Genomic DNA, 115,058 nt, shown 5'->3' with positions numbered 1-115,058 from the left:
GCCACCGCGGCGGCGGCCCCGGCACCGAGCCCGAACTGGCCCGGGGACAGCCCGAGTACGGCTGTCGCATAGACGGCGTTCAGCGCCATCCACAGACCCTGGCCCATGGTGTGCACCAGGGTGATTCCGGTGAGGGTGCGGGCGGGGCCGCGCGGCGGGAGGATCCGGCCCGTCACGGTCGCACCGTCCCGTGCCGTCCACGCCACGTCAGGATCTCCGACATCACCGCGCACCTCTCGTTCAGCGCCATTGCCAACGATGGGTTCCGGAACGGGTTCCCTGTGGGGCACGCCAATTCCGTACGCATTGAATTCTACACACGTTGACTTCGACGGCAAACCCTCGCGCCACAACGAACCCTGACGGCTCGTCGGCAACTGTGCGGCGTCAGAACAGCTTGCTCCCCTTCAGCCTCGCCTTGACGGCCTCGCGGCCGTTCTCCATGACCAGCCGGCGGACGACGGGGTCGGCGTCGGTGGCCGCCCAGCGCAGCATCTTCAGCAGGGTCTTGGGCCGCGGGTTCAGGAAACGCACCTCGCGCTCGGCGTACCCGAAGTGCTTGGGCACGAAGTCGGCGGCCAGCAGCCGCTCGTACAGGAGGTCGGCGGCGTCCTCGGCGGTCACGGAGCCGGCCTCCACGGCCTCGCACTGCTTCACCATCGTCTCGTACAACTCGGCGAAGCCGTCGTGGTCGGGCCAGTACAGACCGGGGTACGGGACGTCCTCCAGGTCCACGAAGTGGCGGTCCCGGCCGTCCTTGCGGAACTTGGTGAGCGCGCTCTGCATCCGGTACACGCCCGCGTTGGCGCCCCACGCCCAGATCCTGAAGACCGCGCTCCACAGGTCGTAGTCGCACCAGGAGATGAAGGCCGAGTTGACGAGCGAGTCGTTGTAGTCGAACAGCGACTGCTGGAGCCGGTCGACCGGGGCGAACCGCTCGCCGGAGAGGTCGTCGTCCTGGACGGCCCGCAGCAGCCGCCAGGCCAGCACGTTCAGGGCCTCGGTCGTGTTGGACAGACCGCGCGAGAAGAGCGGGTCGAGGAATCCGGCGGCGTGCGAGAGCAGGAACCAGCGGTCGCCCGCGGTCTGCTTCGAGGAGTACTGCAGGCGCCCCGTGGAGGTCCATTCCCGCACCGCCTTCATGCCCTCGAACTGCCGGACGATGTCCGGGAAGGGAGCGGCGAGCCGGGCGAAGTCCTCCTCGGGGCTCAGCCCGTCGGGCTTGGGGAAGCGCCGCGGGTCGACGGTCATGCCGACGCTGCACAGCGGGTTCTTGGACCACTTGTTGTTGTTGAAGCCGATCACCCAGGCCCAGCCGCGGTCGAACATGTGGTGCACGGTGCCCTCGTACCAGGGCACCGGCGGCCGCTGGCCGTCCGGAAGGTGGTCGAAGAGCCGGTCGGTGGGGGTCAGGTCGACGACGTGGTTCCAGATCGAGCGGGAGTGATGCTTGAACCGGCAGGGGTCCTCGCGCAGCCCGAACTTGTCGGCGACCGGGGAGCGGAAGCCACTCGCGTCCACCAGGTAGCGCGCCCGGTACTCGCCGTCGCGCCCGGCCAGGGTGACACCCGAGCCGTCGAAGTCGATGTCGGTGACGAAGAAGTTCTGGCGCGCCTTGCACCCGTACTTGACCGCCACCTGGAAGAGGTAGGAGTCGGTGTCCTGGCGGAACAAGTGGGCTGCCTCGTGCAGCAGTTGGGGCGGAGTGTTGAACTCGTTGACCTCGCGCGGGTTCTGCGGAGCGCCTTCGTGGTGCAGCAGGAACCCGAAGTGCCGTTTGACGCCGAAACGCGGCCCGATCGTTCGGGTGGTGTCGGTGAACGAGGCGAGCGCGGCGATCTCCGGCACGTCGTAGCGCTCCGCGAGGGTGCGCAGCGACACCAGGGTGAACGGGATCGTCGACTCGCCGATGGCGAACCGGGGGTGCGAACCGGCGTCCAGCAGAAGGACCTTGGTCCCGTGCCGGGCCAGGATCGCGCCGAGGAGGGAGCCGGCGACGCCCGATCCGAGGATCGCCACGTCGTACGTCTCCCTCTCCAGCTCAGATGTGCCCGTTGCGTTCACGTACGGTCTCCTTGTCGTCGGGTGGGACAGGACAGCGGCCGGTCCGCGTCGACGGCGCGGCTCCGGCCCGGTCCGCCGGAGCGGCCCGGGAGGTGCCTTCCGGTCGTGACCCGGAAGGCACCCGCCGGGTCACCCGGGACGGCGCACGCCGCGCAGCCGCTCCCGGATCAGCCCTCCCATGGCGCCCTTGAGCAGCGCGCCGATCTCGTCGGGCGCGTCGGTTCGCACCCAGCGGGCGGCACGCGCGATACGCGCCGGGGTGTTGTGGAAGAACCGGTCGTCCGGGTCCCCCAGGCCGAGCGACGGCGGGAGGTAGTCGGCCCGCCCGATGGCGTCGAAGATCCCGTCCGCCGCCTCCTTCGGCGTGCGCGTGCCGGCCTCGACCTCCTCGCACAGGGTGCGGGTCAAGGGGCCGAGGGAGTTGTAGTGCGCGCTGCCGGGAAGCGGGGATCCGGGGTGCCGGGTCTGCTCCAGGTCACGGAAGACGGCGTCGTCGCCGCTCCTGCCGTACGCGGCGCAGGCGTTCTCCACGGCGAGCGCACCGAGCACGGTGCTCACCGTCCAGGTCCGGACGACGGCGTTGAAGAGCTCGAAGTCGCGGAAGGAGACGAACGACGCGTACACCAGGTCGTCGTGCGCGTCGAACAGGGCCTGCTGGAGGTCCTCGACGTACTGGAACCGCCCGGTGGACCAGTCGCCGTCGTGCGCCGCGTCGATCAGGCGGCGGGCCAGGGCGTTGACGACCTCCAGACTGTGGGCGAGACCGCGCGAGTAGAGGGGGTCGACGAAACCCGCGGTGTGGGACGCCAGGCAGTAGCGGTCGCCGACGACGCGCTTCGAGGAGTACTGCAGCCGGCCCGTCGCGGTCCACGGCCGGGCGGGCGCGGCGTGCCGGAACTGCTCGGCCAGGTCGGGGAACCGGGCCAGCAGCCGGTCGAACTCCTCCTGCGGCGCGAGGCCGCGGGCCGGGTGCCTGCGGGCGTCGAGGGTGAGCCCGACGCTGCACACGCTGTTCGTGGACCGGGGGTGGTTGTCGAAGGGGATCACCCACAGCCAGCCTCCGTCGAAGACGTGGTGCAGGGTGCCCTGGTGCCAGGGGCTCGGCTGGTCGTGCAGCCGCCCGGCGACGGTCGCGTCGTACGGGGTCACGCCCGTCATGTGGGTGAAGAGCGTGCGGGAGTGATGACGCGCCGGGGCCGGTTCCTCCCGCAACCCCAGTTCCTGCGCCACGGGTCCGTGCCGACCTCCCGCGTCGACCACGTACTCCGCGGTGAACTCCTCGCCGGCCGCGGTGCGCAGGCTCACTCCCGTGTCCGGGTCGATCCGGATCCCCTCGACGCGTGCGCCGGAGCCGGTGCGCACGTCCGCGCCGCGACGCCGCGCGACGCCCAGCAGATGGGCGTCGACGTCCTCGCGGAAGAGATGCGGCACGGGCGGTACGACGGAGGGGTTCACCACCTGGTAGATCTCGCCGGGATGCTGGCGCAGGTGCGGGCGGTGGTGGACGAACCCCATGTTGCGCAGCACCCCGCAGCGGGACGAGACCTCGCGCCGCACGCCTTCGAGGCTGGTGAGGTGTTCGACCTCGGGCACGCCGTAGCGCCGGGCGACCACGCGGGCGAGTGCCGCCGTGTACGGGACCATCGACTCCCCCACCGCGAAGCGCGGGGCCTCCTCGCCCTCGACGAGGAGCGTCCGCACCCCGTTTCGCGCCAGGACCGCGGCGAGCAGGGGACCCGCGAAGCCGCCGCCGATCACGGCGACCTCGTACCTCGTGCGCGCACTGTCCTTGCCGGTCACGTTCACGTGCCTCACCGCCGCTCGGCGTGCAGGAATTCTCGATGGAAAGAATTCTACAGACAATGACTTATTCGTAAAGGGTGCACCGGTCGGAGCCGTTCACCAGGAGCGAGCGGCACGTGGACGAGGTGTGGCGGACGACACACAGGAGGCGACGCTTCGCGCCCGAGCGGGAACGGCCGGGCGGACGGCGGCGGCGAACGGACGGGCGCCACCAGGCGGGCGCACCCTCACCGACGCCCCGCCGAACCTCTGCGACAGCACTCCCACAGCACCTCATGAAGGCACCCCGGAGCACGCATCGGCGCAGCACAAAGGGCTATACATCGAGTGTATACACCGCATGTATAGTCGCGACATGCCTTCTCTGCCCAGGAAGATGAAAAGACCGGGGACCAGGTTCCGTACGGCCGCGGCGATCTCCGCCGCCGTCGCGCTGGCCCTTCCGCTGACGGGGTGCACGACCGTGCACACCACCGCGCCGAGCACCGCCCGCGCGGGAGCCGCGACCGACGTTCAGGCACGCTTCGGAACCGTCGACTGCCGCGAGGCCAAGTGCATCGCGCTGACCTTCGACGCCGGACCGAGCGAGCACTCGGCCCGGCTGCTCGACATCCTCAAGGAGAAGCAGGTCCCGGCGACCTTCTTCCTGCTCGGCAAGCGGCACATCGAGAAGTACCCCGAGCTGGTGAAACGCATGGCCGACGAGGGTCACGAGGTGGCCAGCCACACCTGGGACCACAAGATCCTGACGCGCATCTCGTCGGAGCAGATACGCGAGGAGCTGGAGCGGCCCAACGACGCGATAGAGCGGCTCACCGGCCACAAGCCCACACTGATGCGTCCGCCGCAGGGACGGACGAACGACACGGTGCACCGGATCAGCCGCGAACTCGGGCTCGCCGAGGTCCTGTGGAGCGTGACCGCCAAGGACTACCAGACGAACGATTCCGCGCTGATAGAGAAGCGCGTCCTCCAGCAGTCGTCCCGGGACGGGATCATCCTGCTGCACGACCTCTACCCGGGCACCGTGCCCGCGGTGCCCGGGATCATCGACGCGCTCAAGAAGCGCGGGTACGTCTTCGTGACGGTGCCGCAGCTACTGGCCCCGGGGAAGGCCGAGCCCGGCACCGTGTACCGGCCCTGAGGAACGCGTACGGGCCGATGAGCTCGTATGCGCCGACGAGCCCGCACACGCGGCTGAGCTCGTACGCGCCGACGAGCTCGTACGCGCGAGTGAGCACGTACGCGCGCTGACGAACACGTGCGGGCTCCGGCGGACGCCCGCGTACCCGCCCGCCCCGGCCGGCGGTCAGCCGAGGCGCACCGGCAGCACCCGATGGCCGTGGCCGATGAACGACTCGGCGAGGCGAGCGGATCCCGCCGACTCGTCGAACCGCAGGTCCGGGAAACGCGCGAAGAGCGCCGGGAGTGCGATGGACGCCTCCAGGCGGGCCAGCGGGGCGCCGACGCAGTAGTGCACGCCATGGCCGAAGGCGAGGTGCTCCTTGTCGGCGCGCGTGACGTCGAAGCGGCCCGCGGTCTCGCCGTGCAGCAGCGGGTCGCGCCCGGCCGCCGCGTACGTCGCCAGGATCGCGTCGCCGCGCGGGATCAGCGCGCCCTCGGGCAGCTTGATGTCCTCGACGGCGTACCGGAGCGGGAGGTTGGCGATCGACGGGGCCCAGCGCAGGGTCTCCTCGATGACCTCGCTCCAGGAGACCTCCGCGGCGAGGACGCGGGCGAGCTGGTCGGGGTGGGAGAGCAGCGCGTGCACCGCGTTGCCGATCAGGTTCACGGTCGTCTCGTGACCCGCGCCGATGACGAGGAGCAGCGTGTCGATCAGTTCGGTCTCGCTGAGCTGCGAGCCCTCCTCGTCGCGGGCGGCGATCAGGGCGGTCGTCATGTCGTCGCCGGGCCGCTCGCGCTTCGACGCGACCAGTCCGGCGAGCAGTTCATGGACCTCCCGGTAGGTGGCCATGGCCTGTTCGGGGGTGATCGTGGTGTCCATGTTGGCCTCGATGAGGCGTGCGGTGTCGGCCCGTCGGTCCTCGGGCAGACCGAACAGCTCGCAGATCACCTCCATCGGCAGCGGGTGCGCGTACGCGCTGCGGAGGTCGGCCCGTCCTTCGGGCGCCTCGGCCATGCGGTCGAGGAGCCGGGCGGCGATCTCCTCGATGCGGGGCCTCAGCGCGTCCGTGCGCCGCTTGGTGAACGCGGGCGAGACGAGCCTGCGCAGCCTGCGGTGATCGGCGCCGTACGCCGTGAACATGTTGGTCACGCCGACCCAGAGACTGACCCATGTCTCGCGGTACCGGCCGTCGATCCATTCCGGCCAGTGCTGCTCGGGATCCTTCGACACCCGCTCGTCGGCCAGGAGTTGTTTGAGCACCGCGTGCCGGGTGGGGGCCCAGGCCCGTATCCCGCCCGGGAGTTCGACGAGGGCGACGGGGCCGCGCTCACGCAGCCGGTCCGCCTCCGCGTGGAGATCGGCGCCTGCGGGATCGATGGCATAGGGCTGTTCCGGCACGGGGGCTCCTGTCTCGGGGTGGGGGTCACCAGTCGAGGTGCGGTGTCTCGGGCGAGCGTGGAGGGGTCGGGGAGGGTCCAGGGAGCGGGCAGGTCATGTGGGGCGGGCAGGTCAAGTGACGGACGGACCTGGTGCGGTCGGTACGTCAACTGATCAAGAGTAAGCGGGAGTTGTCGGATTCGAGGGACGGGTTCACGCCGTCGGGCAGGACGGCCGCTCCGCGGACGTGGCGGGGCGGAGCGGACCGTGGGCGTCCCACTCCCGGCCGCCACCGGGCGGCCTGAGCTGCCAGTGCGGCCCGATGTGGTCGACGATCCGGCCGACCCGCTCCGTCGCCTCGTCGAAGACGAGGTCACCGGTGTGGGGCGTGTACTCGCTCATGTGCGTCCCCGTCGGATGACGTCGACGAGCCGCGGCGCGACGTCCGGCGCATCCGGCCCAGGGCGAGCACCGGCGGCGACGATGCCGCGCCCGCCCCCGTGAGGGCGACCCGTTCTCGCCGCCGCCGGTGCTCGCCGAAGAGTCTCCGCCGCCGCTGTGACATCCGTGGTGTCCGGCTCTTGCCGTTCCGTGACGACGAACTCAGCGTCCCGGACGCCCGGTTGAGAGTTCGGGCCGCGGGACCCTCAGAACACGACGGTCCACCCCTCGCGCCCCGCCTGCCGAGCCGTGTACGAGACGCCGTGCACCTTCAGGCCCTGGGCGTCCAGGAGAGTGATCTGGCCGCCGCTGTTGCCCAGTTGGACACCGTCCGACACGGGGACCAGGAGCGTCGCACCGGTGGCGAGAGGACCGGCGGGCAGCGGGCAGGTGCGGCCGAGGCGGTCGGCGATGCGCCAGCCGGCGAGGTCCACGGGTGCGGGTGAGGCGTTGAGCAGCGTGACGTTCTCCGCCTCGGGGGCCGGGCCCCGGGGATTGACGAGGGCCGCCACGATGCGCACCGGCCGGTCGTCGGCCTCCGGGCCGGAGTCGTCGGGCGGGACGACGGCGTGCCCCGTGACGTCGTCCGTGTGCCAGGACTGGCTCTGGAAGGCGAGGAAGACGCCGACCCAGCGCGATGGGGCCGGGAAGTGGATCAGCAGTCCGCCGTCCTGCCAGACACCGTCGTCGTCCTGGAAGCGGGCGCTGTTGCCCTGGTTCATATGGATGTCGTGGACGCCGTTCCCGGGCAGGAATCCGAAGATCTTGTCCTTGACGGCCGGCTCGGGACCGAAGCGTTCGCCGAAGAGGTACACCCGGGCGGCCGGGTCGTCCACGGCGCGCCTGACGTAGTGGTCGAGGAGGTCCGCCAGGTCGTTGTCGGGGCCCTGCGCGTCGGGCGGCAGCGGGCGCATCCGCGCCGGGTCGAAGAGGTTGCCGCGGACGAAGTCGAGATTCGGGCCGCCGGGGCCGGACGGCAGCGCGTTCCAGCCGGACGGCAGGCCTTCCAGCCGTCCGGTGACCGGGTGGTGCAGGTCGTCGTCCACGAGGTAGAGCAGCTCGGACGGCCGCTCCTGAGACTTCATGTTGACGGCGGCACGGTAGTGGACGTCTTGATCGTCCGTCAGATGGATCTGGTAGTGCGGGGTGTCGACGGAACCCTCCCGTCGGGTGTCGACCGCCCGTGTGATCAGTACGCCGTACGCCTTCAGCGGCATGGTCACCAACTCCCCCTGGGGACGGCGGCACTGTGCGTCCCCTTGAGGGAATGGTAGGGGCGATGGCGCCCCATTTCGGGTGGTTGCGCAATAATTCATCTCCCGTCCGGGGCCTACGATCACACCGTGGTTCTCTTCGTGTTCGAACGCTCGGTCCCGCACTCCGTCGAGGAGAGCTGGCGCCGTCTGACCGACTGGCCGCGGCACGCGGCCGTCGTGCCGCTGACCCGCGTCACCGTACGCACGCCGCCGCCGACCCGGGTGGGCACGGTTTTCGTGGCACGGTCGGGCATAGGGCCCTTGGCGTTCGACGATCCGATGGAGGTCGTCACCTGGCAGCCGCCCTCGGAGGGGCGGCCGGGACGGTGCCGGCTCGTGAAGCTCGGCACCTTCGTGACGGGATGGGCGGAGATCGAGGTGCATCCGGCCTCCCGGGAGCGGCCGGAGGCGCCCGGCCCGGTGCGGGCACCGGACCACCCCGCCGCCGGCTCCCGGGTGGTGTGGCGGGAGGACCTGAGCGTGCGATGGCTGCCCGGGGCGGCCGACCGCCCGCTGCACCGGACGGCTCGCTGGATGTTCGGGCGGGCGGTCGACGGGCTGCTGCGGACCGATTGAGGCGCCCGCGCACCTGGGGACGGATCGGCCGGACAGACCGACCGGACGGGAGGACCGGACGGCCTGAGCCGATCGGGCCGTGGGCAGGGAGGACCGGACCGCCTGAGCCGTTCAGGCCCTGGGCGGGCGGGACCAGGGGTTCACGCCGGAGGTTCAGCTCCGCGGCAGGACCGGCGGGTTGGCGAACCGCACCAGTTCCAGGGCCTGTTCGGGGAACCAGTCGCCCGCCTCGGGGTCGACCGTCCCGCGCTCCGGGTCCTGAGGCCCCGGCGTCCCGCGCAGGCACAGCCCGTCCGACTCGCCCGGCGTCTTGATCCACAGCCGGGCGTCCTGCAACGGGTCGCCGGTGCGCAGGGTGGGCCGGGTGCCCAGACCGCGGTCCGGCGGATTGCACCAGTCCTGCGGGTCCGGATAGGTGCCGGCCGGGGGTGTCCAGGGGCCCTGCCCGTTGCGGCTGGAGTCGGTGACGAAGTGCGTCATCCGGGACGGGGGCGTGTGCACGTTCGCGTCGAGCCAGGCCTGCGCGTCCGACCGCGGCCACCACTGGTTCGGGCAGGCGGCGACGTCGCCGCCCGCGCCCACGTAGGCGATGCACGAGGAGATCAGCTTGCCGTACCAGGAGTTGGCGTCGTCGGTGTTGTAGTTCGAGGCGTTCGTGTAGAAGCCGGACGCGTGCCCGACACCGCCCTTGATCAGGCGCGGCACGATGGAGTCGACGGTGTGCCAGCCGGGGTGCCCGGTGTCGAGGTAGACGCGGGTTCCGCGCAGCGGCTCCAGGTGGTCCACCGCGTAGTTGACCTCCAGGTAGCGCGCGGCGGTCTTCGTGCCCTGCGCGTCGTCCTGACCGCAGTCCGACGGCAGCAGCGCGAGGGCGTCGGGCTCCAGGGTGACCATCGCGTCCCGGCTGCCGATCCCCCGTGCCACGGCGTCGATCCATTCCTTGTACTCGGCGGTGTCGGCGGCCCCTCCCGCGGAGTAGTTGGAGCAGTCGCGGCCGGGGATGTTGTAGAGCGCGAGCACGGGGACGGCGTCGTCCTCGTCGGCGTCCCGGACGACCTGGCGGACCATGTGCTCCACCTGGGCGGGCGTCTGGTCGCCGAACCAGACGGCCTGGGGCGTGTCGACCATGGCCAGGATGCCCGCCGCGTCCAGGAACTTGCCCTGGCGGGCGAGTTCGTAGGCCTGCCGGTACGCCTGCGGGTTGGCGTCGGGGACGTACAGGGAGGGGCCGCGGCCGGCGGCCGGCCCGGCGGTGTCGGCGGCCTGCGCGGACGGGGCGGCGAACAGGGCCGTCAGTCCGAGCGAGAGGGCGGCGAGCCAGGTGGGGGCACGTCTCATAGGGGTTCACTCCTGATGCGCAACGGTCACGAGGGACTTGCGGGAGCGCTCCCACGAGCGTCATCGAAGGCCACGCTCGCGTCAATACGCCTGCACGAGAAAGGCCCGTCGCACCGGGCCGGGGCCACCTGCCCGTGACGCCCGTCAGGTACGGGTCACGTACCGCGCGTGTGAGGTTCGCCGTCTTGAGCCACGGCCAGTTTGTCCCGTCGGTCACGGTCGCCGTCACTGGTCGTGCTCAGGACCGTGTCGCAGATCTCCCGGAGTTTGTCCGTCGCCTGCTTGGAGAACAGACCGCACAGACCCGCGATGCCGGAGAAGCCGTACGGATTGGTCGCCCCGGCCCCCGAGCTCCCGGCGAAGAGGCCGCCGCGCAACAGGAAGTAGACCAGCAGGGCCAGTGCCACCCCGATGCCGGCCCTGAGCAGATACCACCACAACCAGCTCGCATACAGCCGTCTGTTGCCCACATAGGTCGCGAAGGACGTGGCCGCATGGACGAAGCTGCCCAGGGCGCTGCAGAGAATCACCGCGACCAGCATCGCGCTGTCAGGGGTGAGCGACCACTGCGCCAGGCCGAAGGGCGACCACGGCAGCCCTGCGCCGACGTCGGCGCCGGGCTGGACGAGTTCGAGCACCACCGGCCACAGACTCACCAGGGCTCCGCACACGAACACGACGTCGGCCAGGAGGAGGACTCCCAGTACCGCGGTCGCGATCGGCGAGAGGCAGCGGCCTTCCGGCGTGTCTCGCCCTCCGATGCGGCCCTGTTCGGTTGCCGACCCACTCACCTTGCGTTCCCCCGCTGTGCCGTTGACCCGATGGCGCCCCGCACCCCGGGGGGCCGATGCCACCGGCCACGGTACAAGTTCCGTCGTCAACCGCGACGCGTGAGCCGCCATAGAATCGAGGGATTCGCGGACCATGTGCGGGAGTTGATTCTGTGGCAACCAACGGGGTGTTGACCGGCGATCAGGACGACCTGATCACCCGCCTGCTTTCGCTCCTGCTCAAGGGTGACAAGCCGATCGCCTTCGTCACCGGCTCGGGCATCAGCGTGGGAGCCGTGGAGGGGGTCGGCGGGATCGTCGATGCCATGCGCAAAATGCTCGACGCCCCCAGAAGCCGCGACAGGTTCGACCAGAAGGTCATCGGGCCGAGCGACGGCGAGAGGTACCAGCAGGCGGCCCACTTCCTTGAGTACAACGTCGGCCAGGACGCTCTGAACTCGGCCATCCGTGCCGCGGTGCTGCGGGCCTACAAGGGCAAGAGCCCTTCCAGGACGAGTCTCTACCGGCGCAATGATCCGCGTGAACTCGCGGGTGTCGAGGAGCAATTCGACCAGTGGAAGCTCACGCGGGCCGTGGAGGCGCTGGGCAGGCTGTTGCGCTTCGTGCCCGCGGAGCGCCGCGGCCCGGTGATCACCACGAACTTCGACCCACTGCTGGAGATCGCCGTGCGCAAAGCCGGCGCCGAAGCGAACTTCCAGTACTTCGACCTCGACGGCAGGCTGATCCGAGGCGATCACACGAACAACATCGACATCGCGCATGTGCACGGATACTGGCGCCGTGGCGACACACTGCACACCGTCGCCCAGTTGGGGAAGGAGCGGAGCCAACTCCGGGGCAGCCTGCGCGAGTCACTGCGCGACCACACAGTGGTGGTGATCGGCTACAGCGGTTGGGACGACGCCTTTTCCCGGTCGCTGCGCGATCGGGTGCAGGAGCAGGAGATGACGGGCATCGACCTGATCTGGTGCTCGTACACCAAGCTCACCGAAGCCGACTTCGCGTCCGGGCTCTTCAAGGAGCTCAATTCGGCACCGCGCACGTACTTCTACGACGGTATCGACGCCAACGAAATGCTTCCGGCGCTGCTCGACGAGTATCTGCAGGCCGCTCCCCAGCCCGATCTGGACGGCTGGCTGCAGGTGACCCCCGCCTTCCTCGAGAAGGAGGCGCGCCGGAAGCACGACGCGGACCAGGTGATCGGGTTCTTCGACGGCGCCGAACCGGACTGGCGCACAGCGCTCGACGTCCGGGTCCCCCGGCTGTCCCTCGTCGGAGCGTTGACCGGCAGAGTGCACAGGTGTCTCGACGACGGGCTCGCCAAGAGCATCGTGGCCGCCGTGGCACCCATGGGCGAGGGCAAGAGCATCGCCCTGCGACAGGCGACCGTCGACCTCGTCAGGGCCCGCGACGACATCACGGTCTACTGGCGCAAGCCCAGGACGACATTCGATCTCAACGCCCTGCTCGCTGTACCGCACCGACCCGGCCGGCACATTCTTCTGGTCAGCGAGGACGGGGCGCTGGTCGTCGACGACTTGCAGCAACTCGTGTCGGCATGCGAAGCACACGGCCGTACCGACATCCACGTTCTCCTGACCGCACAGGAGCGGGAGTGGCGCGACCGAGGCGCTCCCGGACGGCTGCGCGGGGCGCTGGAGACGGTCCCTTGCCTCGGCCTCGGTGAGCAGGACGGTCGAGATCTCATTGCCGCCTGGAAAGAACTGGACGCGCTGGGCGAACTCGGCAGGACCCCGGATGACGAGCGGGCCGGCAAACTCGTCCGACTGGCCGCAGCCTCCTACGGACGCCGCGACAGCGCTCTCGTGGGTGCCATGCTCCAGCTGCGTTACGGCCCGCTGCTGCGTGACCACGTGGGTGAGATGCTCCAGCGACTCAAGGCGTACTCGCCCGTCGGGGATCGCACGCTGCGTGAATGCTTCCTGATGATCGCGTTGCTCCATACCGCCTTCGACCCTTCCAAGAACCAGGCCGCCCCGCTGTCACAGCGAGTCCTCGCCCATGCCGTCGGCCTGAAACCGTCCGAGGCCGTCGAATGGGAAGTCACGAATCCGCTGGGGAGGGAAGCGGCGGTGTCCGGCGATGGGCGCGATCTTTGGGTTCGACACCTCTCCATCGCGGATGCTGCCCTGCAGATCAGTCAGGAGCAGGACCCTCTCGAACTCCCCTCTCTCGCCCAGAGGCTGACCGCCGCGGCGGTCGAGATTCACCAGGTCACGGGCGACTTCGAGAACGACCTCCACGCGGCCGCCTATCTGGCCCTGGGCCTGGCCGGACCGACCGAGCGGCGCTTTCCACTGGAATCCGTCGCAGCGGCTGAAGCCGCTGTCGCCGCGGCACCCCAGCGGCTCAGTTTCCGCACGGCCCAGATCATCACGCTGCGCCGTGCGGACCGTCTCGAGGATGCGCTGAGCGTCGCGGCTCGCACGGGTCGCGAGTTGTCGTCGATGACCGATCGCGAATCGGAGGTCAAGTTCTTCCCGGCCTGGGGCACCGTCGCCGGGCTGGCAGACGATTACGCCTCCAACGTTCTGCTCTGCGGTATCGCTCTGCCTTTGTCTGTTCAGGAGGAGGACGTGGTGGTCAGACTGTTGAGCATGGGCGTCGGGTTGTCCGAGCTGCACTCGAAGTCGTCCGATCCCGTGTTCCTCAACGCACTGCGCGGAGTCGTGGGGCTGGCGTCGGAACGTCGGCTCAACCGGAGGAACACCAACCACCTGCAACGCCACCGCGACTATCTCAGGACCTGCCGCGCCTCGGAACTCGAAGGAGTCGATGCATGGGCGGCGGTGCAGGCAGCGGTGGACGCGTTGCTGCCGACAGCCGATCGGTCCCTTGCTCCTGTTCTGGCCAGGGGGAGCACGTCGGTCCTTCCCCGCAAGGAACTTCGCTGACCCGAGGAAGCAGGGTCAGGCCACCGACCCGATCCGCTCCACGGGCACCGACCCCGCATCGTGGTGGATCGGCGTGTGCGCGCCGGTCAGCGACGTGCCGCTGCCGCCACGCCGGTCGGCGACGATCTCCGAGGCGATGGACAGGGCCGTCTCCTCCGGCGTGCGGGCGCCGAGATCCAGGCCGATCGGCGACCTCAGCCGCGCCAGCTCCAGTTCGGTGACGCCGACTTCGCGCAGGCGGTCGTTGCGCTCCAGATGGGTGCGGCGCGACCCCATCGCGCCGACGTACGCCACCGGGAGCCGCAGGGCGAGCCGGAGCAGCGGTACGTCGAACTTGGCGTCGTGGGTCAGCACGCACAGCACCGTCCTGGAGTCGGTCTCGGTGCCCTCCAGATACGTGTGGGGCCACTCGACGACGATCTCGTCCGCCTCGGGGAAGCGGGCGGCCGTCGCGAAGACCGGGCGGGCGTCGCACACCGTCACCCGGTAGCCCAGGAACTTGCCGATGCGGACGAGGGCCGAGGCGAAGTCGATCGCCCCGAAGACGATCATGCGGGGCGGCGGCACCGAGGACTCGACGAGCACGGTCAGCGGTGCTCCGCAGCGGGAGCCCTGCTCCCCGATCTCCAGGGTGCCGGTGCGCCCCGCGTCCAGGAAGGCGGCGGCCTCCCCCACCACGGTGCGGTCGAGTTCGGGGTGGGCGCCGAAGCCGCCCTCGTAGGAGCCGTCGGGGCGTACGAGGAGGGCGCGGCCCCTCAGTTCCGCGGGCCCGGAGACGACGCGTGCCACCGCCGCCGCCCGCCCGCCCGCGGCGGCGGCCAGCGCGTCCGCCAGCACCGCCCGGGCGGCGTCGCCGGCGCGCACCGGGGTGACCAGGATGTCGATGATGCCGCCGCAGGTCAGGCCGACCGCGAAGGCGTCGTCGTCGCTGTAGCCGAAGCGTTCGAGGACGGTCTCGCCGTCCTCCAGGGCCTGTCGGCACAGTTCGTAGACCGCGCCCTCCACGCAACCGCCGGAGACCGAGCCGATCGCCGTGCCGTCGGAGTCGACCGCGAGTGCGGCGCCCGGCTGGCGGGGTGCGCTGCCGCCTACGGCCACGACGGTGGCGACGGCGAAATCGCGTCCCTGCTCGACCCACCGGTGCAGCTCTTCGGCGATGTCCAGCATCTCTCGGTCTCCTTGACAGCGGTTGCGTGGTGGGTGGCCGGGCGTCAGTGGACGCCCATCCAGCTTTCGATCGGGTTGAGGGCGAAGTAGACGAAGAAGATCAACGTCAGACCCCACATGAACGCCCCGATCTCCCGGGCCTTGCCCTGGGCAATCTTGATGGCGACGTACGAGATCACTCCGGCCGCGACTCCCGCGGTGATCGAGTACGTGAAGGGCATGATCACGACGGTCAGGAAGACCGGGATCGCGGTGGCGCGGTCGGCCCAGTCCACGTGGCGGGCGTTCATCATCATCATGGCGCCGATGACGACCAGGGCCGCCGCGGCGACCTCGCCGGGGACGATCGCCGTGAGCGGGGTGAAGAACAGGCAGGCCGCGAAGAACAGGCCGGTGACGACGGAGGAGAGGCCCGTGCGGGCGCCCTCGCCGACGCCGGTCGCCGATTCGACGAAGACCGTCTGGCCGGAGGCGCCGGCGACGCCGCCGACCGCGCCGCCCGCACCGTCGATGAACAGGGCCTTGGACAGGCCCGGCATCCGGCCCTGCGCGTCGGCGAGCTTGGCCTCGGTGCCGACGCCGATGATGGTGGCCATCGCGTCGAAGAACCCGGCGAGCACGAGGGTGAAGACGATCATGCCGACCGTCATCGCGCCCACTTCGCCCCAGCCGCCGAACTCGACCTTGCCGAAGAGCGAGAAGTCCGGCATCGAGACGGCGCTGCCGTGCAGTTCGGGGGCGCCGCTGGCCCACTGCTCGGGGTCGATGACACCGGCCGCGTTCAGGACCACGGCGACCACGGTGCCGCCGACGATGCCGATCAGGATCGCGCCGGGGATGCCGCGCGCCTGGAGCATGAAGATCGCGAGCAGGGTCGCCGCGAAGAGCAGGACCGGCCAGCCGGCGAGTTCACCGGTCGGGCCGAGGGTCACCGGGGTCGACTTGCCCTGGTGCACGAAGCCGGCCTTCACCAGGCCGATGAGGGCGACGAACAGGCCGATGCCCATGGTGATGGCGTGCTTCAGTGCCAACGGGATCGCGTTCATGATCATCTCGCGCAGGCCGGTGACGACCAGGAGCATGATCACGACGCCGTACATCACACACATGCCCATGGCCTGCGGCCAGGTCATCTGCGGGGCGACCTGCGAGGAGAGCACACCGGAGACGGAGAGTCCGGCGGCGAGGGCGAGCGGCACCTTGCCGACGAACCCCATCAGAAGCGTGGTGAAGGCCGCCGCGAACGCGGTCGCGGTGATCAGGGCCTTCTGGCCGAGCGTGTCCCCCGCCGCGTCCTTGCCGGACAGGATGAGGGGGTTGAGCAACAGGATGTACGCCATCGCCATGAAGGTGGTGACGCCGCCGCGCACCTCGCGCGCGATCGAGCTCTCCCGCTGGGATATGTGGAAGTACCGGTCGAGCCAGGACCGTCCGGCCGGGACGCGGCTACCCGCGCCCGCGTCCTCCGCGACGGTCTTCGGCTCCAGAGACTGCTGGGTCATGTGGGCCTACTCCCAAGGTTCAAAGGGGCACCCGAGACAGCCGCCCTGACGGCTGATCAACCGCTCGTGCGGCTGGGGGATTTGGGAAGGTGCTTCGGCCGCACGACCCGGGGGACGGCCCGAGACGAACGATCAGGATCTGCTGCTGGTACTGACGTCGATCACTTTCCGATGGTTCAAGCTCCGCGAGCGGTGCGGCGCTTGAGTACTCCGGGCGGCGCGACGAAGTGTGACGTTCCCTGCGCCGCCCGGAGAGTCCTGCCCGGTGCCTACGCGGTGCCCGTGAGGTGCTCGGGGCGAACCGGCGTCCGGTTGAGCTCCAGACCCGTCGCGTTCCGGATCGCCGCGAGGACGGCCGGGGTGGACGACAGGGTCGGGGCCTCGCCGATGCCACGGAGCCCGTACGGGGCGTGGTCGTCGGCGAGTTCGAGCACGTCGACGGGGATGGTCGGCGTGTCGAGGATCGTGGGGATCAGGTAGTCCGTGAAGGAGGGGTTGCGCACCTTCGCGGTCTTCGGGTCGACGATGATCTCCTCCATGACCGCCACGCCGAGGCCCTGGGTGGTGCCACCCTGGATCTGGCCGACGACGGACAGCGGGTTGAGTGCCTTGCCGACGTCCTGGGCGCAGGCCAGTTCGACGACCTTGACCAGGCCGAGCTCGGTGTCCACCTCGACGACGGCGCGGTGCGCGGCGAACGAGTACTGGACGTGCCCGAATCCCTGGCCGGTGCGCAGGTCGAACGCCTCCGTCGGACGGTGCCGCCACTCGGCCTCGACCTCGACGGCCTCGCCTTCGAGCACGTCGGCCAGATCGGCGAGGACCTCGCCGCCGTCGGTGACGACCTTGCCGCCCTCCAGGAGGAGTTCGGCCGTCGCCCACGCGGGGTGGTAGGTGCCGAACTTGCGCCGGCCGAGCTCCAGGACCTTCTCGCGCACCAGCTCGCAGGAGTTCTTGACGGCGCCACCGGTGACGTACGTCTGGCGTGACGCGGACGTCGAACCGGCGCTGCCCACCTGTGTGTCGGCGGGTTGGATGGTCACCTGAGTGACGCCCAGCTCGGTGCGGGCGATCTGTGCGTGGACCGTGACGCCGCCCTGGCCGACCTCGGCCATCGCGGTGTGGACCGTGGCGACGGGCTCGCCGCCCACGACCTCCATGCGGACCTTCGCGGTCGAGTAGTCGTCGAAGCCCTCGGAGAAGCCGACGTTCTTGATGCCGACCGCGTAGCCGATGCCGCGGACGACGCCCTCGCCGTGCGTGGTGTTGGACAGGCCGCCGGGCAACTGCCGTACGTCGGCGCCCTCGGAGCTCTCCCACTGGCGCTCGGGCGGCAGCGGCATCGCCTTGATGCGGCGCAGCAGTTCGGCGACGGGGGCCGGTGAGTCGACCGGCTGTCCGGTCGGCATGATCGTGCCCTGTTCCATGGCGTTGAGCTGCCGGAACTCGACCCGGTCCATGCCCACCGCGTCGGCGAGCTTGTCCATCTGGGCCTCGTAGGCGAAGCACGCCTGCACCGCGCCGAAGCCGCGCATGGCGCCGCAGGGCGGGTTGTTGGTGTAGAGCGCGATGGCCTCGATGTCGACGTCGTCGATCACGTACGGGCCGACGCTCAGCGAGGAGGCGTTGCCGACGACCGCCGGGGAGGCCGACGCGTAGGCGCCGCCGTCCAGGACGATCCTGCACTTCATGTGCGTGAGCTTGCCGTCCTTGGTGGCGCCGTGCTCGTAGTACAGCTTCGCCGGGTGCCGGTGGACATGTCCGAAGAAGGACTCGAACCGGTTGTAGACGATCTTGACGGGCTTGCCGGTGCGCAGCGCCAGCAGGCAGGCGTGGATCTGCATCGACAGGTCCTCGCGGCCGCCGAAGGCGCCGCCGACGCCGGAGAGCGTCATCCGGACCTTGTCCTCCGGCAGGCCGAGGACCGGGGCGATCTGGCGCAGGTCGGAGTGGAGCCACTGGGTGGCGATGTAGAGGTCGACGCCGCCGTCCTCGCCCGGCACCGCGAGGCCGGACTCCGGGCCCAGGAAGGCCTGGTCCTGCATGCCGAAGGTGTACTCGCCCTTGACGACGAAGTCGGCCTTCTTCGCGGCCTCGTCGGCGTTGCCGCGGATGATCGGCTGACGGTGCACGATGTTCGGGTGCGGGACGTGGCCGATGTGGTGGTCGTCGCGGTTGTCGTGGATGAGGATCGCGTCGGGCGCGGTCGCGGACGCCTCGTCCGTGATGACGGGCAGTTCGCGGTACTCGACCTTGATCTTCGCGGCGGCGCGGCGCGCGGTCTCCGGGTGGTCGGCGGCGACGATCGCGACGGGCTCGCCGTGGTGGCGGACCCGGCCGTGCGCGAGGACCGGGGTGTCCTGGATCTCCAGGCCGTAGTTCTTCACGGCGGTCGGCAGGTCGTCGTACGTCATGACGGCGTAGACGCCGGGCTGCGCGAGGGCCTCGGAGGTGTCGATCGACACGATCTCGGCGTGGGCGACCGTGGAGCGCAGGATCTGCCCCCACAGCATGTCCTCGTGCCACATGTCGGACGAGTAGGCGAACTCGCCGGTGACCTTGAGGGTGCCGTCCGGGCGGAGGGTGGACTCCCCGATGCCGCCCTTGGTCTTCGACCCCTGGGTCACCTTGGACGGGATGCCGGTGGTACGTGTGTCGGCCATGGCGTCAGACCCCCTCGGGCGCGGACTGGCGCGCGGCGGCGAGCCGGACGGCGTCCATGATCTTCTCGTAGCCCGTGCAGCGGCACAGGTTGCCCGACAGCGCCTCGCGGATGTCCGCGTCGCTCGGGTTCGGGTTGCGCTCCAGCATCTCGTCGGCGGCGACCAGCAGACCCGGGGTGCAGAATCCGCACTGGACGGCACCGGCGTCGATGAACGCCTCCTGGATGGGCGAGAGTTCGACGCCCTCACCGGTCTGCGAGTCGTGACCCTTGGCCGCCCACTGCTTCGCAGCGTCGAGCGACGTTCCGGCCTTCTCGGCGGATCCGCAGGCGCCGGTCGCGCAACCACCGTGCTCCGCACGCTGCTTGGCGAAGTCGGCGAGCCCCTCGACCGTGACGACCTCGCGGCCCTCGACCTGGCCGGCTGCGACCAGACACGAACACACCGGCACGCCGTCGAGGCGGACCGTGCAGGAACCGCACTCGCCCTGCTCACAGGCGTTCTTGGAGCCGGGCAGGCCCAGGCGCTCGCGCAGGACGTAGAGGAGGGACTCGCCCTCCCAGACGTCGTCGGCCTCCTGTGGACGGCCGTTGACCGTGAAATTGACGCGCATTACGCGACTCCCTCCGTGGCGGCGGCGGTGCCGCGGTACGACTCCCAGGTCCAGGTCAGGGTGCGGCGGGCCATGATGCCGACCGCGTGGCGGCGGTAGCTCGCCGTGCCCCGGACGTCGTCGATCGGGTTGCAGGCGGCGGAGCACAGGTCCGCGAACTGCTTGGCGACCGACGGGGTGATGATCTTTCCGTTGTCCCAGAAGCCGCCCTCTTCGAGCGCCGCGTTCAGGAAGTCCTCGGCGGTCTTCGCGCGGACCGGGGTGGGTGCCGCGGAGCCGATGCCGGTGCGGACCGTGCGGGTCCGCGGGTGCAGGGCGAGGCCGAAGGCGCACACCGCGATGACCATGGCGTTGCGGGTGCCGACCTTCGAGTACTGCTGGGGGCCGTCGGCCTTCTTGACGTGGACGGCGCGGATCAGTTCGTCGGCGGCGAGCGCGTTGCGCTTCACGCCGGTGTAGAACTCGTCGATCGGGATGAGGCGGGAGCCGCGTACCGACTCGACCTCGACCTCGGCGCCGGCGGCGAGGAGGGCGGGGTGGGCGTCGCCGGCCGGGGAGGCGGTGCCCAGGTTTCCGCCGACGCCGCCGCGGTTGCGGATCTGCGGGGAGGCCACCGTGTGGGAGGCCAGCGCCAGGCCGGGAAGCTCGCCGCGCAGGTTCTCCATGATCTGGGTGTACGGAACGGAGGCGCCCAGGCGCACGCTCTCCTCGCCGACCTCCCACTCGCTCAGCTCGCCGATGCGGTTGAGATCCAGGAGGTACTCGGGCCGGCGGTGGTCGAAGTTGATCTCGACCATCACATCGGTGCCACCCGCAATCGGCACAGCGGTGGGGTGCTCAGCCTTGGCGGCGAGCGCCTCCTCCCAGCTGGCGGGGCGAAGGAAGTCCATGAGTGGCTCTCTTCTTCGTATCGTGGGTCGTTCTGTTCAAGCCAGATCGTGTGCGGCGGGCCCGGCTCGTTCATGAGTTGTTTACGCGGAGTGGGGCCAGTACACAGCGCCGTCCCGCACCGGGGTCAGTCACCGAAACCATGAAGGAGTTGGCTGGCCAGGGAGCTCATCTTGTAGATTCGTATGAACGGAGGTCATCAGTAACCTCTTCGCTTTCCTCTGGAAACATCCGGCACGACCTGGGAATCGAGGAGCACCGCTCACGAAAGCCCAGGACACGGCCACACGGAGGCCACGGCCACCGCTCTGAGGACCCGCGCCCCGCTCCCGAGGGGGCGACCCACAGGGGTCCTCGCCACAGAACCATCGTAGATTTCGAGACACAGAACGGCGGCGACGAGAATGCGGCTGCGCGCACTGCTGGACACCGACGCGCTGGGCCTGCGGCTGCTCGGCGGCGAGGACGAGCTGGACCGCGCGGTGCGCGGCGTGATGACCACGGACCTCAAGGACCCCAGCCGGTACCTCTCGGGCGGCGAGCTGGTCCTCACCGGCCTCGCCTGGCGGCACGGCGCCGCCGACTCCGAGTCCTTCGTACGCATCCTCGCCGGCGCCGGGGTCGCCGCCCTCGCCGCCGGTGAGGCGGAACTGGGCGACGTGCCGGACGACCTGATCCTGGCCTGCGCCCGGCACCGGCTGCCGCTGTTCGCGGTGAACGAGTCGGTGGCCTTCGCGACGATCACCGAGCACGTCGTGCGCCAGGTCTCGGGCGAGCGGGCCGGGGACCTGGCGGCCGTGGTGGACCGGCACCGGCGGATGATGACGTCCGGCCCGACCGGCGGCGGCCCCGACGTGGTCCTCGACCTGCTCGGCAGCGACCTGGACCTGCGGGCCTGGGTCCTGTCGCCCACCGGGCGGCCCATCGCCGGATCGAAGGTCGCCGGGGCGGCCCTGCCGGCCGACGTGTGCGCCAGGCTGGCCGCCGAGCACCTGGCCGCGGCCCGCACCGGCCGCCGCGGCCCGCACCGGGTGACGGTCGGCACGGCCACGTACTCGCTCTTCCCGATCCGCGCGTCCGGGCGGTCCTCCGGTGCCTCGCGGGACGTGCGCGAGACCGTGCTCTCCGACTGGCTGCTCGCCGTCGAGGCGGACGCCGGGGACTGGCCCGAGGAGCGGCTCGACCTGCTCCAGGGCGTCACCCAGCTGATCGCGGTGGAGCGGGACCGGCGCGACGCGGCCCGCACGGTACGGCGGCGGCTCGCGCAGGAGGTGCTGGAGCTGGTGCAGACGGGGGCGGCGCCGGCCGAGATCGCGGCGCGGCTGCGGGTCGCGGCACCGGTCCTGCTGCCCGGGCTCGGCGCCGCCCCGCACTGGCAGGTGGTCGTGGCGCGCGTCGAGTGGGAGGGCGGCGAGATCGAGGGGGGCCCGGTCGCCCAGTCGCTGCTGGAGGAGATCCTCGTCGACCCGCTGTCCGCCGGCCCCGAGCACTCCGACCGGATAGCGGTCGCCCATACGGGCGATGAGGCCATCGCGCTCGTCCCGCTCCCGGCGGTGTCCGCGGAACACGACGGCTCCGAGGAGGGACTGCTCGCCGACTCGCTCCTGGAGGCGGTGCGGGACCCGCTGTCCGCCGGACTCGACGACGACGGGCGGCTCACCCTCGGCGTCAGCGCCGCCGTGCACTCGGCGGAGGGTCTGCGCGGGGCGCTGGAGGAGGCCCGGCACGCCCGCAGGGTCGCCGCAGCGCGCCCCGGCCGCGTCTGCGCGGCGGGACACCAGGAGCTGGCCTCGCACGTGCTCCTGCTGCCCTTCGTGCCGGACGACGTGCGCCGCGCCTTCACGGCCCGGCTCCTGGACCCGCTGCGGGACTACGACCGCCGGCACCGCGCGGAGCTGATCCCCACCCTGGAGGCGTTCCTGGACTGCGACGGTTCCTGGACGCGTTGCGCCACCCGTCTGCACCTGCACGTCAACACGCTGCGCTACCGCGTCGGACGGATCGAACAGTTGACGAGTCGTGATCTGTCACGCCTGGAGGACAAGTTGGACTTCTTCCTGGCACTGCGTATGAGCTGATGCGCGGCGTCCGCGAGCGGCGGCCGAACACCTATGACTTTGTGAAATCCTTCACCCACCCTCTTGGCCGCGCCCCGCGATCCGTGCTGAGATGCCACCACTCAACAGCTCAATGGTGTGCTCGGGGAGGGCAACGTGGCGCATACCGCCATGTCTGGTCACGGAACGACTGCAGGGGACGATCCACTCCAGACCGCGGTATGGCGGCTGCGCTCGCGAGCCTGCTGGGCCGACGCGGCCGCGCTGCTCCAGCCGCACACCGCGGAGGCGGCGCTCCAGCGGGCGTCGCTGCTCGTCGAACGGTGCCTGTACACCGAACAGGGCTGGGCCGACGCGGAGGACGCGCTGCGGACCGCGGAGGCGGTCGCGCAGAGCGACGACGAGCGCGGTGCGGCGGCCTGTGAGCGGGGGCAGCTCGCGTACGCGGCGACGCTGCTCGGCGTGCGCGACCGGGCGGACGAGGCGCGGGCCGCGCTCGGCCGGGCCGCCGCGCTGCTCGCGCCCGGGGCCCGGGGCCGGGCCCTGCTGGACTTCCGGCGCGGACTGCTCGCCGAGAACCTCGCGCGCTCCCCGCAGGCCGCCCGCGCCGCCTACCGGCGCGCGCACGCGGGCGCGGTGGCCCACGACGACCCGCTGCTGCTCTCCTTCACCTGGCGACATCTGGCCGGACTCGCCCTGCGGGACGGCGAGTTGGCCGAGGCACGGCACGGGTTCGCCGAATCGCTGCGGATCCGCGAGGAGTTGGGCTACCTCGTGGGCACGGCCCCCGCGCTGGCGTCACTGGCGGACGCCGAGACCGAACCGGAGGCGTCCCGCCTGCGGGCGGAGGCGGGCCGCCTGTTCCGTCTGCTCGGCGGCGTTCCGACCTGGCTGGCCCGCCAACTGGCCCCACCGGCGGCCACGGCCTGACCACCGGCGTCCTCGGCAGCGGGTTCGCCCGCTCCGGGCGGCCGGGACGAGAGACGGCCGGGTCCCGCCCGCCCGATCCGGGCGGGACCCGGCGCACAAGGTCGCCGGGTCCACGCGTCCGTGGGGCAGCCCGCTCCGGGTGACCGACCGGCGAACAGCCGGCCGAGGGCGCCCGCCGCCGAGCTCGCTCCGGGCACGGACCGGCGAGCAGGCCGCCGTACGCGCCCGCCCGTGCGTCAGCCGCTCTGGACGCGGGCCAGCAGGGTGCGGGCGAACTCCTGGACCGTGGTGCGGAGTTCGGGGTCGCGGGCCACGTAGACGACCACGCCCGCGATCACCAGGAGGGTGAGGAAGCCGCGCAGTCCCCCGCTCCGGCCGCCGCCGTACGGCACGGGGCGGTGCAGATGGGGCGACCCGGAGTGGCGCGCGTGGGCGCGGGCCGTGTCGTGCATCTCGCGGTGGCTGCGTACGTGGTTCTGGTGGATCTGCTGCGCCTGCTGCGCGGCCTGCTGGGCTTGTTGCTGGGCCATCCAGGACGGGTCGGGCATCGGAATCTCCCCCGGTGTCGGTCCGGCTCTCGCCGTGTACCGGGGGCCACGCCCGCGCCGCGCGGCGGGTTCCCGGCGTCACGGTGTGTTGCACGGCGGATACCGCTCCGTGACACGTGGGAGGGGAAGGGCGCCTGCCGGTGGGGTCAGGACGCCCCGGCGAAGTGCTCGCGCACCAGCGACTGCACGACCGGCAGGTCCTCGGCGATCAACGCGTCGAGGAGGGCTCCGTGTTCGGCCGCGTCGGCCACCAGGTCGGCCCGGCCCCGGGAGACGGGACCGCCGACGAGCGGCCACTGGGCGCGCCGGTGCAGGTCGTCCGCGATCTGCACCAGCTGGTTGTTCCCGGACAGCGCCAACACCGCGCGGTGGAAGGCCCGGTCGGACTCGGCGTAGGTGGCGCGGCAGCCGGAGGACGCGGCGCGCGCGGTGGCCTCGGCGAGGGGGCGCAGCTCCGCCCAGCGCCCGGCGGGCACGGTGCGCGCGAGGCGCAGCATCACCGGCACCTCGATCAGGGCGCGGACCTCGGCGAGCTCGCCCAGTTCCCGGGTGCCGCGTTCGACGACCCGGAAGCCCCGGTTGGGGACGACCTCGACCGCGCCCTCCAGGGCGAGCTGCTGCATCGCCTCCCGTACGGGGGTCGCGGACACCCCGAACCGTTCGCCGAGCACGGGTGCCGAGTACACCTCCCCCGGGGCGAGCTCGCCCGCGACGAGCGCGGTGCGCAGGGCGTCCAGGATCTGCCCGCGCACGGAGGAGCGCTGCACGACGGGGCGGACGCCCTCGACCCGGGGGCGCGGGAGGGGCGGCTCGCTGTGCGTGTGCTCGCCGCGGGCACGGGCCAGGCCCCCGGCCTCGGGTCCGGCCACACCCCGGGCGGCACCGGCGCCCGCGCCGGGCACGGCGCCGTCGGGGACCCCGCCCCGCGTCCGCTCCCTGCCCGTGCCCCGGTCCATGTCCGCGGCCCGCGGCTGTGCGGGCACCCGGACGGCCCCCGTACGGATGTCCGGGGCCCCCGCGCCTGCGGAGCCGTGCGCGCTGCGCGGACCGGACTGCTCCACGGGTCCTCCTCCGGGCTTGGTGGTACTTGGGGGTCATTGCGGCGGTTGTTACCCGTCCGTCAAGCACCATAGGCGTACATGGGCTCAGTTCAAACACCCGAAGTGACGGGTAAGGTAAGGCTTACCTGCTAACGATCGTGAAGCGGATGGTCCCGCATGCCCACTACCGCCCTGTCCGACGGAGCGGCCACGGACACCCCGGCCGCCCCCGGGCGACCGTCGCCCGTCGGGGACGCGTACGCCCGGCTGACCGAGGTCTTCCCCGGGCTGAGCGTCCGCGAGCTGAGCCCCGGTGAGGCGGCACCGTCGGGCGAGGGATGGGTCTGCGCAGCGGGGTTGGCGGCGGGCGGGGCCGACCTCGACGCCTTCCTCGCATGGGACGAGGAGCAGGTGATCCGGGACTACGGACAGCGGGCGCGCCCCGACGTCGTGGCCGGCTTCGGGCTGCACCGGTACGCCTGGCCGGCCTGCCTGCTGATCACCGTGCCGTGGTTCCTGCGGCGCCGTGTCCCCCGCTTCGCTGTGGAGGACGTCACATACGAGCGCACGCTCGGCAGCATGGCTGTCCGCGTCCCGACCTTCGCCTGCCTGCCCGGCGACCCCGCGGCCGGGCTGCCGGGCGCCCGGGTCGTCCCCGACGAGGAGGCGCTGCGCGCGGAGGTGCGGACCGCGGTGGCCGAGCACCTGGAGCCGGTCCTCGGCGGCTTCGGCCCCCGCATGCGGCGGCGCGGCCGGGCGCTGTGGGGCATGGCGACCGACGAGGTCGTCGAGGGGCTCTGGTACATCGCGCACCTGCTCGGCGAGGAACGGCGGGCGATGCGCGAGCTGGAGCTGCTGCTGCCGGGGGCGACCCAGCCGTACGCCGGCTCCGCCGCGTTCCGCGAGCTGACCGGTCCGAACGGCGAGTCCCTGCCCACCCGCGACAGGGTGACCTGCTGCTTCTTCTACACACTGCGCCCGGAGGACACCTGCACCACCTGCCCGCGCACCTGCGACGCGGACCGGGTGGCCAAGTTGGCGGCGGCCGCGGCCGGTTGAGCCGTCCCGGACGGGAGCGGCCCACGAGTGCCCTAAGATCAACTCCGGCGACCCCCCGCACGGTGAGGCTCCGCGGATCGCAGTCGATTCACAACTTCCTCACTTGCCGCAGGAACTTTCCGTCGAACCATCCGTACGGGTAATCTTATTCGCACTCAACTCCCGTCCCTCGCGCGGCAGTTCGAGCAGAATGCCGCCCTGCGCATCCCCTTGCACTCCCTTGGCGGCCTCTTGCCCCGAAACCCCCAGAGGGCTGACGGGATTGGGCCACTATGGCGGGCGTTACGCCCTATCCCAATGCAAGGGACCCCAGATGAGACTGACCGACATATCGCTGAACTGGCTGCTTCCGGGCGGCGTCTTGCTCCTGGGACTGCTGGCGGCGGTGGCGGTGCTCGCGCGCGGCAAACGGTCCGGGGAGAGCGCGAGCAGCGACGACTCATGGGAGCGCAGCGAGGAGCGTCGCAGGCGCAAGGAGGCCATCTACGGCACGGCCTCCTACGTGCTGTTGTTCTGCTGCGCCGCGGTCGCCGCGGCGCTGTCCTTCCACGGCCTGGTCGGCTTCGGCCAGCAGAACCTCGGCCTCTCCGACGGCTGGGAGTACCTCGTCCCGTTCGGCCTGGACGGCGCGGCCATGTTCTGCTCCGTGCTCGCGGTGCGCGAGGCCAGCCACGGTGACGCGGCGCTCGGCTCCCGGATACTCGTGTGGACGTTCGCGGGTGCCGCGGCCTGGTTCAACTGGGTGCACGCTCCCCGGGGCATCGACCACGCGGGCGCCCCGCAGTTCTTCGCGGGCATGTCCCTGTCGGCCGCGGTACTGTTCGACCGCGCGCTGAAGCAGACCCGGCGTGCCGCGCTGCGCGAGCAGGGCCTGGTCCCGCGTCCGCTGCCGCAGATCCGTATCGTCCGCTGGCTGCGCGCGCCCCGGGAGACGTACGGCGCCTGGTCGCTGATGCTCCTGGAGAACGTCCGCAGCCTGGACGAGGCCGTCGAGGAGGTCCGCGAGGACCGGCGTCAGAAGGAGCAGAACCGGCTGCGCCGCCGGGAGCAGGAGCGGGTCGAGCGCGCTCACCTCAAGGCGCTCAGCCGGGGTCACCGAGGGCTGGCCGGCCGCGGCGGCGGCCGGGAGCTGGAGACCGCGACGGTGGAGCGGGCGCCTGGCCAGGCCTCCGCGGAGCCTGCCATATCCACCGCGGAGCAGCTGCCCGTGCGCTCACGGCCGTCCCTCACTCCCGTCCGCAAGAGCACTGAGCCGATCACCGTCGACCTCACCGCGGAGGACGACACGATGGCCCTGCCGCGACTCGACTCGCTGGAGCGCAAGCTGAAGGACCTCGAGCAGCAGTTCGGCTGAGGTCCCCGGTCCGCACGAGCCGGACGGCCCGGCCGGATCCCGGCCGGGCCCGGACAACACCACGGCGGCGCGGTGTCTACGACACCGCGCCGCCGTCCAGTTCGAACCACACCGCCTTGCCCACGCCGTGCGCCCGTACCCCCCAGGCGTCGGCCAGGGACTGGACGAGGACCAGGCCTCTGCCGTGCGTACCGTCATCGGCGTCCGGTAACCGCAGCCTGGGCCTGCGTCCCACGAAGTCCCGGACCTCGACGCGGAGTCCGCGGGGACCGACGGTGGCCGTCAGGACCGCGTCGCGGTCGGTGTGGATGAGGGCGTTGGTGACGAGCTCGCTGGTCAGCAGCTCGGCTATCTCGGAGCATCCCGGCTTGCCCCAGTGCCGTAACCACTCTCGCAGAGCCCTGCGCACCTCGGGCACCGCCCGCAGGTCCGCCCTGCCCAGCCGGCGCCTGAGCTGCGCGCCGTCCTCCCCGTCGCTCGCCCCGTCGGCCGCTTCCTCCACTGCCTTGGCGGAGGAGGCCCCCATGGCCGTGGGACCACCTCCTCGTGCCTGCCTCTTCATGACCCCCGCCTGCGTGCCGATGTCGGTTCCCCTCCAGCTCGAACACGTTCACGGGGATCCATGCCCAGGCGGGAACGCGGCAGTCATGTCGAATCGTCAACCACCCGCCGGGGCGACGCGGGTGCGCGGTGTTCACGCGGGGAAGGGACACTCGGGACAGAGCCGTCCGAGCGCCGAGGAGCCGCCGTGCACGACGACCGTTCGCTGGTGGAGGCGCGCCTGGAGCGCGCGCTGCGGCAGTTCCTGCGCCCCGCGCAGTACACCGACCGGGTCCCGCTCGCCCTGTCCGTGTGGCACGTGCCCGGCGAACCGGTCCCCGTCGACCAGGCGCTCCAGGCCGCCTACGAGCCCTTCACCACCGGCACGCTCTGGGGAAAGCCCTGGTCGACGAGCTGGTTCCGCATCGAGGGCCGGGTGCCCGAGGAATGGAGGGGCCGGCACGTCGAGGTGGTCGTCGACCCCGGCTTCACCGGTGACGGCCCCGGCTTCCAGGCGGAGGGGCTCCTGTACGACGCCGCCGGCATCCCCCTGAAGGGGATCCACCCCCGCAACCGGCACCTGACGGTCGGTGCGCCCGCGCGGGGAGGCGAGGCCGTGCACCTGTTGCTGGAGGCGGCGGCCAACCCGGCGGTCCTGCACGGCTTCGAGCCTACGCACCTCGGGGACGTGCTGACCGCAGGCGATGGGCCCGTCTACCGATTCGCGGCTGCCGATCTCGCCGTACTCGACCCAGAGGTGTGGCGGCTCGTCCTCGACATCGAGGTGCTCTCGGAGCTGATGCACGAACTGGACGCGGGCCGGCCGCGGCGGCACGAGATCCTGCGGGCGCTGGAGGACATGCTGGACGTCCTGGACCTGCACGACGTACCCGGCACGGCCCCCGCGGCCCGCGCCGCGCTCACCGAGGTGCTGTCCCGGCCCGCGGCGGCGAGCGCGCACCGGATCTCGGCGACCGGGCACGCCCACATCGACTCGGCGTGGCTGTGGCCGCTGCGCGAGACCGTCCGCAAGGCGTCCCGCACCTTCGCCAACGTCACCGCACTGGCCGGTGACTATCCCGAGCTGGTGTTCGCGTGCTCGCAGGCCCAGCAGTACGCCTGGGTGAAGGAGCACCAGCCGCACATCTGGGAACGCATCAAGAAGGCCGTGGAGGAGGGGAACTGGGCCCCGGTCGGCTCCATGTGGGTGGAGTCGGACGCCAACATGCCCGGCGGCGAGGCACTGGCCCGGCAGATCGTGCACGGCAAGCGGTTCTTCCGGGAGGAGTTCGGCGTGGAGACCGAGGAGATCTGGCTGCCGGACTCCTTCGGCTACACGGCCGCCTTCCCGCAGCTGGCGAAACTCGCGGGCGTCCGCTGGTTCCTCACCCAGAAGCTGAGCTGGAACCAGTCCAACCGGATGCCCCATCACACGTTCTGGTGGGAGGGCATCGACGGGACCCGTGTGTTCACCCACTTCCCGCCCGTCGACACCTACAACTCGCAGTTCCACGGCCGTGAACTCGCCCACGCCGAACGCAACTTCGCGGAGAAGGGCCGGGCCACCCGGTCGCTCGTGCCGTTCGGGTGGGGCGACGGCGGCGGCGGGCCGACCCGCGAGATGCTGGAGAAGGCGCGGCGGCTGCGCTCCCTGGAGGGCTCGCCGCGCGTCGAGATCGAGAGGCCCTCGGCGTTCTTCGCGGCGGCCGAGGAGGAGTACGGGACCCACGCGCCCGTGTGGTCGGGCGAGCTGTACCTGGAACTCCACCGGGCCACCTACACCACGCAGGCGAAGACGAAGCAGGGCAACCGGCGCTCCGAACACGCGCTGCGCGAGGCCGAGCTGTGGTGCGCGGCCGCGGCGGTGCGCACACCGTCGTACGTGTATCCGTACGACGCGCTCGACCGGCTGTGGAAGACCGTGCTGCTGCACCAGTTCCACGACATCCTGCCCGGCTCGTCGATCGCCTGGGTGCACCGCGAGGCGCGGGAGACGTACGCGCGGGTGCTGGCCGAGGTGGACGAGCTGACCGCCCGGGCCGTGCGGGCACTGGGATCCGGCGCGCCCGCCGTGCTGAACGCCTCGCCCTACGAACGGACGGAAGTGGTCGGGGACGCACTGGTGACCGCGCCCGGACTGGGGAGCGCCACGGTGCCGGACACGGCGGACCCGGCGGGCGCCCGGGTCCGGGCCGAGCGGTCGGGCGACACGATCGTGCTGGAGAACGAGTGGCTGCGGGTGCGGATCGACCGCGACGGGCTGCTCACCTCCGTACGGGACCTCGCGCGCGGCCGGGAAGTCCTGTGCGGTCCCGGCAATCTGCTGCAGCTCCACCCCGACCACCCCAATGCCTGGGACGCCTGGGACATCGACCGGCACTACCGGCGGACCCGCACGGACCTGACCGACGCCGAGTCGGTGGAACTCGTGGAGAGCGGACCGCTGCGGGCCGTCGTGCGGGTCACCCGCGCCTTCGGCAGCTCCCGGATCGTCCAGGACATCCGGCTGACGGCGGCGGCCCGTCGGCTGGACGTGGTGACCGAGGTCGACTGGCGGGAGTCGGAGAAGGTCCTCAAGGCCGCCTTCCCGCTCGACGTGCACGCCGAACGCTCCGCCGCCGAGATCCAGTTCGGCCATGTCCACCGTCCCACCCACGCCAACACCGGCTGGGACGCGGCCCGGTTCGAGATCTGCGCCCACCGGTGGCTGCGGGTCGCCGAGGACGGGTACGGCGTGGCGGTCCTCAACGACTCGACGTACGGCCATGACGTGACCCGCTGCGCGCACGAGGACGGTCTCGGCACGACCGTACGGCTGACGCTGCTGCGTGCCCCGCACAGCCCGGACCCCGAGACCGATCTCGGCACCCACCGTTTCACGTACGCACTGCTGCCCGGTGCGGAGGTGGGTGACGCCGTCGCGGAGGGACTCGCGCTCAATCTGCCGCTGCGCCTGGCCGGGGCGCCGGCACTCGCTCCGCTGGTGAGCGTCGACAACCCGGCCGTCACCGTCGAGTCGGTCAAGCTCGCCGAGGACCGCAGCGGCGATGTGGTGGTGCGGCTGTACGAGTCCCGGGGCGGCCGGGCACGCTGCGAGCTGACCGCGGGCTTCCCCGTGGCCCGTACGGAGGTGACGGACCTGCTGGAACGGCCGCTCCACGAGACGGCGGGGCCCTTCACCCTGCGGCCGTTCCAGATCCTGACGCTGCGGCTGCGCCCGGCGTAGCCGCGCCGGCGCTCGCTCCGCGCCGTCGATGTCCTGCTCGCCGGTGGGTCCCCTCGGTCGTCGAGGGGACCCACCGGCTCGGGCAGCCGGGGCGGAGCCTACGGCCGCGGCACGTTGCGCAGGTTCGAGCGGGCCATCTGCACCATCCGTCCGACGCCTCCGTCGAGCACCATCTTCGACGCCGACAGCGCGAAGCCCGTCACCATCTCCGCGCTGATCTTCGGTGGGATGGAGAGGGCATTGGGGTCGGTGACGATGTCGACGAGAGCCGGACCCTTGTGGCTGAAGGCGTCCTTCAGGGCACCGGCGAGCTGCTTCGGCTTCTCGACGCGGACGCCGTACGCCCCGCAGGCGCGGGCCACCGCCGCGAAGTCGGGGTTCTTGTTCGAGGTGCCGTACGAGGGCAGCCCGGCGACCAGCATCTCCAGCTCGACCATGCTCAGCGAGGAGTTGTTGAACAGGACGACCTTCACCGGCAGGTCGTACTGGACGAGGGTGAGGAAGTCTCCCATCAGCATGGTGAATCCGCCGTCGCCGGACATCGACACGACCTGTCGCTTGCGGTCGGTGAACTGCGCGCCGATCGCCATCGGCAGCGCGTTGGCCATCGAGCCGTGCGAGAACGAACCGATGACCCGGCGGCTGCCGTTGGGCGAGATGTAGCGGGCGGCCCAGACGTTGCACATGCCGGTGTCGACGGTGAACACCGCGTCCTCGTCGGCGAGTTCGTCGAGGACCGAGGCGACGTACTCGGGGTGGATCGGCACATGCTTCTCGACCTTGCGGGTGTACGCCTTGACGACTCCTTCGAGGGCGTCCGCGTGCTTCTTCAGCATCTTGTCCAGGAAGCGCCGGTTCCCCTTGGGTTTCACGCGCGGGATCAGACAGCGCAGGGTCTCCTTCACGTCGCCCCAGACCGCGAGGTCCAGCTTGGAGCGACGGCCCAGGTGCTCGGGCCGCACGTCGACCTGGGCGATCCTGACGTCGTCGGGCAGGAAGGCGTTGTACGGGAAGTCGGTGCCGAGCAGGATCAGCAGATCGCACTCGTGGGTGGCCTCGTAGGCGGCGCCGTAGCCGAGCAGCCCGCTCATGCCGACGTCGTACGGGTTGTCGTACTGGATCCATTCCTTGCCGCGCAGCGCGTGCCCGACCGGGGACTTGATCTTCCCGGCGAACTCCATGACCTCGGCGTGCGCGCCGGCCGTGCCGCTGCCGCAGAACAGGGTGACCTTCTCCGCCTCGTCGATCATCGCGACGAGCTTGTCGATCTCCGTGTCGCCGGGGCGGACGCTGGGCCGCGAGGTGACGAGCGCGGTCTCGACGGGCTTGTCCGGGGCCGGTTCGTCGGCGATGTCACCGGGCAGCGTGACGACGCTGACGCCGGACTGGCCGACGGCGTGCTGGATGGCGGTCTGCAGGACCCGGGGCATCTGCTTCGGGCTGGAGATCAGTTCGCTGTAGTGGCTGCACTCCTGGAAGAGCCGGTCGGGGTGGGTCTCCTGGAAGTAGCCGAGACCGATCTCGCTGGAGGGGATGTGCGAGGCGAGGGCCAGGACGGGGGCCATGGAGCGGTGGGCGTCGTACAGGCCGTTGATGAGGTGCAGGTTGCCGGGGCCGCAGGAGCCGGCGCAGGCCGTGAGCTTCCCGGTGATCTGGGCCTCGGCGCCCGCGGCGAACGCCGCCGTCTCCTCGTGCCGGACGTGGATCCAGTCGATGGCGGAGTTGCGCCTGATCGCGTCGACGACCGGGTTCAGGCTGTCGCCGACCACCCCGTACAGGCGCTCGACGCCCGCGCGGACGAGGATGTCGACGAACTGTTCGGCGACGTTCTGCTTGGCCATGCCTCACGCACCCCTTTGTGCTCCTCGGATCCCTTGGGTCCATGAATTCACACGGCGCACGGTTACGCCTCCCAAACGGCCGCGGCCGTACGGTCATCGGCGTAGCCCTTGACCCGTACCAGTGTGTCGGCGAGGAACGCGGCGAGACCGGGCGGCTGTGCTGCCGACCACCGCGTCGTCAGGTGCTCGGCTAGTCCGGGTTCGCCGCGCAGCGGGTCCGCGAGGCCCGCGCTGCACAGCAGCAGGGTGTCACCCGGGCGGGCGACCGAGGCGCGGAAGCGGAACGGGTCGCGCGGCGGCTCGGGGGCCGGTTCGTAGGGGCTCGGGGGTGTGGTGATGCCCAGGTCCATGGTGAGCCGGTCCCCCTCGGGCGTCTCGTGGGGCAGCGATCCGAAGCCGACGACGGGCTCGCCGGTGGCCTCGGCGACGCGCGGCTCGATGTCCTGCCACTCGCCGTCCCGCAACCGGAACAGTCCGCCGGCGCCGACGCCGAAGAACACCCGGGTGCGGCACTGCGGATCGGCGGGCAGCAGCAGGCAGCGCAGACCGGCGGTGTACTCCTCCGGTTCGATGCCCTGCTCGGCCGCGCTCGCCCGGAGCCTGCCGAGGCTGCGGTCGGTGAGCCGGTGCAGTCCGGACTTCAGGTCGCCGCGCCGGGCGGCCCGGATGTCCTCGGCCAGCCGGGCGTGGCTGCGGCCCACGGCCTGTCCGATCCACCGGCACACCTCGGCGGCCGCCCGATGGGCGCCGGGCGTGGCGCGTGCCCCGGTCGCCATCGCCACCAGGACCAGTGCCTGCTCCCCCGTCCCGAAGCGGGCGGTGAGGAGCGAGTCCCTGCGCGGCTCACCGCGGTAGCGGGCGGAGTCGCCGCGCGCGGACACGGCCCGCAGGGTGCTGGTCCCGTAGCGGGCGCCGTCCAGGACCGTGTCGGCGACGAGGTCGCCGAGGTCGTCCGGATCGGCGGGCGGGAGCGCGGTGGGTTCGGCGGCATAGGTGGGCGGGCCGGAGCCGACGTGCCCGACGGAGGGCGGCGCGGGGGGTGGGTCGAGGACGGTCTCCCGGGCGGAAGCCTCCTCCGGTGCGGCGGACGGCGCCGCGGCGGGGAGCGGGGCGTCCTCCGGGACCACAGGGGGTACGGGCGGCGGAGCCGGGGGCAGGGGCGGTGGGTCGGCGGGCGTTCTCGACGCGGGTACCTGCGCGAGCGGCGCGGGGCCGGGCCCGAGGTCGCCCGCCTCCGGCCGGGCGTCGCTCGGGGGCTCCTGCGGGCGGAATCCCGGTGGTGTGGGCCCGGGCGGGAAGGCGGCGGGTGCGGGCGGTCCGGGGGGCGGGGGCTCCCAGGGGGCGGGCTCCCGGGTGAGGCCGCTGCGCCGGAGCGGGGTCTCGGCCTCGGGAGGTGCCGCGGGCGGGTCGTGGCGCTCCCACCGGCCGGGGTGGGAACGGCCGTCACCGCGCTGCCCGGGCACCGCGGGGGGCCGCTCCGGCGGGGACGGGACATCGGCCGCGGGCGTGTCCGGTCCCGGGCCGGACCGCAGCTCGACCGTCCCGGCGGCCGAGGCGAACCGGTCGTCCAGGGAATCGGCCGCGGTGGCGGGTCCCGTGTCCTCGGTGGAGTCGTCGTACAACTGCCTCCACCAGTCGTCCTCATGACCGGTGGGCTTCTCCCCCTGCTGGCTCATGCCCCTAATTGTCCACCGCGGGGGCCGGATGAAAACGGGGCATCCGGAAAAACCGGCCAAGGGACTGGCTGTCGAACGGCATGTCGGACGACGCCTCGAACGGTGTTGCGACCGGGGCGCGGTCGTGCGCACAGCAGGCCGCCGGACGGCCCCACCCCCCACGGGAGGACCGTCCGGCGGCGTTCCGGTGGGCCCAGGGCCTAGCGCACGTCGTAGGCCCGGGTCACGGTCTGGACGACCGAGTTGCCGTTGCTGTCGGTCAGTTCGGTCCTGAGGGTGACCTGCTCACCCTGGGCTCCGCCGTGATCGACGGTCGCGGTCCACTTGCCGCCGTCGCGGGTGGTCGTGGCCTGCTTCCAGGTCTCTCCGCCGTCGTACGAGTACGACAGCTTCACCGAGGTGAGCGTGCCCGGCCGGTAGCCCGCGTGACCTGTCGCGGTGAGCGTGATCCGCTGACCGTCCTCGGCCGGCAGGGTCTTCAGGCCGTCCTCCGGCAGGCCGTAGCGCGGGAAGAGCAGCGGGATGCCCTGCGAGTAGGCGTTCTCGTCGAGGTGCGAGCGGAACGACCAGGTGGTGACGGTCTGCGGGGAGCGGTGCCAGACGCGCGAGCCGATCTTCATCGTGTGCAGGGTGAGGGCGTACGCGGAGTCGTCGGCCGGGACCTCGAACACCCCGTAGGGGACGGAGCTTTCGCCGATCGTCTCGCCGTCGCGCTGCAACTGCATGGAGCCGATGTCACCGAACCCGCCCTGGATTCCCTGGTGCTGGGCGTCACCCCAGAATCCGGGAGCCATGCCGATCAGGTTGCCCTGCCGTTCGGCGGCGAGCGCCTGCTCCCCGGAGGAGTCGAGGGGGGCCACCGGCGAGAGGACTCCGCCGTACCACTCCTCGGTCCGCCGTTCGCCCTTCGTGTAGCTGCGCACCGGGTCGATCATGAACTCGCCCCAGGGGAAGCTGCTGGACACCTGGTGTCCCCAGCCGGTGGTGCCGGCCGAGTAGTACTCGGTGCGGCTGAACGGCGCGGGCACGGTCTCCAGGTCGCCGAAGAAGCCGCCGAGTCCGTTCGGGCGCGTGACGGAGGGCAGGTCGACGTAGTCGGCGACGGTGCCCACCGCGCGGTAGGTGGCGCTGGTGGCGGCCAGTTCACGGTCGTGGACCCGGTAGGTGCGGGCGTCGCGGATCTGACCCGTCTCCGGGAAGGCCAGGTTGTAGACGTACGGGCTCTTCGCGGTGGCCTTCCAGCGCAGGGTCACGTCACCGGCGGCGAGCAGCGCCTCGGCCTCCTCGGCGGGTACGGCGAGGACCGGCAGCGGACCGCCGGTGAAGCCGGTGGCGGGGTACCAGCGGCCGGGCGCCTCACGGTAGGCGAGGACCGCCAGCGCGCCCGCCGCCTTCGCCGCCGACGCGACGGCCGTGGCGCTCCCGCCGTCCGGCAGTTCGACGAGGGCGATCTTCCCCTTGGCGCCGGCGAGGTCCTGTGCCGTACCGGACTTGGCGTCCACGAGGGGGGCCTGTCCGGTGCCGTCGAGGTTGGCGGAGTTGGTGGAACCGGTCACGGGGTGCAGCGTCGGGCCGCCCACGACGGCGAGTTCGGAGATCTGCGGGGCCGCGGCGCGCCAGAAGCTGTCGAACTCGAAGGTGCCGTCGCTCGCCCGCCCCTCGACGGAGGCGTAGTAGCCGCGCACCGAGCGTCCGCCCGCGGCCGTCCCGGCGTGCAGCCAGGTGTCGTCCCAGGAACGGGCGAACCCGAGGGTGGCGCCGCGGAGTTCGGACTCCTTGTCGGTGCTGATGCTCAGCCGGTGGGCGGTGCGGGCGTCGAGGACGACGGTGGTGTCCTTGCGTATCTCCAGCTGCGGGCGGGCCAGGTAGGACAGGGAGTCGATCAGGGTTCCCGCGGTCGCCGGGGTGGCGATGAAGCTGGAGAGGAAGTAGCTGCCGGGGCGTACGCGGTACGTCTGGTCGTTCGCGCCCTCGTTGAAGCGCCGCTCGCCGCTCGCGTCGTCGGTGCCGATGAGGTCGACGGACGAGCCGGACGTGGCGGCACGGCCGAGCCGGTCGACCAGCTTGACCCGCAGCGTGACGGTCTCCGGTTCGACGTAGAGGGAGAAGGGGGTCGAGACCGAGACGCCGTCGGCGGTGGCGAGGACACGGCCGGTGACATCGCCGTACTGGGCGCGGCTCAGAGGCGCGTTCGGGTCGAGTTCGAGCGGTACCTCGACGGTGGCGCCGGCGGGGACGGTCACCGAGCGGCTGCCGAGCCGGGCGACCGACGAGCGCACGGGGGAACCGTCGTTGCCGGTGACCCGGCCGACGGACAGCTTCAACTCGACTGGTTCGTGGCCGGTGTTGGTGTAGGGAACCGTGACGGTCCTGCGGTCGCCGGCGTCCTGCGGCCAGGCGAAGCTGCCGCCCTGCACGGCGGGCGCGCCCAGCACCATCTGGTCGATCGCGGCCTTGACGTCGAGCCGTCCGCCGCCGGTCTCGCGGACGTCGCCGGGGATGCCGGTGTCCGCGGAGGAGACGAGGGCGGCCTTGATCTGCTGCGCGTCCCAGTCGGGGTGGCGTTGCTTGACGATCGCGGCGGCGCCCGCCACGTGCGGGGTGGCCATCGACGTGCCGCTCATGGACCGGTAGGCGTAGACGCCGCGGCCGCCCGCGTTGGCGGCCGAGATGCCCACACCGGGCGCGGTGATCTCCGGCTTCAGCGTGTGCGAGCCGTAGGCCGGGCCGCGGCTGGAGAAGGACGCCGTGGAGTCGTCGCGGTCGACGGCGCCGACGGTGAGGACGCCGGGCGCGCAGCCGGGCGAGGAGACCGAGTTGAGGGAGGGGCCGGTGTTGCCGGCCGCGATGACGAAGAGCGTGTCGCGGCTGGACTCGGCGAGTTGCTGCGTGGCCGCGCTCATCGGGTCGGTGCAGTCGGTGCGGGCCGGGTTGCCGAGGCTCATCGAGACGACGTCGGCGCCCTGGTCGACGGCCCACTGCATGCCGGCGATGATCCACGACTCCGCGCCCGAGCCGGAGTCGTTGAGGACCTTGCCGTTCAGCAGGTCGGCGCCGGGGGCGACACCCTTCTTCCTGCCGTCGCTCGCCGCGCCCGTGCCGCCGACGGTGGACGTGGTGTGCGTGCCGTGCCCCTGGCGGTCGCTCGTGTCCGGCGAGTCCGTGAAGTTCTCCCAGGCGGTGATCCGGCCCTTGAGGTCGGGGTGTTCGGCATCGACACCGGTGTCCAGGACGGCGACCTTGGTGCCCTTGCCGTCGTAGCCCGCAGCCCACGCCTCGGGGGCGTGCACCTGCCGGGTCGAGCGGTCCAGGGTGGCCCGGACCTTCTCGTCGAGCCACAGCTTCTTCAGCCCGTCCGCGGCGCGGGAGCGGGAGTTCGTGATGTCGGCCCAGAAGTCCGCGGCCTTCTTCTTGTCGGCCTTGAGCGCGACGCCGTCGATCGGTTCGAGGGCGACACCGCGTTCGGCGCCGCGCGGCGTGGCCGGGACCGCGCGGGCGGCCGACGCCCGGTACGTGGCGATCAGCGGCAGGGTCGCGCTGTGGGCGTCGTCGTAGCCCTGCCGGACCAGGCCGGTGACGTTGAAGAGTTCCTCGTCCACGCGGTCGGCGGCGACGGCGGCGACGGCTCCCGCGGGATAGACGTACAGGTCCTCGCCGGACCGGCGGGTCTGTGTGAAGGGAGTGCTGCCGTCGTCGCCGGGAAGGGCGGTCGCCCCGTCCTTCGTCACCAGGACGCGGTCGCCGGTGACGAGCGTGACGACGGAACCCGAGGCGGCGGCCCCGCTTCCGGTCAGCGGCTTCTTCGTGTCGTGTGCGGCCCCTGCGGGCACGGCTGCCGTGACGGCGAGGACGGCGGCGGTCGCCGCGCCCAGTGCCGTACGGACGGTCGTCTTCCCCAAAATCCCACTCCCCAAGATCGCTCCACCCGTGTCCGCCGGCGCCCGGACGAGCCGGTGAGACCGTGTCCGCGCAGGCCAAGAAGGCCCAAGGAGGGCATTACGGGCGGTGGTTGATGCTGCGGTGGCGTGAGCTTGGCAGAGAGGCGGGTGGTGCGGCGATGATGTGCCCAGGCGGGTTTGCGCCGTGGCTGTTTCCCGCCATGGACGCCACCGACCGGCCGGAACGCATCCTCGGGGAGGGACTTCGCCGCATGCTGGGAGCGATAGGTCTGGACGAGACGCACGAGTCGGCCTACCGGGCGCTCGTGTCCGTGGGCGCCGCCGACGTGCCCGATCTCGCGCGACGGCTCACACTCGGCGAGTACGACACGGAGCGCGCCCTGCGCCGGCTGGAGCGGCACGGACTTGCGGCGCAGTCGTCGGCCCGGCCCGGGCGCTGGGTCGCCGCGCCGCCGGGTGTCGCGCTCGGCGCGCTGCTCACCCAGCAGCGGCACGAGCTGGAGAAGGCGGAGCTGGCGGCCGCGCTGCTCGCCGAGGAGTACCGCGCGCAGGCGGCGGAGCCCGCCGCGCACGACCTGGTCGAGGTGGTGATGGGCGCGGCAGCCGTCTCCCAGCGCTTCCTCCAGCTCCAGCTGGGGGCGAGCGAGGAGGTGTGCGCGCTGGTCACCGGGAACCCCGTGGCCGTCTCCGGCATGGACAACGACGCCGAGGAGCAGGCCGTCGGGCGGGGCGTCGGTTTCCGGGTGGTCGTCGAGCGCGCGGTCCTCGACAAGCCGACCGGGATCACCGAGCTGTCCGCGGCGCTCGGCCGGGACGAACAGGTACGGGTCGTGGACCAGGTCCCCACCAAGCTGGTCATCGCCGACCGGGCGCTGGCGATGGTCCCCCTCACCTCGAACACGGCGGAGCCCTCCGCGCTGGTCGTGCACGCGAGCGGGTTGCTGGAGCTGCTGTCCGGGCTCTTCGACTCGGTGTGGCGGGACGCGCTGCCCCTGCGGATCGGCAGCCGGGGCGTGCTGGAGCAGGAACCCGACGGGCCGGACGGCACGGACCTGGAGATCCTGTCGCTGCTGCTCGCCGGGCTCACCGACGCGAGCGTCGCCAAGCAGCTGGATCTGGGGCTGAGGACCGTGCAGCGCCGGGTGAAGCGGCTGATGGAGCTGACGGGGGTGACGACGCGGCTCCAGCTCGGCTGGCACGCGTACGAGCGGGGCTGGGTGGCGCGGGACTGACCTGCGGCTTCCCGTTCGCTCCGGCACCCTGGGCAGATGGGAGCGTGGGAACTCCTGCCGGTCGGCGTGGTGATGCTGCTCGGCCTGGCCGGAGTACTGGTGCCCGGTGTGCCGGGCTCGTGGCTGGTCTGGGCCGCGGTCGCGTGGTGGGCGCTGGAGGACCCGCGTGCCCTGTCGTGGGGGGTGCTGGTCGGCGCGACCGGGGTCCTGCTGCTGTCCCGGGCGATCCGCTGGGCGCTCCCGCCGCGGCGGCTGCGTGCGAGCGGCGCCACCACCCGTACGGCGGTGTACGCCGGTCTCGGGGCGCTGCTCGGCTTCCTCCTGGTGCCGGTGGTCGGCGCGATACCCGGTTTCCTCGGCGGCGTCTACCTGTGCGAACGGCGCCGGCTGGGCGGGCACGGACAGGCCGGCACGGCGGTACGGACATTGATGCGGGCGGGCGGCTGGAGCGTCCTGACGGAGTTCTTCGCCTGCCTGCTGATCCTGGGGGCGTGGCTGGGGGCAGTGATCTGGGGCTGAGCCCGGTCCCCTGGCTGCGGGCCGCCGGGAAAGCCGGTCCCACGGCTGCGGACCGCCGGGAAAGCCGGTCCCACCGCTGCGGACCGCCGGGAAAGCCGGTCCCACCGCTGCGGACCGCCGGGAAAGCCGGTCCCACGGCTGCGGACCGCCGGGAAAGCCGGTCCCACGGCTGCGGACCGCCGTGGGACCGGGGGCAGAGCGCCGGGACGTGGGCCCGGCGTCGGGCCGGGGTGCCGAGACCCCGACGGGGCCGTGGACGCCCCTCACAGGAGCCGGGACCGGGGCGGCGGAGCCTGGGACGAGGCCAACGAGCTGACGCCAGGGTCGACAGGCCGGGGACGAGGAGCCGGGCCGGGTCGTCGAGGAGCCGGGACCGAGGAGCGGGGCCGGGTCGTCGATGAGCCGGGACCGGCGGCAGCAGGCCAGGAGCGGGGCCGAGAGCCCGGGATCGGGGCCCGGGAGCCGGCACCCGGGCCGAGGGACTCGGGAGCGGTGCCGGAAGCGTGCCTGCGTGCAACCATCCGGCCGCCGTTCACGTACGCATCAACACATCGGATCTCTCCCGGACCATTGACGGGCTACCGCACCATCTCTACGTTGCCTTCCGGGATAGCTCCGATGAATCACCGTGCGTGTGTTGCCGTACGAGTCGCCAGGAGGCGCCATGCCCAGCCCGTCCAGACGTACCGTGCTCGCCACCGGCCCCGCCCTGGGAGGTGCGCTGCTGGCGGGCGGTCCGCAGGCCCGGGCACAGACGCGGACCGGGGCCGCCGAGCCGGACAGCACCGCCTCCGACCCGTGGACGGCGGTCCTCGACGACGCCGACCTGGTCTGGCAGCGCATGCCGCGCACCTGGTACGAGGGCCCGTTCCTCGGCAACGGCTTCCTCGGTTCCGGCATCTACGCGGAACCGGGCGCCGAGACCAGGGCCGTGCGCTTCAACGTGCAGCACTCCGAGGTGCAGGACCACCGCCCCGAGTTCGGCTCGCTCTTCGGACTCGCCCGCCTGCCCATCGGCTGGTTCACGCTGGAGCCGGCCGGCACGATCACCGGCCTGGACTGGCGGCTGCGGCTGGAGGACGCCGAACTCACCGGCACGCTCACCACCGACAGGGGCACGCTGACCCTGCGCGCACTGGTCCACGACTCCCGTTCGGTGCTCGCCGTGGAGGTGACGCCCAGCGACGGCGAGCGCGACTTCCGCTGGGTGTTCCACCCGGCGGACGCCATCAGCCCGCGCGCCGCGTTCAAACCGCTGCCGGACGGCTACCGGGGCAACCCGCCCGCCGAGGTCGTGGAGCGCGACGGCGTCCTCACCGCCGTGCAGCCGCTGCTGTCGGGCGGCGGACACGCGACCGCGTGGCGGGAGCGGACCAGGGGCGGCACGCGCACCCTGTACGTCCATGTCGCCCACTCCTACCCGAAGTCCACGGCGCCGGAGCGGGCGGTCGCCGCCGTGCGCGGCGCCTCCGCCCTGACGTACGACGGGCTGGCACGGACGCATCGCGCCCGGTGGCACGCCTACTACCGCAAGAGCTTCCTCTCCCTGCCCGACGCGCGCCTCCAGCGCTTCTACTGGATCCAGCTGTACAAGACGGCGTCCGCCGCCCGCCGGGACGCCCCCGTGATGGCCACCAGCGGACCCTGGCTGGAGCCCACGCCGTGGCCGAACACCTGGTGGAACCTCAACGTCCAACTGGAGTACTGGCTGATCCACGGCTCCAACCACCTCGAACTCGACGCGGTGACCAGGGCGTTGGGCGAATTCCGGGACAACCTCGCCAAGGAGGTGGCGGCGCGGTACCGGGGCGACTCGCTCGGCATCCCGCGCACCACCGACCCGCAGCTCGTCAACGGCGCGGCCGGCACCCTCACCGGCTACGGCGTCGGCATCCCGGGCCAGGACCCGCCGACCCCCGAGGTCGGCAACCTCACCTGGGCCCTGCACAACGTCTGGCTCAGCTACCGCCACACCATGGACGAGTCGATCCTGCGCGACGTCCTCTTCCCGCTCCTGCGCAAGGCGGTCAACTACTACCTGCACTTCCTGGAACCGGGCACGGACGGCCGGCTCCACCTCCCGGCGACCTTCTCCCCCGAGTACGGCGGCAACACCCGCGACTGCAACTACGACCTGATGCTGCTGACATGGGGCTGCCGCACGCTCCTGGAGTCCGCCGAACTCCTCGGTGTCGACGACGAGTCGGCGCCCCGCTGGCGCGAGGTGCTCGCCCGGCGGGTGGACTACCCGACCGACGCCAACGGCTTCATGATCGGCGCCGACATCCCGTTCGCGAAGTCGCACCGCCACTACTCGCACCTGCTCGCCGTGTACCCGCTGTACGAGCTGACCGGCCGCACACCCGACGAACGCGCCCTGATCGAGAGGTCGCTGGCGCACTGGGTGGGCTTCGAGGGCGCCCTCCAGGGCTACACCTTCACCGGCGCCGCGTCGATGTCCGCGCTGCTCGGCAAGGGCGAGGACGCGCTCGCGTACCTGGGCGAGCTGATGACCCGGTTCATCCAGCCCAACACCATGTACAAGGAGTCGGGCCCGGTCATCGAGACCCCGCTCTCCGCCGCCCAGTCCCTGCACGACATGGTCTGCCAGTCGTGGGGCGGAGTCGTCCGCGTCTTTCCCGCCCTGCCCGCCGCCTGGCGCGACCTCACCGTCCACGACTTCCGTACCCAGGGCGCCTTCCTGCTCTCGGCGGTCCGCTCGGGCGGCACGACCCGCTGGGTACGGCTGTTCAGCGAGGCGGGGGCGCCCTGCGTCGTACGGCACGGCATCACGGGACCGGTCGAGGTCCGCGACGGTCACGGGCGGCCCCTGCACACCACCGACGCGGGCGACGGCGCGATCCGCATCGCCCTGCGCAAGGGCGAGTCGGCGCTGATCACCGCGCGGGGCGACCGCCCGGACCTCACCGTCGCACCGGTCCGGCCGGCCGAGGCCGCTCCTCGGTGGGGGCAGCCCGCGTAGCGAGCGGTTCAGGGCGCGAGCGCCGTGAGGTCGACGGTGTCGGCCAGCGCCTTCATGCCCGAGTCGTTGAAGTGGAGGTGGTCGCCGGGGTCGTAGCCGGGGCGGATGCGGCTCGGGTGGGCCGGGTCACGGACGGTGGCGTCGAAGTCCGCGACCGCGTCGAAGAGGCCGCGTGTGCGGATGGCGGCGTTGACCGCCTGCCGCGCGGCCTCACGGGCCCGCGTGTACGCGCTGTGACCGCCGTACGGGGTGATCGTCGCGCCGACGACGCGGATGCCGTGGGCGTGGGCACGGCGCACGATCAGACGGTAGGCGTCCTCGATGACACGCGGATCCGTCTGCTCCGGTGGGCCCTTGATGTCGTTGATGCCCTGCAGCACGATCATCGAGCGGACGCCGGTGCGAGAGAAGACGTCGGCGTCGAGCCGGGACAGGGCCCTCGGGCCGCGGCCGTCGAGCAGGATCCGGTTCCCGGCGATGCCCGCGTTGAGGACACCGAGCCGACGGTGCACGGGCAGGGTGCTCAGCCGGTCGGCGAGCCGGTCGGGCCAGCGGTGGTTGGCACCGAACGTCGAACCGGTGCCGTCCGTGAGGGAGTCCCCGAGCGCGACGACGCTGCCGACGGTGGAACCGAGCACGTCGACGCCGGTGACGTAGTACCAGTTGTTGAGGGTGGTGGTGTACGCGGCGCCGCTCTCGTCGGCCGTGCGGTCGCCCCGGACCGCCACGAAGTTGGGCTGGAGCGCGGAGCGGTGGTACGTCGCGGGGCCGGAGTCGACGGGCGTGTGCACCGAGACGAGCAGGTCGGCATCGGCGGGGACCGTGAGGTCGACGCGGTCGCTGACCACGTCCCTGCCCGCGGGGATCGTCACCGATCCGGCACCGGAGAAGGTGACCTTGCGCATCGAACCCGCGACGGCCCGCGGGCCGGCCTTCGCGCCGGGGCGCCGCAACGCGAGGGTCACGGAGCCGAGTTGCAGGGGTGCCGTGCCGAGCCGGTTGGACAGGCGGACGCGGGCCGCACGTCCGCCGACACTGGTGTGCACGACGTTGCGGATCGAGGCACCGGGCAGGGCGTCGGCGGTGCCGGAGGCGGCCGCCTCCCACGTGCCGGTCCACGCCGGGCCGCGCGCCCCGGCGGCCGCCCGGTCCGGGAACTCCCCCGTGTCCGCGTTCGCGTGCGGCGGCGCGAGAACCACGGTGGTCACCAGAGCGGCCAGGAGATGCCGGACCTTGATCGCGCGGGTCATGAGGGCATCGATTCCCTGGCCGTCGGCCCGCTCAACACTCTGTCACACCATTGGGCGCACCCCGCGGGAACCGGCGGACCGGTTCAGGAGACCGGACGGGCGGACTCCGCGGAGGCCGGGTGGGCACGGCCTGCCGAGGTCGTCGAGAGCGCTCCGGACGGTCCGGTGGGCAGGTGCCGCGCGAGCGGTCCTCCGGCGCAGGACCTGGGCCGAAGGTCCGATGCGCCACGGGCACGCGCGTGTTTGGCTGCCGCCATGACCGAATTCAGCGCGGCCGAGCGCGCGTACCTGACGTCACAGCGGCTGGGACGACTGGCCACCGTCGACCCGCACGGGCAGCCGCAGGCGAATCCCGTCGGGTTCTTCCCGCAGGAGGACGGGACGATCCTGGTCGGCGGATACGCGCTGGGCACGACGAAGAAGTGGCGCAATCTGCAGAAGAACCCGAAGGTCGCCCTAGTCGTCGACGACATCGTGAGCTTCCGGCCGTGGCAGGTGCGTGGCGTCGACATTCGCGGGGAGGCCGAACTGCTCACCGGGCCCCACGAGTTGGGCCCGCACTTCAGTGAGGAACTGATCCGCATCCACCCGAAGCGGATCCACAGCTGGGGACTTGAGGACTGACCGGTCCGGCCGGTCCTTCGTCCTGTCGGCTCCATCGTGCCGTCACGACGGTTCGTCCCGACGGATTCACCACGCCGTCCCGACGGTTTCGTCCTGCCGCCCCGACGGTTCGTCCCGACGGTTTGCGCACGCCGTCCCCACGGTTCGTCCCGACGGTTTGCGCACGCCGTCCCCACGGTTCGTCCCGACGGTTTGCGCACGCCGTCCCCACGGATTCCCGATCAGACGGTGCGGTCCCGGCCCGGCTCCTCCCCCGGCTGCCGCGCCACGCGCAGGTGCCGCACGGCGTAGGACCGCCAGGGCCGCCAGCCGTCCGGCACGTCCTGCCCCGGCGGGGCCACGTCCGGATCGCCGAGCGCGCGGGTGCGGATGACGGCCGCGGTGTCCTCGTCCATGCCCGCGAGCGCGAGCAGCGTCTCGTGGGCGTCGTCACGGTCGGCGCCCGGGTCGAGCCTCAGTGCGCCGTCGGCAAGGGCGGCGGCCAGGGCGCCCAGGGGGCCGTCCGGCTCGGCCTGCGCCAGCACGGCCGGTTCCGGGAAGAGATGCGTGAGCGTGCCGCACGGGGCGTCCAGCGCCTTCCCGTACCGGCGGACCAGCTCCTCGGCCGCCGTCCGCCCCACCAGCGCGCGCACCGCGAGCTCGTCCGGGTCGGCGGCGCCCGGTGACCGCAGGCCCGGCCGCGCGACGACCAGCGGGCCCAGCAGCGGATCGGCGCCCAGCCGCTCGTCGACGGCGTACGGGTCGGCGTCCAGGTCGAACAGCCTGCGCAGCCGCTGCACGGCGGTGGTCAGATCGCGCAGGTCGGTGAGGTGGAGCCGGGCGTCGAGCCAGCCGCCGGGGTGGGCCGCGTCCGCGGGACCGGGGCGTCGCCGGGCACCGCTCGGGCGCTCGTCGACCGCGGCGATGCCGCTTCCGTAGGGCAGCCGGAGCGTGCGCCGGTAGGTGCGCCCGCCGTGCGGGCCGCCGACGTCCTCGATGCCCGGGACCGCCTCCGCGGCGAGCAGGTCGAAGACGTCGGTGGACTGGTAGGGCCCCCGGAAGGCGAGCCGCAGGGGGACCCCGGCGGTAGGGGTGGCCCCGCGCGGGACGTCGGAACCGGTGCGCGGCGCCGCGGCCCGCAGCTCGCTCGGCGTCGACGCGTACACCGCACGGATCGTGTCGTTGAACTGCCGCACGCTGGCGAACCCGGCCGCGAACGCGATGTGCGTGACCGGGAGTCCGGTGGTCTGGAGCAGCACGCGCGCGGTGTGCGCGCGCTGGGCACGGGCCAGCGCGACGGGGCCGGCGCCGACCTCCGCGGTGAGCTGCCGCTGCACCTGCCGGGAGCTGTAGCCGAGGCGCACGGCGAGGCCGCCGACCCCCTCGCGGTCGACGACGCCGTCCCCGATCAGGCGCATGGCCCGGCCGACGACATCGGCCCGTACGTTCCACTCCGCGGAACCCGGCACGGCGTCCGGGCGGCACCTGCGGCAGGCTCGGAAGCCGGAGCCCTGCGCCGCGGCGGCCGTCGGGTAGAACCGCACGTTCTGCCGCTTCGGCGTCACGGCGGGGCAGCTCGGCCGGCAGTAGATCCCGGTCGTCTCCACCGCGAAGAAGAACTCCCCGTCGAACCGGGCGTCCCTGCTCCGTACGGCCTCGTACCTGGTGTCTTCGTCGATCACCCTCCCAGTGTGCGCCGTCGCCCGGCACGGGTCCGGCGGATTTCGGACATGACGCTGGGTGCGGGCCGGCGGGCGGGACGGAGCCGTGGGGCGCGGCGGCGTGGGGAACCCTCGCCGCCGCCCCGGACCGCCTCGGCCCCGCCCGGACCACCTCGCCGCCGCCCCGGACCACCTCGCCCCGGCGCCTCGCGGGACCTTGCCGGCCCCTGCCGATCCCCGCTGGTCCCCGCCCGGTCCCTGCTGGAGCTCGCGGCACGGGCCGGCCGGGGCACATGCCGACCGGGACGGTGCGGGACGAGCCGGCCGGGCTAGAAGCGTCCTCGCTTCGCCTCCATGGCGGCCCGGCCCTCCGCCCCCTTGCGCTTCCAGTCGCGGCGGATGTCGGCGCGCAGCCGTGCGTCCGTCTTGGCCACGATCCGCTGGTTCTCGCGCAGCAGCTTCCGGTAGCTGTCGAGGCGGCGTTCGTGGAGCGCACCCGAGTCGAGGGCCGCGAGCACCGCGCAACCGGGTTCGGAGACATGGGCGCAGTCCGTGAAGCGGCAGTCGGCCGCGAGCTCCTCGATCTCGGCGAAGACCTGCCCGACGCCGGTCTCGGCGTCCCAGAGGCCGACGCCACGCAGCCCCGGAGTGTCGATGAGGACGCCTCCGCCGGGCAGGGCGAGGAGGTTGCGGGTCGTGGTGGTGTGCCGGCCCTTGCCGTCGACGTCCCGCGTGGCCCGGACGTCCATGACGTCCTCGCCGAGCAGGGCGTTCGCGAGCGTGGACTTGCCCGCCCCGGACTGGCCGAGGAGGACCGACGTGCCGCCGGCGAGGACGGCCGCGAGGACGTCGACGCCCTCGCCGGTCGCGGAGCTGACCGTCAGCACCGGGACGCCCGGCGCGGTCGTCTCCACGTCCTGCACGAGGTGTCCGAGCGTCGCCGGCTCCGGCACCAGGTCGGCCTTGGTGAGCACGACCACCGGCTGCGCCCCGGACTCCCAGGCCAGGGCCAGGAAGCGTTCGATGCGGCCGAGGTCGAGTTCCACGGCGAGGGACACCGCCACCACGGCGTGGTCGACGTTGGCGGCGAGGATCTGTCCCTCGGAACGCTTGGAGGAGGTGGAGCGTACGAAGGCGGTACGGCGCGGCAGATACGTGCGCACGTAGCGCGGGTTGCCCGAGGGTTCGACGGCGACCCAGTCACCGGTGCACACGACCCGCATCGGGTCGTGCGGCGTCACGAACGCGGTGTCCGCGCGCAGGGGCCCGTCGGCGGTGACCACGTCGCACTGACCACGGTCGACCCGGACCACCCGCCCGGCGACGAGGCCTTCGGCGGTGTACGGGGCGAACTCGTCCGCCCATGCGTCGTCCCAGCCGTAGGGGGCGAGGGCGGCCGCGGCGGAGGGGGTGGAGGAGGCAGCAGAAGCGGAGAAGGCGGAGCTGGAAGTCAAGGGAGACCCTTCACAAGGGCGGCCCCGGCACGCGCACTCGGGCGCGGAGGAAAGAGGAAGGTCAGCCGGCGGCCACGGAGGTGGACTTGATGAACTTCTGGATGCGGGCAGCGCCCATCGCAACGACAGCCATCGGTCACACCTCCTCGAGAACACTCGCCGGGAGCGAAGGCGACCGGCCTTCGCTCGAACACGCACACCGTAGCCGGACCCCCCGGAGGTCCGTCAACCGATTAAATCCGGAGTCCGCGGCTCAGGTCGTGCGGGTGCAACGTCCGCCGTCGAGCGTGAAGTTGTCCGGGACCGCGTTGCGGTCGTCCCAGGAGCCGATGAAGCCGACGGCGAAGGTGCCGCCGGCCGCGACGGACTTGTTGTAGGTGGCGGCGGAGGCGGTGACGCGGGAGCCGTGCTGGGTGAAGGTGCCGTCCCACATCTGGGTGACGCGCTGGCCGTCGGGGAAGGTCCAGGCGACCTGCCAGTCGTCGAGGGCCTGTGCGGAGGTGACGGCGACGGTGGCCTGGAAGCCGTCCGGCCACTCGTCGACGATCTCGTACTTCACCTTGCAGGACGCGCTCCGGGTGGGGTGCGCGGAGGGGGTGGCGGAACCGGCCGGGGAGGAGGACGTGCCCTGGGGTTCCGGGTCCGGCCTCGTGTGCTTGGCGGTGGCCGACGCCGGTTTCTTCGGCTCCGGCGACACCGAGGGGTCGGCCGGGCGGGCGGTGGCGGACGGGGAGGGGACGCCCGGGTCCGCGACGGGCTGCCGGTCGGTCGAGTCGCCCCGCGCGGAGGCGTCGCGCCCGTTCCCGTCGCCGAAGGGCATCAGGGAGACCGTGAGGGCGAGGCCCGACACGAGGACGGCCGCGGCGAGGAGCCCGGTCCGTCCGAGCCGCGGCCGGGCCACCGTGCCCACGGCGATGCCCGTGTCCGAGGCCGCGTCGGCGCGCCCGCCGGCCAGGCCCGCCTCCGCGGCCCGGCGCCTGCGCTCCAGATAGGCGAGGCCGCCCCAGCCGATCACTCCGCCGGCGAGCGCCGCGGGCAGCCCGCCGCCGTGCAGCCGCAGACAGGCGGCGGCCTCCGCGCACTCGACGCATTGGGCGAGATGGCGGGAGAGGTCCTCGGGTGTCTCGGCGCCGGGTGAGCGGGTCACGGCGTCGAGGAGCCGGGCGTAGCTGCGGCAGCCGGCGTCCATGGGGGTGTCGAGGTGGTTGCGGTGGCAGCGGTCCCTGAACAGCGCCCGCACATGGCCGAGTTCCTCGGCCGCGGCTGTCGGGTCGAGGCCGAGCCGCCGGGCCACGGCGGGCAGCGGAAGTGCTTCGACCTCGGCGAGCCACAGGAGTGCCGCGTCGGCCTCCTGCATGTCCTTGAGGCCGCGCAGCGCGAGCGGACGGTGCAGCGGGGGTCCCGTGTACCGGGCGGCCTTCGCGGAGTTGAGCCACAGCCTGAGGTCGGGGTCGAGGCGGTGGCCCTGTCCGTGGGCCTCCCAGGCGGCGGCGGTGGTGCGGACGGAGGTGAGCAGCAGGGGGATGCGGGGCAGGCGGGGCGTCCTGCGGCCCGTACTCTTCGCCGTGCTGGTGTTCGTGCGCGCTTCGCGGATGCCGTGGGTGAACGCCTCGGTGGCCAGCTGGGTGGCCGCCGCGGAGCCGGACGTGCACAGGTCGGCGTACGACAGGACGGCGTCCCAGCACTCCGAGAACAGCGCGGCCTCGGCGGCGTTCTGAGGGGTCGGCAGGTCGGGCATGGGGGCTCCTGCATCCGCTGCTTCCGTGTGCCAGGTCATGCAATGCCCAACTCAACTTTTCTCACGGGGGAGTTGGGGCCTGTCTCTCGCGACGGGGCCCGAGCTTTTCACGGTTCCCGCACAACTGACAAGCGGCGTATTCAAATGCCGTATTCGAACTCCGTACGCACATGGCGTGGCACGCGGTGGCACCTGTCCGGACCGTCGGACCGTCCGGGCACGGCGTCCCCCGAGCAATACGCAGGGAACGCCGGAACGTATCAATCCGCGTCCGACGCGACAGGCTTCTCCCCGTTCGAAGGGTGTTCGGCCGCGCGTCGTCGGCACTCCTGAAGCGCGCGCTCGACCTCGCGCCCTTCCTCGCCGCCGGCCTGGAGCAGCAGGTCGCCGGCGGCGGACAGGGCAGCCCAGTACTCCGCGGGTCTGGCCCGCTCGCGCCGGGGCAGCGTCCGTGCCGGCGACAGGAACATCCCGGTCAGCTCGCCCCTGACGCGTCTGCGGGAAAGGGTGAGCGCGTGACCGCTGGGCATGCCGCCCAGTGCCCCGGCAGCGGTCGCCGGCAGACCTGCGATCTCGGTGCCGCGCTCGTCGAGCGGCCGGGGGACGTCGAACAGCCCGACGGTCTCCAGGACCTCGCCGCACAGTTCCTCTTCGCCCTGGTGGAATTCCGTGGCGACGTCTCCCATGCCGCGGGCGAATCGCCCCGCCACGTCCGGGGCCGGGATTCCGAGTGCCAGGCAGACGGCCCACGCCGACCGATGCCAGTCACCGGTCCGTGCCGCGAGTTCCGCGAACACGGCGACCGATGCCCACCCGGCCCCCAGCCTCTCGTGCGCAAGCGTCAGCGAAGCGCTGTCGACACCGGCCGCACCGTCCCACGCGTCCATGGCCCCCACCCCACACGGCGCGGACAGGGCTGCTCCCCCGCGCGGACCGCGACCGCCACCGGTCGCGGCCGCCAGTCTGCACGACTGGGCCGGACGGCCGCTCCCCGAACGTCCACACCCCTTCACTCCTGAAGGCGGTCACCGGGCCCCGGCGGGCCGACCGCGGGTCACACCTGGGTCGGTTCCTGCACCTCGTCCCTGGCCGGGAGGCTGTCCATGAAGGAGCTGACGGAGAAGACGGCGCGGCCCGGTCCGGGCGGACCGTACCCGGGCGGCGAGGAGAGCCCGAAGTCCTCCATCGTCGAGCGGTAGGCGTCCAGGAGGCGGATGTGGTACTCCAGCGGCGCACCCTGCGGGTTGGCCTTGCCGAGCGGGGTCGTCGGCTCCGGGCACCAGGTGGTGAAGCGCGGGGTGATGCCGTGCGACATGAAGAAGCGCAGACCCTCGGTCGTCGACGCGATGGCCTCGTCGACGGTGGTGAAGCCGAAGGGCTCCGCCATCTCCACGCCCGCCACGAAGTTGGGGATGACGTTGCGCGCGCCGAAGATCTCAGCCGAGTCCAGGATGCGCTTGTGCCATTCGTCGCGGCCGACGTACCGCTCCTTGCCGGGGCAGTACAGCTCGAACAGGCGGCGGTCCCACACCTCGTAGTTGGGGTGGTAGATCTGCACGCCGTAGTCCTTGAAACGCTGCACGTCGTCGCGCGGCAGCGCCTGCGCCACGACCTTGCCGATCCACCGTCCGGGGAAGCGCTCCTCGATGGCCTTGGCGTAGTGGCCGTAGAAGTCGGCCTCGTCGCGTCCGGCGACCGTCTTGGTGATCGCACCGCCGGTCAGGGTGTACGCGGTGGACGCCTTCGCCGTGTCGTACCGGTCGATGATCTCCAGCGCTTCGAGGACCTCCTCGACGTCCTTCACACCGGTGTAGGGGCGGCCGGCCGCCTTGTGCTGGCGCCAGTTGTGGTTGATGTCGCAGTACTGGCACTCCTCCTTGGCGCCGAAGTACTGGCAGACGCGGAAGACCGTGAGGTAGATCAGGTAACCCCACTGGATGGTGGGCGCCACCTCCATCACGGACTTCCCGTTGGAGAGCTTGTGCCGGTAGTACTCCGGCATGGGTGGCACCCCGACGTCGGAGATCCGCTTCCCGTCCAGGTACAGCCCGAGCACGCCGTCCGCGTCGGCGGCGACACGGTAGGGCGAGGACGGGTTGACCCGTACGGACACCACGGTGCGCCGCAGGTCGTACGGCCCTCCGGTGAGGATGATCTCCTCCGGCGGGCGCCGCAGGGCGGCCTCGCCCAGTTCGGGCAGGGTGCCGTGGTCGAAGGAGAAGATGAAGTAGGACTTCGGCTTGACCTCGCCGCTCTCGTTGTCGCTGAGGGCCGACGCGTCGAAGGCGACGCCCCCGCGGAGCAGGTCCTCCTTGAAGACGGCCTCCCGCGGCACGTGCGGGAACCGCTCCATCAGATCCTCGACCAGCGCGGTGCGGCTGCCCATCCCGTTCTCCTCGCTCCCGACCAGTTCAGTCTGCGTTGCTCGACTCCTCACGGTATGCCCCCGCCCGCGCGTCAGCCGTGCCGGGTCCCCCCGCGTCGCGCGATGTGCGCCGGAGGGGCCAGATCCGCGGGCAGCAGCGGGTCGGGCTCGGGCGCGCCCCAGGTGGGGACCAGGGGCAGGGTGCCGGCCCACAGGCCGAGCTCCGCGTCGGGGCCGTCGCCGTCGTCCGGGGCTCCGGTACGGATCTTCACCGAGGCCTCCTCCAGGGAGAGCGCGAGCAGGGTCGTCGCGGCCAGTTCCTTGCGGCTGGGCCGACGGGCGTAGTCCCACTGGCCGGGCGCCGCGTGCTCGGTGAGCAGCCGCAGGCCCTCGGTCTTCTCCCGCGGGTCGGTGACCTGGCGGGGTGTCCCGTGAATCATCGCGCTGCGGTAGTTGACCCCGTGCTCGAACACCGAACGGGCGAGAACGAGTCCGTCGACGTGCGTGACGGTCACGCACACCGGGTGCTCGGCGCCGAGGCTCCGGCTCGCCACGGAACCGTGCAGGTACAGGTGCCGCTCGTCGCGCCCGTACACGGTCGGCACCACGACCGGCCGCCCTTCGACGATCACGCCGAGATGGCAGACGAACCCCGCGTCGAGGATCGCGTCCAGGTCGGCCCGATCGAGGCTGCCCTGCTCACGGAGCCGGCGATGGCGGGTGAGGGCGGTTTCGGGGAGAGGGCCGTAGGTCATGACCAGCACGCTACCGATATCGCACCGATATCACTATGTGTTGACGGAACCAGTCTTCCGTACGGCTATCTGCAACGAATTTCGCAGTAGTCTCGGCCTGCGGTGTCCCGCCCTTCGGAGCTCACCTACACCAGGGCCCCGGCCCGTCCGCGCACCGACAGCCGATCATGCCGGGCCCGCGCGAGCACCGGCGGCGTTCTTCGGCCGAGGACCGGGACGCACCGCCGGGATCAGCCGGTCCCTGGGCGTGCGGGCCTCGTCAGGCCGAGTGCTCCAGCCCGGCCTCGTCGACCCGGCACGCCAACTCCTCCCCCGACAACAGTCGTTCGAGTTCCTCCAGCACCGTGCGGCCCAGCCGGGCGACCTCGTTGCCCTGCGACCCCGCGAGATGGGGGGTGACGAAGGCGTTCGGCAGGTCGTACAGCGGGGAGTCGGCCGGCAGCGGCTCGGGGTCGGTGACGTCGAGGATCGCGCCGATCCGGTCGGCGCGCAGCGCGGCGGCCAGGGCGTCGTGCTCGACGAGGGAACCGCGGGCGGTGTTGATCAGGACGGATCCGGCGGGCATCAGGGCGAGTTCGCGGCGGCCGATCATGTGCCGGGTCTCGGGCGTCTGCGGGGCGTGGACGGTCACGATGTCGCTGCCGGCCAGCAGGTCGTCGAGCGGCAGCAGCCGGACGCCGAGCGCCGCCGCCCCCGCCTCGTCGAGGTAGGGGTCGGCGAGGCTCACCTCCAGGTCGAAGGGGCGCAGCAGTTCGACGAGGCGGCGGCCGACCCGCGAGGCTCCGACGATGCCGACGCGGCGCCCGAAGTTGCCGGTGCCGGGGAGGATCTGCCCGTAGGGGAAGGCACGTTCGGTGCGCAGGCGGTCCCGTTGGGCGAACACGTCCTTGCCCGCGAGCAGGATCATCGCGAGCGTGTACTCGGCGACGGGCAGCGCGTTGGCGTCGGCCGCCGACGACACGAGGAGCCCGCGCTCCCAGACGGCGGGCGTGGTGAAGCCCTTGACGGAGCCGGCGGAGTGCAGCACGGCACGCAGTTTCGGGGCCGCGTCCAGGGTGTCGGCGTCGAGCGCGGGGCAGCCCCAGCCGGTGACGAGGATCTCGGTCTCCGCGAGGACGGCGCGGACGCGGGGATCGGTGAAGTCGTGCGCCACCAGGGCGGGGTCCACGTCGACCAGCCCGCGCAGCCGGGCCATGAGCCCGGGCGGGAAGATCAGCGGCACGTTCTGGGCTGTCATGGCGAACATCGCCAGGGGACGCTCGGGCAACGAGGTGACCTTCCGGCTCGGCGGCTTCGTGATCGGTGTCGCGCTCGACGCCGCGATCGGTGTCGTGATCGGCTTCCACGACAGCAAGCGGTCTCTACGGTAGGTGTGGCCTCGTGAGAGGGTCAACGGAGGGGCCGGTCACCGGGCCGGACCGGCCGGACAGGTTCCCCACGCGGCCGTCCCACCCGGCCGTGGACGGCGACTTCCCGTGGAGGACGACAGGGATGACAGGCACGACAGGCACCCTGACCAACTGGGCCGGCAACATCACGTACACGGCCGGGGAGCTCCACCGGCCCCGCTCGCTCGACGCACTGCGCGCGCTCGTCGCCGGGAGCACGCGGGTGCGGGTGCTGGGCAGCGGCCACTCCTTCAACGAGATCGCCGAACCGGGTGACGACGGCGTACTGCTGTCGCTGACCGGGCTGCCGCCCGCGGTGGACGTCGACACGACGGCCCGTACGGTACGGGTCTCGGGCGGCGTGCGGTACGCCGAACTCGCCCGCAGGGTGCACGAGCACGGGCTGGCGCTGCACAACATGGCGTCCCTCCCGCACATCTCGGTGGCGGGGTCGGTGGCGACCGGCACGCACGGCTCGGGTGTCACCAACGGTTCGCTCGCCTCCGCCGTGCGCGAGGTCGAACTGGTCACCGCCGACGGTGCGACCGTGACGATCGGCCGGGACGACACCCGTTTCGACGGCGCCGTGACGGCGCTCGGCGCGCTCGGCGTGGTCACCGCGCTCACCCTCGACCTGGAGCCCGCCTTCGAGGTGAGCCAGCACGTCTTCACCGGACTTCCGCTGGCGGGCCTGGACTTCGAGGCGGTCGCGGCGGCGGCGTACAGCGTCAGCCTGTTCACCGACTGGCGGCAGCCGGGCTTCGGCCAGGTGTGGCTGAAGCGGCGCACCGACCGTCCGGCGGTGGACTTCCCGTGGGCGGCGCCCGCCACCGAGGCGATGCACCCGGTGCCCGGCATGCCCGCGCGGAACTGCACCGAGCAACTCGGCGCCCCTGGCCCCTGGCACGACCGGCTCCCCCACTTCCGGGCCGAGTTCACCCCGAGCAGCGGGGCCGAGCTCCAGTCGGAGTACCTGCTGCCGCGCTCGGACGCCCTGGCCGCGCTGCACGCCCTCGACGCGATCCGCCAGGTGATCGCGCCGCTGCTGCAGATCTGCGAGGTGCGGACGGTGGCCGCCGACCGCCAGTGGCTGAGCCCGGCGTACGGCCGGGACTCGGTGGCCCTGCACTTCACCTGGGTCGCGGACACGGAGGCGGTGCTGCCGGTGGTGGCCCGGGTCGAGGAGGCGCTGGCGCCGTTCGACGCGCGGCCGCACTGGGGCAAGGTGTTCACGGTGCCGTCCGAGGTGGTGCGCGCGCGGAGTCCGCGGCTCACCGACTTCGGGGCGCTGGCCGGTGCCCTCGACCCGGCGGGGACCTTCACCAACGCGTTTGTGCGGGACTTCCTCCAGCCCCTTTCCTAACCCCTTGTCGAAAGCCCTTCCCGAGTCATAGCCTTGCGGCGCGCCGGGGTCACTGGGCCCGGCCGTGACGGGGAGGGACCGGGGGATCGAGGTGGCAGGTCCGGTGAAGCGCACATCACGCGACATCCGTACGGCGAACCGCTATGAGGTGCTGCGTCAGATCATCGCCGAATCACCCACCTCCCGGCAGGAACTGGCGGCGGCGACGGGACTGAGTCTGGCCACGGTGGCCACGCTCGTCGGTGAGCTGCTCGACCTGCGCATGCTGACCGAGGTCGGTTTCGAGGACTCCGCGGGTGGCCGCCCGCGGGGCCTCGTGGCCGTCAACGCCTCGGGGGGAGCGTTGATCGGCGTCGACATCGCGGAGACGTATGTGCGGGTCGAGCTCTTCGACCTGGCGCTGAACGTGCTGGCGCGCGCCGACGAGGACATGCGCCCAGGCGAGAGCCGTCCGGAGCAGGTCGTCGGGCACGTCGCGACGGCTGTCGGTTCGGTGGTCGCGCAGGCCGGCGTGGAGGCGGCCCGGGTCCTGGGCGTCGGGGTGAGCGTGCCCGGCCAGGTCGACCGGGAGGGCGGCGTCTGCGAGTACGCCCCCAACTGGGACTGGCACGACGTGCCGTTGCTGGACCTGCTCGCCGAGCACATCGCCTACCCGCTGCACCTCGACAATCCGCTGCGCGCCTGCGCGGTCGCGGAGCTCTGGTTCGGCGCGGCCCGGGGGCGCGGAGACGCCGTGGTCGTCAATCTGGGCACGGGCGTCGGCGCGGGGCTCGCCCTCGGCGGCGGGCTGCACCGGGGGGTCAGCAACAGCGCCGGCGAGTGGGGCCACACGACGCTGGTCCTGGACGGCCGGCTGTGCCACTGCGGCAATCACGGCTGCGTGGAGACCTATGTCGGGGCGCCGGGCATCATGCTGAATCTGCGGGAGCTGAGCCCCGGGAGCGCGCTGCTGCACCCGGAGGACCAGACCGCCACCATCGACGCGCTCGCGCGGGGTGTCGCCGCTCAGGACCCCGTGGCGCTCAAGGTCGTACGGGACACCGCCCGTTATCTCGGCGCCGGGATCTCCGACCTGGTGAATCTGCTGAACCCCGAAGTGGTCGTGCTCAGCAGCTGGGTCGCGGCGACACTCGGGGAGCCGCTGCTGCACGAGGTGCGCGACGCGGTGGCCCGGCACGCGTTGAAGCGGCCGCTGGCCGCCACCGAGATCGTCCTCTCCCCCATTCCGACCGACCCCGTCTGCCTCGGCGCCGCGACGTTCGCCCTGGAAGGGGCCCTTCAGTCGGTCGGGCAGCGGGGCGCGGCCACGACACGGGTGCGGGCGCGCGGCGGCTCGAAGGGCTGACCACGGCCGGGGGTTCGACGCCGACGCCCTCGGAGCGCAGGCGCCCGGCCACGACTCCCGGCGGCGACGGCGCCGTCCACCGTCTCCGTGACGACGGATCGCGCCCCGGCCTGCTCATGTCGCAGTGATCACGCGGGAGTCGACGGTGTCCTCACGGCCGTTCCGACCGCCCGCCGACTTGTCCTGTCCGGCACTCCGAACCCGCCACAACACTTCGAACGGGCTTCGTCCAACCCCTTGCCGAAGTATTAGCCGAAGGTTAACGTCCCGCACCGCAACGTTCTTTGAGCCAGTTGGCGCGTGAGCGACCGAGCCGCAGCCGTATTCGAGACAAGGACGTCAAGCATGTCGGCAATGAGCAGCAGCAACTGGGACCGTCGATCCGTACTGCGTGCCGCCGCGGGCCTCGCCGCCCTCGGCCCGCTGGCCGCGTGCGGGGGCAACAACGGCCGCGGAGGGGGCAGCGGTTCGGGCGAGAACCTCGTCCAGTACTTCCACGCGTACGGCGAGGCCGGCACCGAACAGGCCGTCAAGCGGTACGCGAAGGCCTACGACAAGGCGAACGTGACCACGCAGTGGATCACCGGCTCCGACTTCGAGAGCAAGCTCTTCGCCTCCCTGCTCACCAAGAACGCGCCCGACCTGTTCGAGTTCCATCCACAGATCCAGCTCGTCAAGAGCGGCCAGGTCGCCGACCTGAGCGACATCGTCGAGCCGGTCAAGGACGACTTCAATCCGGCCGACATCGCCTCGCACACGGTCGACGGGAAGATCTACGGCGTCCGGATGATCGACGACCCGCAGTTCTTCTTCTACCGCCCGTCGCTGCTGGAGAAGGCGGGCGTCGAGGTGCCGACCACGCTCGACGAGCTGATCGAGGCCGCCGCCAAGCTCACCACCGGCAAGGTCAAGGGCCTGTTCCTCGGCAACGACCTGCACGCGGTCATCAACCCGATGATCTGGTCCGCCGGCGCCGACACCCTCGACGACCAGAACCGGATCGCGTACCACACGGAGGGGGTCAAGGAAGGCCTCAAGAAGATGCGCAAGCTCTTCACCAGCGGGGATCTCCTCCTCGACGCCCCGGCCGACTACTGGGACCCCTCCGCGATCGACCAGGGCCTGTGCGCGATCCAGTTCTGCGGCATGTGGGCCATGCCGCAGATGCAGAAGGCACTCGGCGACGACATCGGCGTCTTCCCCTTCCCCAAGGTCACCGACGGCGGCAAACCCTCCGTCTACAACGGCGGCTGGTCCATGTTCGTCAACGCCAAGGGCAAGAACGTCGACCTGGCCAAGGAGTACGTGAAGTGGCTGTGGATCGACCAGAAGAAGTACCAGGAGGACTGGTCGCTCTCCTACGGATTCCACATACCGCCCCGCTCCTCGCTCGCCGCGGGCGCCACCAAGCTCAAGTCCGGCCTGCCCGCCGAGGGCGTCAACCTCTTCAACGAGTACGGGCACTTCGACAACATCGGCTGGACCCAGAGCATGATCACCGCGCTGGAGGACGTCTTCGCCGACTGCGTCCGCAAGGACGGTGACCCGGAGGCCGCTCTGGACAAGGCCGACACGACCGTGAACCGCGAGCTCAAGAAGCTCTTCGGATAGGCCGGGGGGCGGGTTACGACATGTCGACCACCACCACGCGCGGTGCCGCGCGCCCCGCCCCGGCCGCGGCCTTTCCGGCCCGGCCGAGGCGGGGGCCGCGGGGCAGCAGCACCCTCGCCTTCTGGGTCTTCACCGGCCCGTTCCTCATCGGCCTGCTGGTCTTCGTCTACATCCCGATCGGCTGGAGCCTCTGGCTGAGCTTCTTCGAGGCACGCTTCACGGTCACCCCCGACAAGTTCGTCGGTCTCGACAACTACCGGCAGATGCTGGAGAACAGCGACTTCACCGGCGCCCTCGTCACCTTCACCGTCTTCGCCGCACTCATCGTGCCCCTGACCTGGGCCGTCTCGCTGGGGCTCGCGCTGATGGTCAACCGACTGCGCTTCATGCGGGCATTCTTCCGCTCCGTGTTCTTCCTGCCCACCGCGTGCAGCTACGTCGCCGCCTCGCTGATCTGGAAGATGTCCCTCTTCAGCGGGGTCCGCTTCGGCCTGATGAACACGGTCCTCGGCTGGTTCGGCATCGAGAACATCGCCTGGCTGGCGAACCCCGACCCGCCCTGGTACTGGCTCGTCATCGTCAGCGCGCGCCTGTGGCTCCAGTCCGGCTTCTACATGATCCTGTTCCTGGCGGCGCTCCAGAACATCCCGCCGGAGCTATACGAGGCCGCCGCCATCGACGGTGCCAGGCCCGGCTGGCAGACCTTCCGCCACATCACCCTGCCGCAGCTGCGCGCGACGTCGACCGCCGTGATCCTGCTGCTGCTCGTGGCCGCCTACCAGGCCTTCGACGAGTTCTTCAACCTGCTGTCGAAGACCACGTGGGGCCGTCCGCCCCTCGTCGAGCTGTACTACACGGCACTCGGCCAGGCCCAGGACTACGGAGCGGGCAGCGCGGGCGCCGTCATCCTCACCCTGCTGATCTGCCTCGTCACCCTGCTCCAGGGCAGGTTCATGGGATTCGGAAGGAGGGACGAGGCCAAGTGACCACCGTCGTCAAGGGCCGCGGGGCCCCCGTCGCCCCGCCGAACGGGCGCGGACGCCGACGCGACCGGCGCGGTGTCCTCGGCAACACCGGTCTGTACGTCGCCACCGGCATCGCGACCCTGCTCTTCCTGGTGCCCTTCTACCTGCTCGTCCGCAACGCCCTGTCCACCGACGCCGAAATCACCGGCGAGAACTGGAAGTTCTTCCCCACCCACCTCCAATGGGGCAACATCGGCGAACTGTTCGACGACTCCACGGTCCCCTTCGCCCGGTCCCTGTGGAACTCCGCGGTCGTCGGCGTCCTGCACACCCTGGGCACCTTGCTGGTCTGCTCCCTCGCCGGTTACGGCCTCGCCCGCATCCCCTACCGGCACGCCGACAAGATCTTCTACGCGGTCCTGGTGACCCTGATGGTGCCCGCCGCCGTCACCTTCGTGCCGAGCTTCGTGCTCGTCTCCTCGCTCGGCTGGGTGGACAGTCTGCGCGGGCTCGTCGTCCCGGGGCTGTTCAGCGGTTTCACCTGCTTCCTGTTCCGGCAGTACTTCCTGGGGTTCCCCAAGGAGCTGGAGGAGGCGGCGCGGGTGGACGGGCTCGGGTACTGGGGCGCGTACTGGCGCGTCGTCGTGCCCAACTCGCTGAACTTCTTCGCCGCGATCGCGACCATCACCTTCATCAGCGGCTGGAACGCCTTCCTGTGGCCGCTGGTCATCGGCCAGGACCCGCAGGCGTGGACGGTCCAGGTCGCGCTCTCCTCGTACATGACCAACCAGACCGTCAACTTCCATCTGATCTTCATGGCCACGGCCGTTTCCATCCTGCCTCTGGTGTTCGTCTTCCTCTTCCTCCAGCGCTGGCTGGTGCAGGGGATCGCGCAGACCGGCATCAAGGGCTGACACGTCCCTTCCACGACCTGGAGACCGATGTCTTTCCGCACCACCGCCACCGACTACGTCGAGGACGTCTCGCCGGGCAGCGGCGCCCTCCCGCCACGCGCCCGCCACCCCTCCTCGGACGCCAGGACCCTGTCACTGAACGGCAGTTGGCGTTTCCGCCTGTCTCCCACGGCCGACGCGCAGGACGACTCCTTCGCGGCGGCGGGCCACGACGCCGGGGACTGGGCCGAGATCACCGTCCCCGGTCACTGGGTGCTGCAAGGCCACGGATCGCCGATCTACACCAATCACCTCTACCCGTTCCCGGTCGATCCGCCGAGGGTGCCGACCGAGAACCCGACCGGTGACCATCTGCGTCACTTCGACCTGCCCGGCGACTGGCCCGCGCAAGGCGGCTCCGTGCTGCGCTTCGACGGTGTGGAGTCCTGCGCCCGGGTGTGGCTGAACGGCACGGACATCGGCGAGTTCAAGGGTTCCCGGCTGCCGCACGAGTTCGCCGTCGGGCACCTGTTGAAGCCGGCCGGCAACGTGCTGGCGGTGCGCGTCCACCAGTGGTCGGCGGGCTCCTACCTGGAGGACCAGGACCAGTGGTGGCTGCCGGGCATCTTTCGGGACGTCACGCTCCTGCACCGTCCGCCGGGCAGCGTCCTCGACCACTTCGTGCACGCCTCCTACGACCACGTCGAGGGCCTCGGGACGCTGCGCGTCGACTCCGACGTCGACGGGCGGGTCGTGGTCCCCGGCCTCGACATCGACGTCGCGACCGGCGAGCCGGTGACCGTGCCGGTGCGGCCGTGGACCGCGGAGACGCCCCGGCTCTACGACGGCACCCTGGTCACCGAGGGCGAACGCGTCCCGCTGCGCATCGGCTTCCGCACGGTCGCGCTCGACGACGGCCTGATCAAGGTCAACGGCCGGGCGATCCTCCTCAAGGGCGTCAACCGGCACGAGTGGCACCCGGAGCGGGGCCGCGCACTCGATCTGGAGACCATGTGCGAGGACGTGCTGCTGATGAAGCGGCACAACATCAACGCCGTGCGCACCTCGCACTACCCGCCGCACCCCGCCTTCCTCGACCTGTGCGACGAGTACGGGCTGTGGGTGATCGACGAGTGCGACCTGGAGACCCACGGCTTCACCGAGCAGGCCTGGCGCGACAATCCCGTCGACGACGAACGCTGGACGCCGGCGCTGCTCGACCGAGCGGCCCGGATGGTCGAGCGCGACAAGAACCACCCTTCCGTCGTCGTCTGGTCGCTCGGCAACGAGGCCGGCACGGGGCGCGGCCTCACCGCGATGGCCGAGTGGATCCGTGGCCGGGACGGTTCACGGCTGATCCACTACGAGGGCGACCCCGACTGCCGCGACACGGACATGTACGCGCGGATGTACGCCGGGCACGCGGAGGTCGAACGGATCGGCCGGGGCTTGGACGGAGGCACCCACAAGCGGCGCGGACTCCCCTTCATCCTGTGCGAGTACGCGCACGCCATGGGCAACGGCCCCGGCGGGATCGCCGACTACCAGCGTCTTTTCGAGTCCTACGACCGCATCCAGGGCGGCTTCGTCTGGGAGTGGATCGACCACGGGATCAAGGACGAACGGTACGGGTTCGCGTACGGCGGCGACTTCGGCGAGGAGCTGCACGACGGGAACTTCGTGTGCGACGGACTGCTCTTCCCCGACCGCACGCCGTCGCCCGGACTCGTCGAGTACAAGAAGGTGATCGAGCCGGTCCGCATCGATGGTGACGGTCCGGCCGGGACGGTGCGCGTCACCAACGCCTACGACTTCGCGGACCTGTCCGGGCTGGCCTTCGAGTGGTCGTTCCAGGTCGACGGGGTGAGCGTCGAGTCGGGTGCGCTGTCGGTGCCCGCGCTCGGCCCGGGCGATTCGGCGGACGTCAAGCTGCCGCCGCCGTCCGCGGACGGGCGCGGGGCCGAGACGCAGTGGACGGTGCGGGCCGTGCTGGCCGAAGAGACCGCCTGGGGCCCGCGGGGCCATGTCGTGGCGTGGAGCCAACTGCCGGTCACCGAGCACCCGTTGCTCCGAGTCGCGCAGACCGACGGTCCGGTGCTCGGCCTGCGGGACATCACTCTCGGTCCGGCCGCCTTCGACGCCCGCACGGGTGCGCTGCGGACGATCGGCGGAATCGATGTCACCGGTCTGCGCCTGGACGTGTGGCGCGCGCCGACCGACAACGACAACGGCGCGCACTGGCAGCCGGACGCGCGCCTCGGCCCGCTCTGGCGCAGGCTGGGCCTGCACCGGATGCGTCACCGGCTGGACGCCGTGGAGCTGGGCGACGACGCGCTGACCGTACGCACCCGGGTGGCGCCCGCCGGCCGGGAGGCAGGCCTGCGCACGGTGTACCGGTGGACGTCCGACGGGACACGGCTGCGGCTCACCGTGTCCGTGGCACCCGAGGGCGCGTGGACGCTTCCCCTGCCGCGCCTGGGGATCCGGCTGGGGCTCACGGGTCCGGCGGACCGTGCGGTCTGGTTCGGCGGTGGCCCCGGTGAGGCCTATCCGGACACCGGGTCGGCCTCGATGCTGGGGCACTGGAAGTCCTCGGTGGACGACCTCCAGACGCCGTACGTACGTCCGCAGGAGAACGGCGCCCGGGCCGACGTGCGCCGGGCGGAGATCGGCGGTCTGCGCGTCGAGGGCGACCCGGCCTTCTGGTTCACCGCGCGCCGCTGGACGACGGAACAGCTCGACGCCGCCGACCACCTGACGGACCTGGTGCCCGGCGACACGGTCTGGGTCAACCTCGATCACGGGCAGCAGGGCATCGGTTCGCAGTCGTGCGGCCCCGGCGCCCTGCCCCGGTACCAACTGCACGCCGGCCCGGCCGAGTTCTCGTTCGTCTTCTCGGAGATCCATGACTGACACCCTCACGCCCGTCGCGGCCGGCCGGCTCTTCAGCCGTCCGGCCGCGGCCGCGTCCTGCGTCGCGTTCGTCCTCATCGGCATGCTCCAGGCGCTCTACGGCCCCGCCGTGCCCGGGCTGCGCGCGGAGTACGGACTGTCCCCGTCCGGCGCGGGTCTCGGTCTGAGCCTGCACTTCACCGGTGGCGTGGCCGGCGTCCTCGCCTTCAACGCCATCCACTCCCGGATCAGCAACAGGACACTGCTGGCGGCGAGTTACGCACTGATGGCCCTGGGCGGGGCGGGCTTCGCCCTTGCCCCGGACTGGCCCTCGGCGCTCGCCGCCGCCTTCCTCGGCGGTCTCGGCTTCGGCGGCATCGACTACGGCCTCAACCAGCTCTTCGCCGTCGGTTTCGGCGACCGGTCGACAGCCATGCTGAACGTCCTGAACGCCCACTTCGGCATCGGCGCGGTGCTCGGGCCCGCGCTCATCGCCTGGCTGGGGCCCGCGCACTACACGTACGCCTTCGGGGGCTGCGCCCTGCTGGCGGCGGCACTCGTCCTGTGCACGGGAGGCGTCCGTACGGCGACGGCGGACGCGACCGCACCGCCGCGGGCCGCCGCGTCGCTCGTCCCGTCCCGGATCCTCGTCGGCTTCCTCGCCCTCTACATCCTCAACGTCGGGGTGGAGGCGGGTGTCGGCGGCTGGGAGCCCACGCATCTGGAGACCGTCGGCTACGGCACGTCGGTCGCCGCGTCCGCCACCGCCGTCTACTGGCTGATGATGACGGCGGGCCGCTTCCTCGTCGTGCCGGTCACACTGCGGTACACGCCCGAACGCATCCTCACGGTCTGCGCCGCCGGGATGACGGTGTGCCTGCTGCTGGCGCTGGTGAAGGGGGCGGCACCCGTGGCGTACGCGGGGGTGGGCCTGTTCATCGCCCCTGTCTTCCCGACCGGACTGACCTGGCTCGACCGGGCCCTCCCGCGGGCGAAGCGGGCCGGGGCGTGGGTGATCGCCGCTTCGATGATCGGCGGTGTCGCGGCGCCCCCGCTGCTCGGCGTGGGCATCGAGGCGTCCGGGATCCACGCGGTGCCCTGGCTGCTGACGACACTGTCCGCCGCGTCCCTCGCGGCGACCGTGTGGCTCATCACGCTGACCCGGAGGACGGCGGGGTGAGGGGGCGGCACCGCTCCCTGCCGGCTGCCGTGATTGCGCGGGGCCACGACGCGTCACCGCTGCCCCGACCGCCCCCGCACGGCCGTGTTCCGTGTGCGGCCGAGGTGTCCGGTCACGGCCGCTCGCGCCGGAGTTCGCGCGCCGACCTCCCGTACTGCGCTCTCAGTGCGCGCGCCAGGTGGCGCGGGTCGTGGACGCCCCAGCGCGCGGCGACCGCCGCCGTCGTACGGCTGTCGTGGGCCGGGTCGAGCAGGTCGCGGCGAATGCGCGCGAGACGCTCGCGACGGAGCCAGGCCGCGTAGGGTTCACCGGTCCGCTGGAACAGCCGGTGCAGCTGGCGCGCCGAGATGCCGTGGGCCGCGGCGGCCGAGTCGACGCACAGGGACGGGTCGGAGATGTTGGCCAGCGTGTAGACGCGGATGCGGTCCACCAGGGCGGTCTCGGTGTCCATCCGGCCGGGTACCGCGCCGTCCGTGAAAGCCGCGACGAGCAGGGACACCAGGGCGTCACCGAGATGGGCCCGCTGCGCTCCGGACAGTTCGTCGAGGTGCCGGCCGAGGCCGTCCAGGAAGGCGGAGAGCACGGCCTGCGCCCCGGACTCGGCCGGCAGCCGCCGGGCCGCCCGGCCGGCGACGGCGTCCGCGTACCGGCCGAGCTCGGTGCGCGAGATGCCGACGGCCGTCACGTCACAACCGTCGGCGACCGCGAGCCGGTAGGGCCGCGTCATGTCGAGCACCACGAAGTCCCCGCCGTGCGCACGGGACTGCAGGCCGTCCTGGTCCACCGCCGCGGGTCGCGGTGAGCGGTGCAGCGTGATCTTCAGCAGTTCGGGGTCGGTGGAGGTGATCACCCGGGGGGTCCGTGCGACGAGGTGCCCGGAGCCCCGGATGCGCGCCACGGACAGGCGCCCGACGGCCACCGCGTCGATGTCGGCGCGGAACCCGTCCACGCCCTTCGCGGTCACCGCGAGCGGGGCGAGGATCGTGGACGCCGCGGTCTGCAACTGGCCCACGGTGGCCCGGCGTACGTGCAGGGCTCCTAAGTGAGGGTCGTTCACGGGGCTGCCCCCTTGTCACCGCGCCGTGCACCGCGCGTGCCGCGAATCCTTCACTGCGTGGACGCGAACGGCGGGTGTCCGGTTCCGTGGCGCGGATCGGCGGCACCGCGGGCGGGAACCGGAGACTCGGCCGGCGGCGGTGTGCGTAGCGTGGTGCGAGGGGAGCGATGTCGGCTGGGACTTTCGCGATGGTTCCAGCCGACTGCCTCCGCGACGCGGCCTCCGCCGGGCTCCTCGGCATCCGCGGGTCTCCTCCGCCCACCTCGGGCCCCTCCGCCGCCGCGGGTCTCCTCCGCCCACCTCAGGCCCCTCCGCCACCGCGGGCTCCTCGGCCGGCGACCCCTCCGCCTCCGCCGTTCGCGTCTTCCGGAGCGGGCGTCTTCCGGAGCTCGTGTCTTCCCGGTCTTCCCGGTCTTCCCGGCCCGCGTCGTGCGAGCGCCATGTCCTGCGTGGCTCACGTCTCCCCGGCTCACGCCTTCCCTGGCCTTCGTGCACTAGGGTGATGCCTAGAAGGTCTAGGAAACGGTACCCGGACAGTGCGCCGGGGGCACGGAGGGGCGGTCAGTCATGGTGCGCGCAGGGCTCACCACCGAGCGGGTCGTGGAAGCCGCGGCCGACCTCGCGGACGAGGTCGGGTTCGAGAACGTCACGGTGTCCGCGCTCGCGCGCAGCTTCGGGGTGAAGGACGCGAGCATGTACTCGCACGTCAAGAGCGTGCAGGACCTGCGGTCCCGGATCGCGCTGCTCGCGGCCGGAGAGATGATCGACCGGATCGCCACCGCCGTGGCCGGACGGGCCGGCAAGGACGCGCTGGTCGCGTTCGCCGACGCCTATCGCGCCTACGCGCTGGAACGCCCCGGGCGCTACCGGGCCACGCACATGCAGCTCGACCCCGGTCTGGTCCCGGAGTCCACCGCCCGGCGCACCGCGGAGGTGACCTACGGGATGCTCCGGTGGTACGGACTGTCCGAGCCCGATCTGACCGACGCCGTGCGCCTGCTGCGCAGCACCTTCCACGGCTACTGCCACCTCGAAGCCATCGGTGGCTTCGGCGCGCCCCGTGACGTCCAGGCGTCCTGGGAACGCGCGCTGGACGCCCTGCACATCGCCCTGGAGCACTGGCCGCGCGCCGAGGAGGACGACCGTGCCTGAGTACCACCACTCCGTCTGCGGCAGTGGTCCGGTGCTGCTGCTCGTCCCCGGCGGCGCCGGGCATCCGATGGGCCTGGAGGGCGTCACGGCGCGCCTCGCGGAACGGTTCACCGTGGTGACGTACGACCCGCTCGGGCTGTCGCGCGGGCCCGTGGACGGGCCGGTCGGGGACCAGCGGGTCGGGGCGTGGAGCGAGAACGCCCGCCGGCTCCTCGACACGGTCCTGCCGGCCGGCGACTCCGCTGATGTCTTCGGCACCAGTTCCGGCGGCATCGTCGCCCTGGATCTGCTGACCCGTTTCCCTGAACGCGTCCGGCGGGTGGTCGCGCACGAACCGCCGACGGTCGAGGTGCTCCCCGACCGGGAGGCTCAGCGCGCGATGGTCCGCGAGGTGGACGCGATCTGCCGTACCGAGGGCGTGGCGCGGGCCGTCGAGCGCCTGGGCGCCGGATTGGAGGGGCGTCCCTGGCGGCCCGGGTCCCGGCAGGCGGTGGCGGCGGACGGCCCCGGCGCCCCGCCGTCGGGGCGGGCCGGCGAGGGAGGAGGCGCCCCCGGTCCGGACTCCCCGCTGGGCCTGTTCCTCGCCCATGTCCTGCGCCCGTTCGCCACCCACGCGCCGGACGTGGACGCCCTGAAGCGGCTCTCCGCGCGTCTCGCACTCGGCGTGGGACGGGACTCGCGGGCTCGACTGCCGCGCCGCACGGCCGAGTCGCTCGCCGGGCTCACCGGCGCGGAAGTCGTGGAGTTCCCCGGCGGCCATCTGGGCTGCCTGGAGCACCCCATGGAGTTCGCGGACCTGCTGGCCCGCACGCTCATCGGCCCGCGGGACCGGTCCGGGAGCTGAGCGCCTGCACCTCGTCGTAGGTCGGCGCCTCGCCTCGTGGCCGGCGTCCGGCCCGGATGTCCCCGACCGTGTCCAGGACGGCGCCCAGCGCCCGCCGGTACAGGAGCGATCCGAGGCTGACCCGGCCGACGCCGAGCTCGCCGAGGTGCGCGACGGTCGGCCCCGAGGGCGAGAAGAGGATGTTGAGCGGGACGTCCAGCGTCCTCAGCAGGCCCGAGATGCGCGCCGGGTCGGTCAGTCCGGGCACGAACACGCCGTCGGCGCCCGCCTGTCGGTAGGCGTCGAGGCGGCGTTCCGTCTCCCGCGGGTCGCCGTCGGCGAGCCAGTACGTGTCGGTGCGGGCGTTCACGAAGAGGTCCGGCACGGCGGCCTTCACCGCGGCGATCTTCTCGGCGTGCAGCCCGGCGGGACCCAGCCCGTCCTCCAGGTTGATCCCGGCGGCCCCGGCGGCGGCGAGCTCCCGCGCCAGCTCCGCCACCTCGCCGGGGTCCCGGCTGAACCCGTCCTCGGCGTCGACGGACAGGAGGCAGGGGACCGTGCCGAGACTCCGGGCCAGGGCCGTCGTCAGGTCCCTGGTGGCCGCCGCCCCGTCGGGCAGCCCCGCGGCGGCCGCCACGCCGAGGCTCGTGGTGCCGACCGCCGCGAATCCCCGGTCCGCGAGCAGGGCCGCGGAGGCGTGGTCCCAGGCGTTGGGCAGGAGCAGGGGCGCGTCGGCGCGGTGCAGCGCCGCGAACGGGGTGCCGAGGGAGGTCATACGGGCCACGCTAGCGGCGGAACACTTCGGCGGACGCCGAACCGTACCCGGCGCCACGGGGCCGGCAGCGGCGCCGTCTCACACGGGCGTCACCGTCCACGCCGACGGATCGGATCGCTCGTCCGGCGCCTCGAACCGGAACCGCGCCGACGGGCCCCCGGCCCAGCCGACGGACAGCTCGCGGTCCTGCGACACCTCCACGGACACCAGGTCCGCGAGGGGCCGGGGGTGCGCGTCGCCGGTGAGCCGGGCCAGGGCGACGAACAGAGTGGGCCCGTCACCCGTGACGCCGGCCGGGTCGGACTCCCCCGACAGGCCGTGGGCGGGCAGGAGTTCGGCCCGCAGCCCCTCCGCCGCCGTCCAGCCCGTGACCCGTACGCCGGTGCCGGGAGCCGCCCCGGTCACCAGATGGGCGCGCACCTCCACCGCCCCGTGCGCGATCACGAGACTGACGACCCGGGTGTCCCCGGCGACCGTGTGCCGGGAGGCGGCCCAGCCCTCCCCGACGCCCAGCGGCTCGATGCCCGTGCGGCCCGGGTCGCCGTCGATGACGACACTGTTGTCGTACGAGGGCGCGGGGGCGGGCCGTGTCGCCGTCGAGTAGGCGAGCCGCGTGTAGAACGGGTCGTAGCGGGCGTCCTCGCTGCCGTGGTTGTGCAGGCGGACGACCCCGTCCGAACCGGTGCTCTGGAGCAGCCAGTTGGGCGGCCCGACCGGGGTGACGGCGTCGGCCCGCTCCGCCGGGCCCGGCTCCTCGCGCGCCGTCCACGCCTCGTGCTCGGGCGGCAGGAGCAGCCCGACGAAGGCCTTGCTCGCCCAGTACGGGGACGCCGGGCCCGAATAGCCCTGCAGGAACGCCTCGTCGGGGCCGTGCCAGCCGAGCGTGAGCAGACCGCGGTCGTCGACGGCGCCGTGGTCGAGGAAGTGACGCAGGGCGCCGGAGGCCAGCCGCCGGGTCTCGCCCGGAGACAGGGGGGTGCGGCCGGTGAGCGCGCCGAGCCACAGGGGGGCCGCGGCGGCGAAGCGGTAGGTCAGGGAACGGCCCTGCAGCATGGGGGCGCCGTCGCCGCCGAACAGGCGGGCGTAGTCGGCGAGATGGGTCTCCAGTCTTGTGCCGTACAGGTCGAGGAGGTGGCTGTCGTCGGACAGCCAGGCGTGCAGCACCGGATACAGGTGCATGGCCCAGCCGTTGTAGTAGTCGAAGGCGCGGCCGGGACCGTCGCTGTACCAGCCGTCGCCGAGGTACCACTGCTCGATGCGCGCGAGTCCGCGGTCCACGGCGGCGCGCGCCGCCTCGGGTTCGTGGCCGATCTCCTGGAGGAAGCCGCCGACGGTCACCGGGAACAACTCCCAGTTGTTGGGCCAGGGTTCGGCGGTCAGCGCGTCACCGAGCCAGTGGGCCGCCCGCTGCCGGACGCCGTCGTCCAGCCGGTCCCACAGCAGCGGGCGGGTCAGGCGCAGCGCGAGGGCGATCGACGCGGCCTCCACCAAGGGCTGGCTGCGGTGCTCGACGCGCGGCCAGACACCCGCGGTTCCGGCAGCGAGACCGTCCGCGTACCTTTCGAGGGTCTTCTCGTCACGGCGGAAGGCGGCGATCAACAGGGTGCGGGCGTAGCCCTCCAGGCCGTCGGAGAGCCGACCCGACCAGCTCTCGTGATCACCGGGCAGGTGGTAGAGGGCACGGTCCTCCGTGGCGTACGGCTCCACCGCGGCCAGCAACGAGTCCGCGGCGGCCTCCCAGTGGGCGCGGGTGTATCCGGTGCGGGGGCTGAGGGCGGTGTCGGGCGGCGGCAGGTGCATCGGTGGTTCCAGTCCTTCCGGCGGGCCTGGGGCGCTCCGGTTCCGGTCGGGGCGCCCCAGGAGTCCATCCCTCCCGCGCCAGGCCCTCGGACACCGGTCGGCGGGTGACGAGTCCGGCACGGCCGAACCCGCCGTGCACGGTGGCGCCGTGCACGGCGGCGCAGGTGCCGAACGCGGGCCGCCCGCCCTGATCACGAAAAGACCTGGCCGCTGGACCGTATCGCCTGGGGCAAGCGCTTTCTAGTGGTCGGCCGCTTTTCGCAGGGCCGTCACCACCGGCAGGTCGTCCCGTCGGCGGCGACGGGTCATCCAGTGCGGCGGCCACGGATCACCCGTCGCCCGCCGCGGTCGCGGACCACCCGCTACGCCGGCCACGAGTCACCCGGTACACCGGCCACGGATCACCCGGTACGCCGGCCACCGATCATCCGGTGCGGTGGCCCGACGCCAGGCGGCTCGCCTCGGCGTAGGCCCGCACCAGCGGCCGGCGGTCCCCGGCCCGCCAGGCCAGGGCGAGACGACTCGGTGCGACACCGTGCACGGGCCGGGTGACGACACCGCCCCGGGTGAGCAGCGGCGCGTTGCCCGCGGCGAGCAGGCAGACTCCCCGGCCGTCCACCAGTGCCTCGTACGTCTCGTCGGCACTCGCGGCCTCCGCGCCGATCAGGGCCGGGCGCCCCGCGCGGGCTTCGAGGGCGAGCCAGTAGTCGCGCAGCACCCCGGCCGACTTCGGGATCGCGATGAACGGTTCGTCGAGCAGGTCCCGGAAGTCGACCTCCGGGCGGTCCGCGAGGCGATGCGTGTCCGGCAGCGCGACATGGCGCGGCTCCTCGGCCACCACCACCCACGCGTAGCGCTCCTCGTCCGGCACCGGCAGCCACACGAACGCCGCGTCGACCGAACCGTCCGCGAGCCCCGCGCTGGAGTCCGTCCAACTCACCTGCCGCAGTTCGACCTTGGCCGCCGGACACGTCTCGCTGAACCTGGATCTGATCGCGGGCAGCAGTCCTCCGCGGCCCGGGCTCGTGCTCATCCCGACGACGATCGTCGCCTGCTGCTCGGCCTTGGCCCGCTCCACGGCGCCGGACGCCGCCTCCCAGGCGGCGAGCATCCGCCGCGCGTAAGGCAGCAGGGCCGCGCCCACCGCCGTCAACCGCACATCCCGCCTGTCCCTCTCGAACAGATCGGCACCCAACTGCCGTTCCAGGGCGCGGATCTGCTTGCTCAGGGCGGGCTGGGAGACGAAGAGGCGCTCCGCGGCGCGCGTGAAGTGCAGTTCCTCGGCGACCGCCACGAAGTAGCGCAGGTCCCTGCCGTGCACGTCCATGGCCATAACCATTGGTTATCACGAAGGGTCTTGGACGGGCGACACGGTTCGCGGAGAAGCTCGGTGCATCGACAGCACGACCTGTACGAGGGAGTCGGACATGAGCAAGGTATGGCTGGTCACCGGCGCGAACAGCGGCTTCGGCCGGGCGTTCACCGAGGCGGCCGTCGCCGTGGGGGACGTGGTGGTGGCGACGGCCCGCAGGCCCGAGGCGCTGGCCGATCTCGTCGCGGCCCACCCCGACCAGGTCGAGGCGGTCGCCCTCGACGTCACGGACCAGGCGCGCATCGACTCCGTCGTCGCCGACGTGGTGCGGCGGCACGGACGGATCGACGTCCTGGTCAACAACGCCGGCCGCACCCATGTCGGCGCCGCCGAGGAGACCACGGACGGCGAACTGCGGTCGCTGTTCGACCTGCACTTCTTCGGGCCCGCCGCGCTGGTGCGCGCTGTCCTGCCGCACATGCGGGAGCGCCGCTCGGGCGCTGTCGTGCAGATGAGCAGCATAGGCGGGCAGATGACCTTCCCCGGGTTCTCCGCGTACTGCGGCACCAAGTTCGCGCTGGAGGGCTTCTCGGACGCGCTGGCCGCGGAGGTCGCTCCGCTGGGCATCAAGGTGCTGATCGTGGAGCCGGGGTCGTTCCGCACGAATCTGCTGGGCGGTGCCACCACGAGCGACGAGATCGCCGACTACGCGGACACGGTCGGCCCGACCCGCCGGGCGATCGCCGCCGGTGACGGTGACCAGCCCGGTGACCCCGCGAAGGGCGTCGCGGCGGTGCTGGCGGCGCTCGCCGACGTGCACACTCCCCTGCGGCTGCCGCTCGGCGGCGACGGTGTCGACGCCGTGGTCGGCCATCTCGACGCGCAGCGCACGGAGATCGCCACCTGGGAGAAGGTGGCGCGGGACACCGCGTTCGACGCGTGACAGCATCCGCGTGACGTCGCGGCGGTCGCCCCGGCCCGGATGGGCGCCGGGGCGACCGCGCTCCCGCCCCGACCGAGAAGCCCCCGCTCGCGGCAGGACGCCCGTGCTCCGGTGCCCCGGGCCGCGGCGACCGAGTGCTCCGGGCCGCGGCTCCGGAATGCTCCACGCCGCAGGTCCGGACGCAGCCGGCCACAGGAAGCACCGAGCGTTCCACGCCGCAAGCCCGAACGCACTCGGCCGCAGGCACCGAGCGCTCGACGCCACAGACCCAGCCCCCCGGCCGCAGGCACCGAGCCCTCACGCCACGGACCCGGACGCACCCGGCCGCAGGCCCGGCGTCGCGGGCCGGTCGCCGCGTCCCGCATCGTGGGCCGTGCGCTCACCAGGTGGACGGGACCGGATGCCGCCCACCGCATCGACTAGCGTCGTGACATGACCAGCGACACCCCCCGCACTCTCGCCGAGGCGCTCTCCCGTGGCAGCGTCGTGCTCGACGGCGGCATGTCCAACCAGCTCGAATCGGCCGGGCACGACCTGAGCGACGAGCTGTGGTCGGCACGGCTGCTCGCGGAGCGGCCCGAGGCCGTCGTGGAGGCGCACCTCGCCTACTTCGAGGCGGGCGCGGACGTGGCGATCACCGCCAGCTACCAGGCGACCTTCGAAGGGTTCGCCCAGCGCGGCATCCCGCGGGACAAGGCCGCCGAGCTCATCGGCCTGAGCGTCGCGCTCGCCCGCGAGGCGGCCGGACGCGCGCGGGCGAAGGGGGTCGCACGGCCGCTGTGGGTGGCCGCTTCGGTCGGGCCGTACGGGGCGATGCTCGCGGACGGTTCGGAGTACCGGGGGCGGTACGGGTTGAGCGTCGAGGAGCTGGAACGGTTCCACCGGCCGCGCCTGGAGGTGCTGGCCGCCGCCGGACCCGACGTACTGGCCCTGGAGACCGTGCCCGACACGGACGAGGCGCGGGCGCTGCTCAGGGGGGCGCGCGGGCTCGGCGTGCCCGCGTGGCTGTCGTACAGCGTCGCCGGGGACCGGACGCGCGCCGGGCAGCCTCTGGAGGAGGCGTTCGCGCTGGCCGCCGACGCGGACGAGGTGATCGCGGTCGGCGTGAACTGCTGTGCGCCCGAGGACGTGGACGGCGCCGTGGCCACCGCCGCGCGCGTGACCGGGAAGCCGGTCGTGGTCTACCCGAACAGCGGTGAGGCGTGGGACGCCCGGGCACGGTCGTGGACCGGCCGCTCCACGTTCACCGCCGAGCAGGTGACGGGGTGGCAGCGGGCCGGGGCCCGCCTCATCGGCGGCTGCTGCCGGGTGGGCCCCGAGGCCATCGCCGGGATCACCCGGACGCTGAAGCCCGCCTGACCCACCGGCCCGCGCCCGGCTCCGGGGGCCCGGTCCGGGCTTCGGCCGGTCCGAGCGCACCGACGCCGGGCCGGGCGCACCGACGCCGGGCCGGGCGCACCGACGCCGGGCCGGGCGCACCGACGCCGGGCCGGGCGCACCGACGCCGGGCCGGTGGCGCCGGCTCCCCGGCGCCACCGGCAACCTCCTCGCCCGGCGCGCACGCGCTGGGCGGGGCCGGCGACGGACGCGGCCTCAGGACCGCCGGGCGCGGCCCGAGTTCCGCAGGCGTCGTACCGCCGACAGTGGTGCCGCTCCCCACATGGGCAGTCCGCCGGACGCGCGCGGCACCAGGGCGGACTCCGCGGCGCCGCTCGGGTCGACGAGCGGCACGGGCCGGTCCGACTCGGCGTCCCACAGGGCGAGTTCGCCGTCGCGCGGCCCGTGGACGGTGTGCGGTCCGCCCCTGCCGAGGACGCGCACCGGATGCGTGTCGTCCCAGGTCTGCCACCCGGGTTCGCCATCGACGGCGAACCGCACCCACGCGGAGTGCATCGCGTCGGCGAGTTCCTGCGGGGCGCCCTCGCCCGCGAGTCTCTCCGACTCGGGCACGTCGGAGGTGTCGAAGACGAAGCCGAGTTCCAGGGCGTGACAGGCACCGAGGTCCGGCACGTTCGAGGGCCACGCGAACTCGTAGACGTACGTACGGGACGGGCCGCCGCGAGCGTCCGCGAGCCGGTGCAGCGGGACGCGCAGCAGGTGGTCGGTGACCATCTGGCCCACCAGGTCGGCGGTGCTCACGGCCGGGTGGAGGGCGCGGTAGCCGCGGGGCACCTCGTGGCCGCAGCGGCAGCGGGCCATGGCCCCGGCCAGCGCGACGGGCCCGAGCCGGTCGAGGCTCTCCAGGAGCCCGCCGGGCACCAGCCACAGCCGGTACTCCTCGCTGGTCCAGCCCATCAGGAGGTCGACGTCGGGTGAGGCACCGCCGATGAGGGCCTCCAGCGGGTCGCGCGGGACCAGGTCGCCGTCGACGACGATGCCGAACGCGGGCCCGCCGAGGACGGGACTGCTGAGTCTGCCCACGTCGGCCTGGGTGCGCAGCAGCAGTTCGCGGTCGACGGCGGCGAACGCCTCCGCGGTGGCCGGGACCTTCAGCCGGGCGGCCATCCGGCGGACCATCCGGCGCACCTTGTCGCGGTCGCCCGCCTCGGGCGGCCCGCTCTGCAGGACGGCCCGGTGGAACAGGCCCCGGGCCCGTGGGGCGGCGAGCAGCGCGCCGATGCTGATGGCTCCGGCCGACTCGCCGAAGACGGTGACGCGGTCCGGGTCGCCGCCGAACTCGGCGACGGATGCCCGCACCCACTCCAGCGCGGCCAGCTGGTCGCGCAGGCCCGGGTTGGCGGGCGCGTCCGGGAAGAGGCCGTAACCCTCCACTCCGAGACGGTAGTTGAGGGAGACCAGAACCACGCCGTCGCGGGCGAAGGAGTGACCGTCGTAGACGGGTACGGCCGAGGAGCCGCGGGTCAGGGCCCCGCCGTGGATCCACACCATGACGGGCAGCCGGGCCCCGCGCCCCGGTTCCGGGGTCCACACGTTGAGGTTGAGGCAGTCGTCGCCGGGTACGACGGGGTCGGCGAGCAGGCGGGCGAAGGCCTCGGAGTACGGCGGCTTGGGCGGGGTCGGCCCGAAGGCACCCGCGTCGCGGACGCCGTCCCAGGGCTCGGGCGGAACCGGTGGCAGGAACCGGCGGGGGCCGAACGGCGGCGCCGCGTAGGGGATGCCGCGGAAGACCGCGACGCCCTTCTCGTACCGGCCGCGCACCGCCCCGTACGGGGTGGCGACGACCGGGTCGTGCGCCGGGAGATCCGCGTCCGCCGCGTCCACCGCCATCCGACCACCAGCTCCTCACGCTCCGAACCGCTCACCTCAGAGCACCACATCGCCCCCCGGTATTCCTGCCGACGTCTCCATTCGGCGGACACGCCGCGAAGTTGGGCACGGGGTGTCCGCTGCCGCTCGAGTCCGTGTCGCGGCCGCTCGGGCCGGGTCGCGTCCGGGATGCCGAAAGTTTCGGCGGGGCCCCCTTCCATGAACGCCTGCCGCTTCACGCCGTGTCCGGCCGGGCTTAATGTAGGAAGCGCTTGCTATCCGGGCGGGGAGTCCGTCCCGAGGGCAGCAGTGTCCGAAACTTTCGATGGCCCGCGGGGGCCGGAGGCCGGCCCTCGGGCGGGCCGGAGGGGCGGGTTCCATGGTGCGCACGGGACGCGCGACCGGTCCGACGCTGGCGGTCGTCGCCCGCGCGGCGGGGGTGTCCGTGCCCACGGCGTCGAAGGTGGTCAACGGCCGGGAGGACGTGGCACCGGAGACCCGGCGCAGGGTCACCGAGGCGCTCGACCGGCTGGGCTATGTGCGCAGACCGCGTTTCGAGACGTCGGCACCGCCGGGCCTGGTCGACGTCGTCGTGCACTCGCTGGAGAGTTCCTGGTCGGGGGCCGTGCTGCACGGCGCGGAGCAGGCGGCGTCCGACGCGGGGCTGGAGGTCGTGGTCTCGACGGGGCCGGCCCGGAGCAGCGGCGGGCGCCCCGGGCACGGCTGGCTGGACAAGCTCACCGCCCGTGGCTCGTCGGGGGTGTTGTTCCACCTGGCGGAGCTGACCGCGGCGCAGCAGGCCCGGCTCGACGGGCACGGCATCCCGTTCGTGATGATCGACCCCGTCGTGGAACCGCCTCCCGGTGTGGTGTCGGTGGGCGCCGCGAACTGGCAGGGCGGTCTGCTGGCGACGGACCATCTGCTCGCGCTCGGCCACGAGCGCGTCGCGGTCATCGGCGGTCACCGGCGCAGGACGTGCGGCAGCGACCGGATCGCCGGCTACCGCTCGGCCCTCGCCTCGGCCGGGCTCCGCCACCGGCCCGAGTACGTCCGCCACGGCGGTTTCCACGAGCGGGGAGGCCACCGCCGCATGCTCGAACTCCTCGACCTGCCCGAACCGCCCACGGCCGTGTTCGCCTGCTCGGACAGGATGGCGCTCGGGGTCTACCAGGCCCTGGCGGAGCGGCGGTTGCGGGTGCCCGACGACATCAGTGTGGTCGGCTTCGACGACCTTCCCGAGTCCCGCTGGGCCGGCCCGGCGCTCACCACCGTGCGCCAGCCGCTGTCCGAGATGGCGGCGACGGCGCTGCGCCTGCTGGTGCGGATGATGGCGGGAGACCGCCCGGAGGGCACGCGTACGGAGCTGTCGACCCGTCTGGTGGAGCGGTCGAGCACGGGCCCGGTGCCGGCTACCTCCCCGTCGCCCAGGTGATGCCGCCGAGCAGATGGGCCCGGAAGTTCGGGTCCTCGTACGCCTGCGGAGCGTGCCCGAAGGCGGTGTAGAACACCCGTCCCGCGCCTCGCTCGTGGCACCACACCAGCGGGTGGTCGGCGCCCATGCCGCCGCCCTCGTACGAGGACTCGTCGGCGGAGACGAGCACCCGTACCGCGCCACGCGGACTGGTCCGGAAGTCGTACCACTCGTCGGTGAACTCCCAGACGGGCGGCAGGTGCCGGGTCGCCGGGTGCGTCCGGTCCTCCACCACCGCCTTGCCGGGCTGGTGGTCCGGGTGCCGGGCGAAGCGGGCTCCGAGCAGATCGCCGTAGTAGGGCCAGTCGTACTCGGTGCAGGCGGCTGCGTGCACGCCGACGAATCCGGCGCCCGCGTCGAGGCGGGCGGCGAGGCGGGCGCGGCCCGCGGGCGTCAGCACCTCCCCGCTGGTGGAGAGGAAGACGACCGCGTCGTAGGCGTCCAGGGAGGCTTCGAACACGGCGGGATCCTCGGTCGCGTCGACGGCGAAGCCGTGGCCGTCGCCGTCGCCGTCGCCGAGGGACCGAACGGCGGCGACGGCGGCGGGAATCGACGCGTGCCGGTAGTCGGTGGTACGGGAGTACACGAGGACGCGCGGGGCCATGGCCTGACCCTATGCCCGGCCGGGACAGGTCCCCACGGGGCGGCGGAACCGAAATTTCGGAGTGCGGGCCCCGGCCGGGGCCGGGCCCCGACCAGGCCCGGGGCGCCGGGGCGGAGGTGCTGTGGCGGTGTCGCGCGGCGTGTCCGATTCGTTCAAGACCCGGTGGGCGGGCCGCGCCTACGGTGGGCGCATGACTCCACGATTCGATGTGATCGGCCTCGTCGTCTCCGACATGGCCGCCTCCCTCGCCTTCTACCGGCGCCTCGGGCTCGTCTTCCCGGAGGGGTCCGAGACCGAGCCGCACGTCGAGGCGGAACTGCCCGGCGGGCTGCGGCTGGCGCTCGACACGGAGGACACGGTCCGCTCGTTCCACGCCGGCTGGCGCCCGCCGAGCGGCGGTGGCCGGACGTCCCTGGCCTTCCTCTGCGACAGCCCGGCGGAGGTGGACTCCGTGTACGAGGAGCTGGTCGGCGCGGGTCACCACGGCGAGCTGAAGCCGTGGGACGCCTTCTGGGGCATGCGGTACGCCGTCGTGCACGACCCGGACGGCAACGGCGTCGACCTGTTCGCCCGGCTGCCCGGGCAGTAGCCCCGCCCGCTATGGCCGGCCGACCAGTTCCCCGAGGGTCGTGTCCGCCAACTGCCGTACGTCGCGGGCCAGGTGGGCCTGGTCCGCGAAGCCGGCCCGGGCCGCGGTCTGCGCGAAGGGAACCCCGTCACGGGCCAGGGCCAGCGCCCGCTGGAGCCGCAGCACGCGGGCCAGCGTCTTGGGCCCGTAGCCGAAAGCGGCGAGCGAGCGGCGGTACAACTGCCGTGCGCCCAGGCCCAGTCCGTCGGCGGTCTCGGCGACCGGACGCCCCGCTTCGAGGGCCGTCACGAGCCGGGCGAGCAGCGGGTCGGGCGGTGCCACCTCTTCCGCCCGGCGCAGCGCGAGCTCTTCGAGCGCGCCGAGCGGGTCGGCCGCGGCGTCGACGCGCCGGGTGAGGCTGCGCACCTCCGCGGCGGGCCACAGATCCGCCAAGTCGACGCGCTGGTCGCGCAGTTCGTGTGCGGGCACGCCGAGGAGCGCGGGAGCCGTGCCGGGAAAGAACCGGATGCCGGCCCAGCGGCCCGGTGCGCCCTGCGGGTGGTACGCGCGTGTGTCGGGCCCGGCGACCATGAGCCGCCCCTCGTGCCACAGCAGGTCCATGCACCCGTCGGGCAGCACGGCCCGCACCGGCCCGCCCGCGGGTGCGCGCGTCCACACCACGGCGCCCGCCAGCCGGGACGGGCGCTCCGCGTACCCGGACGCGGCGGCGAGAGGTTCGACGGCCACGTACGTCACGCTACGCCGCCCGGGTCCGGTGCTCCTGCGGGCTGACGCCGTACACCCGCTTGAAGGCGCTGGACAGCGCGAACGCGCTGCCGTAACCGACCTGGCGGGCGATGGACTCCAGGGTGTCGTCCGAGTCGCGCAGGCGGTCGGCGGCCAGCGCCAGCCGCCAACCGGTCAGATAGGTCATCGGGGGTTCGCCCACGAGTTCGCTGAAGCGCCGGGCCAGCGCGGCCCGGGACACCCCGGCCTTGGCGGCGAGGACGGCCACCGTCCAGGGGTGGGCCGGGTCGTCCTGCACGAGCCGCAGCACCCGGCCCACGACGGGGTCGGCGAGAGCCCGGTACCAGGCCGGCGCCTCGGCCTCGGGGCGCGAGAACCAGGCCCGCAGCGCGGCGATCATGAGCAGGTCGAGCAGCCGGTCCAGGACGACCTCCTGGCCCGGCTCGTCGCGCACCATCTCCTCGGCCAGGATCGGCGTCAGCGGGCACTCCCACACCTCGGAGGTGAGCGAGAGCAGCGGCGGCAGGGCGTCGAGCAGTCTGCCGCCGATCTCGCCCTGCATCATGTACGTCCCGATCAGCAGCACCGTGGAGCCGTCGAGCCGGTCGCCCCAGCTGCGCACCCCGAGGTCCCAGCTGCCCTTCAGCGAGCGTCCGTCGGGGTAGGTGCACTCGCCGCCCGGGAGGATCACCGCCTGCGGGGCGGTCCCGGGATCGTCGGCGCACAGGTACGGGTCGGGCCCGCGCGCGATGGCGAGGTCGCCGGCCCGCAGCCGCACCGCCTCTCCCCCGTCCGGCACGACGCAGGCGTCGCCGCGGACCACCAGCATGATCGTCAGGGGCGCCCGGTCCTCGATGCGCAGGGACCAGGGCGGGTCGAAACACGCACGGATCATGAAGGCCCCACGCGCGCGTGGGCCCGCCAGCAGGCCTGCGAGTGCGTCCATGGCGTCAGCGTAGACGCAGGCCGTACGGCGCACTGGACGTCCGCTTATGGGAATGAGGCATTCAGTGATGGCCGCCCGCGACGGGCGCCCGTTGACTGAGGGGCATGGCAGAGAACACGCGGAACACGACGGTATGGGTGAGCGGGGCCACGGGGCGCACGGGCAGCCGGGTGGCGCAGGCCGCGCGGGCGGCGGGGCTGACGGTGCGGGCCGGTTCGCGCGCCGAGGGCTTCGACTGGGAGGACGCGTCGACATGGGCCGGAGCGCTGCGCGGCGCCGACGCCGCGTATCTGGTGTACCCGACGGACGTCGGCTCACCGGCAGCCACCGAGGCGATCGGAGCACTGGCCCGGGAGGCGGTCGGGCTCGGCGTGCGGCGGCTGGTGCTGCTGTCGTCGCGGGGCGAGGAGCGGGCCCGGCCGACGGAGGAGGCGCTCAAGGCGTCCGGCGCGGACTGGACGATCGTCCGGGCCGCGTGGTTCGCGCAGAACTTCAGCGAGGGCCCACTGGTGGAGGGGCTGCGCCACGGCGAGCTGGTCTTCCCGGCGGGTGAGGTGCGGGAGCCGTTCATCGACGTGCGGGACATCGCGGACGTCGTGGTGGCCGTGCTGACGGCGGGCGACCGGTACGCCGGCCAGGAGCTCGCCGTGTCCGGGCCCAGGCTGCTGACCTTCCGCGAGGCGGTCGCCGAGATCGCGCAGGCGACGGGCGGCGAGCTGACCTACACGCCGGTGACCGCTCGCCGGTACGGTGACGACCTGGCCGGGTTCGGGGTGCCTCCCGAGGAGGTGGAGTTCCTCGTCGACCTCTTCGAGAGCCTCCTCGACGGCCGCAACTCCTATCTCTCGGACGGGGTCCGGCAGATCCTCGGCCGGGCGCCGCGCGACTTCACGGACTTCGCGCGGGAGGCAGCGGCGGCCGGTACCTGGAAGGTGTGATCACTGCGCGGGAGGGTGTTGCTCGCCGTTCCTGTGGCTGGGGTGGGTGCTCTTCGCGTGGGTCCGCAGCCGGGAGGTCACGTCCTCCGGGGGCAGGAAGCGGGACCAGCGCTCCGGGAACTCCGAGGGCATGTCCGGGTCGTCGGGATCTGCGTCGTACGACCGGTGGGCGGCGACGCGGGCGACGTACTCGGCGGCCTGCGCCTCGCGCAGCCGTTCGTTGGCGGCGCGGGCCGCGGCGGTGGCGGCGGCCGGCCAGATCCGGTCGATGGCGGCGTTGACGGCGGCGCCGACCAGGACCGCGAAGGCGGACACACCGATCCACAGCAGGACGGCCACGGGGGCGGCGAGCGAGCCGTAGATGGTGGGGCCCTCGACGGTGTTGGTCAGGTAGATACGGAGCAGGAAGCTGCCCAGCACCCACATGGCGAGGGCCACCAACGCGCCCGGCACGTCCTCGACCCAGGGTGAGCGCACGGGCACGGACACGTGGTAGAGCGTCGTGAGGAAGACGACCGACAGGACGATGACGACGGGCCAGTACAGGACCTGCACGACGGTCGTCGACCAGGGGACGACGTTCACCACCGCGTCCGGGCCCGCCACCATCAGCGGCAGCGCGATCGAGCCGATCAGCAGCGCGACGATGAACAGCAGGAACGACATCACCCGGGTCTTCACGATCCCGCGGGTGCCGTCGAGGCCGTACATCACGGTGATGGTGTCGATGAAGACGTTCACCGCGCGCGAGCCGGACCACAGGGCGAACAGGAATCCGAGGGAGATGATGTCCGGGCGTCCGCCCTTCATCACGTCGTGCAGGATCGGCTCGGCGATCTGGTGGACGCCCTTCTCGGTCAGGACCGTGCGGGACGCCTCCAGGAGGTTGGACTCCAGGCTGGCGATCGTGTCGGCGCCGGTCCAGTCGTCCACGTAGCCGAGCATGCCGATCAAGCTCAGCAGCAGCGGCGGCACGGACAGGAGCGTGAAGAAGGCGGCCTCGGCCGCCAGACCCAGGATCCGGTACTCCATGCACGAGTTGACGGTGTCCTTGAGCAGCAGCCAGGCGGTCCGTCGCTTCGACACATTCCGATACAGCGCGCGAGCGCGGTGGAAGCGGCCCGCGGGAGGACCTTCGGGTGTTTCTTTTGCCTGGTGCACGTCCTTACCGTATCCGTATGGCAGCCAGCACCCACACCGTGACCAACCAGGCTCCGCCCCTGGTCGGATATGACGTGTTCGCGGCCGACCGGGCCCTCGTGGAGGCGGTCGACCGGCACCTCGCTCCGGAGCTCCTCGACGAGGTACGCGAGGAGCTGTCGGTCCTCGGCCGCACGGCGGGCTCGGCGCAGGCCCAGAAATGGGGGGTGCTGGCCGACGAGAACCCGCCCGCACTGCGCACCCACGACCGGTACGGCAACCGGATCGACGAGGTCGAGTTCCATCCGTCCTGGCACCGGCTGCTCGGCAAGGGCGTGTCCACGGGGCTGACCGCGGCCTGGAACCGGCCCGGCGGACACCTGCGGCGCGCGGCCGGTTTCGTGGTGTGGTCGCAGGTCGAGGCGGGCCACGGCTGCCCGCTGTCGATGACCCACGCGGCGGTGCCCGCGCTGCGCACGGATCCGGCGCTCGCCGCCGAGTGGGAGCCGCGGCTGACGTCCACGATGTACGACCCGGAGCTGCGGCCGGCCGCCCGGAAGCCCGGGGTGCTCTTCGGGATGGGCATGACGGAGAAGCAGGGCGGCAGCGACGTACGCGCCAACACGACGGTGGCGCGCCCGCTCGCCGAGGACGGGACGTACGAGCTGACCGGGCACAAGTGGTTCTGTTCGGCGCCCATGTCCGACGGGTTCCTGGTGCTGGCGCAGGCACCGGACGGGCTGACCTGTTTCCTGCTCCCGCGCGTCCTGGAGGACGGCACCCGCAACGTCTTCCGCATCCAGCGGCTCAAGAACAAGCTCGGCAACCGGTCGAACGCGTCCGCCGAGGTCGAGTTCGACGGGACCTGGGCACGCCGGGTGGGGTACGAGGGGCGCGGGGTGCGCACCATCATCGAGATGGTCGCGGCGACCCGTCTGGACTGTGTGCTCGGCGCCACGGCGCTGATGCGGCAGGCGGTCGCGCAGGCCGTCCACCACTGCACGCACCGTGAGGCGTTCGGGGGCAAGCTGATCGACAAGCCGCTGATGCGCAATGTGCTCGCGGACCTGGCGCTGGAGTCCGAGGCCGCGACAGCCCTCGCGATGCGGCTCGCCGCCGCCTACGACGACGGTGGTGAGCAGGAACGGGCGTTTCTGCGGCTCGCGGTGCCGGCCGCGAAGTACTGGGTGACCAAGCGGTGCACACCGGTGGTGACGGAGGCGCTGGAGTGCCTCGGCGGGAACGGCTACGTCGAGGACTCGGGCATGCCCCGGCTGCTGCGCGAGTCACCGCTCAACTCCATCTGGGAGGGCGCGGGGAACGTCCAGGCCCTGGACATGCTGCGCGCGCTGCAACGGGAGCCTGCCGCGCTCGACGCGTACCTGCGGGAAGTGGGGCAGGCCCGCGGCGCCGACCACCGGCTCGACGGGGCGATCAAGAACCTGCTGACCGAACTCGCCGACCTGGACGGCATCGAGGGCCGGGCCCGCCGGCTCGTCGAGCGGTTCGCCCTGGTGCTCCAGGGGGCGCTGCTCGTGCGGTACGCGCCGGCGGAGGTCGCCGACGCGTTCTGCGCCTCACGTCTGGGCGGCGACTGGGGAACGGCGTTCGGCACCCTGCCGCACAGTCTGGATCTGGCCACCGTCGTGGAGCGGGCACGACCGGTGGCGTGAGGAGCTGATGCGAGGGTGGTGCTGCGCCGACACGGCACCACCCCCGCCTCTGGCCCCGTTCAAGGAGCTCGGACACCGCCTGAGCGGCCTCGCTGTCAGTTTCAAGGAACCTTGTGACCGTTGGCGAGAGTTGCAGACCGTTGCATTCCTTTGTGCTCCTTGTGCGAAGTCCCGGCGTCCCCCACCCAGAGCAGGCACGATGTGCAGTGACGTCGGCGTCACTGCCCGTGCGCGGTCCTGGTTCCGGGAGTGCCTTGTGAAGACCACATCGATCAACCCCGCCCGTTTCGCTCCGCCGGACGCGTCGGAAACGGTTCGGCACCTCCAGGCGACGTGGGCCGCGGCACTCCGGGGCGAACCCTCCCCGATCGCTCCTCGCCCGGTCATCGGACAGTCATGGCAAAGAGTGAAACGATTCGGAGTGGATCCCGAACAGGGCACGGACAGTGCGCTGTTGCAGACGGACGAACTCGAACACCGTCGGAACTCCACGGCTCTTGCCGACGTGATGCCCGTCCTCAGCGGCGGACTGGCCGCCGTCGCCGACGCGTCGCTGCAGATCATGGTGGTCACCGATCCGGAGGGGCGGGTCCTGTGGCGTGAGGGCAACACCGGCGTGCTGCGCCGGGCCGACACCATTTGCCTGGAGGAAGGCGCCGCCTGGAGCGAGGACACGACGGGCACCAACGCGATCGGTACGGCGCTCAACGCGGGCGCGCCCGTCCAGGTGCACTCGGCCGAGCACTTCGTCCGTACGTTGCACGACTGGACCTGCGCCGCGGCCCCCGTGCACGACCCGCGCGACGGGCGTCTGCTCGGCATCGTCGATGTCAGCGGGCCCGATCACACGTTTCACCCGGCGACGCTCGCGCTGGTCGACTCGGTGTCGCGGCTGGCCGAAAGTGAGCTGCGCAGCAGGCATCTGGCGGCCGTCGAGCGACTGCGCGCGGTGGCCGCGCCGCTGCTGTCCCGGCTGGGCGGCAAGGCTCTGGTGGTGGACGCCAACGGCTGGCTCGCCGCCGTCACGGGGATGCCGCCCGTCGACCGGGTGCCGCTGCCGAGTTCCTTCGGCGCGGGCCGGGTCTGGCTGCCCTCGCTCGGGGCGTGCTTCGTGGAACCGATGCCCGGTGGCTGGCTGCTGCGGGTCACCGACACCGACGTCCCGGGGTGCGCGAGCCGGGTGGTGCTCGACCTCGCCGAGCCCCGGCGGCCCCGGGTCACCGTCTCGGGCACGGCGGGCAGTTGGGCGCAGGACCTGAGCCCCCGCCACGCCGAGCTGCTGTACGTGCTCGCCGTGCACCGCGAGGGGCGCAGCGCGGCCCAGCTCGCGGTCGACATCTTCGGCGACCCGACCCGCACGGTGACGGTCCGCGCCGAACTGTCGCGGGTGCGGCGCCGCCTCACGGGCCTGCTCGACCACCGGCCGTACCGCTTCCGCGACGAGGTCGTGGTCGAGGTCGTGTTCCCGGACGCCCCGCTGGACCTGCTGCCGCACTCGGCGGCACCGGCGGTGCTGGACGCGCGGGTGCGGCCACCTGTGTGAGACCGCCGGGGCCGGCCTCACCTCGGCACCCGTCGCCTCGGCGGACACACCTGTCGGCAGTGGCATGGCACCCCGGCAGGCGCGCCCCGGCGCCGGCCCGCTGCGGACACATGTCGTCGTCAGCGTATTTCGTGCGCGTATTTCGTGGGGGTCTTCCGGGGTCTTCGACCTGGCCCGCGGGTATCTGCCGTAGCATCCCCTCACAGGCCACCCCACCCGTCTCTCCGTCAACGGCCGAGATGCGAGAGGCAGTTGGCCTTCCTCGGGAGGACGTATGAAGTACCGCGGCAGGCACCGTCGTCGCAGGAGAGGACAGGCGCTGCGCGCCACCCTGGCCGGAACCGCCCTCGCCCTCACCGCGGCCGCCACCCTGATCAGCACCTCCCAGGCCACGGGCAGCGGCAGTCCCGGCGGCCTCACCGCGCTCGGCGCCGCGTCCCGGACCGCACCGCTGCGCCTCCACGAGAAGCCGGTGGACCTGGACGCGCTGGACCGGCTCACCAAGGACATGGGCGGGAACGTGGGCGTCGACGGCGTCCTCGGGAGCGCCGACCACGCGATGCGCGACGAGGCCGGCTGCTCCACCGCCGAGCGGGCCGCGCTGCCGGTCGAGCCGACGGCCACGCGCGCGTACTGCTGGGACGAGGGCGACGAACGGACCCGGCAGTGGCAGCCCCGGTCCGTGACCACCTCCGGTGACGCCGACGACGACGGCCGGTGGGGCGAGCACCGGGTGATCCTGGCCGGCTGGACGCACCGGGACCGCCAGGCCGCCGCACCGACGCGGGACCGGGGACTGGCACGGGTCGCCTTCGTCGACGCGACCGACCCGCGCGCGCTCAGGTACAGCTGGGTCCTGCTGGTCGCCCCGCGCGACGGCGGCCGGGACTTCGAGCCGGTCCGCACCGCACTGGACGGCATGGTCTGGTACCAGGACAAGCTGATCGTCACCGGCGCGCACGGTTCGGGCCTCCTCGTCTTCGACATGCACCGCGTCCTGCGGGCGGGTGTCGACAGCGGTGCGGTCGGCCGGGTGAGCGGCGGCTACTCCGCAGGCGGCTACCGGTACGTGCTCCCGGCCGTCGACGCGTACGAGCCGGCCGGCGGCCATTGCACCCGCCGCGGCGGCGGCACCCCCTGCTTCGGCTCGCTGTCCCTGGACCGCAGCTCGGCACCCGACAGTCTGGTCGCCGCCGAGCGCCCCGCGGCCGGCTCCGAACGGACCCGGGTGTGGCGCTACGCGTACAGCACCGCCGCCTACCGCACCGGACTGCTCGCCGATTCCCGCGGCAGGGTCGACGCCGTCGAGGCCTACGAGACCAAGGCCGCGGGCGTGTCCGGCGTCCTCGCGCACACGCCGCGCGGCGCGCGCGGGGCGCAGTGGTACCTCGGGCAGGCGCCGGAGGTCCCCGGTCGGCACGGCAGCATCTGGCGGCAGACCGAGGACGGCGCCACGGCGGCCACCTGCACCGCGGACCGGTCGCACGCCTGCTGGGGCCTGCGGACCGGATCCCTGTCCTACTGGCAGGAGACCGGCGAGGTGTGGACGCTGACCCGCGCGGCCGGACGGCGGACGCTCTACGCGGTGCCGCTGTCCGCGGTGGACGGCTCGCTGGAGTAGCGGCCGCCCGCCGCGCCGGCGCCCGCTCCGGACGGGTGTCCGTTCAGCGGTCGCTTTTGGATGCGCCCCCGCCCCCGTGGTTCCCTGGCTCGCATGAGCAACGTCACTGTGACCACCTGGTCCCTGGAGCAGACGGCGCCGGCCGACCTGCTCCCCGCGATCGCGCCCGACGGCGACGTCAGGATCGTGCGTGCCGGGGTTCCCTCGCCCGAGTTCAGCCGCTTCCTGTACGCGTCGGTCGGCGGCGACATCCGCTGGACGGACCGGCTCGGCTGGACGTACGCGCAGTGGCAGGAGGCTCTGGACCGGCCCGGTGTCGAGACCTGGGTCGCTTACGACAAGGGGACGCCCGCGGGCTACGTCGAGCTGGACGCGCAGGACGACGGCGTCGTCGAGATCATGTACTTCGGACTGATCCCCGCGTTCCGGGGCCGCCGCATCGGCGGACACCTCCTCTCCTACGGCGCCGCCCGTGCCTGGGACCTGGCCGACCGCTGGCCGGGCCGCGCCGAGACCAAGCGCGTCTGGCTGCACACCTGCAGCAAGGACGGCGAACACGCGATGGACAACTACCTCCGGCGCGGCTTCAAGCTCTTCGACACGAAGGTCGAGGAGGAGCCGGAGGCCGCCACGCCGGGGCCGTGGCCGGGGGCACGAGCCGTCTGAGCCGTTCCGGCCCAGTTCAGGGCCCCTGTGTGACCGACGACACCCTTGTCTCAACATTCGGGACAAGGGTGTCCACATGACGGACGATGGTGGACTGTGCGGAGATCCCCGTGACACGCTTCCGTCATGTCTGGAACTGGAATTGCCTTGGTGAGTCGGCGGCACGTCGACCTCGGCCGCATGTCCAGCGCCATCTGTCCGGCGAGCTGACGAACCCTTCAGTGGCCTTCGGCCACGGGCTCAGCACCGCCGACCTCTTCTCTTCCGCACCCCTGCGCAAGGACGCGCCCATACTTCCGTATGCGCCCGTATGCGCAGGTCAGAGCCGCTGACACACCTGTCCCGCAGTCTCGAAGGACGTAGCAACCATGGCCGCCACCCCGCAGAACCCCGCCACGCCCCGCCGCAAGGTGAGCCGTCACCGTGGCGAGGGGCAGTGGGCCGTGGGTCACTTCACCCCCCTCAACGGCAACGAGCAGTTCAAGAAGGACGACGACGGTCTCAATGTGCGGACACGCATTGAGACGATCTACTCCAAGCGGGGTTTCGACTCGATCGACCCCAACGACCTGCGCGGCCGGATGCGCTGGTGGGGGCTGTACACCCAGCGCAAGCCCGGGATCGACGGCGGCAAGACCGCCATCCTGGAGCCGGAGGAGCTGGACGACAAGTACTTCATGCTGCGGGTCCGCATCGACGGCGGCCGGCTGACCACCGCGCAGCTGCGCGTCATCGGCGAGATCTCGCAGGAGTTCGCGCGCGGCACCGCCGACCTCACCGACCGGCAGAACGTCCAGTACCACTGGATCCGCATCGAGGACGTCCCGGAGATCTGGAACCGGCTGGAGGCCGTCGGCCTGTCCACGACCGAGGCCTGCGGTGACACGCCCCGCGTCATCCTCGGTTCGCCCGTCGCCGGCATCGCCGAGGACGAGATCATCGACGGCACGCCCGCGATCGACGAGATCCACCGCCGGGTCATCGGCAACAAGGCGTTCTCGAACCTGCCCCGCAAGTTCAAGACCGCGATCTCCGGCTCGCCCCTGCTCGACGTCGCCCACGAGATCAACGACGTCGCCTTCGTCGGCGTGAACCACCCGGAGCACGGGCCGGGCTTCGACCTCTGGGTCGGCGGCGGCCTGTCCACCAACCCGAAGATCGGTCAGCGCCTGGGCGCCTGGGTCCCGCTCGACGAGGTCCCGGACGTCTTCGAGGGCGTCATCTCGATCTTCCGCGACTACGGCTACCGGCGGCTGCGCACCCGCGCCCGTCTGAAGTTCCTGGTCGCCGACTGGGGTGTCGAGAAGTTCCGCCAGGTCCTGGAGGACGAGTACCTGAAGCGGAAGCTCGTCGACGGTCCGGCCCCCGACCAGCCGGTCGCCCGCTGGCGCGACCACGTCGGCGTGCACCGGCAGAAGGACGGCCGGTACTACGTCGGTTTCGCACCGCGTGTGGGGCGCGTCGACGGCGCCACCCTCACCAAGATCGCCGAGCTGGCCGAGGCGCACGGCTCCGGCAGGCTGAGCACCACCGTCGAGCAGAAGATGATCGTGCTCGACGTGGACGAGGCGCGGATCGACTCCCTCGTCGAGGGCCTGGAGGCGCTCGACCTGACGGTCAACCCCTCGCCCTTCCGGCGCGGCACCATGGCCTGCACCGGCATCGAGTACTGCAAGCTAGCGATCGTCGAGACCAAGGCGCGCGGCGCTTCGCTCATCGACGAACTCGAGCGCCGCATCCCGGAGTTCGACGAGCCGATCACCATCAACATCAACGGCTGCCCGAACGCCTGCGCCCGTATCCAGGTCGCGGACATCGGTCTCAAGGGCCAGCTGGTCCTCGACGACCGCGGCGAGCAGGTCGAGGGCTTCCAGGTGCACCTGGGCGGCGCGCTCGGCCTGGAGGCCGGCTTCGGCCGCAAGGTCCGTGGCCTGAAGGTCACTTCGGAGGAACTGCCCGACTACGTCGAGCGGGTCCTCAAGCGCTTCCAGGAGGAGCGCGAGGACGGCGAGCGCTTCGCCGCCTGGGCTGCGCGGGCTTCAGAGGAGGCCCTGTCGTGAGCCGGGCCACAAGAGGAGGGGAGTCGCTGTCATGAGCGAGCGGGCCGCGCCCTTCTACTGCCCCTACTGCGGTGACGAAGACCTTCGTCCGAGCGAGCAGGGTCACGGCGCATGGGAATGCGCTGCGTGCAATCGAGCCTTCCAGCTGAAGTTCCTCGGGCTGCTCGCCCGGGGGCTCCGGCAGAGTGACGACGGAGGGGCACAGATATGACGACCATTCAGGAAGAGCGTACGGGCGAGGACTTGAAGCGCCTCGCCGAGCAGGCCGGGCGTGACCTGGAGGACGCCTCCGCGCTGGAGATCCTCCAGTGGGCCGCCGACACGTTCGGCGGGAAGTTCTGCGTGACGTCCTCCATGGAGGACGCGGTGGTCGCCCACCTCGCCTCCCGTGCCTTCCCCGGTGTCGACGTGGTGTTCCTCGACACCGGCTACCACTTCCCGGAGACCATCGGCACCCGGGACGCGGTGGAGGCCGTGATGGACGTCAACGTCATCACGCTCACCCCGCGCCAGACGGTCGCCGAGCAGGACGCCGAGTACGGCCCCAGGCTGCACGACCGCGACCCCGACCTGTGCTGCGCGCTGCGCAAGGTCAAGCCTCTCGAAGAGGGCCTGACCAAGTACGACGCGTGGGCGACCGGCCTGCGCCGCGACGAGTCCCCCACCCGGGCGAACACCCCGGTCGTCGGCTGGGACGAGAAGCGGCAGAAGGTCAAGGTCTCGCCGATCGCCCGCTGGACCCAGGACGACGTGGACGCGTACGTCGCCGAGCACGGGGTCCTCACCAACCCGCTGCTGATGGACGGTTACGCCTCCGTCGGATGCGCGCCCTGCACCCGCCGGGTCCTGGAGGGCGAGGACGCGCGCGCCGGCCGCTGGGCGGGGCGCGCCAAGACCGAGTGCGGGCTGCACGGATGACCACGACGACGGGGACGGCAGTGCCCACCGCCACCACCGACAACCTCCAGAACTCCCGGGAGAAGCAAGTGACGACCGGAGCCACCGTCTGGCTCACGGGTCTGCCGAGTGCCGGCAAGACCACCATCGCGTACGAGCTGGCCGGCCGGCTGCGCGAGGAGGGACATCGCGTCGAGGTGCTCGACGGCGACGAGATCCGCGAGTTCCTCTCGTCGGGCCTCGGCTTCTCGCGGGCGGACCGTTTCACGAACGTGCAGCGCATCGGTTTCCTCGCCGAACTGCTCGCGCGCAACGGCGTCAAGGCACTCGTCCCGGTGATCGCGCCGTACGCGGACAGCCGTGCGGCGGTGCGCGAGCGCCACAGCACGGGAGGGACGCCGTACGTGGAGGTCCATGTGGCCACTCCGGTCGAGGTGTGCTCCGTGCGCGACGTGAAGGGCCTGTACGCCAAGCAGGCGGCGGGCGAGATCTCGGGGCTGACCGGAGTCGACGACCCGTACGAGGAGCCCGAGTCGCCCGATCTGCGCATCGAGTCGCACACCCAGACCGTGCAGGAGTCCGCTGCCGCGCTGCACGCGCTGCTCACCGAGAGGGGTCTCGCATGACGACCGCAGCCACTGTCTCCGAGGCAGCCGGTAATTCCGAGGAGTCCAGCCCGTACGCGCTGTCGCATCTGGACGCGCTGGAGTCCGAGGCCGTCCACATCTTCCGCGAGGTCGCGGGCGAGTTCGAACGACCGGTGATCCTCTTCTCCGGCGGCAAGGACTCCATCGTCATGCTGCACCTGGCGCTGAAGGCCTTCGCCCCCGCGGCGGTCCCCTTCTCCCTCCTGCACGTGGACACCGGACACAACTTCCCCGAAGTCCTGGAATACCGCGACCGCACCGTCCACAAGCACGGACTGCGCCTGCACATCGCCTCCGTCCAGGACTACATCGACCGCGGTGTGCTGCGCGAACGCCCCGACGGCACCCGCAACCCCCTGCAGACCGTCCCCCTCACCGAGAAGATCCAGTCCGAACGCTTCGACGCCGTCTTCGGCGGCGGCCGCCGCGACGAGGAAAAAGCCCGCGCCAAGGAACGCGTCTTCTCCCTGCGCGACGAGTTCTCCCAGTGGGACCCCCGCCGCCAGCGCCCCGAACTGTGGCAGCTCTACAACGGCCGCCACGCCCCCGGCGAACACGTCCGCGTCTTCCCCCTCAGCAATTGGACCGAGCTCGACGTCTGGCAGTACATCGCCCGCGAACACATCGAACTCCCCGAGATCTACTTCGCCCACGACCGTGAGGTCTTCCAACGCTCCGGCATGTGGCTGACCGCCGGCGAATGGGGCGGCCCCAAGGACGGCGAGAGCGTCGAGAAACGCCTCGTGCGCTACCGCACCGTCGGCGACATGTCCTGCACCGGCGCCGTCGACTCCGACGCCACCACACTCGACGCCGTCATCGCCGAGATCGCCGCCTCCCGACTCACCGAACGCGGCGCCACCCGCGCCGACGACAAGATGTCCGAGGCCGCGATGGAAGACCGCAAGCGCGAGGGGTACTTCTAGACATGACCAGCACCACAGAACCCACCGAACCCTTGTCGGTCGAGCAGTTGTCGGCGACCACCCTGCTCCGCTTCGCGACCGCCGGTTCCGTCGACGACGGCAAGTCCACCCTCGTCGGACGCCTGCTGCACGACTCCAAGTCGGTCCTCACCGACCAGCTGGAGGCCGTCGAGCGCGCCTCCGCCAGCCGCGGCCAGGACGCACCCGACCTCGCCCTCCTCACCGACGGCCTGCGCGCCGAACGCGAACAGGGCATCACCATCGACGTCGCCTACCGCTACTTCGCCACCGCGCGCCGCCGCTTCATCCTCGCCGACACCCCCGGCCACGTGCAGTACACCCGCAACATGGTCACCGGCGCCTCCACCGCCGACCTCGCCGTCGTCCTCGTCGACGCCCGCAACGGCGTCATCGAACAAACCCGACGCCACGCCGCCGTCGCCGCCCTCCTCCGCGTCCCCCACGTCGTCCTCGCCGTCAACAAGATGGACCTCGTCGACTACCAGGAGTCCGTCTTCGCGGCCATCGCCGAGGAGTTCACGGCGTACGCGTCCGAGCTCGGCGTCCCCGAGATCACCGCGATCCCGATCTCCGCGCTCGCCGGTGACAACGTGGTGGAGGCGTCCGCCAACATGGACTGGTACGGCGGGCCGACGGTCCTTGAGCACCTGGAGACCGTGCCGGTCAGCCACGACCTGGGGCACTGCCACGCCCGGCTCCCCGTGCAGTACGTGATCCGTCCGCAGACCGCCGAGCACCCCGACTACCGGGGCTACGCCGGCCAGATCGCGGCCGGTGCCTTCCGTGTCGGCGAGAGCGTGACCGTGCTGCCCTCCGGGCGCACCTCCAAGGTCGCCGGGATCGACGTGCTGGGCGAGCCCGCCGACGTCGCGTGGACGCCGCAGTCGGTGACCCTCCTGCTGGAGGACGACATCGACATCTCGCGCGGCGACCTGATCGTGCCGAGCAAGGACGCGCCCCCGACCACGCAGGACATCGAGGCGACCGTGTGCCACGTCGCCGACCAGCCGCTCACCGTGGGACACCGGGTGCTGCTCAAGCACGGCACCCGCACGGTCAAGGCGATCGTCAAGGACATCCCGTCCCGGCTGACCCTCGACGACCTGTCGCTGCACCCGCACCCCGGTCAGCTCGCCGCCAACGACATCGGCCGCGTCAAGATCCGTACCGCGGAGCCGCTGCCCGTCGACTCGTACGCCGACTCCCGGCGCACCGGCGCGTTCATCCTGATCGACCCCGCCGACGGAACCACCCTGACCGCGGGCATGGTCGGCGAGTCCTTCGCCGCGCCGCAGCCGGTCAAGGACGAGGCCGACGACGACGGGTGGGACTTCTGACATGACCTCCACCGACTTCTACTCCACGTTCGCGAAGGAGGGCGGCCGCGTCGGCAGCGGCGCCCTCGGCAGCGGGCAGGGCGGAGTGGCGCGATGTGCGCGATGACGTACGCGCACTGCCTGCGCGCCCTCACCCCCCACCGCCTGCACAGACGAAGACCTGCCGACCTCCCGGCCACGACCTGAGAGACCGTGACCGCCGGGCCAACGAGAGGAACACCTCCCGTGCCTGCCAACAGCAACCGCTCCGCCTTGCTCCGCCGCGGCCTCGCCGTCGCCGCCGCGCTCCCCCTTCTCGCTCTCGCCGCATGCAGCTACGGCTCCGAGGCGAAGGACGACACCTCCGAGAAGGAGAAGGTCGCCGCCGGGTCCGAGAAGATCGACGGTCTCGACTCCGTGAAGATCGGGTACTTCGGCAACCTCACCCACGCGACCGCCCTCGTCGGCCGCCACGAGGGCCTCTTCCAGAAGGAACTCGGCGCCACCAAGGCCGAGTACACCACCTTCAACGCCGGTCCCTCCGAGATCGAGGCGCTGAACTCGGGCTCGATCGACATCGGCTGGATCGGCCCCTCGCCGGCCATCAACGGCTACACCAAGTCCAACGGCAAGAGCCTGCGCATCATCGGCGGTTCGGCGTCCGGCGGCGTGAAGCTCGTGGTCAACCCGAAGAAGATCAAGTCCCTGAAGGACGTCAAGGGCAAGAAGATCGCGACCCCGCAGCTCGGCAACACGCAGGACGTCGCGTTCCTCAACTGGATCGCGGAGCAGGGCTGGAAGGTCGACGCCGACAGCGGCAAGGGCGACGTCTCGGTCATCCGCACGGACAACAAGATCACCCCGGACGCCTACAAGTCCGGCTCCATCGACGGTGCCTGGGTGCCGGAGCCGACCGCGTCCAAGCTGGTCGCCGAGGGCGGCAAGGTGCTGCTCGACGAGTCCACGCTGTGGCCCGACAAGAAGTTCGTGATCACGAACATCATCGTGTCGCAGAGCTTCCTCAAGGAGCACCCGAAGGTCGTCGAGGCGGTCCTCAAGGGCTCCGTGGCGACCAACAAGTGGATCGGCGCCAACCCGGACAAGGCGAAGACCGCGGCGAACGCGCAGCTCAAGGTCGACTCCGGCAAGGAGCTCCCGGCCGAGGTCCTGGACCCCGCCTGGAAGTCGATCCAGATCACCAATGACCCGCTGGCCGCCACCCTCAACACCGAGGCGGCGCACGCGGTGAAGGCCGGTCTGCTGGAGAAGCCGAACCTGAACGGCATCTACGACCTGACGCTGCTCGACAAGGTCCTGTCCGCCGCGGGCGAGAGCTCGGTCGACGACGCCGGTCTCGGCGCCAAGTAAGTCCGGACACCGATGAGTTCCCAGGAGGTGACGACCATGGCAACAGCTCTCGCCAAGGCCGCCGACGTCACGACGTCGGTGGAGCACGCCGCGCGGATCGAGAACGTCTCGAAGTCCTTCGCCGGACCCGCTGGGCAGCAGCTCGTCCTCGACGACATCACGCTGGATGTCGCGCCGGGCGAGTTCGTCACCCTCCTGGGGGCCTCGGGGTGCGGAAAGTCGACGCTGCTCAACCTGGTCGCGGGGCTCGACGAGCCGACCGCGGGCAGTATCACGACCAACGGGCGCCCGGCCCTGATGTTCCAGGAACACGCCCTGTTCCCGTGGCTGACCGCGGGCAAGAACATCGAACTCGCGCTGAAGCTGCGGGGGGTGGCCAAGGCCGACCGCCGCGACAAGGCCGAGGAACTGCTCGAACTCGTACGGCTGAAGGGCGCGTACGGGAAGCGGGTGCACGAGTTGTCCGGCGGTATGCGCCAGCGGGTGGCGATGGCGCGGGCGCTCGCCCAGGACAGCCAGCTGCTGCTGATGGACGAGCCGTTCGCGGCGCTGGACGCCATCACCCGCGACGTCCTGCACGACGAGCTGACCCGGATCTGGCGCGAGACCCGGCTGTCCGTCCTGTTCGTCACGCACAACGTGCGCGAGGCGGTGCGGCTCGCGCAGCGCGTCGTGCTGCTGTCGTCGCGCCCGGGGCGGGTCGCGCACCAGTGGACCGTGGACATACCGCAGCCGCGCCGCATCGAGGACACCGCCGTGGCGGAGCTGTCCGTCGAGATCACCGAACAACTGCGTGGGGAGATCCGCCGTCATGGCCAGCACTGAGACCAAGTCCGCCGCGGCCGTCGACGACAGCCACGACCTGGCGGGTCTGGAGGCGGGCCTGGACGCCCTGGAGACGGTCCACACCGGCCGGCCCCCGTTGCGGCAGACCCTCGTCCAAAAGGTCCTGCCGCCCGTCGTCGCCGTCGTGCTCGTCCTCGTCGTGTGGCAGGCGCTGATCACGTTCAAGGTCGTCGACGACCCGACCAAGCTGCCCTCCCCCGGCGACGTGTGGGGCGAGGTCCAGGACGCCTGGCTCCAGGGCAAGCTCTTCGGCTACATCTGGACGAGCGTCTCGCGCGGCCTGCTCGGCTTCCTGCTGGCGCTGGTCATCGGCACACCGCTGGGGCTGCTGGTGGCGCGGGTGAGGTTCGTGCGCGCCGCCATCGGCCCGATCCTGTCCGGCCTCCAGTCGCTGCCGTCGGTGGCCTGGGTGCCGCCGGCCGTGATCTGGCTGGGTCTGAACAGCTCGATGATGTACGCCGTGATCCTGCTCGGCGCGGTTCCCTCCATCGCCAACGGCCTGGTGTCCGGCGTGGACCAGGTGCCGCCGCTGTTCCTGCGGGCCGGCCGCACGATGGGCGCCACCGGGCTGCGCGGCACCTGGCACATCGTCATGCCGGCGGCACTGCCCGGCTATCTGGCGGGCCTGAAGCAGGGCTGGGCCTTCTCCTGGCGCTCCTTGATGGCCGCGGAGATCATCGCCTCCTCCCCCGACCTGGGCGTGGGCCTCGGCCAGCTGCTGGAGAACGGCCGTACCGCCAGCTCCATGTCCATGGTCTTCCTCGCCATCCTGCTCATCCTGATCGTCGGTATCGCCATCGACCTGCTGATCTTCAGCCCGCTGGAGCGGTGGGTGCTGCGCAGCCGCGGTCTGCTGGTCAAGAGCTGAGTCCGACATGCGCCGACCCGTCAGCCCCGTCCTCGTCGTCATCGCCCACGGCAGCCGCGACCCGCGCCATGCCGCGACGGTGCATGCCCTCGTACGACAGGTGCGGGCCCGGCGTCCGGGGCTGCGCGTGGAGACCGGCTTCCTGGACTTCAACATCCCGTCCGTGCAGGGTGTGCTGGAGTCCCTCGCCGCCGAGGGCGTGCGGGACGTGGTGGCGCTGCCGCTGCTGCTGACGCGGGCCTTCCACGCCAAGGCGGACATCCCGGCGGTGCTGCGGGAGGCCCCCTCCCGGCTGCGCATCCGCCAGGCCGACGTGCTCGGTCCGTCCCCGCTGCTGACGGCGGCGCTGGAACGGCGGTTGTACGAGGCGGGGCTGAGCCCCGCCGACAAGTCCTCGACCGGGGTCGTGCTGGCCTCGGCGGGGTCCACGGACCCGGAGGCGATCGCAGTGATCGCTGAAATCGCGCGGGAGTGGCGGCACACCGGTTGGTGCGCCGTGCGGCCTGCGTTCGCCTCCGCATCTCTTCCGCGCACCGAGGACGCGGTGCGCGAACTGCGCGCCGCCGGCTGCGACCGGGTGGCGGTCGCCCCGTACGTGCTGGCGCCGGGCTTCCTGCCGGACCGCATCGCCCGGGGCGCCGCCGACGCGGACGTCCTGGCCGACGTCCTCGGTCCTGCCCCCGAGGTGGCCCAGGTCCTGCTGGAGCGCTACGACGCGGCCCGCACGCCGGTCCTGACGGCGCTCGGCGCGTAGGCGGGCGAAGCACCGGGGCCGGGGATCAGTCGAAGCTGAGTCCGCCGGTCCGGGTCCTCTTGAGTTCGAAGAAGTCCGGGTGCGTGGCGAGGACCCGGAAGCTGTCGAAGAGTTCGGCCGCCTTCTCGCCCCTCGGGACGGCGCGCAGCACCGGGCCGAACCACACGGTCCCGTCGACATGGATCGTGGGCGTGCCCACGTAGGCGTCAGAGTCCGGCTCCGTGCCCGCGTCATGGCTGCGGCGCACCGCCTCGTCGTACGCGGGATCGTGCGCCGCGTGCGCCAGTTCGGCCGGGAGTCCGAGTTCGGCGAGGGACTCCGTGACGACCGCGTCGAAGTCCTCGATGCGGCGTTCGTGGATACGGGTGCCGAAGGCGGTGTAGAGGTCGCGCAGCACCTTGTCGCCGTGCTGCTCGGCGGCGGCCACCGCGACCCTGACCGGGCCGATCGACCTGTCGACCAGGTCCCGGTACCAGTCCGGGAGTTCGTTGCCGAGATTGTGCAGGTAGAGGCTCATCACGTGGAAGCGGAGGTCGAGCGGGCGCTCGCGCTCGACCTCCAGTATCCAGCGGGAGGAGATCCAGGCGAAGGGGCAGGCCGGGTCGAACCAGAAGTCGACGCGAGTGGGCGCGGTGGTCGTCATGACGCCGAGGCTAGTCCGCGGATGGCCCAGGATCACGGTCCAATTCGATGCCGAATCCCTGGTCCAATTGAGCCTGGCCGCATCAGACCCACCCCCTCAGGCCTGATTCCATCAGACCTGCCCCTCCCGCCCTGCCCCCTCCCGGCCTGCCCCCTCCAGGCCGGCCCCCCTCCAGGCCGGACCCCCCTCCAGGCCGGACCTCATCAAACCCGGCCCCCGTCAGGCCCGGGACAGCCGCGGGTCCCGGCCGCTGTGGGCGAGGGCGCGGTCGAAGACGGAGACGTCGTCGGGCACGTCCACCGGGTCGGCGAAGCCGTCGTACTGCCGGTAGAGGTCGCCGTGCGTGTCGACCACGTCCAGGACCAGCCGGGCCGCGCCGTCCGAGAGCCGGAACCGCTGTCCGGTGGCCGTCGCGACGTCCCAGCCGTGCACCGCCATCTCCTTGACGATCATCGGGGCGAGTTCGGCGGCCGGCATCTTCCCCATGCCGAGATCGACCTCGCCCTCCCAGACGGCGGGGTCGTCCCAGGCGGCCACGGCCCGGTCGAGCTGGTCGGCGTACGCCTGCGCCCAGTCGGGGTCGGCCGTGAAGTCCCGCGCGGTCAGCTCCTCGGACAACTGCTTGCGCAGCGCCCGGTGCTCCAGTCCGTGCGAGGTGTAGAGGACCCAGTGGTTCACCAGGGCGCGGACGTCCCACGGCGGGCAGTGCGTGGGCCCTGACAGCTGCGCCGCCGTGACACCGCGGGCGACGCGGGCGGCCTCGGTGGCGCACTCGACCATGTACGGATGCACGTTCTTGTACGGCTCGTTCATGCGTCCCACGCTAGGGATTGGGCGCCGGGCCCTCTTGAAGAAACGCGACAGCTTCCCGGCGAGGCTCCGCGCGGGAAGCCTCGTACGGATGGGTGCACCTCACACACATCCGTGCGACGCTGTCCGCCGTGCGCAAATGGGTGCCCCTCGTCCTGGGCCTTTCCTTCCTGGCTCTCACCGCCTTCACGGTGTACTCCGCGACCGTCCAGTGGCAGCGGGGCCGACTCATCGACGACACCGGGGTGCAGGTCACCGGTACCGTCACCCGGCTCCTCCACGTCGACAAGGGCTACAAGAAGGAGATCGCCTACACGGTCGACGGACGGCGCCACACCCTGAACAAGGGCTACGACCCCACGCTCCACGCCCCGCGGCGCGGGGACCGGGTGTGCCTGGAGGCGGCCCGCGAGCACCCCGACATCGTCCGCATGTGCGAGGACCACTACCCGCAAGGCGACGACACCTTTCCGGCCTACATACTGGGGGCGTTCTTCTGCACGGCAGGACTGCTGTTCGTCATCGGCCACCAGGTCACCGTCGCACGGCGCACACGCGAGATCGGAACGGCAGCATGAGCACATCCACCGGCGCCGGCGACACGCACACCGACGGCAGCCGTGAGCACTCCACCAGCACCTTCCTCGTCGGCGGCGAACTGCCCGTGCGCCGCCTCGGGTACGGCACCGCGCAGCTCACCGGTCCCGGGTACTGGGGTCCGCGCGGCGACGCCCGGGACGCTGTGGCCGTACTGCGGCGGGCCGTGGAGCGCGGCGTCACCCTCGTCGACACCGCCGACAACTACGGTCCGTCGGTTGCCGAGGAGCTGGTCGCCGAGGCCCTGCACCCGTACGCCGAGGATCTGCTGATCGCCACCAAGGGCGGCGTCGTGCGCACCGGCGACAGCGCCTGGCACATCGCCGGACGGCCCGAGCAGCTGCGCGCGATGTGCGAGGCGAGTCTGCGCCGGCTGCGTCTCGACACCATCGGCCTGTATCAGCTGCACCGGCTCGACCCGGACGTGCCGATGGCCGAACAGCTGGGCGCGCTGGACGAGTTGCGTGCCGAGGGCAAGATCGGGCAGATCGGGCTCGACACCGTCACGGACGGGCAGCTGGCGGCGGCGCTGGAGCTGACGGACATCGCCTCCGTGCAGAACCGCTACAACCTGCTCGACCGTGCCTCCCAGCCGCTGCTGGAGCTGTGCGAGGCGCGCGGGATCGCGTTCCTGCCGTGGTTCCCGCTGGGCAACGGCTCGCTGACCTCCGATCCGGTGTGCGCGGGGATCGCCGGCGCGCACGGGGCGACGCCGGGGCAGGTCGCGCTGGCCTGGCTGCTGCGCCGCTCCCCCGTGCTCTGCCCGACGCCGGGCACCGGCAGCCTCGTCCACCTGGAGGAGAACCTGGACGCGGGCGCGGTCCGGCTCACGGACGAGGACATGGACCGCCTCGACGCCCTCGCGGACACCCCTCCCGGCTCCGGCGGTTGACCTTGCCCCTGGGGCAGACCTCACCGTCCCGAGCATGGACCTCCACCGCAGACAGAGTGTGTTCAGCGACCCCGGCGACCTGGATGTAGCCGGGCTCCCCCGGGACCCCGCCGGCCTCGCCCGCATCGTCAGGGACGTGATCATCCACCGGGGCGAGGGGGAACGTTTCGGCGTGCCCCTCCCCGAGGCGCGGCTGCACGAGGACGCCGAGTCGCGCTACGTGACGGAGATCCTGCGCCTGCTCGGTGAGCGCTCGGACCGTCCGCTGACCGAGCGGCGGGAGCCGGCCGAGCGGTTCGTCGGGACCTGCCGGGACTTCTCCCTGCTGCTGTGCTCGCTGCTCCGCGCGACGGGCACGCCCGCCCGGCTGCGCTGCGGGTTCGCCACGTACTTCGTCGAGGGCTTCCACGAGGACCACTGGGTCACCGAGTACCTCCTCCCGGACGGCGGCCGACGGCTCGTGGACGCGCAGATCGCGCACGGGCCCTACGACGTGGACTTCGATCCGCTGGACGTCCCCAGGGACCGCTTCGTGGTGGCGGGCCAGGCCTGGCGGGAGTGCCGGGCCGGGCGCGCGGACCCGGCCGGCTTCGGCGTCAGCTGGCTGAAGGAGATCAGGGGCCTGTGGTACGTCCGCGGCAACGTCATGCACGATCTCGCCGCGCTCAACGGCGTCGAGGTACTGCCCTGGGACGGCTGGGGCCCCGAGATCCTCGACGACGCGTCGCTGACCGCCGAGGATCTCGCGTTGACCGACGCGGTCGCCGCCGCCGGATCCGAGGAGGAACTGCGCCGGCTGTACCGGGACCCCCGACTCGCTGTGCCGGACGAGATCGTCTCGTACACCACCTATCAGGGCGTACGGAAGGTCACTCTGCGCCCACGCTGAACGGGGTGCCCTGGTGGAAGTACAGCAGCCAGCCGTCCACCGACCGCCGCCACAGCGAACTGCGGTGCGCGCGGCGGCCGTTGTGCCCCTCCGTGTCGAAGGTGAGGTGGACCAGGTCCGGTGCGAGCTGTACGCCCCGCATCCGAGACGCCGTGATCGGGCGGGTCCCCGCCCCGGGCACCGCGGTCAGCTCGGCGATGATCGAGGCGCGGTCCCACAGCCGGCCGGAGGAGCCGAACTCGTGGAACTCGGGGTGCAGCAGCGCCCCGAGCCGCTCGGGCGACCGGCGGATCGCGGGGTCCAGCAGGCGCAGCTCGCCCTCGATGGCCGCCTCGACGGCGGCGTTGCGCTCAAGCACCGGTCAGCTCCTCCAGTTTGACGACGGTGTTCCAGTTGCGGGTGGTGGCGAGGATCCCCTTGAGGAGCCTCGGCCGGGCCAGTGCCTCGGCCAGCTTGGAGCGGCCGAGCCCGTCGGGGGCGTACAGGTACAGGACGCGGTCGCCGAGGCGGTACTCCTCGGGGAGGAACGCGTCCGGGGCGACCTGGGCGAAGCGCTGCACGTCGACGGGGCCGGAGAAGTAGGTGGCGTGCAGTTGCTTCGCCTCCAGCTCGGCCGCCGGGAAGGGGCACGCCTCGCGTACGGCCTTCAGGTAGGCGTGGTCGCGCACCAGCACGCCGACGGTGAAGCCGAAGTGCTTCTCGACGGCTTCGGCGAGCTGTGCCGCGAGGGACTCCTCGTCGCCGCGGTCGCTGCTGAACACGGCGTTGCCGCTCTGCAGATACGTGCGCACGTCGCCGTGCCCGAGCCCCTCCATCAGGGTGCGCAGTTCGGCCATCGGCACCTTCTTGGCGCCGCCCACGTTGATCCCACGCAGGAGTGCCGCGTACCTCGTCGTCATCCGCACACCATACGGCCGCCGCGGTGCGCCGGGCGGACGTGACGGCGAGCGGGCCCGGAGCGGCTCGCCCCTGATCCACATCCCCGAGAAGTCGGTTTACATGTAGGGGGCTTCCATCCTCCCCAGTGCGGAGATGCCGGGGTCCGCGGGTAGGACTCGCGGGCCCCGGGGTTCACCTGGCAGCACGACGAGACCCGCTTATCCGGCCCATACCTTCGTATCGAAAGGTGACGGCAGGGGGCCGTCGCCGCACACGAGGGGGCTTGCCCGTCATGGGGAACGGAGACACACGGGTGCGGGGCTTCGCCGCGCGGGCCGGCGGCTGGAGCGCCCGGCACCGATGGGCGGCCGTCGGGATATGGGTGCTGTTCGTCGTCCTGGCGATGGGGCTGGGCTCGGCCGCCGGCCGCGTCGACGTCAGCGAGAGCGATCAGCTCAAGGGCGAGACGCACACCGCCGCCAAGATCATCGAGGATGCGGGGATCGAGGAACCGGCGAGCGAGACCGTCCTGGTCCAGTCGAAGGACGGCGGCCCGAAGGCCACGGACGCCGCGTTCAAGGCCGCCGTCGGCGCGGTCGTCGACGCCGTCGACGCGACCGGCAAGGTCACCGACGTGCAGTCGCCGTACGACACGCAGACGATCTCCGAGGACGGGCGCAGCGCGCTGGTCCAGTTCGACATGCGCGGCGACTCGGACACCGCGGGCGACCGCGTCGAGCCCGTCCTGAACGCCGTCGAGCGCGTGCAGAAGGACCACTCGGAGCTGCGGATCGAGGAGATCGGCGGCGCCAGCATGATGAAGACGTTCGACGACGCGTTCGGGGACGACTTCCAGAAAGCCGAGTACTCCGCCGTTCCGGTGGCCCTCGGCATTCTGCTCATCGCCTTCGGCGCGCTGGTGGCCGCGCTGCTGCCGGTGGCGCTGGCCGTCACCGCGATCATGGCGACGATGGGCCTGATGGGCATCGTCAGCCACCTCCAGCCGATGAGCGACACCGCCAACTCCGTGATGCTGCTGGTCGGTCTGGCCGTCGGTGTCGACTACTGCCTGTTCTACCTGCGCCGGGAACGCGAGGAGCGCGCGGCGGGCCGCGACGCCGGTGCCGCCCTGCGGATCGCCGCCGCCACCAGTGGCCGCGCGATCGTCGTCTCCGGTGTCACGGTGTGCGTGGCGATGGCGGGCATGCTGTTCACCGGGCTCGCCGAGTTCGAGGCGATGGGCCTGGCCTCGCTGATGGTCGTGGCGGTCGCCATGGTCGGGTCGGTGACGGTGCTGCCGGCGCTGCTCTCGCTGCTGGGCGAGCGGGTCGAGAAGGGCCGTATCCCCTTCCTGCACAAGGTCATGCAGCGCCGCGCGGCGCGCACCAACGGCGAGAGCCGCTTCTGGACCGCCGTCCTGCGCGGCGTGCTCGCCAAGCCGGTGGTCGCCGTGGTGGTGGCGGCCGGTGCGCTGCTGGCGATCGCGGCTCCCGCGGTCGGCATGAAGACGCAGAACCTCACGCTGGACCAGGAGTTCGGCGATTCCCTGCCGATCGTACAGACGTACAACCGGGTCAACGACGCCTTCCCGGGCGGCTCCGAGCCGGCCGAGGTCGTCGTCAAGGCCGCCGACATCAACGCCCCCGAGGTGAAGAGCGCCCTCGCCGACTTCAAGGACCGGGCGATCAGTTCGGGTGCCTCGCGCGGGCCGGTCGAGATCAAGCTGCACGACGCGCAGAACATCGCTTATGTGTACGTCCCGCTGGTCGGCGGCTCCGACCTCGACAAGGCGGGCGCCAGCCTGGAGAAGCTGCGCGACGAGGTACGGCCCGCCACGCTCGGCAAGGTGGACGGTGTCCAGGCACCGATCACCGGACAGGTCGCGGGCTCGCACGACTTCAACGACCAGCTCGGCGGCGCGGTCCTCCCGGTCTTCGCGTTCGTGGTGGTCTTCGCCTTCCTGCTGATGCTGCTGTCGTTCCGCTCGCTGACGGTCGCGGTCACCTCGATCCTGCTCAACCTGCTGTCGGTGGGCGCCGCCTACGGCATCCTCGTCGCCGTCTTCCAGCACGGTTGGGGAGCGTCCCTGGTGGGGGCGGAGGGCGTCGGCGCCATCGTCACCTGGCTGCCGCTGTTCCTCTTCGTGATCCTGTTCGGACTGTCGATGGACTACCACGTCTTCGTGGTCTCCCGGATCCGCGAGGCACGGCTGCGGGGCCGCACCACCAGGGACGCGATCCGGCACGGTGTGGTCACCACGGCGGGTGTGGTCACCAGCGCCGCGGTCATCATGGTCGCCGTCTTCGCGATCTTCGGCACGCTGTCCATGCAGTCCATGAAGCAGATGGGTGTGGGCCTGGCCGCGGCGGTGCTCATCGACGCGACGATCATCCGCGGTGTGCTGCTGCCCGCCGTGATGGCCCTGCTCGGCGAGCGCAACTGGTACCTGCCGAAGTGGATGCACCGGCTGCCGGACCTCACGCACGACGAGTCGCCGGAGCCGGTGGCGCCGCCGGTCGCCCGGGAGGGTGAGCGGGCCGGGGTGTAGCCCGCGGCACCGGACGGCAACCGCGCTCGGACAAGGGCCTGCCGGTCTCCCTGAGGGGGACCGGCAGGCCCTTCGCCTATGCGCGCCCGGGCAGTTCGGCCTCGATGAGGTCGGCCGCCCGCCGGGTGCCTCCTTCGTGGGCCATCTCCGTCCGGATCTCCTTCAGCCGACGGGCGACCTCGGGGTCGTCCACCAGGGCGAGGGCGGTGGCGCGCAGGGTCTGCGCGGTGGCATCCTCGGTGGACAGCCGGCGGGCGACTCCGAGGGCCTGGAGCATGTCGGCGTTGCCGAACTGGTCCACGGCCTGGGGCACGGCGATCATCGGCGTGGCGGTGGCCAGTCCCTCCTGGCTGCCGCCCGCTCCGGCGTGCGTGACGAACAGGTCGGCCTGCTTCAGGATCGCCAACTGCGGTACCCAGGAACGGACTTCCACGTTCCCCGGCAGCTCGCCGAGTTCGGCCGGGTCGACGTGTTCGCCGATCTGGAGCACCAGATGCCAGCCGGGCAGGTCGCCGAAGGCTGCCACGCACTCCCGGTAGAAGTCGGGCTGCTTGGTGAAGGCGGAGCCGAGCGAGACGAGGGCCACCTTCTCGGCACCGGCCGGTCGCCGCCAGTCGCCCTGGGCTGTGCGGTCACCCTGGCAGGCGCCGACGAAGGTGTGGACGCGCTCGTCGACGCGGTCGGCGTTCGGCTGGAGGGCCTTGGGGATCAGGACGAGGGAGCGGGCCGGGCGGCCGGCGAAGGGGTCGGGGTGTTCGGTGATCCCGTTCTCCGTCAGCCAGGCCTCGAAGCGGGCGTAGTAGGCCCGGCCGCGTTCGGTCCGCTTCGGCTCCGCCCACATCGGCTCGGCGACCTCCTCCTCGTAGCCGTCCCAGGCGACCAGGTTCGGCGAGAGGGACACCGCGGGCACGCCCCAGCGGTGGGCGAGGACGCGTGCCGGGTAGGAGGCGATGTCGTGCAGGACGAGGTCCGGCTCGTCCCCCTCGTAGGCCGCGATCAGCTGCGGGAGCGCCTGGACGGCGTCCGCCAGGAACGGCTCCACGTTGTCCAGCAGCGTGGTCCCCCAGGCCTCCGGATCGGCGCCGGGGCCGGGCAGGGTGGAGGTGTAGGGCACGGGCCGGGCCCCGGTCTCCGCCACCTTCTCGGCGAACACCGGCGGGATGGCGTAGGTGACCCGGTGCCCCCGTGCGACGAGCTCTCGGATCACCTCCAGGCTCGGGTTCACATGGCCGTGGGCGGCGATGGAGAACATGGCGATGTGTGCGGGAGTGGTCATGGGAGCGAGACTAAACAAGACGATACGTCTCGTCCAATTCTTTTGCGCTCCGGCCGCGGGCGAGCCCGGCGCCCACGGGGGCCGCGGTTCTCGGCGCCGGTCTGCTGCTCATCGGTCTGTTCTTCCGGTCGGCCTGTGCCGGCGACATCAGGCGCTGCCTCGACCGGCGGACCGTCACCGGGCAGTTCTCCGCGCCCACGGTCGTGACCCCGGTCTGCGTCCGGCTCGGCGTGCTCGGGCTCGTCGCGGCACCGGCGGCGATCGGCCTGTACCGGCTGGTCGACCGCGCGCCCTACGGGAGCCGGCTCCACGGTCACTGACAGCGTCGCGCCGGGACGGCGGGCCCCGGAGCCACGGGCGCTCAGCGCTGGTAGCGGGCCAGCACCAGATTGCCGTCCTTCTCCAGGCGGCGGCGCAGTTCGCCCAGCCCGATCGCTCCGCTGTAGTACTCCTGGAACGCCGGGGTGGCGACCTTGTCCTTCCACTCGGGATAGCCGCGCACGGACTGGGCCGGGGCCGGACTGAGCCGGTCGGCGAGGGCGGTGCCGGTGGCCCAGCCGTACTTGTCCGTGTGCAGGGCCGGGTCCTTCAGTGCCTCGGTGCCGGTGGGGAGCATCCAGTCGCCCAGCGCCAGCCGGACCATGTTCTTCGGCCGGAGCAAGAAGTCGACGAACTCGGCCGCCTCCTTCTTGTGCGGGCTGTCCTCGGCGATCGAGAGGGTCTGCGGGCTCACGCCCTGGGTGAGCCCGTCGGCGCCGGCCGGGGCGGGCAGCACCTGCCAGTCGAAGCCCTTCGGCGCCTGCTGCACGATCTGCTGACGGTAGGAGAAGCCGAGCGGGACCATCGCGTACTTGCCGCCGAAGAAGCCGGGCAGCGTGTCCGAGCCGCCGCTGCCGAGCGTCGAGTCCGGGGCGCTGCGGTCGGCGCCGACCTGGTCGTGGATCGTGCGTGGCACGAGCTGGTCGCCGGCCTCGAAACGCACGGTCACCCTGCCGTCCGCGCCCCGGTGGAACAGCTGCCCGCCCGCCGACAGGGAGAGGTTGAGCGTGGCGGAGACGGGTTCCTTGAGCGGCCAGGCGACGCCGTACCTGCCGTCCCCGCTGAGCTTCTTGGTGACCTGCCGGAACTCGGCCCAGCTCCACGGCCGTTCGGGGGTCGGTATGCGCACCCCGGACTTCCGCAGCCGGCCGGCGTCGGCGATCAGCACTCGCGGCTCCTGGAGGAACGGCACGCCGTAGATGCCGTCACCGAAGGTCGTGGTCCGCCAACTGCGCCGCGGGATGTCGGACTTGAGGCGATCGGACAGCAACCCCCGCAGATCGGCGAGATAGCCGCCGTAGGCGAAGTCGGCGAGGTCGTCGGAGGCGTCGTGGATGACGTCGGGGGCCTCACCGCCCTCGAAGGAGGTGAGCAACTGGTCGTGGACGCTGTCCCAGCTCCCCTGGACGTACTTCACCTTGACGTCCGGGTGGGTCGCGTTCCACTCCGCCACCAGGTCCTTGTTGGCGGCGACGGACTCCTGCTGCCAGGCGAGGGACTGGAAGCGGAGCGTGATCACTCCGTGCGGGTCGCGGCCGCTGTCCGTGCACGCGGTGAGCAGCAGGCCGAAGACGGCCAGGATGACCAGGAGTCTCGCCCTCATCAGCTCTTCACCGCCCCGGCGAGCATGCCGCCCGTGATCCGTTTCTGGATGATCGCGAAGACGACCAGCGACGGCAGGGTCGCCAGGAACGCCGCGGCGGCCAGCGGGCCGAGGTCCGCGACCCCCTCCGCCCCGATGAAGTGCGTGAGGACGACCGGCAGCGTCTGCTTCTCCGGGGTCTTCAGCAGGACGAGCGCGAAGAAGAACTCGTTCCAGGCGCTGATGAACGCGAACAGTGCCGTCGCCACGATGCCGGGGGCGAGGAGCGGCGCGGTGATCGAGACCAGGGTCCGCACCCGGCTCGCGCCGTCGACCGCGGCCGCCTCCTCCAGTTCGGCGGGCACCGCGCGCACGTACCCGACCAGCATCCACAGCGCGAACGGCAGCGCCCACACCACGTACACCATGACCAGTCCGGGCACCGAGTCGATCAGCCGGAGGTTCTTCAGGAGCAGGAAGAGCGGGATGATCACGAGCACGAACGGAAACGCCTGGCTGACGACGACCCACCCGGTGGCGGCCTTGGCGAGCAGCGTGCGGCGCCGGGCGAGGACGTACGCCATCGGCGTGGCGATCAGCACGGCGATCAGTGCGGCACCGAGAGCCGCCGCCAGGGAGTTGAGCGCGGCGCGCAGCAGCGGCTGTTCGTCGAAGGCCTGACGGAAGTTGGCGAGGGTGGGGTCCTTCGGTATCCAGGTGGGGTGCAGACTCGCCAGCTCGCGCGCCGGTTTGAACGCGGTGGAGACGAGCCACAGGAACGGGAAGGCGAGGAAGAGGAGATAGGCGAGGAGCGCGAGGTACTGTCCCGCGCGGGCGCCCTTGCCGGTCTTCACGCGTCCTCACCTCCGCTCAGACGGCCGACGAGGTGCACGGCGAGGATCATCGAGATCACCGCGACCATCACACAGCCCATCGCCGCCGCGTAGCCGAACTGTCCGTAGCGGAAGGCCTCTTCGTAGGCGAAGAGCATCGGGAGCCGGGTACGGCCGCCGGGACCGCCGTTGGTCAGCACGTACACCAGGGCGAAGGAGTTGAAGTTCCAGATGAAGTTGAGCGCGGTGACGGCGAGCGCGACCGGCCGCAGGGCGGGCCAGGTCACGGTGCAAAAGCGGCGCCAGGCGCCCGCGCCGTCCATCGCGGCGGCCTCGTGGAGTTCGCGCGGGCTGTTCTGCAGTCCGGCGAGCAGCGTGACCGTGGTCTGCGGCATGCCCGCCCAGACGCCGACGACGATCACGGCGGGCAGGGCGGTGCCGAGGCCGCTCAGCCAGTCGCGGCCGTCACCGAGGCCGAGGTCGCGCAGGGTTTCGTTGAGGATGCCGGCGTCCGGGTTGTAGACGAGCCGCCACATGATGCCGACGACGACCTCCGGCATGGCCCAGGGGATGATCGCGAGGGCACGGGCGAGCCGGCGCAGCCGGAGGTCCTGGTCGAGGAGGAGAGCGAGCCCGAGGGCGAGGAGGAACTGCGGCACGGTCACGCCGACCGCCCACAGCAGACCGATCCGGAACGACTCCCAGAACAACGTGTCGTGCAGCAGGTCCTGGAAGTTGAGCGTACCGATCCACTGCGTGGCCGCGGTCCGGCCGGACTGCGCGTCGGTGAAGGCCAGCGCTATCCCGTAGAGCAGGGGTCCGACGCTGAGGACCAGGATCGGGATCAGCGCGGGCAGGACCAGGAACCAGGCGCCGCGGTCGGCCGCGCGGCGGCCGCCGACCCCGACGGGCGCGCGCTTCACCGACCGCCTCGTCGCGGTCGCCAATGTCATGGAATCGGCTCCTTTGGGCGGCTCATGGGGGTCTGGCCGCCCGGGCGGCCCCCGTCATGGTCGTGAAGCAGGGGTGGGTCGTCAAGGCACCGTGCACGCGCTCCGACCTGTGCGAATGCGACACTGGCCGACGGATGGCGTGAACACGACGCCATACGCGAGGACTGCGCGGGACCTGCACGAGTGCCGCACAAGGACGGAGGCGACGGATGGACGAGGCACGGGCGCGTGACGTACTGGCCGGGGCGGGGGTGCTGCCCGGGGCGGCACGGGACGCAACGCTCCTCGCCCTGGGTGAGAACGCGGTGTTCGCCGCCGGTGACCTGGTGGTCAAGGTCGGACGCGACGCCGAACTCCTCGACCGCGCCCGGCGCGAACTGGACATCGCCGCCTGGCTGGCCGAGGCGGGCGTCCCCGCGGTGCGCGCCGCCGAGCCGAAGGCCCGGCTGACCGACGGTCATCCGGTGACCGTGTGGCACCGGCTGCCGGACCCCGTACGCCCCGCGGAGCCGCGGGATTTGGCCGAACTGCTACGGGTGGTGCATGCCCTGCCCTCGCCGTCCTTCGCCCTCCCGCCGCGCGAACTGCTGGGCGGTGTGGAGCGCTGGCTGCGGCTCGCGGGTGACGCCGTCGACCCCGCGGACGCGGCGTACCTGCGGGCGCGGCGCGACGGCTTCGCGGATGCCGCGGCGGCACTCACCCCGCAGCTGCCGCCGGGCCCGATCCACGGCGACGCGCTGCCCCGCAACGTCCATGTCGGCCCCGACGGCCCCGTCCTCGTCGACCTGGAGACCTTCTCCGCCGATCTGCGCGAGCACGACCTGGTGGTGATGGCGCTGTCCCGGGACCGCTACGGGCTGCCGGCCGAGGCGTACGAGTCGTTCACCCGGACGTACGGCTGGGACGTCCGTGAGTGGGAGGGGTGCTCGGTGCTCCGCGGAGCGCGGGAGACCGCGAGCTGCGCCTGGGTCGCCCAGCACGCGCCGGCCAATCCGAAGGCCCTGGCCGAGTTCGAGCGGCGGGTGGCGTCGCTGCGCGACGGGGACGAGACCGTGCGCTGGTACCCCTTCTGACGGAACGCCTCGGTGCGCGCGGTCCACGGGGCGCGACGGCGGACACGGCGCGGTGAGCGACCCGGAACGAGCCGCCCGGGCGTCCTCAGACGCGCTCGTCCGCGAGGTCGCGCAACGGCCAGGTGCCGTCCACCACCGCGTCCGCGTCGCCCTTGCGGCGCAGGAAGCTCTGGAAGTCGGCCGCCCACGCGGCGTACCACTCGATCTGGCGGCGGTGCAGCTCCGCCGGGCCGAGGCCCGCGACCTTCGGGTGGCGGCCGGCTATCGCACAGGCGAGCCGGGCCGCGGCGAGCGCGTCGGCCGAGGCGTCGTGGGCGGAGTCGAGCGGCACGCCGTACTCCGTGCAGACGGCTTCGAGGTTGCGCTTGCCGCGGCGGTAGCGGTCGACGGAGCGGTCGATCGTGTACGGGTCGATGACCGGGGCGGGGTCGACGCCGCCGAGCCGCTCACGCAGCGACGGCAGCCCGTACCGTCGCAGCTCGGCGGAGAGCAGGGTCAGGTCGAAGGCGGCGTTGTACGCGACGACGGGGACGCCCGTCTTCCAGTACGAGACGAGGACGTCCGCGATCGCGGCGGCCACCTCGTCGGCGGGCCGGCCCTCGGCGGCCGCCCGCTCATTGGTGATCCCGTGCACCGCCACCGCGTCGACCGGGATCTCCACGCCCGGATCGGCCAGCCACTCGCGGCGGCCCAGCGGCTCTCCGCCCCTGACCTCGATCACCGCGCCCGTGACGACGCGCGCCTCGCGCGGATCGGTCCCGGTCGTCTCCAGGTCGAAGCCGATCAGCAGCTCCCGGTGCCAGCCCATGGGCGGCCCCCCTTCTTCGTGGTGCTTTCCCCCAGTGGTCTCCACGATCCCATGAGCCACTGACAATCCGAGGACGGCCTTCCGCTTACCCGGGCCGGCGGGCTCCACGCGTCCGGATCCCCGCCCTCAGGACACAGGACGCGAATCCGCCCAAGCCACCTCGAACTCCTCGCGATAGGTCGGGAAAAGTCCTTCCTCGCCGGTGTCGCCCGGTTTGACCACCCGTCCCCCGCCGCGCAGGACGAGGACCGGCGCCTCCATGCCCCGGGTGCGGCGCAGATACGACTGGACGACGGCGACGCCGTCCGACCCGTCGCCGTCCACCAGATAGGCGGTGAAGCGGGGCGTCTCGTCGAAGACCTGGATCTCGAAGGCGCCCGGATCGCGCAGCTTGGAGCGCACCCGGCGCATGTGCAGGATGTTCATCTCCACGCTACGGCTCAACTCGCCGCGCTTGATGCCCAGTTCGCGCTCGCGCCGCTTGACCGCGCTGGACGCGGGATTGAGGAACAGCAGCCGCACCCGGCAGCCGGACTCGGCGAGCCGCACCAGGCGCCGGCCGGAGAAGTTCTGCACCAGCAGATTGAGGCCGATGCCGATGGCGTCGAGGCGCCGGGCGCCGCCGAAGAGGTCCTCGGCGGGAAACTGGCGCAGCAACCGCACCCGGTCCGGGTGCACCCCGACCACGTCCGCGTACCGGTCGCCGACCAGGTCCTCCACGGCGTCGACGGGGAGCCGGCGCGCGGAGGGCACGTCACTGCCGGAGCCGAGTATCTCCAGGAGCCTGGCCGCGGCCCGCTCGGCCTGGTTGAGGACGGCCTCCGACAGGGCGCGGTTGCGGGAGACGACGTTCCGGGTCACTTCCAGCTCGTCCAGGGCGAGTTCGACGTCCCGGCGCTCGTCGAAGTAGGGCTCGAAGCACGGCCAGTGCTGCACCATCAGCTCGCGCAGTTGCGGCAGCGTCAGGAAACTGAGCACATTGTCGTCGGCGGGGTCGAGCAAGTACCCCTTGCGGCGGCTGACTTCGCGTACGGCGACCGCGCGCTGCACCCATTCCTGCCCCGCGGGACCGGCGGCGGCGACGACCCAGTCGTCCCCGTGGACGGGTTCGTAGATGGGACGCAGAACAGCGGCCACGACCGCGCGCAGCCGCTGTTCCACGAGGTTCAGCCAGATGTAGGCGCGTCCGGCGCGCTGGGCACGCGTCCGCACCTCGCGCCAGGCGTCGGCCCCCCAGTCCAGTTCCGGACCGATGGATCCCATCTCCATCGGCCGTGCCAGGGACACCGCGCCGGGTGGGACATCTGTGGAGTTTCCCTCGTGACCCTCGTCACCAGGAGGCAACTCCAGCCCTCCCGAGCCCACCCGCGCACCGCCTTCCGCTCCCCCGAGCTCTCCCCTAGTCAACGATCAAGGAAGGGTACTCCGGGAGCGGTGGGCGGTGCAGCCCGATGCGCAGGTCGTTTCTCAACGACCTTGTTCCACATGGCCGTTCTGGTCCGCGAGCTCCGGCGGAGTGAGCGGATTCATAGCGGTGACGTCGCGCGGCGCTATGGAGAAGCCCTGCCAGTGGACCGGCATGGGCTGCTGGTCCTCGTCGCGCGCGATGTGGTGGAATCCCACGTTCACCCAGACGACGGGGTGGGTGAGGGTCTGCCCGTCCACCCACTTGTCGACGGACTTGCCGTGCCCGGCACCGCAGTTGGGCAGGTTGTCGCTGGCGAACTGCTCGCACTTGTTGTACTCGGTGAAGTAGACGTCGTGCTTGGTGAAGTTACGCCCGAGGTACTTGGTGGTCGGGCCCGGCACGAGCTCGTACGAACGTGCGTGGTTGTCCTTGTTCTTGCCGCTGTTGCTGACGATGCGCCACCAGCGCATGTTCTTCGCGTCGCCCGCGAGTTCCTTGGTGATCTTCGTCCGCGTGGTCTTGTTGCTCGGCGCCTCGGCACCCTGGGCCGGCGGGCTGACCACGGAGTCGTACTGCTCGACCTTGGTCTTGGAGGAGCCGTCGAGGCCGAAGTTCAGCCGCCAGAAGACGTTGTGGCTGTGACTGGTGGCGTAGTCCTTGGCGTTCTTGCCCAGCGGCCAGCCACGGCCGTCGCCCGCGTCGTAGTCACCGGGCGAGAGGCTGCCGGTGGCGCCGACGTTCATGTTGAGGGTGCCGTCGTCCTGGAAGCGCCACTCGGTGATGTACTCGTACCAGCCGACCTTGTTGACCGTGTAGACCAGCAGGTCCTTGCCCTGCTTCTGGAAGACCTTGTTCCCCGTGTCGGCCTGCATGCGGTAGGCGTGGCCGCGCGAGCGGGTCGTGGTGCACAGGCCCTTGACGTCGGCGTGCTGCGGGTCCCAGGCCTCGGGGACCTTCACCGTCTTGATGGTGCCTCCGGGGCACTCGGCGGGCGCCATGTCGACCAGACCCTGCCCGAACCCCGCACCGGTGAGGTCGCTGTACTCGACCGAGCCGTCGTCGTACGGGACGTCGATCTGGGCGAGCTTCGCCGTGTTGAGGACCTTGATCGGCTGGGCCTCGCCGGGCGGCTGGTACGAGATGTTCTCCAGGACGAGCCCGGCCTCGCTCTCGTAGTGCCAGCACATCCGCCACGTGGTGCCGGTGGAGAGCTTCTGTTCGATCCGGTAGGCCGCGCTGCAGTCGGCGGCCGCCGCGGCGGCCCTCCCGGGCTGGGCCACGGCCGGACCCGCCGCCGTCGTCGCGCCGGCGGCCAGGGCCAGTGCCGTCAGGCCCACCGCCGTCCGGCTGCGAGCACGGCTGTTTCTGTTGACGCGCATGAAGAAGTGACTCCTTGCGGAAAGCAGTAAGTGTGGGAAGTCGGAGAAGGCCGCGGTCAGCCGAGCTTGCCGACCTTGCGGGCGCTCAGGTCGATCACCAGGTCACGGCTGTCGATCCAGGGCCCGTTCTTGACCTTCGGGAAGAGCCGCACGCACCGGTGCTCGCCGCAGGCGCCCAGGACGGCCGGCTGGGCGCCGGGCGTCGCGCGGTAGACCATGCTGTTCAGGACCAGCTGGCCGGGCGAGGTCAGTTCCTTGCCGGTGGCGTCCTTGAAGTCGGCCTTCAGGCCCGCGCCGAGCGGGTCGGCGATCAGCAGCTCGGCGGCCTCGGTCATCTCGTCGCGGCTGATCGGCGGCTGGACGTCGTGCTGGGAGCCCGCCTTCTCGACCTTCCCCGTGTCGAGGTTGACGGTCCGGGTGACGAGCGTGTCGTTCTTGTAGTCGTAGAACGAGACGTCGGCGCGCCGGGGCGCGTTCGGGTCGTCCAGTTCGTCCGCCTCGGGCTCGGCGAGGTTCACGCTGAGCCGCTGCGGGCCGCGCTTCCCCTCGACGTTCTCCCCGGCGGTGAGCATCTGGCGGCTGAGCGCGATCCGCGTCACCCGCTCGGTCTCGTCGTCGGTCAGCGGGTCGCGGCCCTTGCCCTTCTCGCCCTCGTCGGGGGCCTGCTCGACCACGCCCGGCTGCACCGCTCCCTGTCCCTGCTGAGCCGCCTGCTGCGAGGTCCCGCCGCTTCCCTTGGCGCCTCCCGATTCCTCGGCCCCCGCCGAGCCCGGAAGGGTGATCCCGACCATCACGGCCGTCCCCGCCACCGCGATGGCCGCACCCGCCACCACCTTGCCCAGATGGCGGTGCACTATCTTGCGCACATTTCCC

95 protein-coding genes and 1 pseudogene (1 of these 96 cut by a window edge) are annotated in these 115,058 nt (G+C 72.0%); 48 read left to right on the top strand and 48 right to left on the bottom strand.

Annotated elements, in window-relative coordinates; translation table 11 throughout:
* The 3 genes from BKI49_RS29835 to BKI49_RS29825 all read right to left on the bottom strand — a co-directional run.
* On the bottom strand, positions 1-176 hold the beginning of the coding sequence (locus tag BKI49_RS29835; protein ID WP_095937447.1) for an MFS transporter. Its footprint begins 1,045 nt before the window's first position; only the first 176 of its 1,221 coding nucleotides appear in the window; it begins with the start codon at positions 174-176; its stop codon lies off the left edge, out of view.
* Positions 177-387: 211 nt separating this feature from the next.
* The gene (locus BKI49_RS29830; protein WP_218835052.1) at positions 388-2,064 is read right to left on the bottom strand and encodes an NAD(P)/FAD-dependent oxidoreductase; all 1,677 of its coding nucleotides are present in this window, start codon (positions 2,062-2,064) and stop codon (positions 388-390) included.
* Positions 2,065-2,193: 129 nt separating this feature from the next.
* Entirely contained in the window at positions 2,194-3,864 is a 1,671-nt protein-coding gene (locus tag BKI49_RS29825) for an NAD(P)/FAD-dependent oxidoreductase (RefSeq protein ID WP_095937445.1), read from the bottom strand.
* Positions 3,865-4,243: 379 nt separating this feature from the next.
* On the opposite strand from BKI49_RS29825, the gene BKI49_RS29820 reads away from it, so the two are divergent.
* On the top strand, positions 4,244-5,011 hold the full coding sequence (locus BKI49_RS29820) for a polysaccharide deacetylase family protein (protein ID WP_095937361.1): 768 nt from the start codon (positions 4,244-4,246) through the stop codon (positions 5,009-5,011).
* Between the two features lie 165 nt (positions 5,012-5,176).
* Here the strand turns inward: BKI49_RS29820 and BKI49_RS29815 are convergent, their stop codons facing one another.
* The 3 genes from BKI49_RS29815 to BKI49_RS29805 all read right to left on the bottom strand — a co-directional run bounded on the left by BKI49_RS29815 (position 5,177) and on the right by BKI49_RS29805 (position 8,028).
* Positions 5,177-6,391 carry a cytochrome P450 family protein gene (locus tag BKI49_RS29815; protein WP_095937360.1) on the bottom strand — a complete coding sequence of 405 codons (1,215 nt, stop codon included), beginning with the start codon at positions 6,389-6,391 and terminating at the stop codon, positions 5,177-5,179.
* Positions 6,392-6,583: 192 nt separating this feature from the next.
* A complete protein-coding gene (locus BKI49_RS29810) occupies positions 6,584-6,772 on the bottom strand; it encodes an H/ACA ribonucleoprotein complex subunit GAR1/NAF1 (RefSeq protein ID WP_095937359.1) in 189 nt (62 codons plus the stop codon).
* A 245-nt stretch (positions 6,773-7,017) separates the two neighbouring features.
* Positions 7,018-8,028, bottom strand: coding sequence for a DUF2278 family protein (locus BKI49_RS29805; protein ID WP_095937358.1), 1,011 nt, complete (start codon positions 8,026-8,028; stop codon positions 7,018-7,020).
* Positions 8,029-8,154: 126 nt separating this feature from the next.
* On the opposite strand from BKI49_RS29805, the gene BKI49_RS29800 reads away from it, so the two are divergent.
* Positions 8,155-8,643: an SRPBCC family protein gene (locus BKI49_RS29800; protein WP_095937357.1), complete on the top strand. Its 489-nt coding sequence runs from the start codon at positions 8,155-8,157 to the stop codon at positions 8,641-8,643.
* 153 nt (positions 8,644-8,796) lie between these two features.
* Here the strand turns inward: BKI49_RS29800 and BKI49_RS29795 are convergent, their stop codons facing one another.
* Both BKI49_RS29795 and BKI49_RS29790 read right to left on the bottom strand, forming a co-directional pair.
* The gene (locus BKI49_RS29795) at positions 8,797-9,981 is read right to left on the bottom strand and encodes a glycoside hydrolase family 6 protein (RefSeq protein ID WP_095937356.1); all 1,185 of its coding nucleotides are present in this window, start codon (positions 9,979-9,981) and stop codon (positions 8,797-8,799) included.
* A gap of 155 nt (positions 9,982-10,136) precedes the next feature.
* The gene (locus BKI49_RS29790) at positions 10,137-10,772 is read right to left on the bottom strand and encodes a hypothetical protein (RefSeq protein ID WP_257005008.1); all 636 of its coding nucleotides are present in this window, start codon (positions 10,770-10,772) and stop codon (positions 10,137-10,139) included.
* Positions 10,773-10,924: 152 nt separating this feature from the next.
* Between BKI49_RS29790 and BKI49_RS29785 the strand changes: the two genes are divergently transcribed.
* Positions 10,925-13,687, top strand: coding sequence for a P-loop NTPase (locus BKI49_RS29785; RefSeq protein WP_143658536.1), 2,763 nt, complete (start codon positions 10,925-10,927; stop codon positions 13,685-13,687).
* A 15-nt stretch (positions 13,688-13,702) separates the two neighbouring features.
* On the opposite strand, the gene BKI49_RS29780 is transcribed toward BKI49_RS29785, so the two are convergent.
* The 5 genes from BKI49_RS29780 to BKI49_RS29760 all read right to left on the bottom strand — a co-directional run bounded on the left by BKI49_RS29780 (position 13,703) and on the right by BKI49_RS29760 (position 20,522).
* Positions 13,703-14,854 (bottom strand): XdhC family protein, encoded by a 1,152-nt coding sequence (locus BKI49_RS29780; RefSeq protein ID WP_095937354.1) that lies wholly within the window; start codon positions 14,852-14,854, stop codon positions 13,703-13,705.
* A gap of 44 nt (positions 14,855-14,898) precedes the next feature.
* Positions 14,899-16,356, bottom strand: a complete 1,458-nt coding sequence (locus BKI49_RS29775) for an NCS2 family permease (RefSeq protein ID WP_095937353.1) — start codon at positions 16,354-16,356, stop codon at positions 14,899-14,901.
* A 269-nt stretch (positions 16,357-16,625) separates the two neighbouring features.
* Entirely contained in the window at positions 16,626-19,019 is a 2,394-nt protein-coding gene (locus tag BKI49_RS29770; protein ID WP_095937352.1) for a xanthine dehydrogenase family protein molybdopterin-binding subunit, read from the bottom strand.
* 4 nt (positions 19,020-19,023) lie between these two features.
* Entirely contained in the window at positions 19,024-19,632 is a 609-nt protein-coding gene (locus BKI49_RS29765) for a (2Fe-2S)-binding protein (RefSeq protein WP_095937351.1), read from the bottom strand.
* On the bottom strand, positions 19,632-20,522 hold the full coding sequence (locus BKI49_RS29760; RefSeq protein WP_095937350.1) for an FAD binding domain-containing protein: 891 nt from the start codon (positions 20,520-20,522) through the stop codon (positions 19,632-19,634). Before BKI49_RS29760 ends, BKI49_RS29765 begins: the two co-directional genes overlap by 1 nt.
* A gap of 402 nt (positions 20,523-20,924) precedes the next feature.
* On the opposite strand from BKI49_RS29760, the gene BKI49_RS29755 reads away from it, so the two are divergent.
* Together BKI49_RS29755 and BKI49_RS29750 are read left to right on the top strand one after the other, a co-directional pair.
* Positions 20,925-22,598, top strand: a complete 1,674-nt coding sequence (locus BKI49_RS29755) for a PucR family transcriptional regulator (protein ID WP_095937349.1) — start codon at positions 20,925-20,927, stop codon at positions 22,596-22,598.
* A 135-nt stretch (positions 22,599-22,733) separates the two neighbouring features.
* A complete protein-coding gene (locus BKI49_RS29750) occupies positions 22,734-23,507 on the top strand; it encodes a hypothetical protein (protein ID WP_095937444.1) in 774 nt (257 codons plus the stop codon).
* A gap of 236 nt (positions 23,508-23,743) precedes the next feature.
* Here BKI49_RS29750 and BKI49_RS29745 read toward each other — a convergent pair whose 3' ends face one another.
* Both BKI49_RS29745 and BKI49_RS29740 read right to left on the bottom strand, forming a co-directional pair.
* Positions 23,744-24,055, bottom strand: a complete 312-nt coding sequence (locus BKI49_RS29745; protein ID WP_095937348.1) for a hypothetical protein — start codon at positions 24,053-24,055, stop codon at positions 23,744-23,746.
* Positions 24,056-24,201: 146 nt separating this feature from the next.
* Positions 24,202-25,116 carry a GntR family transcriptional regulator gene (locus BKI49_RS29740; RefSeq protein ID WP_179332621.1) on the bottom strand — a complete coding sequence of 305 codons (915 nt, stop codon included), beginning with the start codon at positions 25,114-25,116 and terminating at the stop codon, positions 24,202-24,204.
* 156 nt (positions 25,117-25,272) lie between these two features.
* Between BKI49_RS29740 and BKI49_RS29735 the strand changes: the two genes are divergently transcribed.
* Together BKI49_RS29735 and BKI49_RS29730 are read left to right on the top strand one after the other, a co-directional pair.
* Positions 25,273-26,154, top strand: a complete 882-nt coding sequence (locus tag BKI49_RS29735) for a (2Fe-2S)-binding protein (protein ID WP_095937347.1) — start codon at positions 25,273-25,275, stop codon at positions 26,152-26,154.
* A gap of 313 nt (positions 26,155-26,467) precedes the next feature.
* Positions 26,468-27,508, top strand: coding sequence for a DUF2637 domain-containing protein (locus BKI49_RS29730; protein ID WP_095937346.1), 1,041 nt, complete (start codon positions 26,468-26,470; stop codon positions 27,506-27,508).
* A gap of 76 nt (positions 27,509-27,584) precedes the next feature.
* Here the strand turns inward: BKI49_RS29730 and BKI49_RS29725 are convergent, their stop codons facing one another.
* Positions 27,585-28,034: an ATP-binding protein gene (locus BKI49_RS29725; RefSeq protein ID WP_257005007.1), complete on the bottom strand. Its 450-nt coding sequence runs from the start codon at positions 28,032-28,034 to the stop codon at positions 27,585-27,587.
* 222 nt (positions 28,035-28,256) lie between these two features.
* Between BKI49_RS29725 and BKI49_RS29720 the strand changes: the two genes are divergently transcribed.
* Positions 28,257-31,274: an alpha-mannosidase gene (locus BKI49_RS29720; RefSeq protein ID WP_095937345.1), complete on the top strand. Its 3,018-nt coding sequence runs from the start codon at positions 28,257-28,259 to the stop codon at positions 31,272-31,274.
* A gap of 98 nt (positions 31,275-31,372) precedes the next feature.
* Here the strand turns inward: BKI49_RS29720 and BKI49_RS29715 are convergent, their stop codons facing one another.
* From BKI49_RS29715 to BKI49_RS29705, 3 genes are all read right to left on the bottom strand, one after another.
* A complete protein-coding gene (locus BKI49_RS29715) occupies positions 31,373-33,115 on the bottom strand; it encodes a pyruvate dehydrogenase (RefSeq protein WP_095937344.1) in 1,743 nt (580 codons plus the stop codon).
* 62 nt (positions 33,116-33,177) lie between these two features.
* Positions 33,178-34,791, bottom strand: a complete 1,614-nt coding sequence (locus BKI49_RS29710; protein WP_095937343.1) for a protein phosphatase 2C domain-containing protein — start codon at positions 34,789-34,791, stop codon at positions 33,178-33,180.
* Positions 34,792-34,991: 200 nt separating this feature from the next.
* Positions 34,992-38,690 (bottom strand): S8 family peptidase, encoded by a 3,699-nt coding sequence (locus tag BKI49_RS29705; RefSeq protein WP_095937342.1) that lies wholly within the window; start codon positions 38,688-38,690, stop codon positions 34,992-34,994.
* Positions 38,691-38,941: 251 nt separating this feature from the next.
* Between BKI49_RS29705 and BKI49_RS29700 the strand changes: the two genes are divergently transcribed.
* From BKI49_RS29700 to BKI49_RS29690, 3 genes are all read left to right on the top strand, one after another.
* On the top strand, positions 38,942-39,922 hold the full coding sequence (locus BKI49_RS29700) for a helix-turn-helix transcriptional regulator (RefSeq protein WP_095937441.1): 981 nt from the start codon (positions 38,942-38,944) through the stop codon (positions 39,920-39,922).
* Between the two features lie 36 nt (positions 39,923-39,958).
* A complete protein-coding gene (locus BKI49_RS29695; RefSeq protein WP_095937341.1) occupies positions 39,959-40,441 on the top strand; it encodes a DUF456 domain-containing protein in 483 nt (160 codons plus the stop codon).
* Positions 40,442-41,105: 664 nt separating this feature from the next.
* Positions 41,106-43,424, top strand: a complete 2,319-nt coding sequence (locus BKI49_RS29690; RefSeq protein ID WP_095937340.1) for a glycosyl hydrolase family 95 catalytic domain-containing protein — start codon at positions 41,106-41,108, stop codon at positions 43,422-43,424.
* 8 nt (positions 43,425-43,432) lie between these two features.
* Here the strand turns inward: BKI49_RS29690 and BKI49_RS29685 are convergent, their stop codons facing one another.
* Entirely contained in the window at positions 43,433-44,674 is a 1,242-nt protein-coding gene (locus BKI49_RS29685) for an SGNH/GDSL hydrolase family protein (protein ID WP_095937339.1), read from the bottom strand.
* Between the two features lie 255 nt (positions 44,675-44,929).
* Between BKI49_RS29685 and BKI49_RS29680 the strand changes: the two genes are divergently transcribed.
* Entirely contained in the window at positions 44,930-45,298 is a 369-nt protein-coding gene (locus BKI49_RS29680) for a PPOX class F420-dependent oxidoreductase (RefSeq protein WP_095937338.1), read from the top strand.
* Positions 45,299-45,519: 221 nt separating this feature from the next.
* Here BKI49_RS29680 and BKI49_RS29675 read toward each other — a convergent pair whose 3' ends face one another.
* The 7 genes from BKI49_RS29675 to BKI49_RS29645 all read right to left on the bottom strand — a co-directional run bounded on the left by BKI49_RS29675 (position 45,520) and on the right by BKI49_RS29645 (position 54,517).
* Positions 45,520-46,956, bottom strand: coding sequence for a DNA-3-methyladenine glycosylase 2 family protein (locus BKI49_RS29675; protein ID WP_095937440.1), 1,437 nt, complete (start codon positions 46,954-46,956; stop codon positions 45,520-45,522).
* Between the two features lie 311 nt (positions 46,957-47,267).
* On the bottom strand, positions 47,268-48,392 hold the full coding sequence (gene rsgA, locus BKI49_RS29670; protein ID WP_095937337.1) for a ribosome small subunit-dependent GTPase A: 1,125 nt from the start codon (positions 48,390-48,392) through the stop codon (positions 47,268-47,270).
* A 253-nt stretch (positions 48,393-48,645) separates the two neighbouring features.
* Positions 48,646-50,130 (bottom strand): cellulose-binding domain-containing protein, encoded by a 1,485-nt coding sequence (locus BKI49_RS29665; RefSeq protein WP_095937336.1) that lies wholly within the window; start codon positions 50,128-50,130, stop codon positions 48,646-48,648.
* 260 nt (positions 50,131-50,390) lie between these two features.
* A complete protein-coding gene (locus BKI49_RS29660) occupies positions 50,391-51,017 on the bottom strand; it encodes a hypothetical protein (protein WP_095937335.1) in 627 nt (208 codons plus the stop codon).
* Positions 51,018-51,184: 167 nt separating this feature from the next.
* Positions 51,185-52,516, bottom strand: coding sequence for a radical SAM protein (locus BKI49_RS29655; protein ID WP_095937334.1), 1,332 nt, complete (start codon positions 52,514-52,516; stop codon positions 51,185-51,187).
* Between the two features lie 71 nt (positions 52,517-52,587).
* Positions 52,588-53,250 carry a pyridoxamine 5'-phosphate oxidase family protein gene (locus tag BKI49_RS29650; RefSeq protein ID WP_095937439.1) on the bottom strand — a complete coding sequence of 221 codons (663 nt, stop codon included), beginning with the start codon at positions 53,248-53,250 and terminating at the stop codon, positions 52,588-52,590.
* Positions 53,251-53,509: 259 nt separating this feature from the next.
* The gene (locus BKI49_RS29645) at positions 53,510-54,517 is read right to left on the bottom strand and encodes a hydroxyacid dehydrogenase (protein ID WP_095937333.1); all 1,008 of its coding nucleotides are present in this window, start codon (positions 54,515-54,517) and stop codon (positions 53,510-53,512) included.
* On the opposite strand from BKI49_RS29645, the gene BKI49_RS36055 reads away from it, so the two are divergent.
* From BKI49_RS36055 to BKI49_RS29610, 8 genes are all read left to right on the top strand, one after another.
* Positions 54,486-54,620, top strand: coding sequence for a hypothetical protein (locus BKI49_RS36055; RefSeq protein ID WP_257005006.1), 135 nt, complete (start codon positions 54,486-54,488; stop codon positions 54,618-54,620). The two genes, BKI49_RS29645 and BKI49_RS36055, sit on opposite strands and share 32 nt — an antisense overlap.
* A gap of 121 nt (positions 54,621-54,741) precedes the next feature.
* Complete coding sequence (locus BKI49_RS29640) at positions 54,742-56,001, top strand: FAD-binding protein (RefSeq protein ID WP_095937332.1); 1,260 nt, start codon at positions 54,742-54,744, stop codon at positions 55,999-56,001.
* A 103-nt stretch (positions 56,002-56,104) separates the two neighbouring features.
* Complete coding sequence (locus tag BKI49_RS29635; RefSeq protein ID WP_095937331.1) at positions 56,105-57,346, top strand: ROK family transcriptional regulator; 1,242 nt, start codon at positions 56,105-56,107, stop codon at positions 57,344-57,346.
* Positions 57,347-57,691: 345 nt separating this feature from the next.
* A complete protein-coding gene (locus BKI49_RS29630) occupies positions 57,692-58,957 on the top strand; it encodes an ABC transporter substrate-binding protein (RefSeq protein WP_095937330.1) in 1,266 nt (421 codons plus the stop codon).
* A 20-nt stretch (positions 58,958-58,977) separates the two neighbouring features.
* On the top strand, positions 58,978-59,943 hold the full coding sequence (locus BKI49_RS29625) for a carbohydrate ABC transporter permease (RefSeq protein WP_095937329.1): 966 nt from the start codon (positions 58,978-58,980) through the stop codon (positions 59,941-59,943).
* Positions 59,944-60,035: 92 nt separating this feature from the next.
* Positions 60,036-60,836, top strand: a complete 801-nt coding sequence (locus tag BKI49_RS29620; protein WP_373557605.1) for a carbohydrate ABC transporter permease — start codon at positions 60,036-60,038, stop codon at positions 60,834-60,836.
* A gap of 27 nt (positions 60,837-60,863) precedes the next feature.
* A complete protein-coding gene (locus BKI49_RS29615) occupies positions 60,864-63,728 on the top strand; it encodes a glycoside hydrolase family 2 TIM barrel-domain containing protein (protein ID WP_095937327.1) in 2,865 nt (954 codons plus the stop codon).
* The gene (locus BKI49_RS29610; protein ID WP_095937326.1) at positions 63,721-64,887 is read left to right on the top strand and encodes an MFS transporter; all 1,167 of its coding nucleotides are present in this window, start codon (positions 63,721-63,723) and stop codon (positions 64,885-64,887) included. Before BKI49_RS29615 ends, BKI49_RS29610 begins: the two co-directional genes overlap by 8 nt.
* A 112-nt stretch (positions 64,888-64,999) precedes the next feature.
* On the opposite strand, the gene BKI49_RS29605 is transcribed toward BKI49_RS29610, so the two are convergent.
* Positions 65,000-65,944, bottom strand: coding sequence for an AraC-like ligand-binding domain-containing protein (locus BKI49_RS29605; RefSeq protein WP_095937325.1), 945 nt, complete (start codon positions 65,942-65,944; stop codon positions 65,000-65,002).
* Positions 65,945-66,511: 567 nt separating this feature from the next.
* Between BKI49_RS29605 and BKI49_RS29600 the strand changes: the two genes are divergently transcribed.
* Together BKI49_RS29600 and BKI49_RS29595 are read left to right on the top strand one after the other, a co-directional pair.
* Positions 66,512-67,096, top strand: coding sequence for a TetR/AcrR family transcriptional regulator (locus BKI49_RS29600; RefSeq protein ID WP_028800677.1), 585 nt, complete (start codon positions 66,512-66,514; stop codon positions 67,094-67,096).
* On the top strand, positions 67,089-67,940 hold the full coding sequence (locus tag BKI49_RS29595; protein WP_095937324.1) for an alpha/beta fold hydrolase: 852 nt from the start codon (positions 67,089-67,091) through the stop codon (positions 67,938-67,940). The genes BKI49_RS29600 and BKI49_RS29595 overlap by 8 nt, the downstream gene beginning before the upstream one ends.
* Here BKI49_RS29595 and BKI49_RS29590 read toward each other — a convergent pair.
* The 3 genes from BKI49_RS29590 to BKI49_RS29580 all read right to left on the bottom strand — a co-directional run bounded on the left by BKI49_RS29590 (position 67,909) and on the right by BKI49_RS29580 (position 71,827).
* On the bottom strand, positions 67,909-68,694 hold the full coding sequence (locus BKI49_RS29590) for an isocitrate lyase/PEP mutase family protein (RefSeq protein ID WP_095937323.1): 786 nt from the start codon (positions 68,692-68,694) through the stop codon (positions 67,909-67,911). The two genes, BKI49_RS29595 and BKI49_RS29590, sit on opposite strands and share 32 nt — an antisense overlap.
* Positions 68,695-68,772: 78 nt before the next feature.
* Positions 68,773-70,494 (bottom strand): DUF2264 domain-containing protein, encoded by a 1,722-nt coding sequence (locus tag BKI49_RS29585; protein WP_095937322.1) that lies wholly within the window; start codon positions 70,492-70,494, stop codon positions 68,773-68,775.
* A gap of 424 nt (positions 70,495-70,918) precedes the next feature.
* Entirely contained in the window at positions 70,919-71,827 is a 909-nt protein-coding gene (locus BKI49_RS29580) for a LysR family transcriptional regulator (protein WP_179332620.1), read from the bottom strand.
* A gap of 94 nt (positions 71,828-71,921) precedes the next feature.
* Here BKI49_RS29580 and BKI49_RS29575 point away from each other — a divergent pair, with 94 nt between their 5' ends.
* On the top strand, positions 71,922-72,749 hold the full coding sequence (locus tag BKI49_RS29575; protein ID WP_095937321.1) for an oxidoreductase: 828 nt from the start codon (positions 71,922-71,924) through the stop codon (positions 72,747-72,749).
* 432 nt (positions 72,750-73,181) lie between these two features.
* On the top strand, positions 73,182-74,108 hold the full coding sequence (gene mmuM / locus BKI49_RS29570; protein ID WP_095937320.1) for a homocysteine S-methyltransferase: 927 nt from the start codon (positions 73,182-73,184) through the stop codon (positions 74,106-74,108).
* Between the two features lie 234 nt (positions 74,109-74,342).
* On the opposite strand, the gene BKI49_RS29565 is transcribed toward mmuM, so the two are convergent.
* Positions 74,343-75,977, bottom strand: a complete 1,635-nt coding sequence (locus tag BKI49_RS29565) for a carboxylesterase/lipase family protein (protein WP_095937319.1) — start codon at positions 75,975-75,977, stop codon at positions 74,343-74,345.
* A 358-nt stretch (positions 75,978-76,335) separates the two neighbouring features.
* On the opposite strand from BKI49_RS29565, the gene BKI49_RS29560 reads away from it, so the two are divergent.
* Positions 76,336-77,388, top strand: a complete 1,053-nt coding sequence (locus BKI49_RS29560) for a LacI family DNA-binding transcriptional regulator (protein WP_095937318.1) — start codon at positions 76,336-76,338, stop codon at positions 77,386-77,388.
* On the opposite strand, the gene BKI49_RS29555 is transcribed toward BKI49_RS29560, so the two are convergent.
* Positions 77,366-78,031 carry a ThuA domain-containing protein gene (locus BKI49_RS29555; protein WP_095937317.1) on the bottom strand — a complete coding sequence of 222 codons (666 nt, stop codon included), beginning with the start codon at positions 78,029-78,031 and terminating at the stop codon, positions 77,366-77,368. The genes BKI49_RS29560 and BKI49_RS29555 overlap by 23 nt on opposite strands.
* 190 nt (positions 78,032-78,221) lie before the next feature.
* On the opposite strand from BKI49_RS29555, the gene BKI49_RS29550 reads away from it, so the two are divergent.
* Entirely contained in the window at positions 78,222-78,620 is a 399-nt protein-coding gene (locus BKI49_RS29550) for a VOC family protein (protein WP_095937437.1), read from the top strand.
* A 9-nt stretch (positions 78,621-78,629) separates the two neighbouring features.
* Here BKI49_RS29550 and BKI49_RS29545 read toward each other — a convergent pair whose 3' ends face one another.
* Positions 78,630-79,346 carry a DUF6597 domain-containing transcriptional factor gene (locus BKI49_RS29545; protein ID WP_095937436.1) on the bottom strand — a complete coding sequence of 239 codons (717 nt, stop codon included), beginning with the start codon at positions 79,344-79,346 and terminating at the stop codon, positions 78,630-78,632.
* Positions 79,347-79,356: 10 nt separating this feature from the next.
* Positions 79,357-80,292 carry an AraC family transcriptional regulator gene (locus BKI49_RS29540; protein WP_095937435.1) on the bottom strand — a complete coding sequence of 312 codons (936 nt, stop codon included), beginning with the start codon at positions 80,290-80,292 and terminating at the stop codon, positions 79,357-79,359.
* A 104-nt stretch (positions 80,293-80,396) separates the two neighbouring features.
* On the opposite strand from BKI49_RS29540, the gene BKI49_RS29535 reads away from it, so the two are divergent.
* Positions 80,397-81,230: an NAD(P)H-binding protein gene (locus tag BKI49_RS29535; protein WP_095937316.1), complete on the top strand. Its 834-nt coding sequence runs from the start codon at positions 80,397-80,399 to the stop codon at positions 81,228-81,230.
* Here the strand turns inward: BKI49_RS29535 and BKI49_RS29530 are convergent, their stop codons facing one another.
* The gene (locus BKI49_RS29530) at positions 81,231-82,391 is read right to left on the bottom strand and encodes a YihY/virulence factor BrkB family protein (RefSeq protein ID WP_095937315.1); all 1,161 of its coding nucleotides are present in this window, start codon (positions 82,389-82,391) and stop codon (positions 81,231-81,233) included.
* 17 nt (positions 82,392-82,408) lie between these two features.
* On the opposite strand from BKI49_RS29530, the gene BKI49_RS29525 reads away from it, so the two are divergent.
* From BKI49_RS29525 to BKI49_RS29455, 15 genes are all read left to right on the top strand, one after another.
* The gene (locus BKI49_RS29525; RefSeq protein WP_095937314.1) at positions 82,409-84,043 is read left to right on the top strand and encodes an acyl-CoA dehydrogenase family protein; all 1,635 of its coding nucleotides are present in this window, start codon (positions 82,409-82,411) and stop codon (positions 84,041-84,043) included.
* A 256-nt stretch (positions 84,044-84,299) separates the two neighbouring features.
* The gene (locus BKI49_RS29520) at positions 84,300-85,586 is read left to right on the top strand and encodes a GAF domain-containing protein (protein ID WP_257005005.1); all 1,287 of its coding nucleotides are present in this window, start codon (positions 84,300-84,302) and stop codon (positions 85,584-85,586) included.
* 274 nt (positions 85,587-85,860) lie between these two features.
* A complete protein-coding gene (locus BKI49_RS29515) occupies positions 85,861-87,207 on the top strand; it encodes a hypothetical protein (protein ID WP_095937312.1) in 1,347 nt (448 codons plus the stop codon).
* A 93-nt stretch (positions 87,208-87,300) separates the two neighbouring features.
* Positions 87,301-87,873, top strand: coding sequence for a GNAT family N-acetyltransferase (locus BKI49_RS29510; RefSeq protein WP_095937311.1), 573 nt, complete (start codon positions 87,301-87,303; stop codon positions 87,871-87,873).
* A gap of 126 nt (positions 87,874-87,999) precedes the next feature.
* Positions 88,000-88,083 (top strand): putative leader peptide, encoded by an 84-nt coding sequence (locus BKI49_RS36375; protein ID WP_309486338.1) that lies wholly within the window; start codon positions 88,000-88,002, stop codon positions 88,081-88,083.
* A 158-nt stretch (positions 88,084-88,241) separates the two neighbouring features.
* A complete protein-coding gene (locus tag BKI49_RS29505) occupies positions 88,242-89,933 on the top strand; it encodes a nitrite/sulfite reductase (RefSeq protein WP_095937310.1) in 1,692 nt (563 codons plus the stop codon).
* Between the two features lie 31 nt (positions 89,934-89,964).
* The gene (locus tag BKI49_RS36050) at positions 89,965-90,144 is read left to right on the top strand and encodes a hypothetical protein (protein WP_095937309.1); all 180 of its coding nucleotides are present in this window, start codon (positions 89,965-89,967) and stop codon (positions 90,142-90,144) included.
* A complete protein-coding gene (locus BKI49_RS29495; protein WP_095937308.1) occupies positions 90,141-90,851 on the top strand; it encodes a phosphoadenylyl-sulfate reductase in 711 nt (236 codons plus the stop codon). Before BKI49_RS36050 ends, BKI49_RS29495 begins: the two co-directional genes overlap by 4 nt.
* 68 nt (positions 90,852-90,919) lie before the next feature.
* Positions 90,920-91,456, top strand: a complete 537-nt coding sequence (gene cysC, locus BKI49_RS29490; RefSeq protein WP_306453582.1) for an adenylyl-sulfate kinase — start codon at positions 90,920-90,922, stop codon at positions 91,454-91,456.
* The gene (gene cysD, locus BKI49_RS29485) at positions 91,453-92,403 is read left to right on the top strand and encodes a sulfate adenylyltransferase subunit CysD (RefSeq protein WP_095937306.1); all 951 of its coding nucleotides are present in this window, start codon (positions 91,453-91,455) and stop codon (positions 92,401-92,403) included. The genes cysC and cysD overlap by 4 nt, the downstream gene beginning before the upstream one ends.
* Positions 92,404-92,405: 2 nt before the next feature.
* On the top strand, positions 92,406-93,761 hold the full coding sequence (locus tag BKI49_RS29480) for a sulfate adenylyltransferase subunit 1 (protein ID WP_095937305.1): 1,356 nt from the start codon (positions 92,406-92,408) through the stop codon (positions 93,759-93,761).
* Between the two features lie 225 nt (positions 93,762-93,986).
* Positions 93,987-95,108, top strand: a complete 1,122-nt coding sequence (locus tag BKI49_RS29470; RefSeq protein ID WP_095937304.1) for an aliphatic sulfonate ABC transporter substrate-binding protein — start codon at positions 93,987-93,989, stop codon at positions 95,106-95,108.
* 12 nt (positions 95,109-95,120) lie between these two features.
* On the top strand, positions 95,121-95,933 hold the full coding sequence (locus BKI49_RS29465) for an ABC transporter ATP-binding protein (protein WP_373557602.1): 813 nt from the start codon (positions 95,121-95,123) through the stop codon (positions 95,931-95,933).
* Positions 95,920-96,822: an ABC transporter permease gene (locus BKI49_RS29460; protein WP_095937302.1), complete on the top strand. Its 903-nt coding sequence runs from the start codon at positions 95,920-95,922 to the stop codon at positions 96,820-96,822. The genes BKI49_RS29465 and BKI49_RS29460 overlap by 14 nt, the downstream gene beginning before the upstream one ends.
* A gap of 7 nt (positions 96,823-96,829) precedes the next feature.
* Positions 96,830-97,576, top strand: a complete 747-nt coding sequence (locus BKI49_RS29455; protein WP_095937301.1) for a sirohydrochlorin chelatase — start codon at positions 96,830-96,832, stop codon at positions 97,574-97,576.
* 25 nt (positions 97,577-97,601) lie between these two features.
* Here BKI49_RS29455 and BKI49_RS29450 read toward each other — a convergent pair whose 3' ends face one another.
* Complete coding sequence (locus tag BKI49_RS29450; protein ID WP_095937300.1) at positions 97,602-98,219, bottom strand: mycothiol-dependent nitroreductase Rv2466c family protein; 618 nt, start codon at positions 98,217-98,219, stop codon at positions 97,602-97,604.
* Between the two features lie 219 nt (positions 98,220-98,438).
* Positions 98,439-99,032: a TIGR03086 family metal-binding protein gene (locus tag BKI49_RS29445; protein ID WP_095937299.1), complete on the bottom strand. Its 594-nt coding sequence runs from the start codon at positions 99,030-99,032 to the stop codon at positions 98,439-98,441.
* 92 nt (positions 99,033-99,124) lie between these two features.
* Between BKI49_RS29445 and BKI49_RS29440 the strand changes: the two genes are divergently transcribed.
* Genes BKI49_RS29440 through BKI49_RS29430 form a run of 3 tightly spaced genes read left to right on the top strand, consistent with a single transcriptional unit; the run spans position 99,125 to position 101,407 of the window.
* Positions 99,125-99,607 carry a DUF3592 domain-containing protein gene (locus BKI49_RS29440; RefSeq protein ID WP_095937298.1) on the top strand — a complete coding sequence of 161 codons (483 nt, stop codon included), beginning with the start codon at positions 99,125-99,127 and terminating at the stop codon, positions 99,605-99,607.
* Positions 99,604-100,518: an aldo/keto reductase gene (locus BKI49_RS29435; RefSeq protein ID WP_095937297.1), complete on the top strand. Its 915-nt coding sequence runs from the start codon at positions 99,604-99,606 to the stop codon at positions 100,516-100,518. The genes BKI49_RS29440 and BKI49_RS29435 overlap by 4 nt, the downstream gene beginning before the upstream one ends.
* A gap of 34 nt (positions 100,519-100,552) precedes the next feature.
* Positions 100,553-101,407 carry a transglutaminase-like domain-containing protein gene (locus BKI49_RS29430; RefSeq protein ID WP_095937296.1) on the top strand — a complete coding sequence of 285 codons (855 nt, stop codon included), beginning with the start codon at positions 100,553-100,555 and terminating at the stop codon, positions 101,405-101,407.
* Here the strand turns inward: BKI49_RS29430 and BKI49_RS29425 are convergent.
* Both BKI49_RS29425 and BKI49_RS29420 read right to left on the bottom strand, forming a co-directional pair.
* Positions 101,388-101,765 carry a nuclear transport factor 2 family protein gene (locus BKI49_RS29425; RefSeq protein ID WP_095937295.1) on the bottom strand — a complete coding sequence of 126 codons (378 nt, stop codon included), beginning with the start codon at positions 101,763-101,765 and terminating at the stop codon, positions 101,388-101,390. The genes BKI49_RS29430 and BKI49_RS29425 overlap by 20 nt on opposite strands.
* Positions 101,758-102,306: a DUF1697 domain-containing protein gene (locus tag BKI49_RS29420; protein WP_095937294.1), complete on the bottom strand. Its 549-nt coding sequence runs from the start codon at positions 102,304-102,306 to the stop codon at positions 101,758-101,760. The genes BKI49_RS29425 and BKI49_RS29420 overlap by 8 nt, the downstream gene beginning before the upstream one ends.
* A gap of 272 nt (positions 102,307-102,578) precedes the next feature.
* Here BKI49_RS29420 and BKI49_RS29415 point away from each other — a divergent pair, with 272 nt between their 5' ends.
* Positions 102,579-104,834, top strand: coding sequence for an MMPL family transporter (locus BKI49_RS29415; protein WP_095937293.1), 2,256 nt, complete (start codon positions 102,579-102,581; stop codon positions 104,832-104,834).
* Between the two features lie 76 nt (positions 104,835-104,910).
* On the opposite strand, the pseudogene mgt reads toward BKI49_RS29415, so the two are convergent.
* Positions 104,911-106,186 (bottom strand): annotated as a pseudogene (gene mgt / locus BKI49_RS29410) (macrolide-inactivating glycosyltransferase).
* A gap of 25 nt (positions 106,187-106,211) precedes the next feature.
* On the opposite strand from mgt, the gene BKI49_RS36045 reads away from it, so the two are divergent.
* Complete coding sequence (locus BKI49_RS36045) at positions 106,212-106,430, top strand: DUF6336 family protein (protein WP_306453581.1); 219 nt, start codon at positions 106,212-106,214, stop codon at positions 106,428-106,430.
* 41 nt (positions 106,431-106,471) lie between these two features.
* Here the strand turns inward: BKI49_RS36045 and BKI49_RS29405 are convergent, their stop codons facing one another.
* The 3 genes from BKI49_RS29405 to BKI49_RS29395 are packed head-to-tail and all read right to left on the bottom strand — an operon-like array spanning position 106,472 to position 109,517.
* Positions 106,472-107,752 carry an ABC transporter substrate-binding protein gene (locus BKI49_RS29405; RefSeq protein ID WP_095937291.1) on the bottom strand — a complete coding sequence of 427 codons (1,281 nt, stop codon included), beginning with the start codon at positions 107,750-107,752 and terminating at the stop codon, positions 106,472-106,474.
* Positions 107,752-108,585, bottom strand: coding sequence for a carbohydrate ABC transporter permease (locus BKI49_RS29400; protein ID WP_095937290.1), 834 nt, complete (start codon positions 108,583-108,585; stop codon positions 107,752-107,754). Before BKI49_RS29400 ends, BKI49_RS29405 begins: the two co-directional genes overlap by 1 nt.
* Positions 108,582-109,517: a carbohydrate ABC transporter permease gene (locus BKI49_RS29395; RefSeq protein ID WP_095937289.1), complete on the bottom strand. Its 936-nt coding sequence runs from the start codon at positions 109,515-109,517 to the stop codon at positions 108,582-108,584. Before BKI49_RS29395 ends, BKI49_RS29400 begins: the two co-directional genes overlap by 4 nt.
* Before the next feature lie 209 nt (positions 109,518-109,726).
* Here BKI49_RS29395 and BKI49_RS29390 point away from each other — a divergent pair, with 209 nt between their 5' ends.
* Positions 109,727-110,590 (top strand): phosphotransferase enzyme family protein, encoded by an 864-nt coding sequence (locus tag BKI49_RS29390; RefSeq protein WP_095937288.1) that lies wholly within the window; start codon positions 109,727-109,729, stop codon positions 110,588-110,590.
* A gap of 85 nt (positions 110,591-110,675) precedes the next feature.
* Here the strand turns inward: BKI49_RS29390 and BKI49_RS29385 are convergent, their stop codons facing one another.
* From BKI49_RS29385 to BKI49_RS29370, 4 genes are all read right to left on the bottom strand, one after another.
* Positions 110,676-111,398 (bottom strand): 3'-5' exonuclease, encoded by a 723-nt coding sequence (locus tag BKI49_RS29385; RefSeq protein ID WP_095937287.1) that lies wholly within the window; start codon positions 111,396-111,398, stop codon positions 110,676-110,678.
* Positions 111,399-111,524: 126 nt separating this feature from the next.
* Entirely contained in the window at positions 111,525-112,763 is a 1,239-nt protein-coding gene (locus tag BKI49_RS29380; protein ID WP_095937286.1) for an SAV2148 family HEPN domain-containing protein, read from the bottom strand.
* 102 nt (positions 112,764-112,865) lie between these two features.
* Positions 112,866-114,185, bottom strand: a complete 1,320-nt coding sequence (locus BKI49_RS29375; protein WP_095937285.1) for a copper amine oxidase — start codon at positions 114,183-114,185, stop codon at positions 112,866-112,868.
* Between the two features lie 56 nt (positions 114,186-114,241).
* Positions 114,242-115,051 (bottom strand): Tat pathway signal sequence domain protein, encoded by an 810-nt coding sequence (locus tag BKI49_RS29370; protein ID WP_095937284.1) that lies wholly within the window; start codon positions 115,049-115,051, stop codon positions 114,242-114,244.
* Positions 115,052-115,058: the final 7 nt, after the last annotated feature.

The organism is Streptomyces sp. Tue6028, from assembly GCF_002300165.1.
Taxonomy (GTDB): domain Bacteria; phylum Actinomycetota; class Actinomycetes; order Streptomycetales; family Streptomycetaceae; genus Streptomyces; species Streptomyces siamensis.
This window is presented reverse-complemented; position numbering and strand designations above follow the sequence as displayed.

Bases quoted from the DNA above. Each gene is read 5' to 3' on its own strand.
- BKI49_RS29820 (WP_095937361.1), top strand. From the start codon at position 4,244: ATGAAAAGACCGGGGACCAGGTTCCGTACGGCCGCGGCGATCTCCGCC.
- BKI49_RS29810 (WP_095937359.1), bottom strand. From the start codon at position 6,772: ATGAGCGAGTACACGCCCCACACCGGTGACCTCGTCTTCGACGAGGCG.
- BKI49_RS29805 (WP_095937358.1), bottom strand. From the start codon at position 8,028: ATGCCGCTGAAGGCGTACGGCGTACTGATCACACGGGCGGTCGACACC.
- BKI49_RS29795 (WP_095937356.1), bottom strand. From the start codon at position 9,981: ATGAGACGTGCCCCCACCTGGCTCGCCGCCCTCTCGCTCGGACTGACG.
- BKI49_RS29780 (WP_095937354.1), bottom strand. From the start codon at position 14,854: ATGCTGGACATCGCCGAAGAGCTGCACCGGTGGGTCGAGCAGGGACGC.
- BKI49_RS29775 (WP_095937353.1), bottom strand. From the start codon at position 16,356: ATGACCCAGCAGTCTCTGGAGCCGAAGACCGTCGCGGAGGACGCGGGC.
- BKI49_RS29770 (WP_095937352.1), bottom strand. From the start codon at position 19,019: ATGGCCGACACACGTACCACCGGCATCCCGTCCAAGGTGACCCAGGGG.
- BKI49_RS29765 (WP_095937351.1), bottom strand. From the start codon at position 19,632: ATGCGCGTCAATTTCACGGTCAACGGCCGTCCACAGGAGGCCGACGAC.
- BKI49_RS29760 (WP_095937350.1), bottom strand. From the start codon at position 20,522: ATGGACTTCCTTCGCCCCGCCAGCTGGGAGGAGGCGCTCGCCGCCAAG.
- BKI49_RS29755 (WP_095937349.1), top strand. From the start codon at position 20,925: ATGCGGCTGCGCGCACTGCTGGACACCGACGCGCTGGGCCTGCGGCTG.
- BKI49_RS29745 (WP_095937348.1), bottom strand. From the start codon at position 24,055: ATGCCCGACCCGTCCTGGATGGCCCAGCAACAAGCCCAGCAGGCCGCG.
- BKI49_RS29735 (WP_095937347.1), top strand. From the start codon at position 25,273: ATGCCCACTACCGCCCTGTCCGACGGAGCGGCCACGGACACCCCGGCC.
- BKI49_RS29730 (WP_095937346.1), top strand. From the start codon at position 26,468: ATGAGACTGACCGACATATCGCTGAACTGGCTGCTTCCGGGCGGCGTC.
- BKI49_RS29725 (WP_257005007.1), bottom strand. From the start codon at position 28,034: ATGGGGGCCTCCTCCGCCAAGGCAGTGGAGGAAGCGGCCGACGGGGCG.
- BKI49_RS29715 (WP_095937344.1), bottom strand. From the start codon at position 33,115: ATGGCCAAGCAGAACGTCGCCGAACAGTTCGTCGACATCCTCGTCCGC.
- BKI49_RS29710 (WP_095937343.1), bottom strand. From the start codon at position 34,791: ATGAGCCAGCAGGGGGAGAAGCCCACCGGTCATGAGGACGACTGGTGG.
- BKI49_RS29700 (WP_095937441.1), top strand. From the start codon at position 38,942: ATGCTGGGAGCGATAGGTCTGGACGAGACGCACGAGTCGGCCTACCGG.
- BKI49_RS29695 (WP_095937341.1), top strand. From the start codon at position 39,959: ATGGGAGCGTGGGAACTCCTGCCGGTCGGCGTGGTGATGCTGCTCGGC.
- BKI49_RS29690 (WP_095937340.1), top strand. From the start codon at position 41,106: ATGCCCAGCCCGTCCAGACGTACCGTGCTCGCCACCGGCCCCGCCCTG.
- BKI49_RS29685 (WP_095937339.1), bottom strand. From the start codon at position 44,674: ATGACCCGCGCGATCAAGGTCCGGCATCTCCTGGCCGCTCTGGTGACC.
- BKI49_RS29680 (WP_095937338.1), top strand. From the start codon at position 44,930: ATGACCGAATTCAGCGCGGCCGAGCGCGCGTACCTGACGTCACAGCGG.
- BKI49_RS29665 (WP_095937336.1), bottom strand. From the start codon at position 50,130: ATGCCCGACCTGCCGACCCCTCAGAACGCCGCCGAGGCCGCGCTGTTC.
- BKI49_RS29660 (WP_095937335.1), bottom strand. From the start codon at position 51,017: ATGGACGCGTGGGACGGTGCGGCCGGTGTCGACAGCGCTTCGCTGACG.
- BKI49_RS29655 (WP_095937334.1), bottom strand. From the start codon at position 52,516: ATGGGCAGCCGCACCGCGCTGGTCGAGGATCTGATGGAGCGGTTCCCG.
- BKI49_RS29650 (WP_095937439.1), bottom strand. From the start codon at position 53,250: ATGACCTACGGCCCTCTCCCCGAAACCGCCCTCACCCGCCATCGCCGG.
- BKI49_RS36055 (WP_257005006.1), top strand. From the start codon at position 54,486: ATGGCGAACATCGCCAGGGGACGCTCGGGCAACGAGGTGACCTTCCGG.
- BKI49_RS29640 (WP_095937332.1), top strand. From the start codon at position 54,742: ATGACAGGCACGACAGGCACCCTGACCAACTGGGCCGGCAACATCACG.
- BKI49_RS29630 (WP_095937330.1), top strand. From the start codon at position 57,692: ATGTCGGCAATGAGCAGCAGCAACTGGGACCGTCGATCCGTACTGCGT.
- BKI49_RS29625 (WP_095937329.1), top strand. From the start codon at position 58,978: ATGTCGACCACCACCACGCGCGGTGCCGCGCGCCCCGCCCCGGCCGCG.
- BKI49_RS29615 (WP_095937327.1), top strand. From the start codon at position 60,864: ATGTCTTTCCGCACCACCGCCACCGACTACGTCGAGGACGTCTCGCCG.
- BKI49_RS29610 (WP_095937326.1), top strand. From the start codon at position 63,721: ATGACTGACACCCTCACGCCCGTCGCGGCCGGCCGGCTCTTCAGCCGT.
- BKI49_RS29600 (WP_028800677.1), top strand. From the start codon at position 66,512: ATGGTGCGCGCAGGGCTCACCACCGAGCGGGTCGTGGAAGCCGCGGCC.
- BKI49_RS29590 (WP_095937323.1), bottom strand. From the start codon at position 68,694: ATGACCTCCCTCGGCACCCCGTTCGCGGCGCTGCACCGCGCCGACGCG.
- BKI49_RS29585 (WP_095937322.1), bottom strand. From the start codon at position 70,494: ATGCACCTGCCGCCGCCCGACACCGCCCTCAGCCCCCGCACCGGATAC.
- BKI49_RS29580 (WP_179332620.1), bottom strand. From the start codon at position 71,827: ATGGCCATGGACGTGCACGGCAGGGACCTGCGCTACTTCGTGGCGGTC.
- BKI49_RS29575 (WP_095937321.1), top strand. From the start codon at position 71,922: ATGAGCAAGGTATGGCTGGTCACCGGCGCGAACAGCGGCTTCGGCCGG.
- mmuM (WP_095937320.1), top strand. From the start codon at position 73,182: ATGACCAGCGACACCCCCCGCACTCTCGCCGAGGCGCTCTCCCGTGGC.
- BKI49_RS29565 (WP_095937319.1), bottom strand. From the start codon at position 75,977: ATGGCGGTGGACGCGGCGGACGCGGATCTCCCGGCGCACGACCCGGTC.
- BKI49_RS29560 (WP_095937318.1), top strand. From the start codon at position 76,336: ATGGTGCGCACGGGACGCGCGACCGGTCCGACGCTGGCGGTCGTCGCC.
- BKI49_RS29555 (WP_095937317.1), bottom strand. From the start codon at position 78,031: ATGGCCCCGCGCGTCCTCGTGTACTCCCGTACCACCGACTACCGGCAC.
- BKI49_RS29550 (WP_095937437.1), top strand. From the start codon at position 78,222: ATGACTCCACGATTCGATGTGATCGGCCTCGTCGTCTCCGACATGGCC.
- BKI49_RS29540 (WP_095937435.1), bottom strand. From the start codon at position 80,292: ATGGACGCACTCGCAGGCCTGCTGGCGGGCCCACGCGCGCGTGGGGCC.
- BKI49_RS29535 (WP_095937316.1), top strand. From the start codon at position 80,397: ATGGCAGAGAACACGCGGAACACGACGGTATGGGTGAGCGGGGCCACG.
- BKI49_RS29525 (WP_095937314.1), top strand. From the start codon at position 82,409: ATGGCAGCCAGCACCCACACCGTGACCAACCAGGCTCCGCCCCTGGTC.
- BKI49_RS29515 (WP_095937312.1), top strand. From the start codon at position 85,861: ATGAAGTACCGCGGCAGGCACCGTCGTCGCAGGAGAGGACAGGCGCTG.
- BKI49_RS29510 (WP_095937311.1), top strand. From the start codon at position 87,301: ATGAGCAACGTCACTGTGACCACCTGGTCCCTGGAGCAGACGGCGCCG.
- BKI49_RS36375 (WP_309486338.1), top strand. From the start codon at position 88,000: ATGTCTGGAACTGGAATTGCCTTGGTGAGTCGGCGGCACGTCGACCTC.
- BKI49_RS29505 (WP_095937310.1), top strand. From the start codon at position 88,242: ATGGCCGCCACCCCGCAGAACCCCGCCACGCCCCGCCGCAAGGTGAGC.
- BKI49_RS36050 (WP_095937309.1), top strand. From the start codon at position 89,965: ATGAGCGAGCGGGCCGCGCCCTTCTACTGCCCCTACTGCGGTGACGAA.
- BKI49_RS29495 (WP_095937308.1), top strand. From the start codon at position 90,141: ATGACGACCATTCAGGAAGAGCGTACGGGCGAGGACTTGAAGCGCCTC.
- cysD (WP_095937306.1), top strand. From the start codon at position 91,453: ATGACGACCGCAGCCACTGTCTCCGAGGCAGCCGGTAATTCCGAGGAG.
- BKI49_RS29480 (WP_095937305.1), top strand. From the start codon at position 92,406: ATGACCAGCACCACAGAACCCACCGAACCCTTGTCGGTCGAGCAGTTG.
- BKI49_RS29465 (WP_373557602.1), top strand. From the start codon at position 95,121: ATGAGTTCCCAGGAGGTGACGACCATGGCAACAGCTCTCGCCAAGGCC.
- BKI49_RS29460 (WP_095937302.1), top strand. From the start codon at position 95,920: ATGGCCAGCACTGAGACCAAGTCCGCCGCGGCCGTCGACGACAGCCAC.
- BKI49_RS29455 (WP_095937301.1), top strand. From the start codon at position 96,830: ATGCGCCGACCCGTCAGCCCCGTCCTCGTCGTCATCGCCCACGGCAGC.
- BKI49_RS29450 (WP_095937300.1), bottom strand. From the start codon at position 98,219: ATGACGACCACCGCGCCCACTCGCGTCGACTTCTGGTTCGACCCGGCC.
- BKI49_RS29445 (WP_095937299.1), bottom strand. From the start codon at position 99,032: ATGAACGAGCCGTACAAGAACGTGCATCCGTACATGGTCGAGTGCGCC.
- BKI49_RS29435 (WP_095937297.1), top strand. From the start codon at position 99,604: ATGAGCACATCCACCGGCGCCGGCGACACGCACACCGACGGCAGCCGT.
- BKI49_RS29430 (WP_095937296.1), top strand. From the start codon at position 100,553: ATGGACCTCCACCGCAGACAGAGTGTGTTCAGCGACCCCGGCGACCTG.
- BKI49_RS29420 (WP_095937294.1), bottom strand. From the start codon at position 102,306: ATGACGACGAGGTACGCGGCACTCCTGCGTGGGATCAACGTGGGCGGC.
- BKI49_RS29415 (WP_095937293.1), top strand. From the start codon at position 102,579: ATGGGGAACGGAGACACACGGGTGCGGGGCTTCGCCGCGCGGGCCGGC.
- BKI49_RS29405 (WP_095937291.1), bottom strand. From the start codon at position 107,752: ATGAGGGCGAGACTCCTGGTCATCCTGGCCGTCTTCGGCCTGCTGCTC.
- BKI49_RS29395 (WP_095937289.1), bottom strand. From the start codon at position 109,517: ATGACATTGGCGACCGCGACGAGGCGGTCGGTGAAGCGCGCGCCCGTC.
- BKI49_RS29390 (WP_095937288.1), top strand. From the start codon at position 109,727: ATGGACGAGGCACGGGCGCGTGACGTACTGGCCGGGGCGGGGGTGCTG.
- BKI49_RS29385 (WP_095937287.1), bottom strand. From the start codon at position 111,398: ATGGGCTGGCACCGGGAGCTGCTGATCGGCTTCGACCTGGAGACGACC.
- BKI49_RS29375 (WP_095937285.1), bottom strand. From the start codon at position 114,185: ATGCGCGTCAACAGAAACAGCCGTGCTCGCAGCCGGACGGCGGTGGGC.